Here is an 85,398-nt window from a genome sequence, read left to right as displayed (position 1 = left end):
AGAAAGTGATCTGGAACCGTGGTGTAGTTGGCCTAACATGCCTGCCTGTCACGCAGGAGATCGCGGGTTCGAATCCCGTCGGTTCCGCCATTTTTTAATTAAATATACACCGTGCCGGTGTAGCTCAACTGGTAGAGCAACTGACTTGTAATCAGTAGGTTGGGGGTTCAAGTCCTCTCGCCGGCACCATTTTTAGTATTTACATCTGAATTTGTGATAGAATGTATATTACAAGTAAAATTGTTAATACTAAGATTCTCTTAGTGGATGAATGGCTTACTCTATGGCGGTCGTGGCGAAGTGGTTAACGCACCGGTTTGTGGATCCGGCATTCGGGGGTTCAATTCCCCTCGATCGCCCCATGATTTTTTAATGGGGATTAGCCAAGCGGTAAGGCAACGGACTTTGACTCCGTCATGCATAGGTTCAAATCCTATATCCCCAGCCATTTCATTACGAGTCATTAGCTCAGTTGGTAGAGCACCTGACTTTTAATCAGGGTGTCGAAGGTTCGAGCCCTTCATGACTCACCATTATATTTTGCGGTCGTGGCGGAATTGGCAGACGCGCACGGTTCAGGTCCGTGTGGGCTAACCCCCGTGGAGGTTCGAGTCCTCTCGACCGCACCATATGTTTTGCGGAAGTGGCTCAGCGGTAGAGCATCGCCTTGCCAAGGCGAGGGTCGCGGGTTCGATTCCCGTCTTCCGCTCCAATATTTGCGCCCTTAGCTCAGCTGGATAGAGCGTTTGACTACGAATCAAAAGGCCGGGAGTTCGAATCTCTCAGGGCGCGCCATTATTCTCATAAGTATCGGGATGTAGCTCAGCTTGGTAGAGCACCTGGTTTGGGACCAGGGGGTCGCATGTTCAAATCGTGTCATCCCGATTTTTTTTATTTGCGGGTGTAGTTCAATGGTAGAACTTTAGCCTTCCAAGCTAATAGCGTGGGTTCGATTCCCATCACCCGCTTCCGAGTAACATATAGAAGAGCCTTTGCTTATAGCAAAGGCTTTTTTTGTGTTAAAAAGAATAAGTGTAATTTATTTAAAATAAGGTCAATTGTCATTTGATTAAGGATGAAATCTTTGTTTAAATAAATAGAACAATTCGTATCTGATTAACCGCACTTATTTATAAAGGAGGACAAACAGTAATGAAAAGAGCTCTGGTCATTGGTGGAAACGGAACATTAGGTAAAGCCGTTGTTGCGAAACTGAGAGATTATTCCGTTGAGGTTATTACAGCAGGTAGACAATCCGGGGATGTTCAGGTGGATATGACGTCGACAGAGAGTATTACAACCCTCTTCGAAACGGTGAGAAATATTGATTACGTCATTGTGGCGGCGGGCCAGACCCATTATGCGAAACTCGAAGAACTGACACCTGAGAACAATATGATTAGTATGCAGGGTAAACTGCTTGGACAGGTCAATATCGTATTGATTGGACAGCACTATATTAACGACAAGGGGAGTTTCACGCTGGTCAGTGGCATTATACAAGACCACCCTATTGAGCAAGGTGCATCAAGTGCTATGGTCAATGGGGCTATTGATTCGTTTGCCAAAGCGGCAGCGTTTGAGTTACCAAGAGGCATTCGTTTGAATTCGGTTAGTCCTAATCTGTTTGTAGAGTCTGCGGAAAAATATAAGGATTTCTTTATTGGATTTAATCCTGTACCTGTAGAGAAAGTGGCTAATACGTTTATCCAGAGTGCACTTGGGATTGAAACAGCCCAGAACTTTAAGATTTATTAAAAACCGGACAGTTATATATGATTTTGATGATTACCTATCCCTAATTAATTGCAGGATGAGAAAGGTGTACATGAAATACATTTAGCTGTTAAGCATGTAGAATGATTTTTCATGAAACAGAACTGAATGAGGCCATTTGAAATATTAAATAAAAAGGAGATCCACCGAAAATCCGGTGAATCTCCTTTTGTTTGTTGTGAATGAAACAGAGGTATATTGACTATTATGGAGCAGGTAGCCCAAGAACTTCGAGCATTTCATTACGTTTGAGCGATTCGGCAATGGGGCCGTCAATGAGCCATTTCTTAGCATTGAGGACATAGACATGACCATTTTGAACAGCAGGTAGGCTTTTCCATACTTGGAGTTGCTGGATTTCATTGAGTTCATCTTTTGTTTTTTGCAACGCTTCAGCTGACCCATCTGAGCTAATGGACACGATAAACAGATAGTCTGCTTTGATTTCAGGCAAAAGCTCAACCGAGATACTGGCATTCATCCGTTCCGGATTCTCTGCCTCAAGTTTGGTAACGAGAGCGTCGGGAGTGAATCCAACCTCATAACCCGCTCCTATATAACTGGAAGCTGGAAATGGCGTGGATGGAATGGAAGAGAAGAACAAACGCATATCCTTCTCTTCCAGGCGCAGGAATGCAGCTGTAGGTTTGGTCTTGGTGATATCGGCTGCGAGCTTCTGAGCTTCAGTTACTTGGTCTTTATTTTTTTGTAAAAGCTGTTCAGCCCGCTCTTCAATATCCAGTGCAGTAGCTACCTTCACGATAGATTCCTGCCAATTACGGCGATCATAAGTGATCGTAGGCGCGATCTTCTCGAGTTGTTCGAGAATCTTGGCATCCAAACTGGCATTGGCAATAATGAGGTCCGGATTGGCGCTGACTACAGCTTCAAAATTGACACTTTCATTGATGGGTTCGACATCCACGCCTTGAGCTTCAAGTTGCTCATTCAGGTAATCTTGCCGACCAATAGGTGTAGCAAGTACCAGTGGTACCTCCAAGGAGAGGAGAATGTCCTCCATATTAATGGACACAATCCGTTCGGGATGTGCCGGGATTTCTTTGCTGCCACTGGCGCTCTCCACGGTCTTAGTAGCTGATTCATTGGATGAGTCCCCATCTGTCCCCGCAGCTGATTTTACGCCATCAGCAGATGACTGCGAAGTGCTAGTAGGTGTCTGTCCACACGCAACAAGTAACATGGCGAGTATGAACAGGATCCCCGTTATTTTGACATAATGCTGTTTGTACATCATAATCCCCCTGTGTTTCTAATGATATTGATTCTCAGTACACTTTATATTGTAGCGGTCTCATGTTGGGGGAGACATAGCCTTCTGTGCTATCCGGTCATGGATTAATGTGCTGAGTTCCACCAAAAAGTTTCAGGGTTTCATCGATAATTTGATCATGGGCATATGGTGAATAATCCAACCAAGGCATTTCATCTAACAAATATACATGCTGGTTCTGCACGGGCATCAGATTTTTCCATAGCTGAGTATGTTGTAGTTTATGCCAACGTTGCTGGGATTCTGAGTCCTGATCCACAATCAGTAACATGCGATCTCCAACCATTAGAGGCAACTCCTGTTCATCCAATGCACGATAGACTTGTCCTGGAAGCAGATCGTATGAAGAGGACACGCCCAGGTCGTTATATAGAACAGCACCCCCATTGCGTCGCCCGTAGATTAACAGATGACCCATCATGATATGAATGATGGAGACCGTATCCTTACCTATTAGATGACTAAGCTGCTCTTTGGCATGGGTTACTTTGTCATCATACTGCTCTAACCATTGCTGAGCTTCTTGTTGCTGTCCCACAATGGAGGCAACTTGTACGAAGTGTTCCCGCCAGCTCAATCCTTTCCATGGGATAACGATGGTAGGAGCAATTCGCTGCAGCGTTCTTTTTAACGTATGGGCTTCGTACTCATTACAGAGTATGAGGTCCGGGCTCGCTTGCATCAACAACTCAACGTTGGTTTGCCAGATATGAGGATTCATGTGTTTGCTACGTCCCAGATGATAAGGGATATTCGAGAAAAACAGATTCCTGTGTTGATCACGTCGGTTATCGATCAATGCCGCATGGGGGATGATCTGTAATGCCAGCAGATGGCCAGTGGTTCCGAAGGAGAGAGCAGCAATTTTGCTGTGTTTCTGCCGTTGATAGGTGGAGGGAGACACGCCAACATATTTTTTGAATTTGCGACTAAAGTAAAACTCGTCCTGAAAACCAACCTGTGAGGCGATATGTTTGATGGTTTGGCCGGGGACAAGCAGCATCTCTTTGGCCCGGTCCATGCGGATGCTATTCACGTATTCCATGGGACTGATGCCAGTGCGGTTTTTGAATACCCGCGAATAGTGCCATACACTCATGCCTGCCACTCCGGCAAGAACTTCCCGAGAAAGATGCTCAGCATATCCAAGCTCAATAAGTTCAAGTGTTTGATCCAAAGCAGAGGTGTGTTCGGAATCTCCTATTGCACTTTCTTTGGGAGGAGCATACACATGGCTCAACAATTCATGCATCAAAGTCTGAATACGAAATGGACGATTTTCTTGAGGTACAGAGACGCATTCATGGAGCTGTGAGGCAATTCTGGTACATTCCTGAAAAAGTTCATGCGGTAACTCATCGGCATAAGACGAACGAAGTAACCCTTTTTGGTATACCTCCATTACAGTAGATCTGGAAGTGGTTTTGTTGATATCTGAAATGGGCTTCAACATATCAAAATATATCGCGATGCCCTGTAAGGGATGAACCTCATCTGGCGTATATTCTATCGCTGTTCCTGGCAGGATCAGATACATTTTGCCGAGTGTGGCATGATTCAGCCTGTGCCCAATACGAATATCGGCTTCACCGCCAGTACAGATGAGCAGGAGATGTGAGTCTGCTAATACGAATGGAGCAAGAAAAGACGCTTGATCGAGAACTTCGGATGTCTTGAATCTTGCATATAGGTCACGGGTATGGTCACCGTTAGATATCAGTGGAAAGACTTGCAAAGTCACCAGAATCCCTCCTTAACTTGCAATAGTAACATTACATATGATGCATTTGAGAATCATTATCAATTATCGCATATTGTCATTCAAATAAGAAGTCCATATGATATATGAAATGAAATAGCGAATTCTAATCATTGAACCGCGTAATTCTCCACTATAACTTGAATTGAAATAGGTTACCGAGTTGGAAAATAGCCAATGCATATTTCCCATCATCTAAACCGTTGAGCGAATAATTAGTGAAAATCTCAACTGATGTTAATCGTAGAATTACTTAAATAACAGATCATTTAATTCACTACGAAAAAAAAGACAAGCCCTCTCCTACGATGTCCACAGGAAGAGGAACTTGTCTTTTTAATTAGAGCTTGCGATTAGTATCTTTCCAGAATCGTCTGTGTTTTCAAGCCATCAGCCGGAATCAGCCAGTTGTTGTTCTCCAGCAACTGCAACAGTTGGGTACGCAGTCCGGATACGGCTACAGTATCATCGGTTTTGAAAGAAACCTCTACGATATTCTCAATACCTGTACCTGCTGCGTCACGGATCGGCCATACTTCGAGCGTAAGCTCTTGACCATTCCATGTACCTTCATAACGATGGAATGTGATTGGACCATATGCACGGGATTGAGTCAGTTGTTGTTTACCCCAGTTGGAGGCAGACCAGTTTTTCAATTTGCCCGGAAGCTTGTCCAGTAACATGTTCAAGGCTTCTTGCTGGGAAGGAAGTTGGACTCCTGTCGCTTTGGTATCGACTTTTTTGGTATTGGAGAAGCTCAGGGTTTGTTTGCCATATCCCCAATCAATTTCAGCCTCGTAGTTATCATCTGATTTGTCGAATCCCTCTTGGTTAGCCAGAGTCAGCGCTGCGTTGATGTCGCCATTGATTACAGGGTAGCGTTTTTTATAAGTCAATTCGTAGTTATTCTTGTCATCCTTTTTGCGAAAACGAACGTTCCATCCTTGTTGATCCAATCCGAGAGCATTGGTGTCGAAGTACTCCACGTTAATGTTTCTTGGCGTGGAACTCAGGCCGAGTGTCTGAATCACTTCACTGCGTGGTGTCCCATCTGTATTCAATACAAGTTCCGGCTTGGCCAGAAACTTTACTTCATATGCAGGAACGGCATTGGCAGCAGCTGAAGCCTGGGGTGCCCCCAGAAATGTCATTCCACTTCCCAATGTTACGATGCTCAGCATCAATGAGGCGGTTACCTTTTTCCACTTTTTCAAAACCAATCACTCTCCTAATCTGGATTAACGTACAGATCCCACTTTATCGCCCGAATATATGAAAGCGATTAAAGGGAAGCGCACATTGCGTTAACCCTGCATAGATTTGATGAATGGCAAACGATAGTTTATAGCGGATCAGGGCAATCAGCCATGGAAAATGGGGAAGCCGTGACTCACCTGTCGAAGCACTTCTTTGAAGCGGTTTACCTGAACGGAAGGGTGGCGGTCCTTGTTATGTACCGTATAGATATGCCGCGGTGCTTGCTCTCCGGGAATGGGAAGAACTTGAATGAGCCCGTGCTGTTCCTCCCACTGTACCGCCATCCGAGACATGAATGAGACATGCCCCCCGATTAACACGAGCTGTTTGATTGCTTCCAGGGAATCCATCTCCACGGTACTCCGCAAACGAATATCATGTTGCGCAAGCCATTGATTGGTTAGCCGCCGTGTACTGGATTCATTGCCATGTAAGGCAAAAGGAATCTGCGCGATATGATCAGGCGTTAATGCATCCTTCTGAGCCAACCCATGCTGCGGAGAACAGATCAATACCAGGTCGTCTTCACACAGTGTCTCGGCTTGCAGCGCGGGTCCAACAAACGGTTCGGAAGAGATCACCCCCAGATCAATCTGATGCCGAATCAGCATCTCGCGAATGACAGGTGATGGTTTGACGGATAAGACGATACGGATGCCCGGGAACTCCTGAGAAAAGGTGTTGAGTATGGCGGGCAGCAGATATGTAGCTGGTACATAGCTTGCCCCAATGTGCAGGGTCCCCCGATAGAGGCTGTCATATTCCTTCACAACCCGCCTTGCCTCTTGGGTCAGAGCATTGATTTTGACGGAATAATGGAGCAAAGCCTGTCCGGCCTCGGTCAGAAAGGTCTTTCCACTGCGCGATTCGAATAATCGCACACCCATCTCTTCCTCCAATGACTTCATATGAAATGTAACGGTAGGTTGCTTGATCCCCAGTAACTCGGCCACGCTTGTCATGTGATGATGCTTGTCGATCAGCTCAACAATTTGCAATTTGATCAGATTCAATGTCCCAACACTCCTCTCACTTCTACTAGCCCAATATATAAGATGATCTAATGTTTTTCATAAAGACGGAGAGTACAGAACCAATCTGAAGAAGCGAAGCCAAAAGCTTTCTGGAAGAAAGCTGCTTCGGAAGCATATGCTTCGCCTTTATCCCCGGATTTCTCCCTTCATAAAGGGAATATAAGAAATCTGGGGATAACAGCGATCGGAAGATGGTGCTGTAATCGGAGCGACAACATGAAAATTAATTTAGTTCACCTACTATAGATTTAATCTATGAACATCAACAGAATTCATCTAAAAAGTTAATTCCAATTTTACATACAAGACATACAACTCGCGAAAGCGGACGTTAGACTGAGAACAGTGCAAGAGACAAGTAACAGAAGACAGGCAGGGATGCTTATGAAATTAGAGATGACTGGAATTCAAAAATCATTTAATCAAACACCCGCACTGCTGCCGACAGATCTAACGCTGGAACATGGAAAGTTCACGACACTGCTTGGCCCATCGGGCTGTGGCAAAACAACACTGCTCCGCATGTTGGCCGGGTTGGAACAGCCGGACGCGGGGGAGATTCGTGCAGATGGTCAGTGTATCTACTCTGCGGCGAAGCGGATTGATATACCGACACACAAGCGTAATCTGGGCATGGTGTTTCAGGATTTTGCATTATGGCCGCATATGACCGTATACGAAAATGTAGCGTTTGGCCTGAAGGCCGGAAAACAGAAATCCGATCTGCGGCAAAAGGTGAACGAAGCACTTGGCATGGTTCGCCTGCAAGGCATGGAAGATCGATATCCTCATCAGCTGTCTGGTGGACAGCAGCAACGGGTTGCTTTTGCCAGAGCCGTAGCGGTCAGACCTGGTGTGATCCTGTTCGATGAGCCACTAAGTGCACTGGATGCTGTACTTCGGGAAGAGATGCGGATTGAGATGATGTCACTGGTTCGGGACATGGGACTGACTGCGCTGTACGTCACACATGATCAGATCGAAGCGATGTCGATGTCGGATGAGATTGTGGTGATGCAGAAGGGGCGGATATTGCAAAAAGGAAGCCCGGAAACGATCTACTCGGCACCAAGTGATCCGTATGTCGCTTCGTTTATCGGAAAGTCCAACTGGCTCACGCCTAATCAATCGATGGTGCGACCAGAGCATGTCACCTGGAACAAAACAGGTCATGATGATCTATGTTATCCGGGGACGGTACTTAGTGTCAGCTATGTAGGTGAGCGTTATGAAGTACGAGTGCAGATGGAAGGGCTGGGCGTGTGGACAGCCTATATGAACCAAAGAATGTGCGTTGGGGAGCGGGTTCAGCTCTATGTAGCCCCTGAGCGAATATGCCGAATGGACGGTTATGACCACCCGAGTATGAAGCAGAACGAAGCGATCGCAGTGGCATATTAAATTGGTGAACGAGCACGCAGTTGGAAGCGGGAGTACACATTTTATAAGAAACCAGGGGAGTGGACGAATATGTTGGGTATGAAAACACGGAAAAAGAGCGCAATGCTGTTATTAACAGCGGTAATGAGTATCAGTTTGTTCGGATGTAGCACAGGGAACTCGACTACAGGCAACGCGGCACAACCGGCGGGTGAAGGAAACACAGCAGCAGCGGCGGAAACAACGAAACCGGCTGGTGGCAAGCTTGTCTTGTACAGTGCTGGTCCACAGAAGCTGGCGGATAACATCGTGAGCGGATTTACGGACAAAACGGGAATTGAAGTCGAGATGTTCCAGGGAACGACAGGCAAAATTCTGGCTCGTATGGAAGCAGAGAAATCCAATCCGGTTGCAGACGTTGTGATCCTGGCCTCTTTACCTTCAGCACAGGCTCTGAAAGCCGATGGACTGACTATGCCATACCCCGAAGCAGCAAATGCAGACAAGCTGAACAAGGATTGGTCGGATGCAGAGGGCAACTATTTCAGCAGCAGTGCTTCCGCACTGGGTATTGTGTATAACACCAAACTGGTATCTACACCCCCAACAAGTTGGGCAGAGCTGGCTACGCCTGCGTGGAAAGATGCAGTGAACATTCCCGACCCAACATTATCAGGTTCAGCACTCGACTTCATCACAGGGTACCTGAGCGCGAACGGTGAAAAAGGTTGGGATCTGCTGAGTGCCTATAAAGCCAATGGTGTAGCGATGGCAGGTGCCAATCAGGAAGCACTTGATCCGGTCATTACGGGTGCCAAAAGTATCGTAGCGGCAGGTGTGGACTACATGGCGTATTCCTCCAAAGCAAAAGGTGAACCACTGGATATCGTATATCCTGAGGAAGGCACAGTCATCAGCCCAAGACCGGCTGCGATTCTGAAATCCAGCCCAAATGTAGAGAATGCCAAATCGTTCATTGACTACTTGTTGTCCGATGAAGCACAGAAGCTTGTTGCAGATGCCTATCTGATCCCGGGCCGCGAAGACATTGAAGCGACTAACCGTGCCAATGTGAAGGATATTCCACAGCTTAAAGTGGATTGGAACTGGATGAGCGAACATGGCGAAGAGACAGCGGCGCGTTTTTCAGAGACTTTTAAGTAAGTATTTTTGCATAAATCCAAAGAGCGTCTTTCAATAAGCAAGGTATAGATCGAAATGTTTCTATTCGTCTATACCTTGTACCCGCCAGCGATTTGATTCGAATTATGCAAAATACCGAAAGAAACAAGTATAGAGACAATTAGGCAAAAGGAATACCTGCTGTCTGTGGAAAGTCATGTGAGGTGAACGTAGTGAAACCTGTTGGAATGGACAACAACCGAATTTTTCGGAGAGTGGGCGTGATTCTGGCCCTCTTTCTGCTGACTATAAGCATTGGCGTGCCGCTCTTGCTGATCTTCTGGCAAAGTGTGTATCCGGATGGACAGTGGGACTGGATGGCTCCGATTCGCACGATTACAGGTCATCATCTATCAGGTGTATTGCTGAACTCCGTCTGGCTTGGTATCTCCGTTGTAGCGGTAACCACGCTGCTGGCGTTGCCGCTTGCCTGGATGATGGCGAAGACCCGGATGGGCGAGCATCGCTGGGTGGATGTGATCCTGATGATTCCGTTCATGACCCCGCCTTATATCGGCTCGATGGGCTGGATTCTGTTTATGCAAAAAGGGGGATACCTGCAGCAATGGGTGCCCTCATCTGCGGGCTGGAGTGAGCTGTTCTTCAGCTTCTGGGGCATGGTGCTCATCATGAGCTTGCATCTGTTCCCGTTCCTGTATCTGCTGCTTCGAGATGCGTTGATCCGCATCGGTGGCAATCTGGAAGAAGCGGGAGCTGTGCACGGTGCACGTGCAGGGTACCGTTTCAGACGTATTATTTTACCCCTGTTGTTGTCGTCTTACGGCATGGGCATCATGCTGGTCTTTGTCAAAACGATTGCGGAATTCGGAACACCGGCAACCTTTGGGCGCAAGATTGGCTATTATGTCATGACCTCCGAAATTCATAAATACATCTCCAGTTGGCCGATTGACTTCGGTAAGGCGACTTCGCTGGCATCGGTGCTACTGTCCGTCTGTCTGGTGATGTGGTATATGCAGTCTGCCATGAGTCGGAAGTTCACGTATCGTCTGGTTGGTGGCAAAGGGCAACGTTCAAAGCGATATTCTCTTCGTGGCGGAGCAGGATGGTTGTGCGGGGTGTATCTTGCAATCCTGTTGATCCTGTCGATAGGTATCCCGTATTTCTCCATCATCGCTGCTTCGACCATGAAGCTACGGGGATCGGGACTCGCTTTTGATAATCTGACCTTGGATCATTACAAGGAGCTGTTATCTTGGGGATCAGTGAGTATGAAGGCAATCGGGAACAGTCTCGGGCTATCCCTCGCGGCTTCCACGGTTGCTGTTATTATCGGAACTGGATTTGCGCTCGCGATCGGCAGATCATCTTCATTCATGCAGCGTGTGATTGACTTGTTCAGTCTGTTGCCTAATACGGTGCCGGGGATCGTGATGGTGGTGGGTCTGATTCTGTTCTGGAACTCACCCTGGATGCCAGTCACGTTGTATAACACCTACGGCATGGTTGTGCTCACGTACGTTGTTCTCTTCTTGCCTTACACCGTGCAGTATGTAAAATCAAGCTTTACCCAGATTGACGGAACATTGTTCCAGGCTGGGCAAGTATTTGGCGGGAAGCCGCTGTATATTCTGAGGCGTATCCTGATCCCGCTGATCCTGCCCGGCATGCTGGCGGGTTGGATGATGACCTTTACGATTGCAACAAGGGAACTGGTCGGATCGTTGTTGATTCTTCCGCCGTCGATGCAGACGTCGGCTACGTATATTTTTGCCCAGTTTGAACAAGGTCAGGTATCACTGGGAATGGCGATGGCCGTGGTGACTGTAGGTATGACGGTGCTGATGCTGCTGGGAATCGAACTGCTGAATTCAAAGAGAAAGTGGAATGCATCATGATCAAACTGAATGTATGGGGCGGGGCAGGGGAACATGGACGTTCCGCCTATCTCCTAAGGGGGAGCCGCTTTCGCCTTTTGCTGGATTGTGGTGTAAAAAAAGAAGGCACAGGCCAGTATCCGCTGATTGACCCGGAGATTGTTCCGCAACTGGATGCGGTCTTCTTGTCCCACGCCCATGAGGATCATTCGGTCGCCATCCCATTGCTGTATAAGATGGGTTACAAGGGTGAAGTGTGGACGACAAGGGAGACGAGGGCGCAGCTGCGTACGTATTTTGCCAACTGGCGTAGGTTCGTAGAGCGTGTAGGCGAAGAACTTCCTTATGATGAAACAGATGAGCAAGCTATTCGTTATCGGTATCTGGAGGATGAGGTTGTATCCCAAACCTGGTTCGAACCCATTCCTGAAGTAAAAGTGATGTGGGGCCGGAGTGGACATCTGGCTGGATCGGTGTGGTTTGGGGTTGAAATGGAAGGTAAGCGGATTTTTTATTCCGGGGACTACACGTCCGAATCGATGCTTTTACAGGAGGATTGTCCAGCGGAGGCGTTCTCACGGGCAAACATGATTCGTGAAGATACGTTGTTCGATGCTCCGAGCAGTGAACAGTGGGGCGCGGAGGAACTAATCGTTATGAACAGTGGGCAAAAGGCTGGAGAAATCATAACGTCCCAAGATCAGATATCTGTTGCATCAGAGGCATCGTCAAGAACACTTGTATCCATGGAGATACCCATGAAGCAGGTGAATTTCACATCCAACGGAGCAGATGGAGCAGGCAGAGCGGTCAGAGCAAACGTAGCAGACGCTGCGCCAATATCTTCCGTCGGGCTGGTGGATCTGGCGATCGTTGATGCGGCCTACGGTACGGACCAGGATACACAGGCTGACAAACTGGAACAGCTGGAACGAGCCATTCGCCAGACGATTGCTCAAGGTGGAAAGGTGCTCTTACCTATGCCTGTCGTAGGGCGTGGACAGGAGATCATACTGTGGGCACAACAACAATTCCCGGCTATCCCAATCGTAGTGGAACAAGGGTTGGTGGACGGTATGAAGCAGCTTGTGCATGTTCCGTATTGGTTGAGGGAGAAGGGAGAGCATGTCATCCCAATTTCGTTGAAAGACGGAATTGATGGCTTTCTGACCGGACGAGGATGGGATCTACCTACAACCACCCAAGAGCGGGAACAACTGTTGGAACATCATGCTGCTTCGCTATGGTTCATTCCGGACGGCATGATGCAGTCCTCGCTTGCCCGTTGGTACTATAGTCAATTATCGGACAGGGAGGAGAATCTGATTCTGCTCACCGGGCATGTTGCTCATGGTACATTTGCTGATAAGTTGCTACGGGTTCCTGACAAGTATGGCGTGTGTGATGTGCGGAAAATACGTTATAAAGTACATCAGGGCTGGAAGGATGTTGAACGGATGCTGCATCAGGTTCCAGCAAGGCATACGGTCCTTGTACATGCTTACCGGGAAGAGACGGACAGATTAAAAGAAGGTTTGCTCAAGAATAGCCCATCACCGGGAACAGTGATACATTCACTGTCTGCTGGTGACGAGCTATATGTGTGAATTGTGCATGAATCGAATTGATGCGTCAGATTGGAACGTCCCTGGGGACGTTCTTTTTCCATTGTTGACTGATCATTTAGGGTTCGCGATGAATGGGATGTTCAAGTTCGGCATGGCCCATCAAACTATCAACGGCTTCGCCATCCACCAGTATATCCAGGCTGTTCACTTCATCAAATTGAAACATCGTTGTTGTTAAAGCTTCCAATGCGAGCAATTCTCCACTGGTACCGAGGTTGGCTTCAGCGGGGATATGAACATCAAAAGTCACCGTACCCTCAGCATATTGAATAGAGAGCAATTCCACCTGCTCCCAGAGGGAAACAAGCTCCGAATCGGTGTTCGTTTGCAACGCTGCAAATATCTTTTCATATTTTTCGGAATCATCCTTGTATTCAATTTCCTGCTCTGTTTTCTCAAGTTCCAGTACCTGAGAATCTGCCAAATATACATCGACGACTTGTATATTCATTGTACCCAGATCCACCTCCGTTTCGGCTGGGTTTGGCGCCTGTACCTGTCCTCCCTGAACAGCAGGTTCATTCGAACCGGATTGGCTCACTGGCTTCTGGGCACATCCAACTCCGATAAGGATCAAGCATGATAATATAAGTGCACAACCTAGCTTCTTATTCAAAGAATCACTTCCTTTATCTGATTTATTTGATGGTTTACAGGCCCAAATACTCCTTGATTCCATCGGCTATCGCTTGAGCGGCTCTCATCTGAACGTCATCGGACGACATCAGTTCTTCATCGAGCACATTACTCAGGAATCCCACTTCCAAAAGCACCGCAGGCATGGTCGTGTCTCGGATCACTTCCAAGTTGCCATTTTTCACACCACGATCTCTAAGCCCCATGGCTTTCAACAAACGTTGATGAATGATAGTGGCTAATTCCTTGCTATTACTGCGTTGATAATAATATGTCTCCGTACCTGTGGCTTGGGGGGCGGACTTCACGCTATTGCCATGGATAGATACAAATACATCCGCATTTAATTGATTGGCGAGCTGAACACGCTCTGGGCGGGTTGGATAGGTATCACCTTCACGAGTCATCACCAATTCGATATTGGGTTCATTGAGCAACAGGGCTTGTACTTTGTGAGCTAATGCCAGATTGTATTCCTTCTCGGGTTTGTTCGTGATGCTGATCGTCCCTGGATCACTGCCACCGTGTCCTGGATCGATGACCACAACCTTGCGTCCTGAGTCGCCTACTGGAGTGACTGGAGCAGGTGTGACATTGTCACCCGCAACATTCAGATCAATAATCAGTTTGTCGGCAATCAGATTGTGGCTGTACTGGACATTCTTCACATTATTCAATTCTACGACAATGCGAACTTGTGCCGGTTCTCGTTTGAACAGTGAATATCTCACTTCTGTCACATTGGGATAACCGCTCACATCCAACTTGCCATTGAGTCCTTGATCCAGCGGCTGGGAGATATCGCCAAAGGTGGCTCCGGGCAAGTCCACAACCAGACGATCAGGGTACTTGAGGGTCGTTACTATCGGCTGAACGGCCCCATCGGTGGATAACACGAGCTGATTATTGGCAAATTGGATATCGGTTACCTGAGCGGTAGACGTTGAATCCCCTTTTCCAGAACTCTTGCCTGGATCGATAGCAGGTTCCTTACTGGTGTTTGTTAAGTATACGATCTTGTCTTGATTGTTCCATCTTACCTTAAGCCCCATTTGTTCACTGACAAATCGAATGGGCACCACCAGCGTTTTATTCAAAATCTGCGGTGCTGTGTTCAAAGTGACTTGTTTGTCAGCAACCATGGCTTGCTTTTGATCGACGGTTAGGGAAATCGTCTGTTGATCTTGCTGAATTTTTACAGTGCGTGCTTGTTGGTTCCAATCGACTTTGAATTTCAAATTTTCGGCAACGACACGAATCGGGATCATCACGTTTTTATTGATAATCGTCACCTGTACATCACTTGGGAGGACTAATTCCTCTCCATCCATAAAGATTTTCGACGTGCTTGCAGCGGCATTTCCCTGATTAGGGAGCAAAACGAGTAAGAACAGACTCAAAAACAGTAGTAAAATAGTTTTCTTCATTATGCACCTCGACTAGTATTAGATCTATATCTTACTATCCAAAATATCCCTACATAATATAAACGGTAAAAATGTAAAAATGTTTCTCTTCTGATATCTAATTATCAATTGATGGAAGAAAACATGAGGTGGGATCGCAAATGGGATGAATATCTCTCTTTTTATTTTCAATGATGTAATTAAATTTCATATAATGTTTGACTTGTGAAATTTAATATCATATACTGGGTGAAATTATGGCAGGATGACGTGTTCATCGGGTCTTGCAGGAGGTTGGAAGTGGATGGATACAGGCAGCTATCCGATGTGGGAGAAGTATCGTTTGAAGCAGGAGCATCTGGTCATTGGACTAATGTCAGGGACGTCTCTGGACGGAACGGATGCGGCGCTGGTGCATATTCAAACCGATATGAGCGGGGCATTACAGCAGATCGAGCTGGTTGATTTCGTCTGTGTGCCGTATTCGAATGAATTGAGAGACGTACTGATTCGGTTATGTTCGCCGGGGACAGCTCGTGTCGACGAGCTGACTGCCGCGCATTTTGGTGTATCGGAGTGGTATGCGCATAGTGTTACGGAACTGATGCGGTCTGCCGGCATCTCAACGCAGCAGGTGGATATGATTAGCATGCATGGGCAGACGGTATGGCATGCTCCTGTAGCATCTGCATTTCCAGGGCCAACGGGAGCAGGTATTGATGTGGTATCGACATTGCAGATCGGTGAATGTGCTGTCGTTCGAGAACGGACAGGACTGCCAGTGATTGGCAACCTGCGAGCAAGGGATATGGCGGCTGGTGGGGAAGGTGCCCCGCTTACGCCTTATGCGGATGCTCTGATGTTCCGAAGCCCGACGGAAGGGCGGCTGGTGCAGAATATCGGCGGCATTGGCAATGTGACGGTGCTTCCCTCCGAGTCATCTAGCGAAGGTATTTCGGCATTTGATACGGGACCAGGGAATATGGTGATGGACGCCATTGTGCGTCAGGCAACGGATGGGCGGCAGCATTATGATCCGAATGGAAGTATTGCCGCACAGGGGAAGGTCGATCAGGGTCTGGTAGACCTGTGTTTGGAGGATGAGTATTTCAAAAGACTTCCACCGAAAAGTACCGGGCGAGAAGTATATGGAGCCGCGTATGCAGTGAGACTGATGGAGATGGCCGCAAAGCGTTCCTTATCTCTTGAAGATACGCTGGCTACTGCCACCTGTCTGACCGCGGAAACCATCGTGCGTGCAGTGAAGGATTTTATCCTGCCCAAGGTGCAAATATCGGCCATGCTCGCGTGCGGTGGTGGCACTTCCAATGCCACGTTAATGGAGATGATCCGTCAGAGACTACCGAAGGATATCCGTTTGGAGCGAACGGCAGATTATGGTATACCCGATGATGCTCGGGAAGCCATTGGATTTGCTTTACTTGGCCATGAGGCACTTATGGGAAGAACCAATACACTCCCGGCAGTAACCGGCGCGAAACACGCCGTAATCTCAGGCAATCTCACACTTTAGTGAGGTATGACTTTAATTGGAGTTCAGTTATGGAAGGGCGAGGAATTCGATTAGACGCGAGTGGAATTATAAGATAAAATGCTTGTACATGAATGCAGTACGGAAAGGAGGAGCGAATGGAAGGCATGAAAGGTGGACTTGTGCGTTTACGCGCATTAATGGATGATTTAACTCCGTCCGAACGGAAGATCGGAGCTTATATTCTCGATCACCCGCAAGAAACTGTTCAATCCTCGGTGGCCCAGTTGTCTGAAAGGAGTGGAGGCAGCCCAGCTGCCATTATCCGTCTCTGTAAATCACTAGGTGTAACGGGTTTTCAGGAGCTGAAGCTGAAGATTGCCGGAGATTTGCAGACGAGTGAGCCATATCAATATACGGAGATTCGTCCCCAGGACTCCATGGAGAGCATTATTCAGCATGTGTCCGCAAACAATATTCAGTCGGTGAAGGATACGGTTCATATTCTGGACCCACGTCTGGTAGAAAAAGCCGTGGACGTGCTTCATCAGGCAAACCGGATCTTTTTCTATGGAGTAGGGGCCTCCAACCTGATTGCGCTGGATGCACATTACAAGTTCATGCGAATCAATCGCACAAGCTTTTCGTTCGCCGATCCGCATATGCAGATTTCGTCTGCAACGACGCTTCGTGAAGATGATGCGGTGGTATGTATCTCGTATTCAGGGGAGACGTCGAACGTAATCTCCTGTCTCAAGCATGCTCATGATGGCGGTGCAGCGACAATCAGCATTACCAAGTGGGGCAGCAATACACTCAGTAGTATGGCGGATGTACCCCTGATGATTACTTCCACCGAAAGTGATATTCGGAGCGGAGCAACCTCGTCACGGATTGCACAGCTGAACGTGATCGACATTTTGTATCTCGCGATTGCCAGTCGGGATTACAACCAGTCGGTGGAGTATTTGGAGAAGAGCCGACAGGCTATTCTGGAGCACAAGTGAAGTAGAACCATATGAATCCCTTTCTGTTCATGCAGGAGGGGATTTTTTGACGTATTATATCCGCCTCTATATAAAAATAAAAATAGAGCCCAGACTAATGTCGGGCTCTTCTCTTTCAACCTCTAATAATACCCCTGTACGGCTCAGGAAGGCCCCGCAATGGCGCTACGGACAAAACCGTCAGCCAGATCAAGCCTGTGCTGGGCTTCTGTTACGTCCACGCCTGCCATCAGCATGACGATTGCCGTTTTTACATGACCGTCTGCACCGGTAAAAGCCTCTTCAATATCTGCTTCATTTGCTCCGGTTGCCAGATGGATCATGCGTTTGGCCCGATGGACAAGCTTCTCATTCGAAGGGTTCAGATCAACCATGAAATTACGATAAACCTTGCCCAGACGAATCATGGCGGTAGTGGTGAGCATGTTCAGAATCATTTTCTGGGCGCTGCCTGCCTTCATACGTGTTGAACCCATGACAACCTCTGGGCCGACAACAGCCTCAATGCTCACATCAGCCAACAGGGTCATCGGCGTGCCTGCATTATTGCTCAGGCTGATCACCGTAGCCCCGACCTCCTTGGCGTGCCTCATCGCACCCAGCACATACGGCGTTCGTCCACTGGCTGCAATGCCAACCACGACATCGTTTTTGTCTAAGCCATGTTCATCAAGGTCCGCAGCTCCCAACTCCTCATTATCTTCAGCACCTTCAACCGGGTCCTTCACTGCCCGGAATCCCCCTGCAATAATACCCTGCACCATGGAGGGAGGGGTTCCGTAGGTAGGCGGGCATTCCGAAGCGTCAAGTATTCCTAATCGTCCACTGGTACCTGCGCCTACATAAAAAAGCCTGCCGCCAGACTGAAACGCCTCCAAGATCCGATCCGCAGCTTGAGCAATGACCGGAATCAGGGGCTGGATGAGCTCCGCAATCCGTTGATCTTCCTTATTAATGAGCTCCATAATTTCTGCCGAAGGCAATTCATCTATATGATCCGTTAATGGATTGGGTTGTTCTGTTAGTAGTGAATTCAGCATGTGATTCATCCGTATGGCCTCCTTCTCTCTTTTAAAATGATTCATTCAGGGAACAGCGTTTTCTTGCCAGTTGTGCTGCGCCAATCGCTGGAGCGGGGGCATCTTCACGATATACAAAGTCCAACTCTCCATAATATCCTGATAACTTCTGGATAAATGTATTTCGGAAAAGTGCAGCGTATCGAAACATTGATCCGGACAGGACAACCGGAGTGGATGCAAATTCGGGATGACGGGCAATCAGCGCCTTGGCGGTATCCGCCAATTGTGAGGCTTCGTCAATGATTAGTGCGCGGGCGGCCTCATCTCCGAGTTCAGCAGCTTCTATAGTTAGGCGGGCGATGGATGCGGTCTCGGTTTTGCCCCAATCCGTCTGATACACCCGCGTCTTTAGCTCCGATATATCCCGAAGGTTCAGATTCTTTAGAAGAAGCGGGGTTAAACAGGTTGGAGGAAGAACACCGTCATAACTTTGCATAACCACTTGGAGTGCACGCTGCCCGATACGATAGCCGCTCCCCTCATCTCCGAGCAGATGACCCCAGCCTCCTGCACGGTATCGCTCGCCTTCCCGCGTAAATCCGTACACGATGGAACCTGTTCCAGAGATACACAATACACCGTGCGTATGTCCGAGAGAGGCCATCAGAGCAATCTCTCCTTCGGATACAACCCAGACTGGACAACCTTCTGATGCCTGTCGATTACGACTCTTCATATAGTTATTTACTGCTTCGGCTATAAGTTGCCGTTCTTGGATCGTATCTACACCTGACATACCAAGGCATATACCCTCACAATTTGTCGATAAATCACTTATTAGATTAAATAGCTGTTCCAGCACTCGTTGCAGTTCGGAAAGGGCCTGTTCAGTGGATACGCTGTGAGGATTCGTGGGACCGCCGCTGAGTCGGGCAAGAATTTCACCAGATTCAGAAATGATTGCTGCATCAGTATTGGTACCGCCTCCATCTACGCCTACATATACTCGCAAAGTGGCTCACCTCGCTTGCTTGGGTTTTCTTTTTACATAGTATAGTTGCATGAAAAGAAAAAGTAAAATTAAATTTTATAATAAAAAATAATGTTGAATTTTTATTTTACAACTCATATAATGAATTCAATCTACAATTTTGGAAGGAATTAATACTGTTAATGTCAATTAAGTTGACGTTAATATTGCATTTAAGAGATTTAGCTTGCGACTGGCAGGCCCAATCTACAGGGGAGGTGCTTTTCCTTACTGCCGCGTGTATAGGTGGATGGCGTTTGAAGGCTGAACGATCACAAAGGGGTAGCATGGTTAGGCAATGAAAGAATCGGATGATGACATGCAAAGGAGATGAAGGGATGAAAAAGAAGGGTCTGGTATGGACGATGTTGTTGATGATGGTCTGGGTTACTGCCTGTGGGAATAGCGGAGGTGCTGCTCCGGATGACCCGAATGCCGATGATACGGTAACGGTATGGACCTATCCTGTACATGGCACATATGAAGATGAACTGAAGGGTCTAATCTCTGATTTCAATAAAGAACACCCGAACATTACCGTGAAGACGGAAATGCTTTCCTGGGCGGAAGGGCCCAAAAAATTCGATGTCGCTCTGAACGCAGGTAACCCGCCGGATCTTTACTTTCATAGCGTAGACGGCACATATGTGAATACGGGATTGGCACTTGAGCTGGACAGCTACCTGACACCTGAGATCAAGGACGACTACCTGCCAGGTACGCTTGATTTAGGCCAGATTCAGGGGAAACAGTATGGACTGCCTTTGTATCAATTCCAATGGGCTTGGGGTGGTAACAAACGCATTCTGGAGGAAGCGGGCATTGATTGGAAGTCCATTCAACAAAATGGCTGGACCTGGTCCGAATTCAACGATGCTGCTGCCAAGCTGACCAAAACGCTGGATGGCGGGGCCAAGCAATATGCACTGGTTACCGACGGAACCTCGCTTGACTTCATTGAAATGCTGTCTCGTAACAACGGGATGATCGATGTTCTTGATAAAGACGGCACGTTCCAATGGAATGATGGTCGCATTCTGGATACCCTCTCTTTTATCAAAAACCTGATGGATCAAGGGTATATGCCGAAGGAAACGGCGGCTCTCGCTCCAGCGAAACGGACGGATATGTTCTACGCGGGGGAAACGGCGATTATTTCCAAAGCGATTCCTTATTATGATGTGATGATTCAGAACCGCAACAAGGACATCGATGATGGCAAGGTGCAGGGAGAGAAGATTGATTTTGTCCTGCTGCCTGTACCACATAATGATGATCAACCTGCTGCCACAACGATGGGCGGCGAAGGGTATGTAGCCTTCAAACAGAAAAAGGACAAGGGCGAACAGCATGCCAAAAATACGTTCCTGGTGATGGAGGCGCTTAGTGGTGCCAAAGCAGGGAACTCGGCCAATGAACTGGCGCTTCCATTCGTAAGACAGTCCCAGGTGGATCTGTTTAAAGGAAAAGAGCTTGGTCAACCGGATAATCTGGCTGCTGCAAAAGTCATGGCAGAGAATATCGCGATGCCGGTTGTACTTGAACTGGATATCGACAAAGCATCCCAGCAAAAACAATTCAAGGAACAGGTTGTGAAGCCAAACATCCAGGCGCTGTTCTCGGGAGAAAAATCACCGGAGCAGATCGCAGAAGACTTCAAGAGCAAAGGCCAGCAGATGTTTGGACAATAACTCGGACAATCAAACATAACGTAAAACCACACTGATTAGGAGAGGAGGATTCGCCATGCAGACCGCCCTTGCGCCAAAATCGTCAGTGCCCCGGACTTCCCGGGTTGCCCGGTTTTGGCGAGACTACGGGTGGGCGTATTTGTTTATTTTGGCGCCTGTCCTGCTGTTTCTCATTTTCACACTGTATCCCGTTCTGACGGCTCTTGTGATGAGCTTCCAGAAATACAATATTATGAACTCGACGTGGGTTGGATTGGATAACTACGAGCGTTTGGTGAAGGATGAGACATTCTGGAAGTCGATTAAAAATACAGTCATCTTCACCGTAGGCACAGTCCCGGTCAATATTCTCATTACATTTGTACTGTCCTATTTCATCTATCAGATGAAAAGCAAATGGCAGACATTTTTCAAAGCTACCATGTATCTGCCTGCGGTAGCCTCCGGGGTGACCATCTCCATTGTATGGTTGGCGATCTTTGACCCGACAGATTCGGGACTGCTCAACCGTTTCCTCGGTCTGTTCGGCCTTGACCCGGTAATCTGGCTGGGCCAGTCGGGAACGGCACTCTTTTCCCTCATTCTGATGAACTGGCTTGGATCGCACGGAGCGGGCATTATTCTGTATCTGGCAGCCATGGGTGGTATTCCGAAATCGCTGTACGAGGCGGCGGATATTGATCATGCCAGCGGCTGGACCCAGTTCAGCAAGATTACATGGCCGCTGCTCAAACCAACGACGCTGTATCTGCTCGTTACAGGTGTGATCACGTCTTTCCAGGTGTTCATCTCGGTATATCTGATGACACAGGGTGGACCAAACTTTGCGACAACTACAATCGCTTATCTGATCTATGAGACGGCATTCAAGTTCTATGAGTTCGGATTGGCTTCGGCTCAGTCATTTGTACTGGCGATTATCATCATTGTCATCTCCGTCATACAGTTCAAATATTTCTCCAGCGATATTGAGTATTAAGCATCCGGGGGTGAATGAAATCCATGAAATCAACACAGAAAAAGATCCTGCTCGTTGTTGCATCCATTCTGTTGGTGGTCTGGGCGCTGGTGACGGTCATTCCGATGTACTGGATGCTGGTCGGTTCGGTGCAGGATAGCGCGATGTCGGCTTCCTTCAAACCGCAGATGATCCCGGAGCAGCTGTCCTTATCACCATATGAGCGCTTTTTTGCCAAAACTGATGCCTGGCGCTGGTTATACAATTCGCTGCTCATCTCGATCATTCTGACCGTAACAAATGTATTCTTCGCCTCCCTGGCGGGATATGCGTTCGCCAAACTGAAGTTTCCGGGTAGTCAGGCGGTATTCTGGACTTTGCTTGGGACCATGATGATCCCGGCGCAGGTGACACTGATTCCTTTGTACATTCTGATGGTCAACGTGTTTGACCTAGGGGATACGTATACGGCCATTATTCTGCCTGCTGCCGTTAGTGTGGGCAACATATTCTTGATGAAACAGTTCATGTCTACGCTGCCCACATCGCTGATACATGCGGCACGTATCGATGCATGTAGTGAATTCGGCATCTTCTGGAAAGTCATTCTGCCGATGGCAAAGCCGGGAATCGCGGTGCTGGCGATATTCACGTTTGTAGCTTCGTGGAACGAATTCTTCTGGCCGTTCCTCATTACCAATTCCAACGAGATGCGTACCATTCAGGTGGGGCTGGCCTCGTTTGTATTTGCCGAATCAACGGACTTCGGCGCGATGATGGCAGGGGCAACAATAGGTGCGCTGCCCATGATCATTCTGTTTTTCTCACTGCAACGTTATTTCCTGCAGGGCATTACGATCGGTGCAGTTAAAGGTTAACTGTTAGTTCAGGACAAGCGACAACGTAAAGGGGGATCTACCTATGGCACGCGTGGAGTTTCGCCAAGTGCGCAAAGAATTCAAAGACGATCATAAAGGAACGTTCACGGCTGTGGCCGGCTCGGACTTTGTTATAGAAGATAAGGAATTCGTAGTGTTTGTGGGTCCTTCGGGCTGTGGCAAGACAACGTCATTGCGGATGATTGCCGGACTTGAAAAGCAAACGAGCGGCGATATTGTGATCGGTGACCGGCTTGTTAACGATCTGCATCCGAAGGATCGGGATATCGCGATGGTGTTTCAGGATTATGCACTGTACCCGCATATGACCATCCGTGAAAATCTGTCCTTTGGCCTGAAAAATCTGAAAAAGCCAAAGTCCTATATTGATGAACAGGTGCAGAATGCGGCCTCCATTCTGGGACTGGAAGCGATGCTGGAGCGCAAACCACGCGAGCTGTCTGGTGGTCAGCGCCAGCGTGTTGCGGTGGGACGGGCGATCGTCCGTGATCCGCAGGTGTTTTTATTCGACGAACCATTGTCCAATCTGGATGCCAAGTTGCGGGTACAGATGCGGGTGGAGTTGGGTGAGCTGCATAAACGTCTCGGTGCCACGATTGTGTACGTGACGCATGATCAGGTAGAAGCCATGACACTTGGGGAACGCATCGTGGTCATGAATCATGGAGACATTCAGCAGGTGGCTTCACCGAAAGAATTGTATGCGAGTCCGCGGAATATGTTTGTTGCCGGATTTATCGGTTCCCCGGCGATGAACTTCATCGATGCCCGGATTGAAGGCACGCAGGTTGTCGTGGACGGTGCATCATTCACCTTGCCAGAAGATCTACTCGCTCGTCTTCAGAGTCATCAAGGCAAGCCGGTGATTATGGGTCTGCGTCCAGAGCATATTTTTGGTGATGATGTCGCTCCGAATATCCCGACAGACCACATGCTGCAGGCGCGGGTTCAGGTTGTAGAACATCTGGGCTCCGAGAATTTGGTATATTTCCATTCCGGTGCCCGTACTGTTACGGCCAAGGTCCACCCGGAAACACATGCTTATGTAGGTATGGACAAAAATTTTGTACTGGACCTGCGTAAGGCGCAATTTTTCGATCCAGAGACGGAGCTTGCGATCGGACGTGAGTAAGAGACGATGCCTGGTGAAGAAGGAACGGTGAGAAAGGGGAGAATGAAAATGCGTAAGCTGAGTGAAGTATTGATCAAGTCTGGCGCGGAAATCTATCGGGATATTATTCCGGTGGCCTTGTACAGTGTCTTTAGCTCCATCATATTGGTTCCCATTCTGATGTTTGCTCCGTTGCCGATCGCGGTGCTGCTACTGGCCTTGATGTATATGCCCATGCTGTTCGGGGTTTGTTATGCCGTGCATAACAGATTGGAACGTAAGGAACGGCGCAATGGACTTAAGGATATCTGGGTCGGAACATTGAAGGGAATAATCCCGGGAGGATCGGTGGGTGTGCTTTTCGCGGTGCTTGGCTTCATTCTATGGTCAACCTGGTGGTATTACGGTGGACAGGGTGGAATTACAGGTACAGCAGTGGGTGCATTCCAGACATTCTTTGTTCTCATGGCGCTGATGTCACAGTTCTATACCTGGCAGCTTGTTTTACAAAAAAACATGGGCATCGTTCAGGCGATGGGGGAAAGTGTAAAGCTGTTTTTCCGTCACCCGGGGTACACGATGGGCGCTTGTTTTCAGGCCATGTGCCTGACGGCTCTGCTGATGCTGACTGTCGTTGGTTTCGGAGCGTTGTTTGGAGGGATGTTTGCCATCTATCAGCATAAGGTTGCTCTTAATGTGCTGGAGCCTGAAGAAGAGCCTGTCGTAACAGGCGGTAATGATCACCAGCATACAGGCTGGGTCAGCCAGGGGAATGTGTGATGGGTCAGTTGAATGGGACCGAGCAGATCCCGGCTGTGAAAACAGGAGTTGATCTTCTGTCCAGAGGGTTATCGCATCCATGGATAACGGGTAACCGAATCGGTCTAATTACAAACCCGACTGGTATTACAGCGGATTTCGTATCGACAATAGATGTGTGCGCCGGACTGGCTAATACCGAGCTTACAGCGCTCTATGCCTGTGAGCACGGACTTTATGGAGAGCTTCAGGCGGGTGTCAGATTCGGAGACATGCTTCATCCACGTCTGGACATTCCGGTGTTCAGCCTGTATGGAGATTACAAGAAACCTACGCCTGCAATGCTGGCTGGAGTGGATACGGTGCTGTTCGACATTCAGGATGTGGGCATCCGTTATTACACGTATGCCTCAACCTTGTTCCATATGATGGATGCCTGTGCTGGAGCAGGCAAACGTATGCTGATTCTGGACCGTCCCAATCCGCTGGGTGGAAACGTTGTGGAAGGCGGTGTGCTGAACGCAGGGTATGAATCACTCGTTGGCGCTTGGCGTGTACCTGTACGTACCGGATTGACGGTAGGTGAACTCGCCCTGATGGTCAACAGCGAGATGGATGTACCTTGTGAATTGGACGTGGTTGCCATGGAAGGATGGCAGCGTTCCATGGAGTATGCGGATTGTAGGCTTCCCTGGATGTTACCCTCTCCCAATATGCCCACGCTGGACAGTGTGCGGGTATATGCGGGTACGTGCCTGTTCGAAGGCACTAATGTATCGGAGGGCAGGGGCACGACCCGCCCATTCGAGTGGATTGGAGCCCCCTGGGTTGAGGGTGAGCGTTTGGCGGAACGATTTCGGGAATACAAGCTGGAAGGTGTACATGTGCATCCAGTGTACATGTCCCCAACATTCTCCAAACACGCAGGTGAGCTGTGTGGTGGCGTAAGGATTTTTGTAACGGACAGCAGGAAATTTCGGGCGGTAGAGACAGGGTTAGTGCTTTTGCATGAACTGGTGTCACTCTATCCGGAGCAATTCCGCTGGCTGGAGCCACCAGAGCCGGGTTCAAGGTACTTTATCGACCTGCTGGCAGGGGGGAAGGAAGTCAGGGAAACGATTCATGACCGCGCGGAATTCATTCGTTTAATCGAAGCGTGGAATGTACAGGCAGCGGAATGGAAGGAGCGGCGAAAGCCGTTTTTGTTATATGAATGAACGGATGTTTGTTATCGGAGGGAGGTATGAAATGAGTAGGCAAAAAGAGTCATACAAGTCGAAGCTGAAACAGATGACCTTGCGTGAGAAAGTCGGGCAAATGCTGCTTTGTGGCTTTCATGGCACCGAAGCTGCTGGCGATGTGGAACCCTTTCTCCGAAAGTATCCAATCGGTGGCGTAATCTACTTTGCTCGCAACGTTGAGTCGCCAGAGCAGGTAGAGCGGTTATCGTTAGGGTTACAGCAGATTGCCAAAAGCAGTGGTAATGTGCCGCTCTGGATCTCCATTGATCAGGAGGGCGGCATGGTTGCTCGAATTACCGAAGGGATCGCCTTGATGCCTGGACAAATGGCTATTGCCGCTGCCGGTTCCTTTGACGATGCGTATCAGGCGGCATATATCAGTGGGTTGGAGCTGAAGTCCATGGGCATTAACATGAACTTTGCTCCGGTATTGGATGTGAACAATAACGCAGCCAATCCGGTCATCGGTGTACGATCATTTGGCGAATCTCCACAATCCGTTGCAGAATATGGAGCCAGAACCATTGCGGGAATACAGGACGCTGGGATTGCAGCGACAGCCAAGCACTTCCCTGGGCATGGGGATACGGATACCGATTCCCATCTGGACCTCCCGATCATCACTCATGATCGGGAACGGGTAGAGCGCCTGGAGTTGATTCCATTCCGAGCCGCTATCGCCGAAGGTGTCGATGCCATGATGTCGGCGCATATTTATTTTCCTGCACTGGAGCCAGAGCGGCTGCCCGTAACGCTATCGCAAACCGTATTAAGCGGTCTGCTTCGCCAGGAACTGGGTTATCAGGGCATGATCGTGACAGATTGCATGGAGATGGATGCCATTGCCGTGAACTATGGCACTGTCGATGCAGCCGTAATGGCGGTAGAGGCCGGGGCAGATCTGGTGTTAATTAGCCATACGGCTAAGCTTCAGGCAGAGGCATTTGAATTGTTGTTAGCAGCTGTGAGGAGCGGGCGGATTAGCGAGAGCCGTATTGATGAGTCGGTGAATCGCTTGCTGATGTACAAGGCGAAGCGTGGTTTACTGGAGAGTGGAATGGGCGGTGCAGGTGATGATGAAGTGTATAGTGTAGTATCGAATGCATCATTGCCAAAGGCATCAAACGCTCCTGCTCTATCCAGTTGGTCGGAGCGCAACAGTTCATTACACCAAGAGGTTGCCCGCCGTATTAGCGAGAACAGTATCACACTGGTGCGTGATCAGCTGAATATGCTGCCTTTGAAGCCGGAACGCACGCTGGTCATAACGGTTGCCACGTCCGTGACGACAATTGCCGACGAAAAGCTGACTCAGACGTTCACCTTGGGCTCAGCCTTATCCATATATGGTCTGGATGTTGTCGATCTGACGGTCACGCCCGAGGAAGTCGCCATTCGCTCCGCATGTCTGCTTCAGGCAGCGGAAGCAGATGACATTCGGCAGATTGTGGTGGGAACCTACAATGCAGGAAGCCCCTCCGGCGATCCACAGTGCAGACTGATTAGTTGGATACAGCAATTGGGCAAACCGCTGGCTGTTGTGGCATTGCGAAGCCCCTATGATCTGCTGGCGCTTCCGGATGCCGAGGTCTATGTAGCGGCCTACGAGAGCCGGCCACTTGCCATGGATAGCGTCGCTCAGGCGCTGATGGGGCGCATTCCTTTTGCGGGGAGACTTCCTGTAACATTAAAGCAGACAGATGATGAAAGAGCGGATGTTTCCTAGGCGGTGATAAGAATATGAGTTAATCTGCCTTTTGCAGGATGGAGAAGAGATGGATTGTGGGTTGAGCGAAACGGAAGTGTGAGTCGTTAAAATGAGAACATATACAACACAAAGAGACGATCCTTTAAAGGACCGTCTCTTTGCTTATTATAAGCTATTAATTATAGATTATTGCAATTGCAGTGCTTTGGCTGTCTGTGCCTCAACTTCATCCAAAAGTGAAGTCATGTCCATACCTGCGTGGTTGCCAAGCAGGATAATGGTGATATCATCGGACAGATTACGTGAAAAGGCTGTGGCAAACCCGCCACCACTACCGTTGTGGAAGACGGTACGATTTGTGCCATTCTCTTTGAGAATCCAGGCGTAGCCATAGTTTTTATCGGAGTAGGGCTCATACATCTGTTCAATCGTATCCTGGCTTAGAATCTTGTCTGTATAGAGCGCACGATCCCATTTCAGCATATCGTCCACCGTGGAATAGATGGTTCCTGACCCGGATTGAGACACATAGTAAGGCGCAGTTACCCATGTGTTATCTTCTTGAACAAAACCACTAATCGTGTGCACTTTACGGGAGGCCTCTCCCGAATTTTTCATGCCAAGTGGTTTCAATATCGTCTGCTGCACATAATCGGCATAACTCATACCGGATACCTGTTCAACGACGTATGCAAGTAAAACATACCCGCTGTTGCTGTACAGATAGGCACTTCCTGGTTCAAACTTCAGCGTTTTGTGGCGAATCTCCTCTACAGTCTCTTCCATAGAAGTTCCTTCACCCCGACCAAATGCAGATGGCAGACCTGAAGTCTGGGATAACAGCATATGCAGCGTGATCTGATCTCCCTTTGGTATACCGGAGATATACTTGGAGATTGGATCTTGCACATTAATCTTACCATCCTCAACCAGACTCAGAATGGACGCGGCCGTGAAGGATTTGCTCAGCGATGCGATTCGAGTCTTCTGATCCGGGCGGTTCAGCGTCTGTTCATCGGCAAGTCCGTAGCCTTGCTTTAGAAGTACTTCACCATCGCGGGCGATCAGAGCCATACCTGGATAGTTGATCTCGCGCAGATACGTATCAACGCTGGCAACCTCGCTGTTCAGCAGGCTGACTTGATCAGTGACCATACTTACACTCATCTGCCCCGTAGCTGTACGTTGGACCTTGATGTCTGCTTTGATTGCATTAGCCATGGCCCGAACAGGTACCATCAACGTACCGTTAACAGTACGTGAATTCACACCTGTAGCCAGATCGACCTTGTTTACTTTAATGGAATTGCTGCCAGCCTGATGAATCAGCTTGTCTCTGCCAACGGTAATGGTAGCCGTCTTGGTGCGATTATCCCATTTCAACGTGCCTTTAACCGATGTGACCACATCCCGCAGTGGAACAAACGTTGAGCCTTTGATGATAAGTGGTGCGTTCTTCCAGGATTGTTGCTCACCATTCACTTCAATGTGAACTGCTTGCGTCGCCTGCGCTGCGGATGCCGTAATACCAGCCTGTCCCAGAATCGGGCCTGCACACAGGATGAGCGCTAACAGAATGCGGAACATGGATGAATATACCGTGGAAATACGTTGTCTTTCATTTGACTTGCGTAAGATTTGAATCCTCTCCTTCCAATCGTTTCATGAATAGCCAGCTTATGAGCATTGTAAACGATCTCGCTAAGGGGGTCAAAACGAATAGAAGGATTAGGTGAATCCATCTAAACTGACCGAAAAGATTAAATTTATTCTAATTTAGTATCTATACATAATATTTTTACAGCAATTGTCCGATAAAAGGATGGGTGAAGATTATGATGGGGGATAGTTTAATGAAGAAAAGGATTCGAAATTGGTTTACTTTAACCGTAAAAAAACGCCTGATCGCTGCATTGCTCCTGTTCCTGATTGTACCGAGCATTACTGTTGGTTGGTTGTCTTATCAAAAAGCTGCTGACCAGGTTAAAATGGAAATTATTCGTTCCGCACAAGCCAAAACAGAAATGCTTAGTCTGCAGATAAATCAAATGCTGGATATGGAGAAGGATAACGCAGCGCAGATGGCTGCGGGTATTACTTCAAACGATATTATTAATAAATCCCCTGCACTGCAAAGGCAGATGGATCGGATGTCTCAGAATCATAAGGAACTGGGTGTACTCACCGCAGGTGCGGAAGATGGCAGCTGGATGAAATCTCCTGATCCCGGGGAACAGATCTATGATCCACGTGAACGTTCATGGTATACGATGGGCATGTCCCAGGACGAACCTGTAATCTCGGATACGTTCCAGTCGGTCACGACAGGTGAATGGGTTGTAACGGCAGCTGCCAAGCTGGCTGATGGCAAAGGGGTATTCGGGGCCAATGTCAGTCTCAATCATCTGAAAGAATCCGTTGATCAGATACGTATTGGTAAAGAAGGCAAACTGTACATGCTGGATAACGGGGGTAAATTCCTGTTCCACTACAATATTGAATCCGGTACACAGTCGGATGAAAGCTACATTAATGAGATGTATACGAAGGAAAGTGGAACGGTGAAGTATACATATGATGGTCACGAAGTGGAAGCTGTGTATTTCACCAATCCGGTGACAGGTTGGAAAATTGTTGGCGAGATGGTTCCTTCCGAAGCAAGTGAAGCCGTAAGGCCTATTTTGATCCGTGCAATTACAATTGTGGCATCTGCATTGGTTATCGGGTTGATTCTGCTTATATTCATTATCCGCAGTATTCACCGGCCATTGCTGCAATTAACGCAGGCAGCATCCAAAGTAAGCGCCGGGGATCTCACCGTTCGGGTTGGTTTGCAGCGCAAGGATGAGTTCGGACAGCTTGGAGATAGCTTTGATACGATGACGACTTCCCTGCGTAGTGTGCTTGGAGAGGTGCATGATACATCCAGCCAGTTGGCAGCATCTTCTGAAGAGCTAATGGCAAGTTCCGAGCAGACATCCAAAGCCACAGAACAAGTGGCTGAACTGATGCAGGATGCAGCTGCGGGAACGACTTTGCAGAACAATAGTCTTGCTGCTACAGGTCAACTCGTGGGCGAAATGTCCATTGGAGTCAAAGAGATCTCATCAAGTGCTGAAGACACCGCTCGTATCGCTCTGGATGCATCCACTAAGTCGGAAGCAGGTATGGTTACAGTAGAAGAAGCGGTTACCCATATTCAGCAGGTGAATGATGAGAGCAAAGCCATGTCTGTGGTCATTGAGGATCTGCACGCGAAAAATGAAGAGATCCTTGTGATTGTGGCCGAGATTACGGCCATTGCCAAGCAGACGAACATTCTTGCATTGAATGCATCCATTGAAGCTTCAAGAGCTGGCGAGCAAGGGCGCGGATTCGCGGTTGTAGCCAACGAAGTGAAGACACTGGCTCACAGTTCAGGCGCTTCAGCCGAGCGGATTAATGAGCTTATGCATGAGATGCAGGAGAAAACCAATGCGGTGCAATCCACTTTTGCCCGTACGGGAGAAGGTATGGTGAAGAGTTCGCAGATGGTTACAGAAGCAGGCGAAGCATTCAATAACATTCGTACTGCGGTACAGTTGGTGGCTGCACAAGCTGGAGAAGTATCCACGGCTTCCCGTCAAATTGATGGCGGCATGAGTCATATCAACAAGGCAGTAAGTGATACAATGGTTCTGTCGGACAGAATTGCCTCTGGAACGGAAGATGGATCAGCGGCGGCTCAAGAGCAGTTGGCTACAATGGAAGAGGTTGCAGCTTCTTCGGCAGCATTGTCACGTATGGCTGAAGATCTGCAAAGCATGATTGAACGCTTTAAGTTGTAACAGAGATTGAAATGATAATGATTGAGGATAAATGCTTATGGAAGGTGCTGAAATGCCCTTTCTGCGATGAGACTGCAGGGTTGCGACCCTGCGGTCTTTTTTCTGTTGAACAAGGGGAAGCCGTTATGTCTTTAAACACAGCATTCTTTTCCGTTATATTGACACATAACAAACAAAACTATATTATATCTATAAATAAACAAACATAATTATAAAATTTTTGATTAATATACAATTGGAAAGACCATAACAATGATGAAAAGGAGCTTTTACATGAAACCATCGGAATCCTGGTTGCAAACAGCTTCATTGGAAGAGATCAAGCGTGGTTATATGGAGGAGGGTCCCGCCTATATATGTGTCTGCTGCGGATACAGGACGGAAGCGGGGATTATCTATCCCGAAGAAGGAGTGCTCTATGAGGCAGCCCGTTATATGCGAGTGCATATTGAGAAGGTTCATGGATCGGTATTTGAGTATTTGCTGGAGCTGGATAAAAGCGTAACCGGATTGTCTGATGTCCAGCGTGGCCTATTGGCCCAATTCTATGAAGGCAAGAAGGATGCTGAAGTACAGAAGGCCCTTGGTATCGGGAGTGCCTCCACGATTCGGAATCATCGGTTTGTATTGAAGGAGAAGGAACGGCAGGCCAAAATATTCCTGGCATTAATGGAACTTCTCAAAAGTAAGGATACCCAGGCTCCAGCCGAATGGGTGTCACCTGTGACAAGACATGGACATACGATCCGTCGTGATTCATTTGATATTACAGAACAGGATCGGGAGAAGGTGTTAAACAAGTATTTTCCAGAGGGTACTGGCGGTCGGCTGACGACGTTTCATTTGCAGCAAAAGCATAAATATATCGTGCTCACCGAGATTGCCAAACGATTCGATTCAGAACGCAAATATTCCGAGAAACAGGTCAATGCGCTGCTGAAGGAAGTCTATGACGATTACGTGGAAATACGGAGGTATCTCATCGACTATGGCTTGCTGGAACGTGAGCCAGACGGGAGTCAGTATTGGCTGGGAAGCCACGCAGATCAACAGAGCGCCGAAGTTGGAAAACAGGAGCGCAAAGCAAAGGGGGAGCAGGAGAAGATGGATCGTCGCAAAGAATTGCAGGAACAGGCCAAAGAAGTCAAAACGGAAGCGGGCGTCTACCAGATTCGGAATGAACGTAACGGCAAAGTTTATATCGACAGCACACTTAACCTGAAAACCATTAACGGACAACGGTTTATGTTACAGATGGGTAGCCATCTGAATCGAAGATTGCAGGCTGAATGGAATGAATATGGAGAGAATGCGTTTGTGATCGAGGTGCTGGAGACATTGAAGCAAGATGATAACCCGTATTACGATCCCAAAGATGCACTCGCCAAATGTCTGAATCGCTGGTTTGAACAGTTAGAGCCCTACGGAGATCAAGGGTACCACGGAGATAAAAAGCAATCCGCAGAATAGGAGAGTCATTTCCTTTCTAAAGTTCCTGACCTTTCATTAACCAAAAGCCCCTTTGCCAATATGATGGCAAAGGGGCTTTTGGTATTACAGACTACTTAATTTTATAAGTCGAACTAATCGTTTGCACGATAACAGCGATTGGAAGGTTATTCTGACATCGTAGTGTCAGTGTAACTAATCTTTAGTTCAACGACTACAGCTTGAATTGTTCCACCAGCTTCTGCAGCTTGTGAGCCAGATGGGCAAGGGAATCAGCAGAGGATGATATCTCCTGCATGGAAGCCACTTGCTCCTCCGTAGCAGCAGAGATGTTCTCTGTTCCATCGGCATTGGTTTCCGATATGGCGTGGATCTGATCAATAGATTGCACCACTTCGGCTGTACTTGCAGACATCTGTTGTGAGGCGGCTGCAATGTTCTCAAGCTGATGATTGACGACCCCAACAGCCTCACTAATCTGGGCAAAAGCTTCATCTGCAAACTGAACGGCACGAATGCCGTTGCTTACATCCTGTTGCCCGATCTGTACATTGTGATTGGCCATTGAAATCTCCTGTTGAATCGCTCCGACCATCTCTACAATCTTCTGGCCGGACAGGCTCGATTGTTCCGCCAGCTTGCGGACTTCGCTGGCAACCACGGAGAAGCCACGTCCATGCTCACCTGCACGTGCTGCTTCAATAGAAGCATTGAGAGCAAGCAAATTGGTCTGTGCAGCGATATCTGTAATGACAGATACCATCTCACCAATGGATGTGGAATGCTGTTCAAGTCGTCCAGCAGTATCTGCCATACCTTGCACAAAGCGACTCACGGAACTCATCTCGGATACGGCCGTCTGCATGGTAGCATTCCCTTTATCCGCGAGCTCACTTGCTTGCATGGCAGCTTCGGATACTTGCTGTGTGCTGTTCGTTACCTGTCCCACACCTCCAGCAAGCTCATTCATCTGTAGTGCCGTATGTTTCAGGCTGCTTGTTTGTTTCTCAAGTCCAGCTGCGGATTCTTCCGTGATCAGGGCGACTTGCTCTGTTGCTTTGGTTGTCTCCGATGAGTTGACTGCCAATTGTGTGGATGAGGCGGTTAATTCGTCAGCCGTGTGTCGTACGTCCTGAATAACGGTTCGCAGGGATTCGCTCATCTTATTGAAGCTGGTGCTCAGCTTGCCGAATTCATCCTGTCCCAATACAGCAACCTCGATGGTCAGATTACCATTACTAATTTCGTCAGATGCCTTCACCAAGCGGTTCAGTGGTTTGGTGATTGATTGCACAATCCAGAAAATAATGACGGAGCTTACCGCAATTGCAATCGCTACAACAATAAGTGTGGTGTATAGAATCGGACGGACAGAAGCCGTCACTTCCCCACTGTCGATGACACCAACCACGGTCCAGCCCGTCGTTTCATTGGTGGAGAAAAAGGCGTGTTCCTGGTTTCCATTTAGTGTATAGGTCAGACTTCCGTTTTTCTGTGCAAAAATATCTTTATAGGGTGCCATGGTTCCTTCGGTCCCTGGTTTTTCGGTAGGATGTACAATGATTTTATTGGCATTATCAATAATATAGATATAACCCTTCTGGCCAATCTTCGTGGAGTTAACCGTCTTCGAGAGGGCTTCAAGCGACAGGCTGACAGAGACGACACCATGGCCATCCGCTGAGGTCTGAGCTACCGAAGCAACAACATTGCCGGTATTGCTTGATAAGTAGGGGGTAATTACGGTAGGGATATCTTTGTTCTGCGTAGCAGCCTGATACCACGGGCGTTCGCGCGGGTCATATCCTTCTTTGTTCACCGCAGTTACAGGGGAGTTAATATACACGCCCTGATCGGTACCGATGGAGGCAAGTTCCACGTCATCATGCGTTTCCTTATACGCGTCGAGCAAGGTACGGATGGTATCTGTTTCGTCACCCTGATTGGGTCCGACATTGCCTGCATCCAGCTGACTTGCCAGGAAATCAACATTTTTGCGTGTTGCACCAATGATTTGGTCAATGGTCTGGTTGAGCACAGTAACACTGCTGATCGCGTTCTCATACATTTTCTCTTCAACCTTGGCATCAGCTGTTTGGAACGAGATAATGCCCAGACTAATAGTTGGAATGAGCAATACAATGGCAAATGACAAAATCAGTTTCTCTCTCATCTGCATTGTTCTTTTGACCCCTTGTTTACGAATTTTTTTCATACACATTCCCCCTCTGTGTAACCCATCCCCATGTCTAGTGGACAAGCCCATCTGGTAAAAGATATTTCATTCCATCCTTTCCAGAAGTTTCTGGTGCTATCGTATGACAAATTTCGCGTTTATTCAACATAATTTATGAGTTTCGCGAAAATATTTTTCGATTTTGTAGGTATTTAGGATTACATCTGTTCTATAAAAAGTAATCTGTCTCTCCCTTAGTGCACATCTTGTGGTATATTTCTGAATTAATGTGAAGTGAATTTTGCAAAATGTGAAATCCATAAGGCATGTAACTGGTCATGTTGAATACACAAAGAAGTTGTTTTCATGAAGAATGGACCTAGATGGATCTACATCCATATATATCGGTTTATGGGGACAGAAATTGGAGAGGGGTTGTACGGCAGTTGGACCAAAGTACACTACAGATATCTGGACAGGAGAACATGGAAGAGGTCCAGGATCAAGCTACATTCATGCAGGGGGTCAAAGATTGTATCCCAACCCTGCTTGGTTATTTGAGTATTGGGTTTGCGGCGGGTGTCATTGAAATGACCGCAGGTCTGAGTCTGGCGGAAACAGCTCTGCTCAGCCTGATTTTATATGCAGGATCGGCTCAGTTCATTGCAGCAGGCATGCTCGCATCGAATGGGTCAGCAGTAGCCATTATGTTCACCATATTTTTTGTGAATCTTCGCCATTTGCTGCTCAGTGCGGCTGTATCACCGTATTTTCGGCATCTGACCCCGCTTAAAAATATGTGGATTGGTTCACTGCTTACCGATGAGTCTTTCGGCGTTGCGATGACACGTGCAATTGGCAGAGAAAGGCTCAGTGAACGCTGGATGCACGGTCTGAATATTACCGCATATCTGAACTGGTTCGTGGCTAATATGGCGGGAGCGTACTTTGGACGCTGGATCACTAACCCGGAACGACTGGGTCTGGATTATGCTCTGCCGGCGATGTTTATTGGACTGGTTGTACTCCAGTTGGTGCATCGCAAAAACAAAAAAATACACATTAATGTGGCTATTATCGCCGTTGTCTGTGTAATCTTCGCCAGCATGGCTTCACTTGGCAGCATGAGTGTCATTGTGGCTGCGGTCATTGCGGCAACGATGGGAGTGTTCATGGAACGATGGAAGTAAGATGGGATGTATTCTGGATTATTATGGGTTCAGCGCTATTTACATTTATCCCGCGTGTACTGCCACTGATGCTGTTCAGCAAGATACAGATTCCAATGTGGTTGTTACGTTGGCTGGAATATGTACCCGTAGCGGTTATGGCAGCGCTGATTGGTCAGGAACTGTTCATGTCGGACAACCAGTTAGTGCCGATTACGCACAATGCAGCTCTGTGGGCCTCCCTGCCTACGATTGCAGTGGCTATCTGGACACGCAGTCTGCTTGGAACCGTATTGGTCGGTATTGTGGCTATGATGATACTGCGATATTGGATCGGATAATTGCTAGGAGAGTCATAAGATGGCGACACGCAGTGATGAAAACGCTATTTTCTATTGTGACCGAAAGGGATAAAATGGAGACTGAGGTGTTCAGTGTTTCCATTTTGCACAAGAGGAAGGAACGATTTCAATCATGAGTACAAGTCCATCCGTTATATTGTTTCAGGGAGACTCGATTACAGATGGGGGAAGATCACGCAATGATGATCCAAATCATTTTCTCGGTCACGGGTATGCGTATCTGATCTCCAGCAAATTGGGTATGGAACTGGCGGGTAAGCAAAAAACCTTCTATAACAGAGGCATCAGCGGGGATCGGGCATCGGATCTGTACGCACGCTGGAATGAGGATACCATTAGTCTAAAACCGGACCTGATCAGCATCCTGATTGGGGTTAATGATGCCTGGCGCACGATGAATGGTGAACCTAGCGGGGTAACGGATCGTTTCGGACGGGCGTATCGCCATTTGCTCGAAGAAACTCGGGAAGTGATGCCGGATACGGGGCTGATTTTGATGGAGCCGTTTATTCTGAGAACCGGAGCGACCGCGGAGAAATGGGAAGCCTGGGAAGAGTATATCGGTCAATATCAGAAGCTGGCCCAAGGTCTTGCTGAAGAATTTGGAGCGGTGTGGGTGCCATTGCAGCAGACGTTTAATGACGCTCTGAAGCAGGCGGATGCAGCTTACTGGTTATGGGATGGCGTACACCCAACCGCAGCAGGTCATGAGCTGATTGCACGCCAATGGTTGTCTGTTGTACAGAATTCTCCGCTTGCGATTGTGTAATAACAACAGCGGACAGTTGCGATATGGGCAGCAGCATTAAAGGTGTTCAGGATTAGTTGAGGACATAAGATAGTTACGGATATGAGTTAGTCATATAAAGCCTGTGGTGACAGGCGGGATGCAACGGAGAACCTGACGAAGGTTCTTTGTTTTTTTTTGTTAGGAAGGAGAAGGGAGTAACGTCGTGGAAAGGGTTTTAATGGATAATTCTTCAAAAGTACTATCATATCCGGTAAAATGAAATCGATTACATTATAATATGGGCATGAAAATCCATTAACGAAGAGTGGTGAATCCAGTGGAAGATTCCATTCACGAAGTCGAAAATGAAAATATAAACCAACGAGGAACTGTGAGCAAAGCATTGAGTTCCTTAAGTGCCGACAGACTCTTGGAGAAGTTATCCCGGCCTGAATTGGCTACGTTATACACGGACTTGAAGGCTTACGGTGAACGCGCCTTGAGCGAACCCATGCCTTCCTTGTCGTTCCGTCTATACCGCCAGTTCAGCGATACGGGTGAGCGGAAAGCCTATGAAGAGGCTTATTTCGATCGAAGGGGCAGACTTGCTGCTGTGGCGATGCTCGCCTTGGACACAGCTAGGAAGGATGCACTGCAAGCGCTGGAAGAAATGTTGTGGGACGTGTGTGGTGAGTATACGTGGTGTTTGCCCGCGCATTTGGGTACGGGAGAGGTCAACCAGGTGAATGGGAACATCGATTTGTTCGCTGCAGAGACGGTACATATGCTGGCCGAGATTGTGACCATTCACGCCGAGCGGCTGGATCGCCTTGTCATAGAACGGATCAGGTCTGAAGCAGAACGGCGAATCTTCATCCCGCTTTACCGGGAGCAACGGAAGTTCCACTGGCGGACAGCGGATCACAACTGGTCGGCGGTCTGTGGTGGGTGCTGTGGAATGGCTGCATTGTTGCTGCTCGAGGATGAGTCCACACTACAGGAATCGATCTCCCATACGGTCAGCTGTATGAACGCATTCTTGAGCGGATATGGCGAGGATGGCGGCTGTGCCGAAGGCATTGGATATTGGGTATATGGATTCGGTTATTTCACCTATTATGCCGAGATGCTTCGTGAGTACAGTGAGGGCGAACTAGATCTACTGAAGGGTTCCAAAATAACAGCTATCGCAGCCTTCCCGTTGCGAGTTCATCTGTCGGGCGGCACATATGTGAATTATTCGGACAGTGCCGAGCAGGAAGAGATCCCTTCTGGATTGCTTTCCCTGCTCGCGTCCCGGATTGGATTGCAGATAGATCTTCCATTTCATATTCCACTGCTTACCGATGATCCCTGTCATCGCTGGGCTCATCTATTGCGGAACGTGATGTGGAGCGATCCGGCAGTATACAGTAATGAAGGTGCCTCTGCACAGGCTGAACGAGGATTTATTTTTCAAAATCTGGGCTGGATGATTGCAAAAGGATCGTTCGATTACTGGGATACAAAACGTATGAACGGTGCACCCCTTCATGTGGCTATTTCCGTTAAAGGTGGACATAACGATGAACCTCACAACCATAATGATCTGGGGCAGTTCATTATCCATTGCGGTGGTGAGAATATTCTGTGTGATCCAGGAGCAGGGTTGTATACCCAAGCGTATTTTGCACCAGGCAGAGAGCAACTGTTCCACATCTCGTCATCCGGGCATAACGTTCCGCTCATTGAAGGCCAGGAGCAAGATTCCGGTCGGCAAGCACAGGCCCATGTGTTAGAGGCAAAGCTGGCAGAGGGTGGCGGTGAGCTAAATACAACATTGGATCTGACATCCGCATACTCTGGGGCAGCTTCACTGGCTCGTTATACACGCCAATTTCATTGGAAGATGGCTCCTGGCGGTAGCAGGAATGGAGCGGAATTGCGTCTCATTGATCGGTTTCAATGGAAGAGCAGGATGGTGGCCTCGGCAGAACGATTCTCTTCTATGGGCGATTCAGATGCAGGATGTTCAAGCGTTGTGGAGCGATGGATGAGCAGAGTACAGCCTGAAGTGGTGAAGAGCGGTGACCTTCGCTGGCAAGGTGCACATGGAACGGTCCATATGACGTATGATGCGAACCAGTGGCAAATTCTTTACGAGAAACTGGACACAGTTGATCATGACAATGTTCCCGTCACATTCTATCGGACGTCACTATCATGGACAGGTGTGATTGATGAGACAGATGTTCGGACAGAACGCCCTAATTCGCTTGAAACGGTATGTGAGGTACGCTTCATCATTGAACCGAAAATGGGAGAAACCGAGGTGAGCATGCGTGAGTAAATATACATCTGCGTCCACATATCCATGGAAAGATGAACTCGAACATTACCGTACATTGGCAGAACAAGCGGGTCGCCCTCCGGCAGACGGCTGGAATAGGGAGCGCAAGTTGGCACTTGTTGAAAGTGTTGTTCGCGCTTACACACCATATCAGGACAGTCAGGGTGCAATTATCGACCCGTTCTCGGGTGTGGAGAGATATTATTCTACACCGGCCTATGCGATGGCGGCGGCGGTTCTGGTTGATGCAGGGCGTACAGATTTGCTCCAATCGGCAGCAATAGCCCTGTCACAGAGCATTGATGCCGTGGTCAATGGTAGCGCACCAGACAATCACCCTGATTTTTTTCCGGTGCTCATGATGAGAGCCTATATGTTGTTGAAATCACACCTGCCTGAACATGCACAGATCTGGGCTGAGGCACTCAAGACAATCAGTCCTGAACAAGATTATGTATTTACGATGAGCAAGATGAACAATCCCAATCGCATGATTAACTGGAACGCCATTATGATCTCTGGCGAATATCTGCGGTGGCATGAACAGCTGGCGAATGAGGGTACTGCGTGGATGGATCGATATCTGGAAGCCTATCATCTACCCCGGTTTACGGCCCTTGGCTTGTATCAGGATGGACCGCTGGATCGTCCAAATTGTCCATTTTCCTATGATATTGCCACCCGTTATCACCTTGGGGTGATGCTTGAAGCTGGTTACGAGGGAACCACTGCCGATACGTTACGTGAGCAGCTGCGCCATGGTGCCTTCAGCTCGTTACTGACGCTCTCGCCGCTAGGTGAGATTCCACCGCGTGGTCGCAGCTCCCAGCATCAGTGGAATGAAGCGGCGGCGGCTTATGTATGCTCCACACATGCAACGCAGGCTCTGAAGGCGGGAGATCGGGTGATGGCGGGTGCTTTTGCACGTGCGGCCAATCGGTGTTTTGCTGCTGTTGAGCGCTGGAAGATGGAAGATGGACGTTTGAAAATCGTACGCAATGAATACAAGCCAGAAGATCGGCACGGGTATGAAATCTATACCAACCATACCTGTTACAACCTGTGGACGGCAGCAGCGCTGGCCCACGCTTGTCTCAGTGATCCGGGAGACGATGTGGGCGAAGTGTACCTTCCTTCCGAGGTGGGCAGCAGGGTTTTGCAGACGGATGGGTGGTTCGAAACCGTGATTGCTTCCATACCTGGTCAGCAACTGGTATTACACACGGCGATGAATGATCCGTATACGATTCCTGGTTTGGTACGGATTCAACAGATGGGGTTACCTGGTCTGATTGGTCCGTCCGCTGCCAGCCATGTGCAGGCCGGGTTTACGGAATTTGCCGAAGGGGCGGTCCGTCCGCTCAGCTACTGTCCTGCCTGGAAGACACCAGATGGAGTATGGCATAGCCTTGCAGAGGGCATTCCATCCGGTGGTGCATATGATCGGGATGTTGGATTAGACCCTGCTCAGGGAGGTGGTTCCATTGTGTATGAGAAGGTGGACCGTTATACCCGGAATGAAGTGGAGCAGCATCTGGCGGAAAGAACGGCAGAAGATGGCATAACTGCCTTGGAGAATGCTTTTGCCGTGACATGGGTCGGTCCATTACCCGGAATTGAAACATTGCGTACCCATTATCTACAACAGGCGGATGTGCTGACTATAACGTATGAATTCGAAGGAGAGATCGCGGCGGCAGGTGCACTCATTCCATTGATGTTCCATGATGGCCGTGAACAGGCGGTAATTACCCATACGGATCATAACGTACGAACGGAGTATCGGGGGGCCTATGTAGAATCCACAGCGCTGGATCAGGGAGCCATTATTCATCTGGAAGAGCAGGCCGTGGCCTCCCGTAATGGGTTGCTGAAGGGAGCGCGGATTGAAGTGAACGGAGCACGTAGGTTGTCATTTGCGATCCGATGGGGCGAGGTTAACTGAAGGTGTTCAGGTTGAGGATCATTAGTTTTGGAAACATCTCGAATGATAGTTAAAAGTGTTGTTCGTGGATGATTAGTGATATTTAACGGATAGCTATTGCAGTTACGGCATACGACGCTATAGATAAGTTGAGGATGAGCTGGAGCATCAAGCTAGATGTCCGGTATTGAATCGAGGAGGGATATGTTCATGAACACATCAACGTCGGTAAAATGGCTCGAGGAAGCGTGGCAACAGGGCGCTGCCAAGACAATTCGGAATGCAAAGCGGATCAAGGATACATTTCCACACATTGCCCCGCAGGGGGCGTATGATCGGAATGATCCGGAATGGTGGACCGCAGGTTTCTGGCCTGGATTATTAAGGCTGGTCTATGGGGATGCTCCAGAAAGTGAAGCGGCGGCTCCGCTACATCGCATTGCCGAAAGTTGTGAGCGGCAACTGGAGGGTTGTCTGCGTGATCCCGAATCGGTGGATCACGATCTGGGGTTCATCTGGCTGCTTAGTGGCGTAGCCAACTACCGCCAGACGGGTAGCGCGGATGGACGGCGGCGCGGCATGCTTGCCGCCAACCTGCTCGCTGCCCGCTTCCACGTGCGCGGTGAGTTCATCCGCGCCTGGAACTTCAGCTCGTCAGCAATGGATACGCGCGGCGTAGCCATCATTGACAGCATGATGAACCTGCCGCTGCTCTACTGGGCATCCGAGCAGAGCGGCGACCCTCGCTTCCGTTGGCTGGCGGAAGCGCACGCGGACACCGTGGCGCGCGAATTCATCCGCGCGGACGGGTCCATCTGCCACGTGGTGGAGTTTGATCCACACACGGGGCAGAAGCTGCGAGAGCATGGCGGACAGGGCCATGCTCCAGGTTCCGCCTGGGCGCGGGGCACCGCCTGGGCGTTGCACGGGTTTGCGCTGTCTTTCCGGTATACGGGCGAAGCCCGATATCTGGAGACAGCGGAGCGTGCGGCCGATTTCTTCCTCGCCATGCTTGGCGAAGAGATCGTGCCGATGTGGGATTTCCGCGCACCTGCGGAGCATCAGGTGGCGTGGGACTCGTCCGCTGCGGCGATTGCCGCGAGCGGGTTGCTTGAGCTGGCGAAGCTGTCGCCACGCGGGGAGACCTATGCCGCCGCGGGAGAACGTATCGTCCGCGGCTTGCATGAGCACTATAGCTCCGGCGACTCGGCAGCGGAAGAAGGTCTGATCATGCAGGGAACGGTGCATTACCCGGAAGGGCGAGGGCTGAATGTGCCGATTATATACGGCGATTATTTCTATATGGAAGCGCTGGCGAAGCTGCGTGGACATGCGGGGTTATTTTAAAAGAAGAATTGAGAAATACGGGCTGGAAGAACTGAAGGGGAGAACGGATTAGTAAGGTATTAGTGTTGTGAGCCTTCGAATTATTTCATTAGATTCAACTAGTTAACCAGTTATATATTCATTATTTAGTTGTCAGTAGCATCATTAGCAAACCATCATCACCTGTCCGCATAAGGCTGTCTCCAGGATTAGGAACGATATTCCCTCTACTGGAAACGGAGTATACCTAAGCTTCTTTGAATAGACCAATCAAGGTGAGCGGACAGGCGGATGGTGTACGTAATCGAAGGAAGACAAAAGAATGTCTGGTCTATGAATACTCATTCTTACGGGTCCAGTTGGGGTGCAGACTTAGCTATGCTCTACTGAAAAAATCGCTTTTCACTTCGAAGGCGTACGTCTCAGGATGACAAAGTCGGCAGAAGATTGATCTGGATAGCGCTGCGGAATAATCTCATGAACTTTGAAATCAGGGTAGTCGAAGAGATATTCAAACAGATTACGGTCCTGGATTGTATCAATCCCCGGGTTGCCGTTTTCTTTCAAACGGGTGTAAAGCACCACCCATGCTGTTGAGGAGTGCAGAATATCATAGAGGGTATTGCGAAAATCTGTTTCATCCGTGATGTGATATAACACATCCAGACAGACCGTCAGATCGGCTTGCAGGAAACCACGGTTAATCCATAGGCCTGGTGTATACAGCATGAAGCTCTTGGACGAATCCTTGGCAAATTGGGAAGCACAACGCTTTACGGAAGAAGCCGCTACATCCACGCCCAGGTAGTCCTCATAATTCATGTATTGCAACTGGTTGCCATCCCCACATCCAAACTCAATGACACGATGAATCCCTTCACGTTGAATCAGTCCGTTCACGACCTCGGCCTTGAATTCAGCCAAAACCCCGTATGAACCCCTCCCAGAAGTTTCACCCGAACGATATGTTTCCTCCCAATACCCGATGTAATCAAAAGGCTGATGCATTATGTTTCCTCCAATCCTGTTAAAAGAAGTTCAAGACAGTCAATATACATAGGTATGCGCAATATTCGCAGGTATGATCGGTTGAAACAGGAATAGAAGATAAATTAATTTCCATAGAATTCCCTGAAAATTTCCTGAAAGTCTAAACATCTGGAAAGGACTTGCCGACATAAAACATAAGGAAAAAAATGATGATAATCGGGGGGAAATGATGTTAAAGCCAAGATTGACCAAGTACATGGTGATGATGCTGGTGTTGATGCTGAGTATTTCCAACGTAGGCTTGGCCGCTGCGGCAGACAAAGAACTGTCCAAAATTGTGGTTTCCAAGAATGAGATGTCGCTCGAAGTTGGTGATTCTGGGTCTGTTACGGTGACAGGGGTATATTCAGATAATACCTCGGCTAATGTAACGATTAGTACAACCTGGAGTAGCGAAGATACTTCGATAGCAACTGTATATAATGGTGCAATCACGGCCAAAAAGGAAGGTAAAGCGACGATTACCGCAGCTTACCAGGGTCAAAGCCAGACCGTTCAAGTGAAAGTAACGAAAAAGGTCAAAGCCCTTTCGAAAAACGTGCAAAGTCTGGATTTGCGCACGGGAGATACGAAAGAAATTATTTTGACAGCAACGTATAGTGACAATGAAACAAATAATGCAGCAGCAAATACTGCAGAATGGTCTACCAGTGATGAGAAGGTTGCTACCGTTGTGAATGGTAAAGTAACTGGACAAAGCGCGGGTACGGCAGTTATTACTGCGAAAGTTGGCAGCCAAAGCGTGACGGTGGATGTTAACGTTGAAGTGGTTAAACGTGTAGATGTAGATAAACAGCAGGTTAACTTGCTGTTGAACAAAAGTGAAAGTGTGAAAGTGACGGCTACTTACCCAGATGGCACAACCAAAGATGTAACGGATCTGGCGGAGTGGACATCCAGCAATGAGAAGGTTGCGGACGTCCTCAAAGGCGAAATTACAGGATACTCGGCAGGTTCTGCCAAGATCACAGCCAAATACGGTACGAAATCCGTTTCCGTTGACGTGGATGTGGATCTGACCAGCAAACTGAGTGTGGAGAAACAAAGTATTTTCTTCCGTTTGAGCGAGACAACCAAAACGGCTAATGTCGTTGTAACGGCTTCTTATCCAAACAGCAGCGATGTGAATGTAACGGATCAGGCAACATGGACATCCAGCAACGAGAAAGTTGCAACGGTGTTCAAGGGACAGATCACAGCGATTAGTGCAGGTTCAACAACGATCAAAGCAACCTATAGTGGTAAAACTGTAGAAATTGCTGTGGATGTAGATACGGCAAGATATTTGGATATCAAAGATGTAAATGACAAACTTGCCATGAGTGTTACGGGTGATAACAAGTCCAAGACATTGGTAGCCAATGCAGAGTATATTGATGGAAGCACAGAAGTTGTAACTTCCAAAGCAACATGGACTTCAAGCAATGCAGATGTTGTATATGTATCCAACGGTGATCTGATCGCATACAAATCCGGTACGGCTACGATCTCTGTAACTTATGGCGGTAAAACAGCTAAGTTTACAGTAAATGTTGACGTTCCAGACAAGTATGAAATGGATAAGAAAAAAGCATCGGTAGCTGTTGGTGGAACGACTTCGGCCAAAGTGCTGGCGTTGTATGGTGAAACATCCAAAGATGTATCTGAAGATGCAACTTGGAGCAGCAGCAGCGACAAAATCGCTGAGGTAGATAGCAAAGGGGTTATCACAGGTGTTGCCACAGGTAAGGCAACCATTACCGCGAAGATTGAAGGCAAAACACTGACTCTACCTATTGAAGTAGGTATGGCTAGTGGACTGGAAGCAGATGTGAACTTCGTTGTTCTGTCTGCCAAAGAAACTCAGACGATCCTTCTAACAGGTACGGATGAGGACGGCAACACGTTGGATGTTACATCCGAAGCAACCTGGAAATCCAGCAATGCACGTGTAGCGGATGTGAAAAAAGGCGTGATCACGGGTAACAGCAGTGGTAAAGCCAACATCACAGCAGAATACGGCTCCAAAAAAGTGACGATCCAAGTTGAAGTGGATGTCATCACACGTATTGAAGCTTCCGAGCCGGTTCTGTCCCTGAAATCAGGCGATACAGCTGATCTGACGGTAACTGCCTTCTTGAGCGACGGTAGCGAGCGTGATGTTACGGACAAAGCTGAATGGAAAACGAACAGCTACAAAGTAGCTCAAGTGACCAAAGGTAAAGTCAAAGCTACAGGTTCAGGTAAAGCTAAAATCACAGCAAAATACGGTAGCAAGTCTGTAACGATTGCTCTAGATGTGGATACACTGAAATATTTGCAGACGGATAAAGTAACGTTGACTATGAAACCTGGTGAAAAGGTAACCGTGGCTGCAACTGCAACGTATGCCGATGGCAGTGAAGCGAATGTATCCAAACCGGCTCTCTGGAAATCTTCCCGTATTGCAACAGCATCGGTGAAAGATGGAGTTATTCAGGCGAACGGCAAAGGTAAAGCAACAATTACGGTGACATTTGCAGGTGTGAAAACCAAAGTAACGGTAGTGGTTGAAGCGAAGTAATTGGTTTTCCATATGTGAGCGTGAAACGCGAAAATAAAACGGTGATGCCAGCTACTAGCTGGCATCACCGTTTTTTGGTCTATAAACTAGAGCATGTCTTCAAGCGATAACGAATCTGAAACGTCTTATTCAGGGGACTGGAGCATTTGCAGAAATCTAAGGAATCTGAGACACGTTATATCGGAAATTACAGTCTTTTATAGCCCTTTTGTCAGGTGATTTTGGTAAATAACGTGTCTGATGTTCCTTACAATATAAACTGAGGACCTAAAGACCAAATAGGACGTCCTCAGTTCCTTAGAAATTGAAAAGAGTCTAGCCATTCGCCATCGTCCAGAACCCTTGCATACACCATCCTATTACAGATGTATATCCAAGAGATTCTGTGACGCTCCCTGTAGGTTCTATAACTACATCGTATGAGACAGTACCAGCGCACCATAGGCAAAAGCGATCACGATCAGAATGGCCGGATGCAGCTTGGTTTTGGTCATGACCCAGAGCGAGATGCCTGCAATGATCAACGTCTGCCAGATGCCGATGGAATTAGTGGACAGCTGTCCGAATTCCCATGTGAGCAGAATCATGAGTACAGCGATAACAGGCTGCACGAGTAGGGTCATGCCTTTGACTTTCGGTGACTTGCGATGTTTGTTCAACAGACGAAGTAATATAATTAGTGCGGTTGCGGAAGGTACGATTGTGGCAAAACTTGCGATAAATGCCCCAAACCAGCCTGCCACGTGATACCCGACAAATGCAGCAATTTTGGTTGCAATCGGGCCGGGAAGGGCGTTACCAATCGCCAGTACATCACCGAACTGCTCGGTGGTCATCCATTGGTAATGGTTCACAATCTCTTCCTGCATTAGCGGAATGGAAGCCGGACCGCCCCCATATCCCAAGATGTTTGCTACGAAAAATCCCCAAAATAATTCCCACCAGGTCTGGAGCATCCTTAGGACACCCCCTTATCGGACTCGCCTTTGGACTTGAAGCGCTGAACCAGATCCAGATGGAAGACACCGTATCCAAGGAAAACCGCGATCACAATCCCCGGATGGATATCCAGCAGCTGCAATAGTACAAAGGCAATCACGCCGAATAGGGCGGCAAAAACTTTACCGAGTCCCTTCCAGGCTTTCATGGCAAATTCATAAGCCATCATGCCCAGCATGACAAAAATGACTGGCCTTACGGCGGCTACCATGCCTGCGACCACTTTCGACTCGCGTAGCGCGTACATGGAACCGAGCAGAGCAATAATGGCAATACTTGTCGGTAAAATATGAGCGAGTACGGACACGATCGCGCCCAGAACACCTTTGGTTTTATAACCGAGATATGCGGCCATTTTGGTCGCGATGGGACCCGGCAAGGCGTTGGCGATAGCCAAAATCTCGCCGAACTCCTCATCACTGACCCATTTGTAACGCGTAACGGCTTCGTAACGGATCAACGGAATAACCGAAGGGCCACCGCCATATCCGAGAATTCCGGTTCGTACCATTCCGATGACGAGACCGTTGTAATCTTTCCAACCCATGCTGATTTCCTCCTAGAGTCTCATGCCCATCCGGCTTTTATAACGTTTCAACAATAGCTGTGATTCCACTTTGACGATACCCGGCATCTTATAGAGCTTCTCCAGCAAGAACTGCTCCATCTCTTCCATATCCGCAAAAATACCGTGCATGTGCAGTGTACTCGGGCCTGTCATATGATAAAGGCTGGTGACGGCTGGCTCTTCATCCAGTTTCTCAGCGACTTCATCCAGGAAGGGCGGTTCAACATCGACATTGAAAAAGGCCGAGACCTGAAGCCCAACCTTGCCAGGGTTAATCACAACGGTGAAGCGTTCGATGATTCCTTTTTCGGATAACGCATTAATGCGGGCCTGAACAGCTACACGTGACAATCCGATCTGTGTCCCCAGATCCGTATAGGATATTCGGCTGTTGTGGTGAAGCGCGGCGATAATTTTGCGATCCATCTCGTCCAGATTGTACATTTGTGGAATTTCTCCTCCTTTGGAGGAGCGTTTCTCTGACATGTTGACCATCCTTTTCTCTCGCTATATGAAATAAACAATAAAATTTTACTTAACATACAATGTGTATGTGGCATTCATAGTTTAATGACGAATCGTAACTGGAGTCAATCTATTTATCATGATTATTGAATTTAACCGATTTTGAGCCTTCATTTTGTCATTTCGACCAATCGGAAAATAAAAAGACCACTCGCACAGTCTAATAGCGAGCAGCCGTTAAATAATAGATAAGCTGGAGTGAAGCGCAAAGTGTGATACGAAGCATGTACGGTTATCCCTGTGCTGTCTTGGGCAATAAAAGGGTAACGGTAGTCCCTTCGCTAGGCTCGGAAGAAACTCTCAACGTTCCTCCTGCACCACGGGCACGCTCTTCCATACTAAACAATCCAACACCATTGCCAGCGGTTGCTTCGCTGAATCCAGCACCTTGGTCTTCAATAATAACCATCGTCATGTTCTCAGCGTCTTCTATAGTAACACGTGCCTCGGCAACATCGGCATACTTTGCGACATTGGTTAAGGCTTCCTGAATAATTCGGTAGATGGCTATCTCCCGGTTCATCTCCAGTCGTTTGCGCAAATTACATTCCAGATCAACTTCGATCCCGTAGTGGCGGGTGTAATTCTCGATATACGTACGAATCGCCGGAACAACACCCAGGTCATCCAGAACGGATGGTCTCAGCTCCCATGCCATACCGCGTACATCTTCCATGATACCCGTGACCTGTTTACGAAGTGCTTCAACCCCGGGGTGAGGCTGGTCTGCCAGCAGGCGATCCATCTGAATCACCAGAGAGAAGAGACTCTGTCCAATCCCGTCATGCAGTTCACGCGAGATCCGGCGTCGTTCCTCTTCCTGAATATTCATCACTTGGGACATCATCTTTTGCAATTCGGCTTCGACGGATTTCAGCTTGGTGACCTCGCTGCGTACAGCCAGGTATTGATATGGCTCCCCGTCGTTATCAAGGAAAGGCACGATGGTGGTGTTGACCCAATAATGACTGCCATCTCTGGCACGATTGAGAATTTCCCCGTTCCATACCTTACCTGAGGATATCGTGTCCCACAGGTTTTTCATAAAGCTTTTGCCATGGTATCCGGAATTAATGATTCGATGATCCTTACCGATCAGTTCCTCGCGCTCATACTGCGAGATTTCACAGAATTTATCATTCACATACTGGATTTTACCCTTGCGGTCTGTCAGGGCTACAATAGAGGATTCATCCAAGGCAAATTTCAGATCACTCAGTTGATGCAGGGAACCCTTCAACCTGCTGCGAAATTCATTATCCGTAATGTGATTATCGATTTCGTTCAGCAGGAGACGTACGGGCTGGTCTGCGAGTCCACTTAGTCTGTTCTTACGTGCACTACTCAAAGTTCAGCAACCCCTTTTTCATAGCGAACTTCACCAGTTCCGGGCGTGTACGCAGGCCAAGTTTCTCCATCAGATTGCTTTTGTGGGATTCGACCGTTTTGACACTGATGATCAGATGTTCGGCGATTTCCTTGTTGGCGTAGCCTTTGGCAATCCAGGACAAAATCTCTTTCTCCCGCTCGGATAACGTGTCATACGGTCCGGCGTTTTCCTGTTTGGCTTTGTCCAGGTATTCACTCATCAGCCGCTTGGTCGCACTGGGGTAGAGATAGGCGCTACCCTCTGCTACGGAACGAATCGCGGCAAGCAATTCTTCATGCGGCGCACTTTTGAGGATATATCCGGATGCCCCTGCATGGATGGCGCGGAACAGATATTCTTCATCGTCATGCATAGTCAGTATCAAAATGGAGACATCCGGCATCAATTTCTTCAATTCAGCGGTAGCGGTCAGACCGTCTTTGCCTGGCGGCATGCTGAAATCCATCAAGACCACATCTGGTTTCAACTCTTGAGCCTTGGCAATGGCTTCATCGCCATCTGCGGCATCTCCAACGATATGTATATCATTCTTTCCTTCAAGTAAGGCGATCAGCCCGGAACGCACGACAACATGGTCGTCTACAACTAATAGTTGAATCACATGATTTCCCCCTGTCCGCTTCCTTAGTTCTATCTATATCATAACAAAAAAAGAAGCAATTCAGAGCTTTAATCTCCGAATAGCTTCTCTCACTCAACGTGTGGGATAGAAACATTGAACCTTAATGTTCTGTTTGGCCGAAACGTTCCTGAATCATATTGGCAATTTCCTGGACTTGTGCCTCCACGGCAAGAGGATCATAAGGCCAGAACGGTTCCCCATCCAGCTTAAACACTCGATTGTTCTTCACAGCGTCCAGGGATGACCAGACGGGTGATGTTTCATCCAGCGAACCTCCATTGGATAAATCGAGGAAAATATAATCACCTGCATAACCCGCCAGTTTCTCCTCGGATACAGTTACAGTATCTTTATCCTGATCAATCAGTTCCTTTTGTACAATGTCTGGTGCTTTCAGTCCGAGCTGTTGGTAGATGGCTTGTCCACCGCGGTTGACACCATCTCCGTTGATGTACCAATCCTTACCAAAGAGACTGAAGTTGGAGAAGGTCGTACCTTCCTTGACCAGCCCTTGAATGGAGTCCTTGGCAGGGCCGTCGATTCGTCCAATTTCATCTATGCCCTTAACCAGATTAAGCACACATAAGGGCCCTTTTAAATTGAATATATTACATTTATTTCAAGAGATAACTTTGTATTCAGGAAGTCATCATATTTTAGTGTGTTTAAAATTGAAGGTTTGATGACTACGATATAAATTTTAGCATCGCAGTTTACATGATTAGTTTTCTACTGCAGTTTTTCCCCTTTTGCTTTTCTTTCAGGCTGAGGTTTCTGATATTTTACTTAGCCACAAATCATAGAGAGTGTGAGTGTAGATTATGATAATTAAGATAATATGTAAAAATATACAATTAAATTACTTTTATTTAATATAAATAGAATATATTGTAATATGAATCTAGCTTATCTTAGGATTATTCTGAGAAAGCAGATAATATTTTTGAGTGTTGTCTACACATCCGGGGCTATGTCCTGTGCTCTTATACTTTGTTAGAGTAAAGCAGACAGTTAGAGATTACATAAGGTAACAAGCTTTATGCAAACATTTGATATAGGAGCAACTCACTTGAAAGGTGGGATAGCTACTTATTTGTGCTGTTGCGTTACTGATAAGGGCAGTAAACAATAATCAATAACTTAATTGGGAGGTTTTCAATTGAAAAAGTTTACTTTTAAAGTTCTTGCCTTGGGAACGGTAATGTTGTTCTCGCTCAGTTCATCTATCCATGCATGGAGTTATTCAAATTATAACAACGGTAGTTATGTTCCAAAGTCAGGTCAAGGTTTTCTTAGTTTAGTCTCGAGTGGTGGGAATACAAGATTAAATACTTCCATTTACTTCACTTTGGATTCAACAAATGTTACGAATATCCTCGATTATAACAATGGTGGTGATAATCCGGGGAATACATGTGATAATGCGAACGCTTATTTAACAATTGATCAGACAGCTATACCAGACTCATGGGATTTAGAAATCGATGGGGATGAAGTTCGAACGAATCTCCCCAATCCTAAAATAGATATTGAAGATAATAATTTTTTTGGTGAAGATGATGAAACGGAAGTAACTGTACTGGGTACCGTCGAGTCAGGAAAAACCTATTACATGGAGTCTTTATGGAATGACTACAGAGATGGTGATAGCGGTGACAGTGGTAAGGTGAACGCTCAGTTTGCCATAAGTAAAAAAGGAGTTAGCGACTATAACAATTGTGTGCAATCAAGTGTAGTTCAACATGTGCATACCTATGGTGACAATTTGGGAGGATTTTCATTACCTGGGGAACCAACCTTGCTTGAAGAGTTTCCATCAGAACAATCATTGGCTACTGAATTACAATCATATGAATCTGGATATCCAGATTTTATTAGTGAGTACAAGGCTGTTGAGTCAGGTCAAATAAGTATATCATCGTACAGGGAAGCAAAAAGAGTGTTGCTAGATTCTATTGTGAATCCACAATCTCTTTTGAAAGATGCTGGAGATTCCGAAAAAATTGCAGTGACTATAACATTTGAGAAACCTATCACATTTTCAGAACTTGAAGGTTTCACAAAAAAGCATAATGTAGAAGTTGAACAAGTTCAGGCTCGAGCTATTGATCAAAACAATGATCGTATTACAATCGCAACAGATTCAATTAAGGAAATCACATTGGATAACAGCAAAGTAACCTTTTCGGGATATACTGATTTGAAAGGCTATGTCTCTAAAGATCAAATCTCTAACCTGACTAAGGATACAACAGCTTACATCATAGATCCTAGTGGAGACAAAAGTATTACTGGGCAAGAGGAGGATATTTTTGCGCAGCCATTGACTTGGTTAATTGAAGATGCCTCGAAAAAATAAGAACTAATTAGAGGTAAGGAAAAGTTGGCATATTAATTGCCAACTTTTTTTTCACAATATACCTTGTGTTACAAGGTATATTGTGATACATTTTTTTGTGTAAGGAAGGTGTTCTAATGGAAATTAGAAAAGAGTGGTTAAAGGGTTATATTGATTTCATTCTACTTAGCTTGCTTTCTCAAAATGACTTATATGGGTACGAAATGAGTAAAGCAATTAAGAAAACTAGCCAGGATTTATTCGAGTTAAAGGAAGGGACGCTATATCCAGCTTTAAAAAGAATGGAGCAGAAAGGATGGATCGAAGGGTATTGGAGTGAATCGGAGGGAGCTGCACGGCGAAAGTACTATAAAATTACAATTACGGGCCAAGTCGAATTTAATCACAGCCAGAAAGAATGGATTGTTCTCAAAGCGATATTGGAAATGTTTTTGGAGGCGAACCAACATGAAAAAAATTGAGACGTTTCTGGATAACTTATACCGGGATAGTGGGTTGAGTAAACAAGAATTGCATGAAATGAGAGAAGAAATGCGAACCCATCTTGTGGATTATATCCAAGACGGAAGAGCGAAAGGTTTAAGTGAAGAACAAGCAACAATAGACGCATTCGAACAATTTGGTGGAAATCAGGATATATTTTATGATAATCCAGAAATAAAATCGAAACGACGCAAATGGAATGTATATTGGAAAATTTCACTTTTTTGTTTTGGTTTTGTTATATTGTTGCTACTTACTATTTGGGGAGGCCAACAGTTTTATGCAAATGAACGAGCTTCCTTTTACAATGCGTTATGGGCTGAACTATATCGTTCTGAAACTCCAGATGTGGCAAAAATAAAATCCATTGCCGAAAATGAAATTGAACGCGGATACATTAAGGATACTGTAATTACAGAGAAAGGAGGTTCAAAATCAAATCGAATTTTTAAAACAATAGACCATGAAGGATTTCCTCAATATGATAATTGGTTGATTCATACAAAAGTGGAGTTAAAGTATACTGCACATCCGAACTCGACTAATGTTTACGAAATCCAATTTTCGCATAATGTCGTTAGATATTCCATGGTAGTGATTATAAGTTTGCTTATGAGTTCCTTCTCGATCTTCTTTTTTATAATGGGATGGATGAGATATAGGAAAAAAAGATGATTATTAATCAAAATCTGGAATATGAATTGTTTCATTGGCAGGCCACGAAGGGATAATGAGAAACGATAGCACCAGAAAGAAATGATATCAACGGCAGCCGGATATTCTGGCTGCTGTTTTTAAATAAAGGATGGCTCCAGAGAGCATGGGGATACAAAAATAGGGTTTGGTCTTTATGAAAAACACCGTGTTTCTGAACATGATGATAGTTCACCGTTGCTGTGCAAGTAACCAATGAAGGCAATTCGATGGAAATGGCACTGTTGTGTGTGTTGCTTCAGATGGAAGAATAGCTCTTGCCCAACTAAGAATAAACCATAATAAAAAAGTCTTGTTACCCCCATAAGGAGACAACAAGACTCTTGGCATCGTTTCAGATGTCGTTATCCAAACACCTTTGGCTGAAGATGTAGAGCGACTTGCTCCGTCTGCCGGATCATGTCCGGTGAGAAGGTGCAAGGCAGTCTGCTGCCAACGAGCAGCACGGCGCCAGGCACGCTTCCTTCCTGGAACACAGGTACCGCTATGGCACATACCAGCCGCTCAGCGAGCATTAACGGGCAACGACCGGGTGTATGCTTCCCGGTGGATTGTGCATCAGATCGAGCTGTGCGTCCAGTCCGAAGGGCTGTGCCTACCAGATCTTGTCCGGGGCGCATTTCCATGCGTCTCACCCGTTCATTACTAGCCCCAGAGGTATACTTCCAGCGTAGCATCGTCCCGTTCAGACAGGCAAGTCCACAGAAGTCGCTGGATGTGTTCAGGCGCAGGCCGTCGATCATCTCCTGAATGCCAGATGGCAGTTCATCATGCATGAGAGGACACTTCCTTTTTCGAAATTATAACGTACGTAACCTGTAATTATTATCATTAACCTTTGAACAGGATCATCTTAAAGTAAGGGTATTACAATGTTAATTCTATTGTAGACCCTTTCTCGTACGTTGTAATTCAGGGAAAACCCCTATTTCCGTTCTATAATCTACTGAACTTGGGCAGTGGAGGACTCCTGAGTCAGGTGCACCAAGGGATTGAAGAAATGCGAAGGATGAGGCATATCGGTGAAATGTGACTTTTCTCACAGCAAACTCAGGGAGTTTCTCGTTAAGGATCAGGTAATCCCCCGATAACCCTCGCGCTACTTTCGCGGTATGATGGATACATAAGGAATCACCGAGGGGGACGAAGGTATGGGTACAGTATTTGTAGAAAGAACAACCCAGAGAGCAGAGCAGAAACAAACGGAGGCGGGCAAAATGACACGAGAAACAGGCGGAATCCTTTCGTTCGTTACATCTGAGCAATGGGGCCTGATTGAAGCAAAAATGCAGCCCAAACGGGTGAAGTCGGGGTATAGTCTCTTTCTCGAAGGCGATGAAGCCGGATATCTGTACTACATTCGTTCGGGACGAGTGAAAATGACCAAGTCGACGGAGGATGGCAAGGAAATTATTTTATCCATTCAGCAAAGCGGCGATCTCATCGGTGAATTCGGCGGCATCGGCGGATTGAATCATAGCTACAGTGCAGAGATGGCGGAAAAAGGGGAACTGGCCATTATCTCGCTTAGCGATCTGGAAAGTATACTCAGCAAACATGGCGACCTTGCCTTGAAATTCTTGCAATGGATGGCACTGTCGCAGCGGATCACCCAGTCGAGATTCCGTGATTTGCTGCTCTATGGCAAGGCGGGTGCGCTCGCTTCGACACTGATCCGTGCCAGCAATTCGTATGGTAGGGTTACACCGGATGGTATTGTGCTGGACATGAAGCTGAACCATACCGATCTTGCCGAGATGATTGGAGCGACCCGGGAGAGCGTAACGCGGATGCTGGGGGCATGGAAGGAACAAGGTACGCTGGATATGATGGACGGCAAACTGATGATTCGTGACCTGGCAGCCCTGCGTTGTATGTGTGGATGTCCTACATTCCCGAGCTGTCCGGTAGAGCTGTGCCGACTGTAAAATAACTTGTTCCGGTGTTCCGAGTTGAGGGAAGCACAACGGTTGCATTCCCGAGGAACAAATTTGATTTGGATTCCAAATGAGGCTTCAAGGCTTCACCTCCATTGGCGATTGGGGTCGTTACGGAGTAAAAGAAAAAAAGCTGGCGTCCCATATATGGGAGTCAGCTTTTTGTGTTTCTTTGAAATTGTTCATGTGCATATTCCGTTGCAAGAATCGAATAGAGCACCGAATCATGAAAGGAACCTTTGTAGAACCAGTGCTCCCGCAGCAGACCTTCACACTGCATGCCAATCTTCTTCATGACATTCTCCGAAGCTGTGTTGTGCGGACGACATTTGGCGTAAATCCGGTGAATGCCCAGTTTGTTGAAACCGAAGCCTAGTAGAGCACTGGCTGCTTCGGCGGCATACCCTTTTCCTTGATAGGTGGGATTAAGGACGTAACCGATCTCTGCATTGGTTTTCTCCATCACGTGAATACCTACTCCGCCAAGGAGAGTTCCATCACTTTTCAAACATATTGCAAGTTCAAAGCCCTCTCTTGGATGTGCCTGCTGTGTGTCCAACACAAACTTCACGTATGCTCGTGTATCTTCTTCGGTATTCGGCCCCCACGCTGTATGCTGTGTAACTTCCGGCATGGATGTGTAGCTATGTATACTTTTCCAGTCTGTCTCCAGAATATCCCTGATGATCAGTCTGTCGGTCTCCAGTTGCATCATTGTTCACTCCTTCACGTTTGAGTAACTTTACTGTACATTGTACAACAAAAATAGCCCATAACAGATTCAACGAATGAATCGGTCATGAGCCATAATGTAGATCTATGATGTATGTGGAATGCTATTGTGGTTGTTTACATTGAACTGCGGGATAAGTATAAGCCAGCTTGCGGATAATTTCCTTTTGCCATCTCGTATCACCCAGGTTGGTTGCCAGGTTCAGAAGATCCAAATAATCGTCAAGCTGCAGATCAGCCTTTTGCAGAGTTGTATTCATTCGATGTTTGTTCCCCTTTATCTATAAAATCGTAAAATCATATGCAGTAGAAAGTTACAAAGAGACAAGTTCAAGAATGATAATCATTATCATGTTTGTATATTCATTATGCAATGAACGCTGGCAAAATGCAATCCCAAGTCCGCCTCGAATTTAGCTTTTTTCTGAAAATAGGCTCATCCACAACACATAGGGGATATATACACCCAGATAAGCAGCCGGATACAGGAACCAGCCATTCAGCAAGAAATGGTGGATCTCGGTGGTGAATGTGGTCATATGAGCATTCGTTGCATACACATCACCAGCGATGACAGTTGCCGCACTGTAGAAACAGAGTAGCGCAAGAATATGAAATACTCGGGTAACCATTCGGGAACGAAGAGCAACATAAGCCATAATCAGCGGAACAATCAACAAGAGCAACAAAAATATTAACTTCATCATCGTTTTACTCCTTCGGTAAATGGAATTCTAATGATAATCAGTATGGGCCAATAGACTCAACTTCTAAACTTTTTCATAAACTTTACAAAAAGAAAGAGGAATTCAGCATATGAACAATTAAATTAAAGGAGGATAACCCATTATCAGGTAATTTGGAGGAGGAGAAAGGGAATATGAAGAAGGCGTTATGGCAGCACTGGATCGGGGCATTCCTGGTCTTTATCATGATGGCAACCGCACTGCTGGGGCCGGGTTCGCAAAGTCCGGTACAAGCTGCAGCACCACTTACGGTATCTCAGGCCATCGCTGCCCAGAGCGGTGGAGGCACAGCAACGGTTGAAGGAATCATTGTTGGACATGCTACCGGGTCGCTTACCGCGAAGTTTACATCTCCGTATGCCAATGATTTTAATGTTCTGATTGCGGATTCAGCGTCAGAGCGAACCAACGCCAGATTATTGGATGTACAGATTCCCGCATCTTTTCGTTCGCAATATGGACTGGCTTCCAATCCGAGTCTTGTAGGCAAAAAGATCATCGTAACCGGAACCCTCGGTGCCTACAACAGCTATGCAGGAGTCAAAAACCCAACGTCCATCACACTTTCCTCCGGAACAACCAATCCTGATCCAGAACCGAACCCGGGTACAACACTGCCGGACGGTACCGGCAAGAAAGTATTGTTCGATAATACCCACGCCCAGACAGCGGGTGCTGCCGACTGGATTATTGACGGGGCATTTTCGGATTTTGCCAATGGTTTGCGAAACGCAGGCTTTGCCGTGGATCAGCTGGAACGCAGCATCCCGTATACATTCGGTGAGCAAGCCATCACTTATAATAAATTGAAAGATTACCACGTCTTTGTCATCGGCGAAGCCAACGTGCCGTTCAAAGCGACTGAGCAGGCTGCGCTGGTGCAGTACGTGCAGAACGGAGGAAGTATCTTCTTCATCTCCGACCATTATAATGCAGACCGCAACAAAAACCGCTGGGATTCTTCCGAAGTATTCAACGGTTATCGCCGCGGTGCCTTCCTGAATCCGGCCAAAGGCATGTCTTCGGCTGAAGCCGAATCACCAGCGATGCAGAGTGTGACAAGTTCAGATTGGCTCGCGACGAACTTTGGTGTCCGTTTCCGCTACAATGCCCTTGGAGATGTTAATGCATCGGATATCGTTGCACCTGCTCAATCCTTTGGCATTACGGCCGGTGTTAATTCTGTAGCCATGCATGCGGGATCGACCATTGCGATTATAGACCCGAACAAGGCCAAAGGCTTGGTGTATGTACCAAGTGGTGTGTCCAAGTGGGGCAATGCCGTGGATCAGGGCGTATACAATGGTGGTGGACGAGCTGAAGGAGCCTATGCTGCCATTGCAAAGGTTGGTGCAGGCAAAGCCGCATTTATCGGCGACTCTTCACCTGTAGAAGACGCGACTCCGAAATATTTGCGTGAAGAGACCGGTGCTACCAAGAAGACCTACGATGGATTCAAAGAAGTGGATGATGCAACGTTCCTTGTGAATACTGTGAAATGGCTCGCGGTCAAAGAGAGCTACACGAGTCTGGCACAAGTGTCAGGACTGACATTGGATACGGCAACAAGCCTCCTTCCTATCGAAGCTCCGGCCGCATCAACCGAGCCGCAACTTGAGCCATGGGCTGCACCTGCGACGGGATACAAATGGTATGATCCGACTACATTTAAGACAGGTTCATACGGCAAAGCGCAATAAGTGAAATAGGCAAACATCAAATCATTATGCGAATAGGGTCTGACCGTGAAATTTCGATTCGCGGACAGGCTCTTTTTTTGCTTGTTATATCAGTTACAATGAAGCTCGTGATTAGCTCCTACAGCCCCGCCATTGCATAAATATGTGCTCCAGAGGGGAAGGTATGGGTACTAATGATGCGGCGTGAAGCCCAACCCAACCAAGGAGGCGGCGAATGATGAACCGGCAAGCAGACTGTGACAGTTCTTCAATGAGGCAGAAACTCAAGGCAGACCTCCATCGTGTAGCAGAACGTATGAATCTGACGTTATCCCGATTTGACAATGACAGTGCCTGTCTGCTGGGGCAATTTGCAGAGATTCGAGCGGAGATCAAGCAGATCGAGGTGCTCGCCTCTTCGTTTTATCTGGATTGTTATCTGTCACCCTTTACCGAGAAGTTTGCCGAATTAACATCGAGCGTACAGCATCTATCGGACCGGAGATATGGGGCGTTGATTGTGATTGAACGGGAGATTCCGTTGGAGTCGATCATTCACTCAGGGGTGACTGTGGATGCACGAGTGACGCATGCGTTGCTGGAATCACTGTTTATTCCCGGTGCACCTCTGCATGATGGGGCTGTTCTGATTCGTGGTAATCAGATTGTATCCGCTGGTAATGTGCTGCCGTTGTCGCAAGCGGAAGTGCATGAACGAAAAATAGGCACTCGTCGTCGGGCTGCATTGGGATTAAGTGAATTGACGGATGCGGTTGTGTTGGTTGTCTCCGAGGAGACAGGACAGGCTTCATTTGCTGTGGATGGCGATTTGCATCCAATTAATGTGGTTGAGACGCTCCCTTAAATGTGAACGATCAAGTGGCCTACTTGGGGCGATTAAGTTGATGCTGTTGAGGGAAGTGTACCTTTCTCCTGTAAGGGAGAGAGGTTTTTCTATTGATAGACGATAAAATTATAATCTGAAATTCTACAGCTTTGCTCTCGCCATATGAGAAACATCGATCGATGCTTCTCTGACATTGCGATGTGATTTTGCACAAACTGGGTATTCATGGGTACAATAGAGGATGGTCAATGAGTAGAGAACAATGCGATTGGATCGCAAAAATGGTTGGAGGAGACGGTTAGCACATGAGTTGGTTTGAAGCAATGGAGCATCACGATTATGAGGAACTGGTTCTGTGCCAGGATCGAAATTCAGGGTTAAAAGCAATTATCGCCATACACGACACAACACTCGGCCCTGCGCTGGGAGGCACGCGGATGTGGACTTACGCTTCAGAAGAAGCCGCCATTGAAGATGCCCTGCGCCTTGCCCGTGGTATGACATATAAGAATGCGGTATCTGGCCTGAATCTGGGCGGTGGCAAAACCGTTATCATCGGAGATCCGCGGCGTGACAAAAATGAAGCGATGTTTCGGGCGTTTGGACGATATATTCAAGGATTGAACGGACGTTATATCACAGCCGAAGATGTAGGAACAACGGAAGAGGACATGAACCTGATCTATCAGGAAACCGATTATGTGACAGGTATCTCCGCGAGTTATGGTTCATCCGGTAACCCATCGCCTGCAACGGCTTGGGGTGTATATCGGGGGATCAAGGCAGCAGCCAAAGAAGCATTTGGTACCGATCTGCTGGAGGGTAAAACGATAGCGGTCCAAGGAGTCGGCAATGTGGCGATGCATCTGTGCGAATATCTGTATGAGGAAGGTGCACATCTGATCGTTACGGATATCCATAAGGACTCGGTGAAACAGGCTGTGGACCGATTCGGCGCAACAGCAGTTGATCCCGCAGACATCACGAGTGTGGAATGTGATATCTATGCACCATGTGCACTGGGCGGTACGATTAATGACGATACGCTCAGAACGCTCAAGGCAAAGGTTGTAGCGGGCTGTGCCAATAATCAGCTGTTGGAGACCCGTCATGGGGATCAATTATATGATATGGGCATCGTATATGCGCCTGACTATGTTATCAATGCAGGTGGTGTAATTAACATTGCGGATGAGTTGAACGGTTATAACGCGGATCGGGCGTGGAGCAAGATCGGAGAGATCTATTCCAATCTGGAGAAAATATTCGAAAGCTCACGTACCGAGGGCATCGCAACCTATGTTGCTGCAGATCGTCTGGCTGAGCGACGGATTGAACAGATGAAGAATACGCGCAGTACATTCTTGCAGAATGGTCATCACGCATTGAGTTCCCGGAGATTGCGCAAGTAAACGTAATAGATTCATAAAAAAACTTAAAACGGTCTGTTAGATAACGGCAACATCCATTCCAAAGATGGATAGTCGATCTGACAGGCCATTTTTTTATGTTGCTATCAGAATTAAAAAAAGAAAAACAGTGGCAATATCTCCCTAATCGATCAATTTTACTATGGATTTTTCCGATAATGTATGTACATCGTGCAGATGCAGATGGTTCAGGGAAGTGGGGAGAAGGAAATGGGGAAAAGAAAAGGTATAGGGCATAAGCTCAAAAATATGTCGCTTAAAATCAAGCTGCCTTTCATGATCAGTGTATTGGTTGTTCTGGTTCTGCTTGGTGCAACGACCACAAGTTATATGATTTCATCTGATGTTGTGGTCAAGAAAAGCAAGGATGAAATGAATGTGATGGCTGACCGCCTTGGGGAAGGGCTTTGGACAGCGATGCAGCTTCAACAACAATTGAGTCATGCGATATCCGTACATAATACCTTCAAGGAACTCTTGGAGCTGCGTAATACAACTGATATGACGGATGAAGAATTTTTATCGGATGATAACCCGTTTTTCAATAAGGCCAATACGATCTTGACCAACAGTATATCGGAAACGGAAGGAAGCAAGCCAGACCTGTTCGTATTTGACAAGGAAGGGATCATGGTGGCAGGAACCATGCCGGAAGTGATTGGTCAGTCACGGGGAGATCGGGAATATTTTAAGGAGTCCATACAGGGGAAGTCCTTCATCAGTGATGCCGTCGTCTCTAAGACTAGCAAGAAGCTAATTATTGTATTCTCGGAGCCCATCATCGATGAAGAGGGGAATAACCTGGGTGTGCTTGCTATGTCGGTGGACAGCAGCTTCTTCCTGGGGCAACTCGGAGACATTAAAATCAATGGTCAAGGCAGAGTTGAAGTACTGAGTCGGAGCGGCATCATTATGTATGATTCACTGGACCCTTCCGTTGTGGGACAAACGCTGGAAGAGGATAAGGACGCGATGGGAATTATCGAGGCCAGAGCCACCGACAAAGTGAAAGTCACTTCCATGGACCGAGAAGATACCTACTATCGTATTAATCAGATTCCGGGTGCAGATCTCTCTGTGCTCATTATTGACGATTATGACGATATCAAGCGTCCGATAGAGGATATGCAGCGCCAGATGGTTATCGTGATATTGATCGGGATTGCTCTGGCTATTGGTGTGGGATTGCTGATTTCTCGTAGTATTACAAGACCTATCATACGTCTGAGCGGTCTGTTCCAACAGCTTGCTCAAGGCAACCTGACCGTTAAGGCCAATGGCAGATATAACAGTGAATTCAAAGATCTGGCGGAGAGCTTCAATGGTATGGTGGAGCAGAACAGGAACCTTATTACCGATATGAATAGTTCGATTCATGTCCTTCAGGCCAGCACTCAGGAGTTGGAGGAGACATCCAGACAGACGGCAAGATCCATTGATGAGACATCGGCGACGTCCATGGGGATTGCAAAAGCCATGGAGGCCCAATCGGAAGATACCGAGCAGATTGCAGGCAAATTCAACAGCTTTGGCGATAAAGTGGCTGCCATGAACAGCAGTGCACAGGATGTGAAGGCAAGAGCGGATGAGATCGAATCTGTATTCCACAACGGGAATGAAGTCGTGAATGAACTGATGCGTATCAACGAGGTGAACGAACGGGAAGTGGAGAAAATCTCGGAGATTACCGTCAAACTTCAAACGAGTTCGGGCAGTATTAGTCAGATCACGGAAGCCATCAGCCAGATTGCGAAGCAGACCAATCTGCTTGCATTGAATGCTTCCATTGAAGCATCACGGGCAGGTGAGCATGGCAGAGGATTTGCAGTTGTAGCTGAGGAGATCCGCAACCTGGCAGAGCAGAGTTCCCGCCAGTCCAAGGAAATCTCCAGCATTATCGAGCAGAATCTGGCCGATGTTGCCGAGAACAACCAAAGTGTTGCCGAAATTTACACCATCTCGTCCAGACAGGATGAGCTTGTCTTGCAGACTCGTCAGGCATTTGATGTGATTCTGGAGAAGGTAACGGTCATTAATCAACAGATCGCTACGATGGCAGGACAGATGCAGGAGATGTTACAGAATAAGGATGATGTACTGGAGTCAGCCCATAGTTTGTCAGCTTCAGGAGAGCAGGTATCCGCTTCGGTTGAAGAGGTAACAGCAACCATGATGGAGCAATCTTCAACAGTACAGCAGCTGGCCAACATGGTCGATACGATTGATCAATTGACGCAAAAGCTGGCCGAATCGGCTGCGCGATTCAAGGTGGAGTAAGGGTTAATTGAATATGGTATAGAGGGAAAAAAGGATGACCAAAAAACACTCTTCGGAGTGTTTTTTGGTTTTGCAACCAGCACCCCTGTCCCCATCCAATTAATGCGTAATAAGGGCAATGTTCCGTGTGATGTGGTATAGCTTGTATCTTCAAAACGTGATGCACTTCTGGTTCAGCAGCTTCATGAATTGATCCAGCGCACTACTGACATACCGATCCTCACCGCGGACAAAGGTTGTCGTGGTATGAGTATAGCGATCTGCCAGATCAAATACGGAGAAATCATCCGGTTTCTTGTGAATAACGCTGCACGGCATAATGGTAAAAGCAATTCCTGACTCCACACAGCTAAGCAGGTTTTCCATCGTACTCACTTCGATGATATTACGTGCGGACAACCCTTCTTCCTGCAAAAATTCTTCGGTCATTTCACGATACGGACAGCCCTCGGGGAAAACGACCCATGATACTTGGCATAGACTTTCGGGTGGTGTATCCATCTGCTTGGAGATGATATGAACGGTGTCCTGCATCTCGTATTCCACCTTCAAACCTTCTTTCACACAAGCCCCGCTGATAAAAGCACCATCAATCTCATCGTCCTGTATTTTCTTGCGCAGTACTTTGGGTGAAGTTGCGTTGACGAGTGAGATGGACACCTTCGGGTAGGTTATCTGATATTCATTCAGAATCTCCATAAAACGGCTGGATGCCGCCGTTTCCACAATGCCGATTTTCAGCGTGCCAGAAGGCTCCCCGGGATCGGTCATATCCTGCTTCAGATCGTGCAAAAGATTGTGAATCTGTGTGGCGTACTGGACGAACTGTTCTCCTTTGGAGGTCAGTACAACACCTTTGGGAAAACGGTTGAACAGCTGGATTTGATATTCCTGCTCCAGTTTTTTGATGCGTGTGGTGACATTGGATTGCGCGTAATTCAGTTCTTTGGCGGCCTGTGAGATTTTGCCTGAACGCGCCACCGCGAGAACAATATCGATATCGGAAAGTTCCATGTTGTATCCTCCTGAACGTGGATTAACTTCAATTGCTTCCGCAGATGTTGATGTTAGGTATCTCTTTGAGAGATACAACTATATATTTCAATCATTTTACGATATATCAGGGTCGCCTTACAATATCCTTAAAGACGAAGAGAGTAGGGATATGACATGGATAACTTGAATACACGCTCAGTACTATTAAGCCCGGTAAAGATTCACCAGTGGCAATTAAGGAACCGAATTGTGATGGCGCCGTTGACCCGGGGATTTGCTGATGATCAGGAGGGGACCGTAACGGATGAGATGGTGGCGTATTATGAGCAGCGTGCGCGAGATGGTGTGGGACTGATCATTACCGAGGGCATTAACCCGAATCTGGCAGGCAAAGGCACCTACGGCATCCCCGGTTTATATACAGATGAACAGACGACTTCTTGGAAAAGGGTAACGGATGCTGTTCACAGACATGGCGGCACCATTATTGCTCAACTATGGCATGTCGGCAGGTTGTCCCACTCGGATCTGATCGGAACGGCTCCACTTGCACCTTCCAGCCTTGCGGCAGAGGGAAGAGTGCATAAGCTGCATAAGCCGTATCAGGTTCCCCAGGCGATGAGTACACAGGATATAGCGGATACGATTCAGCATTTTCAGACTGCTGCCCGCAATGCAGTTCTCGCGGGGTTCGACGGGATCGAGCTGCATGCTGCGCATGGGTATCTGATCGACCAGTTTATCAATGAGAAGACCAACCACAGAACAGACAAATATGGAGGAGACACTGCGGGTAGATTGCGGTTCCTGCGGGATATTATTGTGGCTGTGAAAAAAGAGATCCCTGTGGATCGCATATCGGTACGATTTTCTGAGAAAAAGGATGATGATGCATCCTATGCATGGGTAGACAAAGCTGGAATGATCGATGCATATCTGAACTTGTTCCGCGAGACGGGAATTACGATCTTGCATCCCTCAACAGACCATTATGCAAAAGCATGGGAAGGGGAGCAGTCCTTTCACGAGCGGATTCGAAGTAGGTGGGTTGGAATCATCATTGGTGTGGGGGATTTGGATGTTCAGACCGCGGAGCACGCGATTGGTAAGGGAAGTATAAATCTGGCTGCGTTCGGCAGACCGTTTATCTCTAACCCTGATCTGGTGCGTAAATTGAATGCTGGTGAGCGATTGGTCGAGTATGATGCTGCTACGCATCTGCCAGTGTTGGTGTGAAAATAAAGTGAAAAAAAAGGGCAGAATAGGCTGCCCTGAGGTTCAGATACTTTTGGAGTGATCCAGCGGTTTCATTTCGTTTCTTCTTGTTGAGCTTTTTTCGATATACCAGAGAATGATCATACACAACGCATAGAACAGACTGAAAGCCAGAATAATGATCCATACACTTTCCATGTCCATGCTTTTGATGAAAATGCCTGTCAAATATGGACTAAGTGTATAACCCAGGCAACCTACGAATAACAGCAAGCCATTAAACCGCCCCTGATGTGTATCGGGTACACGCGAAGCAATATACAGATTGATATTGGTCTGCACGAGAATCTCTCCAATGGTCCACAGCACCGTGGATAAGGCGACGATGGAAAAATGGGGGAAGTAACCGAGCAGGTTCAAGGCTCCAAATCCGATTCCATAGAAGAGTGCGCCTGTAGCTATGGAGTTTAAGGCAGTTAATTTGCGTGTAGCGGACAGGATCACGGTGGTAAGAATAATGACGCTAATGGCATTGATGGTCATGACAGAGCCGTAATATGCAGCCCCGTTCTCGCCAAACGAGTGATTCATCTGGAGTGGGAGGCTGAATGAGTATTGCATATAGATAAAATAGTTAAGAAATGACACGACGATGAAGAAGGCAACGAGTGGGTTTTTCAGCAGTAGTCTGAATAACGGCAAAGGCGGTTGGCTCGATCGTTGTTGTTCTTGTTGTCCAGCATGTTCGCTGTTTGTTGATGCCAATTCCTTGCGTGTGCCGATTTTAACTTGGTTGATGATGATAAAAGTAGATATCAGAAACACGGTACCAATACTTATAAAGACAATGTTGACGTGATCCTTGATAAAAAAACCGGCGACCAGTGGTCCGATGGCTATACCCAGATTGGCCCCCAGATACATGAGGGAAAAGGCGGACTTTCGCTCTTTCTCCTCTGTGCACAGTTGAATAATCAGTGCATTATAAGCAGGCCGGGTAATACTGATGAAGAACATGACTGCAATCAGAAGATAACCAACCGTAATGGTGCCTGACCAAAAAGAGCAGCTTATAATCATGATGGCAGACAACAGTTGCCCGATGACAATAATTGTTTTTTTGCCCATAACATCGCTTAAATAGCCGCCGAGAAGTACACCGGGTCCGCTAATCAGGGCTGCCATGGATACAAAGATCCCTGCACTGACCACATTCATGCCCATCTGTAACGTAAGCACCAAGGTAATCAGGGAGAATACAAAATCTCCCGTGCTGTTAATCGTTCTGGCTAAACAGAGATAATAGATATCGCGGCTCAGACCCGCGTAGGTTTTGAATAACGACAATAATTCCAGCCCTCCCCAAGATAACCTTCACTCCAGACCAAAAACAGTGAGGATGATCCGTACATCTTATACGGTTTCAGCAACCGTCACTTCAATCTTGAAGCGATCGTACATATCCAGCAGGGTTTGACGCAATTCCTCGAACGAATCACCCTCCACGATAGCATAGCCTGATCGGGTCATGGTATCGTTGACGTCCCCGGCGCGCTGCCCCACTTGATAGGATACATTGAACTCAACGATGCCAGGGATATCCGCATAATCCTCTATCCCGGATATGTGTTGAATTACCCCTGCGCGTGAAGGGAAGCAGATCATGCCTGTGAATTTATGGCTTGTCTCCTGTTGCTTAAATTCATATATTCCAACTTCCAGATCAGTGACGGCTTCGAAGAAATCAACGCCATGGGTGTTCTTGATACAAGGAGGCATAACATGTGATCCCCCGATTCTTGCACCAATTTCTCCAAACACCACTTCTCCTTCCGGAGTCAGAAAAAGTTCGGCATGTGTTACGGATTGATTGATACCCAAGGCAGCAATGACCCGTTCATTGAGTACTTTGATGTGATGGATAAAATCAGCTTCCGTGCCTTCAGGGAACGTAATACTGGCTGGAGGTTTCTGCTTCGTCGCAATATCCAGGCAGTTATACAGGTATTGGGAAACAGATGCAAATACAACTTTACCCTTAGACACAATGGAATCACAATGAAACTCCGTACCGTGGATGAATTCCTCCAGCAAATCCCTTTGCTGTGCTTGTCTTGTATGGTGAAGATAATGTACCAGTTCATCCATGCTGGACAATTTGAACGTATTGATACTTCCATATCCGCTGAGTGGCTTCACAATAATCGGGAAGCCGTGTACAGCAGTGAAACGAATATAGTCCTGTTCATGTAAAGCAATGGCAATTTCGGATGTCCGAATTCCGCGTTGATGCAGCATTTGTTTCATGATCCATTTGTTGCGAACAGCCTCAGCCTGATTGCGCTGCATACCGGGGATCCCGAACTCGGAACGGAGCTGACCACCGATCTCAATCGCATTCTCACCCGGCGTTAACAAAGCAGAGATGGAATGAGATTCTCGGATCTGCATCATATGCTCCCGGATGGCATCTACCGACTCCAGATGATCGACATATCTAATTTCATCAAAGAAGTCCCTGAGGACCTCATCATGATGCAAATTATGCCGTTCAATAATCAGAATTTTCTTGTGATCCGCCAATTTCTGCAAAGGTTTAACGAAGTTTAATCCAGTTGGAAGCCTGAAATCAGATATGTATACAATGGTTTTCATACGTTCTCGTATATCCCCTTTCAACAAAATACTAAAAATAGTAAAAATTCATTTCATAACATTATAGCTCAATATTTTCCACTTTGAATACACCTTTTGGTTAAAAATATGAACCAAAATACATATTTATGTTGCGTTAAAGTGTTAATTGACAATAGGAATTTTTTGGTATACGATCTTTAGCGGATTAGAAATAAAAAGGAGGAAATAGAAATAAATGGAGATCGTTAAAGAGAAATATGCCATACTGGGAACGCTGGGAGACGATGAAGGATTCCTGACTTGCAGCATGCATATCGCGAAGAAGCTAGGCAACTCGGAACGTATCCAGCCATACCCTGAATTTGAAGCGGCTGCGGAAGACTTGAGATCAGGGATCATATCCTGCTTGCTGGTCCCCGGGGCGTATCCCAAGCTCAACAGCTTCATCATGGATTCTGAACTAGCGGTGTCTGAGAGTTTTGTGGAGAAAATTCCTGCGCTGGTTCTATCCGGCTTCCATGCGGTATGTCCCGATCAGATCGATATTATCTATCATCATCCAGCAACCACATACTTGTTATCTGAACTTGATACAACCTATAGAGAGAATAGCACCGTATCGTCCAACCCTGAAGCTTGCAGGAAGGTCATGCTCAACAAGGAGAAGTCCATTGCGCTCACGAATCAGCTATGCGCTGATCATTACGGACTTGTGACCTACAAGGTGTTGCGCGAGGGAATCAACATGCCATGGGTATGTTTTACACAAAATACACAGAGGGTGAATGCAGTCATATGAAAAGAATTGCTATTATACTGGATAAAAATCTGGAACCTGGAGCCGCCGCCAATGTGGCCGCCCTGTTAATGGGACAAGCAGCCCTGAATGAGCCGGGGTTATATGCTGATCAACCTGTGCTGGATCATAGCGGCGTTCAGCATGCGGGCATCCGATATAGCACGGTCATTCTGAAGGCCGGGGAGAATCAACTGATCAATCTGGCCAAACTCTGCGCAGATGACAGCGGGGAACTGAGCCATGTTGTTTTTTCACAGACAGGTCAGTCGCTCAACAATGCCTTTGAACAATATACAATTGAGATTGCTTCGATGGAATTGGAAGCTACCAAAGTGGTAGGTGTCATTGTTTGGGGAGAAGATGATCAAGTCAGGGCAGCGACCAAAAAATTCAGTGTCATGAAATAAGGGAAAAGGGCAGAAGCTGATCTTAGAGATCACTCTGCCCTTCTTTACATATGAAAGAATCGTTATAGAGGTTGTTCAAGGTACTGAAAACCGCCCTTTTTGAACACGCACTTATAGATGTTTGCTGACAACGGCTGCTTTCTTTTCCGTAAAGTAATACACCAAAGCTAGCAGCGGCATGATTAGACCAATCAGCGTTGTGAGACTCCAGCCCCCGTTAGCATAAGACCAGCTTCCAAGGGATGAACCGATCGCACCGCCAACAAAAAAGATCGACATGAATATGCCATTCACACGTCCTCTCGCTTCATTTCCTAGCGAATAGATGATGCGTTGACCCAGCACCAGATTTCCTGAGACAGCCATATCCAATGTGATCGCTACGATCACAAGCAGGATCAATGCCAACGTGGAGTGGCTCTGGAACACATAAGCAAGACCAAACGAAGCAGCAGCGATCACCATGGCAGCACCCGTCAGAATACGTGTTAGTCCGCGATCAGCCAATCTTCCGGCAATAGGAGCGGCAATAGCACCTCCGACACCAGCCAGTGCGAACCAGGCAATGCCTTGCTGTGACATATCAAAATCGTTAGCCAGTCTGAGCGGAACCGTGGTCCAGAACAAGCTGAAGGCACCAAACAGACTGGCCTGATAGAACGCCCGGCGGCGCAGCAGCGGCATCGTTCTGAACAGTGTGCCCAAGGACACGATTAATTGCCCGTAGTTCAAGGTGGGTTCAGGCTGGCGAGCAGGAAGAGCACGTGATAGGAGCAGCATGAGAAGTGTTATGACAATGGCGGAGAATACAAAGACCGTCTGCCATCCGAAGAGGCTGGTGATAAAGCTCGCGACAGGACGAGCCAGCATGATGCCCAGCAACAGACCACTCATTACATTGCCAACAACCCGTCCGCGTTGTTCCTCGGAAGTAAGATATGTTGCATAGGGCACCAGAATTTGAGCGACCACAGAACCTATACCAATAAATAGAGAGGCAGTCAGAAATACAACAGCAGTGGGCGAGAAAGCGGCAGCAATCAGGGCAACAACCAGTACGATGAGGAAAAGCACGACCAGGCGTCGATTCTCGGTAATGTCACTGAGCGGCACGATAAACAGCAAACCAATGACATAACCAATCTGAGTCAACGTTACGATCAATCCGGCAGCGGCAGAAGACAGACCCGTTGTGATGCTGATCGGACCGATAACGGTCTGAGCATAATACAGATTTGCCACGATCAATCCACAAGCGGATGCCAGCAAAAAAATAATCCAGGTGGGCACAGGTGCCTTCTTCACTTGTTGTCTCATATCCATCATAATCATCCTCCACAGTTCTAAATTGGTATTCCCAATAAACAGGTGATATTTAAAAACGTTAATTACTAAACGGTGTGTACACTAATTACAAATATATAATAAACTAAACGTATAGTATTGTAAATAGGCTCAATATATTTAATGAGAATATTTATGAGGATGAAAAGGTGAGCGGAGGAAGGAATTGTGTGTACTCATGGCAGTTTAGTATAATGAACGTATCGTTTTTATGAATATTACTGATGACTATATATATTTAATACATCCAGGAGGGCTCAAGATGACTGCCAAAAGAGGACGTCCACGTAACATGGAAACCCAGAATGCCATTCTTACAGCATCGTATGAGTTGTTGTTGGAGCACGGATTCGGGGCGGTTACAATCGAGAAGATTGCTGAACGTGCACAGGTGAGCAAAGCCACTATCTACAAATGGTGGCCGAATAAAGGCGCTGTGATCATGGACGGATATATGTCTGCTGCAACGGCAAGATTACCAGTGCCGGATACAGGCTCGGTATTGGAGGATATACGCATACATGCGAGTAATCTGGTTCGTTTTTTGACCAGTCGTGAAGGTAAGGTGATTACACAGATTATTGGAGAAGGGCAGTCGGATGAAGGGCTTGCCGAAGAATACCGTACAAGATACATCCAACCACGTCGACGTGAAGCTCGGGGAATTCTGGAGAAGGGTGTGGAGCGCGGCGAATTAAAGAGTGGGACGGACATTGGATTATACATTGATCTGATCTATGGGCCGGTGTTCTATCGTATGTTAGTGACGGGGGAATCGATGGAGGATGCGTTTGTAGATATGATGCTCCGTTCATTGTTTGAAGGCATTCAGTCCAAGTAGATATAGGGATAGTCGCGATACAAGTGGGAGGAAGAGGGAAGAGGGCGATTCGTAGGAATCACCCTGGAAGGAGCACATGTATATTATTGTACGTGGGAGATTGTTAGACCTGGAATATAGGTGAGATGGCTGAGGGCCATGAGTCTTTAGCGTTGGAGGAAAGGGAGGATGAGTGCTGGGTTAACACCGAGGGTTCATTCCATACCGAACTGGGCAGTTCGCGGCGTAATACAGGGGCAACTTCCTTGGCAAAACGCTCCACTTGCTCCAACTGCTCGCTATGGGTCAGTCCATCTACGCTGATACTCAGCACCTGATGTCCGTAAGCGGCATGGTAGTCCAGAATTTTCTCAATGATCTGCTCCGGACTGCCGATTAACGCAGGACCTCGTGCAATGTTATCCTCCAGATCGGTGAAGGGCGACTGGTTATGCTGTGCGGCGGCGGTGGCATGGAACGCTTCATAATATGGCTTATAACGGCGAATGGCTTCTTCACCCGTATCCGCAAGATAGAGACTGCCTGCACCAGAGCCAATCACTGCTTGCTGCGGATCATGACCATAATAATCGAGGCGCTCCCGATAATGATCAATTAACGCTTTGTATTTGGCTTGCGGGTGAAAAGAATTAGACGTGAAGAGCGGCTCGCCATATTTGGCAGCGAGTTCCGTCGAGACCGTGCTCGACGCGCTACCATGCCAGATAGGGATGGATTGCTGAAGCGGCCTGGGCCACGTGGTCACTCCCTCAAGAGGAGGGCGATACGTTCCCTGCCAGGTTACATTCTCTTCAGACCAAAGCCTTTTTAGCAGATGGTAGCGTTCATCGAGTGAGTCCCATTGCTCCTCTTCGCTTATGCCAAACAGCGGATAGTGGCGAGGGTCATTGCCTTTCCCGATGATCATCTCCAGCCGTCCGCCCGATAATTGATCCAGCGTGGCATAATCCTCGGCAACCCGGACTGGATCAAGTATACTAAGAACAGTGACGGTAGTTAGTAACCGAATGCGTGTGGTTGCTGCGGCTATTGCGGTTAATACGACAGGTGGCGAGGAAGATAGAAAAGGCGCACCGTGTCGTTCACCGATTCCATAAGCATCGAATCCCAGTCGTTCAGCCAGCTTTGCTTGCTCTAATATATTGTGGAATTTCTGCTGAGTCGTCAGAGCTTCCCCGGTTACGGCATTAGGCAGATTCATCATGAGACTAAACAAGGCAAATTTCATCTGACCTTCTCCTCGAACTGAATTGATAATTTCTGTGTCGTATAATCCTATTGAAATAGTAGGATATGTAAGTTGGATTAAATGTATCACGTTCTCACGGATTCTTCTAATGGATTTTTTCTATAAGCAGGAACAGCCGGGCTTCCTTGCATACATGTGAAGGAAATTGCCACGATTTTTATTGACCGCTGTAAAATTTAGGATTAAAATTGTGCTTATCATATAAATTCAAAATTATGGATTTTCATTGTGGAGGTGGGATACATGGAACCTACAACTACGATACGCTCATATATTGAGGACTACATCAGGAAACAGGGGTACACCCTGCAGTATTTTGCCGATATATCGGGAGTTAACGCGGGAACGCTTAGTGCAATTATTAAGGGGACTCGGCCCATCGCTATGGCGCAACTGGATCTGATTACCCAAGGCATGAAGCTGGAAGAGGGGTATTTCTACGAGATTTATGGGGCTGAATGTTTCGTGGAATCGGCACCTCATTGGAGGAGACTGGAACCATTCCTGCAACGCTGTGCTGAATTGGACAAGCTGGAATGTATTCATAAGGTTATCCAGGAAGTGACGGATGATCGCTCGTATATCTCGGAGTTGTTTGAGATGGCCGAAGGCATGCTTGAACGTGGACAGACGAAGGCTGCACGGATGTTGTACGAATGTGTGGCGGAGTGTGAGAAATACCAACATTCGGAACGTCTGGCTCTGTGCCAGTATCGCATCTTCACGCTGTCTCTAGGTCAGAATCAACATGATAACCTACGGGCCGCTGTGCACTTTGAGCCATATATTAATCGGCTGGATGAGGAACGGCAACTGGATGCGATTAAGGATTTGGGGAATACGTACTCCGCACTTCGCTATTGGGACAAGTTGTTCGCGCTTGCAGATGAATTGGGACATAAAGCGGAAATTATTCAATCGTATACTAAGAAAAAAGTTATTAAAGAAAATAGGATTACAGCGTACCCTTTATTTGTATACAGAGCTTATTCGAATTTGCTTAAAAGCAGTGCATGTGAGTGGAGAGAGATGTATAACGATGCACTGGAATATACAAATAATTATGCTTCTTTGGTTAAGATACCCAATCCTGATGATGAAGAAATGATATATATCAATATGTTCAACAGATGGGCAGAGGTTAATACTCAATTGTATAAACTGATGATGGGAAAGACAGAGGTTCTCCCGGAATATATAGCTTGGATTGAGCAGAATGAAGAGGAGACACTTACTGGTCTTGTTAAAATTATAGAAGCAGCAAATAAGTACGACTTGGATATAGATTATGTTATTTCTAAATTTGATATTTCCATTAATTCTATGTTGAATGATAGAACTTTATCAGAAGGATACAATGAACAAATGAAAAACAATCTGTACTCAAAACTCTTATTTGAGTTGGCAATGTATTATTTTAAAAGAGAACGATACATGGAAGGAATACACAAGCTTGTCACCTGTTTGAGTTCAGCCATCAAGATTAATAATTCTAATGACATAATACAATGTGTTGCTCTCTTTGAAAGGTATAGGTCTTTTGCATCTAAAGAAATAGAAGGTATCTATTATAATCTAATGGAGGAGGCTTATAGTTATTATGAAATCAAAAAAAATCATAGCTATACTTTTGTTTAGTGCTATTATTGTTAGTTTTCCCACTATACTAATTAATGTACAAGATCAAATCTATAGTCTGCTAGCACATGGTGATGGAATGTTGTAAGATACAAAAACTTAAACTACACTAATTAATAGCGGTTTATTTCCGAATGCGGAAGTAAGCCTTTTTGTGTTTTTATAGATTGACCGATGTAAAATACAGGATTAAAATAACATTTATTATATGTAATTGAATTATAAGTGATTTATGTGGCGGAGGTGTGATAGTGGAATTGGTACCTAAAATAAGAGTACTTATTGAGAAACATATGAGAGAGCAGAATCTCAAGTCGCAGCATTTTTCCGATATTACTGGAATTAATGTTGGAACTTTAAGTGCCATTCTTAAAGGCAACAGGCCAATGTCTATGAACCAACTGAATCAGATTACTTCTGTTATGGGATTAGAGAAAGGGTATTTTTATGAGAGTTATGGGGTAGAGTCCTTCATTGAATTTGCGCCTCACTGGAGACGTTTGGAACCCTACCTATACGAGTGTGCTGAACTTGGTAAGCTGGATTGCATACAACAAGTTATTACTTATGTAACGGACGATCGATCATATATTGAACAGTTATTTGAAGTAGCTGAAAGATTTTTTGCTCTAAAGGACTAAAAGAAGCAGCTCTTATTTTGTATGAATGTGTGGCAGACAGTGAGAAATATCAATACTCGGAGCGGTTGGCCTTATGCCAGTACCGCATTTTCTTGCTTAAGAAAACACTGAATAAATTGAATAATCTGAATGCCGCAGTAAAGTTTGAACCCTATATCGATAAATTAAATGAGGAAGTACAACTGGAATTAAAGATTTAGCAAACTTTTATGCAACAACCATGCTTATACCCCTTCCCTTCTACTCCAAAAATGAGCGACAATAATTACCAGTAAAGAGTTAACTTCTGCAACAAACTGTGCTAAACTGGAGATAATAAAAAAAGAGCAAGGATGCGCGAACATCCCTACTCTTTACAACAGCCGCTTCTAAGGGCGGTGGCTGTGCATAGGTAGCTGAAATAGACCATTACCTTAGCTGGGGCGGTCTATTTCTTTTTGTTTTGATTATTTAAGGCAATGACAATAGTTACAATCAGTCCAATCAAGGTTACAATGAACCCCGCAAAACTGATCATCAATGTCAATACCGTTTCAATCGCCACAGGCATCACCTCCTTTGCAGGAGACTAGCCGACCACCCATATTAGCCATTCTGTTGATAGGAATATTATACCATACTTACTATTATGGTGGATACCGTTGCAGCGATCAGAACACATCTGATTTATATGTCTAGTGATTGCAATCGACAACAGTGGGTTTACTCCATCAGTATAAGTATAATTTCAAAATAAGTGGGCCTGATAGACCATACGTTTCTTGGTTCAATATACCAACTGCAGGGGTTATTAGTTCCTTTAACCTTGAAGGCCAAGGATCTGTTTCGTTTTTTTCTCTACTCTGACCACTCAAACCAGATTGCCTTGAACAATGAACCCTATGTAGATGAAGAAATGAGTCCGGCTGAGATCAGTAACCTTTAAGTGGATCATATGAGGCGTTTATTCAAACGGGAGATGGCATCAATCCTGACTTAGCTTTTTTGAAGCAGGTAAAGTAGAGAGATATAAATTAATTTAAGTTTTATGAAACTACCTTTGTAAACGATCATTTTACCTTGCAAAGGAATATAATGTTAATTTTTTGGCAATGTATCCTAAAATATTTAAAAAAGAGGGGGTGCATGCTGTGAGTGAACCGGTACAGATCACAGATAAAATCGAACGGAACAGGCAAGAGTTGAGTCGTTTGGCGGAGAATCATGGCATGCAGGACAACCAAGTCCTCCGACAGTCCATGGTACTGGACGAGCTTATTAATGAATATAATCGATTCAAATATAAAAGCCATCTTAGGAACAGACAACCGATTGCATAATGCAGTCGGTTTTTTTGTCTAATTAGTGTTCTATAGAAATAGCGTAGTCGACTGTAGCGATACAGTCGGCTTTTTGGCGTTCACCCTGAAACCTATGCGGATAACTTGAAATTCCGTACCAATTCCAGGATTGGCAGGATAGCGGATGATCATTAAAACTGGATATGATGACCCCAGTTATATCCAGATTGATCTGTGAAGGGGGCTCATACAATGATCGGGAGAGGGAGGGATGAACGGAAATGATGGACAAGGTACGCATTTTTTTCGGAAAAAATGTAAACCTGCGCACCAAGTTGCTCCTGTTGTTCTTGGCGCTGACGTTGCTGCCGCTAAGTTTGCAGGGAGTGATGAACTACAAGCATTTCTCGCAGACGATGGATCGCAAGACCGAGCAGTTCACCATTGATATGGTTCGCCAGATTAACGCCAATCTGAATCGGCTGCTGAAGGACTTTGAGCGGTTGTCGCTCTTGCCGCTTTACGATCAGATGGTGCTTGGCATTCTGGGCAAATACAATGCTTCAATGGGGTCGGGTACATGGGCGAGGTCTGAGGATTATCTGAAAATGAAGCTCTATACATCTGGTCAAGCTTATGACCGACCCGAGATTCGGGGTATTCATCTGATCAGCAGCAGCGGCATTCTGTTCTCCAATCTCGATTCGCTGGCGGTCAAGCCGGTATGGGACAGCAGGCAGGATGACTGGTTTGCAGAGCTTGAAGACTCGGAAGGGACATGGCGCCTGCTTCCTCCGCATGACCCCGGCTATTACATGGGCGGTCAGCAAGAATCGTATATATCGGTGGGCAGAGTGCTGCGTGATCCGGGTACGCTCCAGCGATTGGGTTACATTCTGATTGACATCCGTCTGGAGGCCTTCGGCCAACTGTTATCCAATCTGAATTATGAGCAAGATGCAAGTCTGATGATTGTAGACAGCAAGCAGCGTCTTCTGTTCGAGCGGACCTCGACCGGAGGAATGTCTGCGTACGACCAGTTGCTAATGCATGGACAGATTCCAAGCTATGCAGGAAATCAAAGAGTTGTTCTGGATGAGCAGCCCTATCTCTATGTACAACATCATTCCAGTTATTCTGGACTTTCGGTGATCAGTCTTACACCTATTGCTGTGATTCAAAAGGAGTCAGGTGAGATGCTCACCTTCACAATATGGTTCGCAGTGTTATGTATGGCGGGTATAGCGATTCTGGCGGTCCTGTTATCCTATCGTATCACCCGGCCGCTGATTCGACTGAAGCACCACATGATTCGGGTGGAGCAGGGAGATTTCAGCCAGCGTGTAGCACACTTCAGCAGTGATGAATTTGGACAGATGAGCCGGGGCTTTAACCGAATGATGGAAGAGATTCATCGACTGTTCAATGAGGTGTTTCTGCTGGGCATTCAAGAGCGGGAGGCAGAGTTGTCAGCGTTGCAAAGCCAGATGAATCCCCATTTTATATACAACACGCTGGAGTCCATTAACATGATGGCCATTCGTCAGAAGCATGCTGAGGTATCGGACATGGTGACGGCGCTTGGCAAGCTGCTGCGCTATACGATTGATAAGGTGGACCGGATGGTTCCACTTGGGGAAGAACTGGCTTTTGTACAATCCTATGTACGCATTCAACAGGTACGTTACGACGGCAAGTTAGAGATTATCTATGACATCGAAGAAGCAATAACGGAGTATTTGATTCCTAAGCTGGTACTGCAACCGCTGGTGGAGAATGCAGTCTACCACGGCATTGAAGGGCAGGAAAATGGAGGAGTAATCTGGGTATCCGCTTTGAAATTCGACCAGGAGCTGCTGATTAGCGTGCGAGACAACGGTAAGGGTATGGCTCAGACAAAGATTGACGAGTTAAATGAGTCCATATCGAAACAGCCTTCCAATGAGGCATTACGTTGCCATGCCGGGGACAGTCTGGGGCTTAACAATATCGCTCAGAGGCTTCGCCTCATGTATGGAGAAGGCGGCAGCCTAAGCATTGATGGAAGTCCCGGGCAGGGACTGGTGGTCACGATATCCATTCAACTTCTACCGAAAGGGGATTGAAGCGCATGTATAAAGTATTGCTTGTAGAGGATGAGACGGTCATCCGTCAGGGACTGAGGGAGCTGATCGTACAAGTATCTTCTCAGTTTCAGGTAACGGGCGAAGCGTCGAGCGGTACCGAGGCGCTGGATTTTCTGAGATGTGAGGTACCGGATGTGTTAATCACGGATATCCGCATGCGTGAAATGGACGGATTAACTTTGGTAAGCAAAGCAAGAGACATGTACCCTGAATTGCTAATGCTCATCATTAGCGGCTATGGCGAGTTTGAATATGCACGGAGAGCGATGGAGTTCGGGGTGTTGAACTACCTGTTGAAGCCAATCGATCGCTATGAACTGGCATTATGTATACAAAAGATTCAATTGCTGCTGGATCGCAGATACGGTATTTCAACCCTTTCTACCCCTGAGCCATCTGGCAAAACAGAACACGCTGGTGGAGATACACGGAAGATTATCCGAGATGTGAAGGAGCACATCAAGCAACATCCCGATGGAGATCTGCGACTTCAGACGATGGCGGATCTTGTTAACTTGAACCCCACTTATTTAAGCCAGTTGTTCAAGAACGAAATAGGCATCAATTATTCCGAATACATCACTGAGGCACGTATGGAGCGGGCCAAGTGGTTGCTGATTAACACTGGTCTCAAAGTCTATGATGTGGCACGGTTATCCGGGCATCAGAGCCCCAAACACTTCATGCTGGTGTTCAAGCAGCAGGTGGGATGGACCGCAGGAGAATATCGAGACCGATTCAGTATCTCTTGAAAAACCATACCATTTCTGTAGTTGACGTGATTTATGAGAGAACGATGCTTTCGTTATACTTTGGTTGCACATGTATACCACGACGTCCATAAGGGGGATTTCCATGAAAAAAGCAGGACTGATACTGGTTTTTATATTCATGATGATGGCTTCAATCGCGTGCGCAAGCTCCAATTCTAACAGTGAATCTGGGAGTGCAAGCGGAGAGAATGGAGAGGTCGAGCTGAAGTTCATGATGTGGGGCAATCAGGCGCATATGGATGTATACAACAAGTTGATCGATGACTTCACAAAGGAAAATCCAGGCATCAAAGTAACGATGGAATCCGTACCTTTCGCAGAATACCAGCAAAAAATTTCGGTGCTTGCCGCCGGAGGCTCTCTTCCCGATCTCGCCTGGGTATCGGAGCGAATGGTGCCACAATTCAAGTCCAACCACATCCTGGCCGATGTATCCGAGTTCAAGGATGATGCACAGTTTAAGCTGGATGATTATATTCCAAGTACATTGGATTTGTTCCGTGATGGGGATGAACTGCTGGGACTACCTTTTTCTACACCTCCGGTGGTCATGTTTTACAATAAAACGCTGTTCGACCAAGCCGGCCTGACTGATCCAAACTCACTTGCCACCCAAGGACAATGGACATGGGAACAGTTCGAAGAGTCCGCCAAAGTCATGACCAGCAAGGATGCGACCAACCGAGTCTATGGTGCCAACTTTTTTCGCGACTGGAAGACCTGGGCGGTGCTTTCCTCCTATTCCTGGTCCAATGGGAGCGGTCCATTCGACGAAGGCATGACAACGTTCACCTGGAACGATGCCTACGGCGTACAGACCTTTGAATTACTGGAACGCATGATGTTCACCGATGAATCACACCCGAAGGCGGGCGAACAGGTCAGCTTTGATGCAGGTAATGTGGGCATGTTCTTTGATAATTACAGCTATGTTTCCAAAGCAAGAGAAATTACGGATTTTGAATGGAGCATCGCTCCTATGCCTTCCGGTTCTCAAGGCAGTGTGCCGATGCTGGGGCAGGCCGGATATGCCATGTTCAACGACAGCAAACATCCAGAGGAAACGAAGAAGCTGTTGAAGTATTTTGCCAGTGAACAGGGGATTCAAGCCACAGCCACCTACTTTGTACCTCCGCGTACCTCTGTTCTGAACTCAGATGCATTCATTCTTCAGCCGAATAACCCAAGCAAAGAGCATATCGTGCAGGCCGTCATTGATGAAATGCCAAAAGCGCGCTTAATTCCTGGTCATATCCGTTGGCAGGATATCGACAATGCGGTATTGCAGGGATTTGACCGACTGTTTGCAAAGACAGCGACAGCTGAGGATAACCTGAAACAAATGCAGGAAGAGATCCAAAGTGTGTTGCAACCCTAAATCATTTGATTGAAACCGGAGGTGAGAACGATGGGCAAATTCAAAGAATTACTTGAACGGAAACCGCTGTCGCTGGTGGTCAGCCTGCCTGAGAATGATATTGCTTTGGCTCGGGCAGCTATGGAAGAGGGCGCTGATGCACTGAAGGTGCATTATAATGTCGGTCATCGCGCCAGCGGGAATCATTTTGGTCCATTAGACATGTATGCCGAGGTGTTTCGGGCGATCCGCAGTGAGTTTGGTGGTCCGCTTGGGGTCGTACCTTCTGGCAGTATTGATGGAGCAAGGCGAGAGGATGTGGAGGGGCTTTCCGGGCTGGGTTTTGATTTCTATTCCATCTATGCACATCACTTGCCATCTTTCATGTTGAATGACTTGGGGCTGGACCCAACGTTTGCGATCAATGAAGATTATGATGCTTCCCTCGTAACATCGGCAGCGCACTTCGGCTTCACCGCTCTGGAGGCATCCATTGTACCTGGAAAAGAATATGGTACACCGCTAAGCTTCGCGGATGTACTCAAGTATCGCCGTCTGGTCTTGCAAGCCCAGGTACCGGTATTGGTTCCTTCCCAGCGAAAGCTGGTATCGGAGGATGTTCGGGTGCTGCGCGATACCGGGGTCAAAGCAATTATGCTTGGGGCGGTCGTGACTGGCAATACGGAGGAACAGCTGCGAAGGGCTGTGAACGGGTTCCGCAATGCGGTGGACAGTCTGAACCGTTCGGACTATATAAGTTGAACTAAAGAATATTTACACTTGCCACTCCGATGCCAGAACAACCTTCCGATCGCTGTTATCCCCAGATTTTTTTTGAATCCCATATATAAAGGGGAAATCCGGGGATAAAGGCGACCACTTCGCTTCTTCAGGTTTTTTCTGTCCTCTACGTTCTTGTGTAAATGTATAGTTCACCTTATATAGAATCGTCGCAGAGTTCAGCTTCGGAGGAAATTTGTTTAAAAGGGGGAGGCCTGATTTGTGAACCATTCACACAAGCGCAAAAGAGGGGGACCGCTCGCCAGAGAGGCCCAGATCGCAGGTTGGCTGTTTGTATCGCCGATGGTCCTTGGGTTTACCCTGCTGCTGTTATTTCCCATGGGTCTCGCGTTATACATGAGCCTGACCGATTGGCCGCTGCTGGGAGATCATCATTTTATTGGATTGGAGAATTACCGGAATATTATGACAGACGCGATGTTCTGGAAAGTGCTCGCCAATACAGTTTATTTCACAGCGGGGCTGGTGCCGCTTAATATTGTGCTCGCCCTGTTGCTCGCGTTGTTGCTGTCCAGAAATCTGCGGGGCATCGGAATTTTCCGAACAGCGATCTTTGTTCCGGTCATGACCTCGTTGATCGTATGGGCCATCGTGTGGAAGCTGATGTATGCGACAGAGTCTGGATTGATTAATCAGCTTCTGTTGATGCTGGGCATCAAGGGTCCGGCTTGGCTTTACAATCAGGATCTGGCAATGCCAGCGATTATCGTGACAAGTGTGCTGAAAAATGTCGGTCTGAACATGGTGCTGTTCATAGCAGCCATTCAGCAGGTACCGCGTTCGCTGTACGAAGCGGCAACATTAGACGGGGCGGGCAAAAGGGGAACCTTCTTTCACGTCACGCTGCCCATGATCACGCCAACCGTGTTTTTGACCGTAGTCATGACTGTGATTGGTTCACTCAAAGTATTCGGGCAGATCTATGTGATGACACAGGGCGGGCCGAGCAACAGCACAAAAGTATTGGTTTATTATATCTGGGAAAAAGCGTTCAAATTATTTCAGTTTGGCTACGCTTCTGCTCTCGCATATGTGCTGTTCTTTATCGTGCTAATTCTGACGCTGCTGCAATGGCAGCTCCGAAAGAGGTGGGTATTCAATGAAGGCGATGCCTAGTCCTTCGGGGCGGAAGATAGGAAGTACTCTGGGGACGTATTTGTTGCTGACTCTGATTTCCCTCATTATGATTGTGCCATTTATCTGGATGATATCGACATCATTCAAGGAACCCCAGAGCATATTCACCTATCCACCGCAGTGGATACCGGAAACATTCCGATTTCAGAACTATATCGATGTCTTTCAATTGATTCCGTTTCACCGTTTTTATTGGAACAGTATCTACATTTCTGCGTTGGTTGTGCTGGGAACAGTATTTTTTGCTTCCCTCGCTGGGTACGCATTCGCCAAAATTCCGTTTAAGGGACGTAATGTGGTATTTCTCATCCTGCTAAGTGCGATGATGATTCCCCATGAGGTGACGGCGATTCCGATGTTTCTGTTCATGCGACAACTGGGGTGGATTGATACCCATCTTCCGCTGATATTATTACCGATATTTGGCGCGGGCGGTGTATTTGGCATCTTTGTGATGCGGCAGTTCTTCATTACGGTGCCAACGGAACTAGAGGAAGCGGCGATGATTGACGGTTGCAACCGATTCCGGATATATGCGCGAATTATGCTGCCCATTGCCAAGCCGGGTATGGCTACGCTGACGATCTTTACGTTTGTGACCATCTGGAATGAGTTTTTTGATCCGTTGATCTTCATTAACTCGCGTGATCTAATGACGCTTCCGCTTGGATTATCTCTATTTACAGATGAAGTGGGTACAGCTTGGCAATATCTGATGAGCGCCACCGTCATGGCAACCTTGCCACTGTTAATTGTTTTTTTCCTGGCACAACGGCGCTTCATTGAGGGGGTTGCCATGACGGGACTGAAAGAGTAAGCCGTGTAATACGTGCAATAGAACGGAGGGAGGGACAACATTTGCGTGAACAGAAGAGTATGAAAAAGGAAGAAGCAGATGTCGTTATTGTGGGAGGGGGCCCTGCGGGTATAGCGGCAGCCATTGCGGCTGGACGGCAGGGTATACGAACAGTGCTGGTGGAGCGATATGGATTCGTAGGCGGGATGTCAACTGCCGCTATGGTCTATCCCTGGATGACTTTCCATACGGAGCGTGGGGAGCAGGTTATTAAAGGCATTGCGCAGGAGATCGTTGAACGTTTGCAGGCACGTGGCGGCTCCCCGGGACATCTGCGTGATACGGTTGGATTTGTGCATACAGTCACGCCGTACCATCCAGCCATCTTTCAAGTGGTTGCAGCAGAGATGTTGCAGGAGGCTGGCGTCCGGCTGTTATTGCACAGCTTTGTGGACGAGGTGTTCGTTGTAGATGATATGGTGAAAGCGGTGCGAGTGACCAACAAGTCTGGAAGAAAGGAGTTCCAGGCGAACGTATTCGTGGATGCAAGCGGCGATGCGGATCTGGCTTATCTAGCGGGTGCTTCTGTGGCAAAGGGACGAGACGGCGACCATCAGTCACAGCCGATGACCATGAAATTCCGCATGCGTGGTGTCGATCTTGGACGAGTGAAACAATACATGCTGGAGCACCCGGAGGATTTCTATGTGAAAACTCCCTTTGCTGAACTGGACAGCATTCCGTTAACCGGGGTGAGTGGCTTCTACTCCCAGTGGAAAAAAGCAGGTGTGCCGATTAATCGCGACCAGGTGTTATTTTTTACCGGACCGGCAGAGGATGAAGTGCTGATTAATTGTACGCGGGTGCAGGGACTTGATGCGACGGATGCCGAGGATCTGACCTCTGCGGAACAGGAAGGGCGGAAGCAGGTGCTGATGATCGCTGAGTTTTTGCAGCGTGATGTGCCTGGATTCGAACGGGCTTCGATCTCGGCAGTAGCACCGCAGATTGGTATCCGTGAATCCAGACGAATCATTGGGCATTATGCGTTGACCAAGGCTGAT

72 protein-coding genes and 10 tRNA genes (1 of these 82 cut by a window edge) are annotated in these 85,398 nt (G+C 47.2%); 55 read left to right on the top strand and 27 right to left on the bottom strand.

Annotated features, from left to right (window positions below):
- Positions 1-12 precede the first annotated feature (12 nt).
- The 11 genes from J2Z28_RS23815 (at position 13) to J2Z28_RS23765 (ending at position 1,758) form a co-directional block, all read left to right on the top strand.
- A tRNA-Asp gene (locus J2Z28_RS23815) sits at positions 13-90 on the top strand.
- 23 nt (positions 91-113) lie between these two features.
- Positions 114-189, top strand: a tRNA-Thr gene (locus J2Z28_RS23810).
- A gap of 97 nt (positions 190-286) precedes the next feature.
- Positions 287-362 (top strand) — tRNA-His (locus J2Z28_RS23805).
- 11 nt (positions 363-373) lie between these two features.
- A tRNA-Gln gene (locus tag J2Z28_RS23800) sits at positions 374-448 on the top strand.
- Between the two features lie 9 nt (positions 449-457).
- A tRNA-Lys gene (locus tag J2Z28_RS23795) sits at positions 458-533 on the top strand.
- 9 nt (positions 534-542) lie between these two features.
- A tRNA-Leu gene (locus J2Z28_RS23790) sits at positions 543-629 on the top strand.
- Positions 630-637: 8 nt separating this feature from the next.
- A tRNA-Gly gene (locus J2Z28_RS23785) sits at positions 638-712 on the top strand.
- A gap of 6 nt (positions 713-718) precedes the next feature.
- A tRNA-Arg gene (locus J2Z28_RS23780) sits at positions 719-795 on the top strand.
- 16 nt (positions 796-811) lie between these two features.
- Positions 812-885 (top strand) — tRNA-Pro (locus J2Z28_RS23775).
- A 12-nt stretch (positions 886-897) separates the two neighbouring features.
- Positions 898-968 (top strand) — tRNA-Gly (locus J2Z28_RS23770).
- Between the two features lie 184 nt (positions 969-1,152).
- Complete coding sequence (locus tag J2Z28_RS23765) at positions 1,153-1,758, top strand: short chain dehydrogenase (protein WP_211084541.1); 606 nt, start codon at positions 1,153-1,155, stop codon at positions 1,756-1,758.
- A gap of 223 nt (positions 1,759-1,981) precedes the next feature.
- Here J2Z28_RS23765 and J2Z28_RS23760 read toward each other — a convergent pair whose 3' ends face one another.
- From J2Z28_RS23760 to J2Z28_RS23745, 4 genes are all read right to left on the bottom strand, one after another.
- Positions 1,982-3,031 carry an ABC transporter substrate-binding protein gene (locus tag J2Z28_RS23760; protein ID WP_211084540.1) on the bottom strand — a complete coding sequence of 350 codons (1,050 nt, stop codon included), beginning with the start codon at positions 3,029-3,031 and terminating at the stop codon, positions 1,982-1,984.
- A gap of 94 nt (positions 3,032-3,125) precedes the next feature.
- Positions 3,126-4,808, bottom strand: a complete 1,683-nt coding sequence (locus tag J2Z28_RS23755) for a helix-turn-helix domain-containing protein (protein ID WP_211084539.1) — start codon at positions 4,806-4,808, stop codon at positions 3,126-3,128.
- A 371-nt stretch (positions 4,809-5,179) separates the two neighbouring features.
- Complete coding sequence (locus J2Z28_RS23750; RefSeq protein ID WP_211084538.1) at positions 5,180-6,040, bottom strand: hypothetical protein; 861 nt, start codon at positions 6,038-6,040, stop codon at positions 5,180-5,182.
- A 147-nt stretch (positions 6,041-6,187) separates the two neighbouring features.
- Positions 6,188-7,096: a LysR family transcriptional regulator gene (locus J2Z28_RS23745; RefSeq protein ID WP_211084537.1), complete on the bottom strand. Its 909-nt coding sequence runs from the start codon at positions 7,094-7,096 to the stop codon at positions 6,188-6,190.
- Positions 7,097-7,501: 405 nt separating this feature from the next.
- On the opposite strand from J2Z28_RS23745, the gene J2Z28_RS23740 reads away from it, so the two are divergent.
- The 4 genes from J2Z28_RS23740 to J2Z28_RS31350 all read left to right on the top strand — a co-directional run bounded on the left by J2Z28_RS23740 (position 7,502) and on the right by J2Z28_RS31350 (position 13,124).
- Positions 7,502-8,518 carry an ABC transporter ATP-binding protein gene (locus J2Z28_RS23740; protein WP_211084536.1) on the top strand — a complete coding sequence of 339 codons (1,017 nt, stop codon included), beginning with the start codon at positions 7,502-7,504 and terminating at the stop codon, positions 8,516-8,518.
- A 69-nt stretch (positions 8,519-8,587) separates the two neighbouring features.
- Complete coding sequence (locus J2Z28_RS23735; protein WP_211084535.1) at positions 8,588-9,661, top strand: ABC transporter substrate-binding protein; 1,074 nt, start codon at positions 8,588-8,590, stop codon at positions 9,659-9,661.
- A 206-nt stretch (positions 9,662-9,867) separates the two neighbouring features.
- Entirely contained in the window at positions 9,868-11,538 is a 1,671-nt protein-coding gene (locus J2Z28_RS23730; RefSeq protein ID WP_211084552.1) for an ABC transporter permease, read from the top strand.
- A complete protein-coding gene (locus J2Z28_RS31350; protein WP_244988486.1) occupies positions 11,535-13,124 on the top strand; it encodes an MBL fold metallo-hydrolase in 1,590 nt (529 codons plus the stop codon). Before J2Z28_RS23730 ends, J2Z28_RS31350 begins: the two co-directional genes overlap by 4 nt.
- Before the next feature lie 76 nt (positions 13,125-13,200).
- On the opposite strand, the gene J2Z28_RS23715 is transcribed toward J2Z28_RS31350, so the two are convergent.
- Together J2Z28_RS23715 and J2Z28_RS23710 are read right to left on the bottom strand one after the other, a co-directional pair.
- Positions 13,201-13,761, bottom strand: coding sequence for a GerMN domain-containing protein (locus J2Z28_RS23715; protein WP_211084534.1), 561 nt, complete (start codon positions 13,759-13,761; stop codon positions 13,201-13,203).
- A 34-nt stretch (positions 13,762-13,795) separates the two neighbouring features.
- A complete protein-coding gene (locus J2Z28_RS23710; RefSeq protein ID WP_211084533.1) occupies positions 13,796-15,208 on the bottom strand; it encodes an N-acetylmuramoyl-L-alanine amidase family protein in 1,413 nt (470 codons plus the stop codon).
- Positions 15,209-15,491: 283 nt separating this feature from the next.
- Here J2Z28_RS23710 and J2Z28_RS23705 point away from each other — a divergent pair, with 283 nt between their 5' ends.
- Positions 15,492-16,721, top strand: coding sequence for an anhydro-N-acetylmuramic acid kinase (locus J2Z28_RS23705; RefSeq protein WP_211084532.1), 1,230 nt, complete (start codon positions 15,492-15,494; stop codon positions 16,719-16,721).
- Between the two features lie 125 nt (positions 16,722-16,846).
- On the top strand, positions 16,847-17,686 hold the full coding sequence (locus J2Z28_RS23700; protein ID WP_036616797.1) for a MurR/RpiR family transcriptional regulator: 840 nt from the start codon (positions 16,847-16,849) through the stop codon (positions 17,684-17,686).
- A gap of 143 nt (positions 17,687-17,829) precedes the next feature.
- On the opposite strand, the gene murQ is transcribed toward J2Z28_RS23700, so the two are convergent.
- Together murQ and J2Z28_RS23690 are read right to left on the bottom strand one after the other, a co-directional pair.
- A complete protein-coding gene (murQ, locus tag J2Z28_RS23695; protein ID WP_211084531.1) occupies positions 17,830-18,735 on the bottom strand; it encodes an N-acetylmuramic acid 6-phosphate etherase in 906 nt (301 codons plus the stop codon).
- A 22-nt stretch (positions 18,736-18,757) separates the two neighbouring features.
- Positions 18,758-19,720, bottom strand: coding sequence for an N-acetylglucosamine kinase (locus J2Z28_RS23690; protein ID WP_211084530.1), 963 nt, complete (start codon positions 19,718-19,720; stop codon positions 18,758-18,760).
- 356 nt (positions 19,721-20,076) lie between these two features.
- On the opposite strand from J2Z28_RS23690, the gene J2Z28_RS23685 reads away from it, so the two are divergent.
- From J2Z28_RS23685 to nagZ, 7 genes are read left to right on the top strand one after another with little or no spacing between them, the layout of a single operon-like run.
- Positions 20,077-21,429 carry an ABC transporter substrate-binding protein gene (locus J2Z28_RS23685; RefSeq protein WP_211084529.1) on the top strand — a complete coding sequence of 451 codons (1,353 nt, stop codon included), beginning with the start codon at positions 20,077-20,079 and terminating at the stop codon, positions 21,427-21,429.
- A gap of 55 nt (positions 21,430-21,484) precedes the next feature.
- Positions 21,485-22,408 carry a carbohydrate ABC transporter permease gene (locus J2Z28_RS23680; RefSeq protein ID WP_036616502.1) on the top strand — a complete coding sequence of 308 codons (924 nt, stop codon included), beginning with the start codon at positions 21,485-21,487 and terminating at the stop codon, positions 22,406-22,408.
- A 23-nt stretch (positions 22,409-22,431) separates the two neighbouring features.
- Entirely contained in the window at positions 22,432-23,265 is an 834-nt protein-coding gene (locus J2Z28_RS23675; protein WP_017691096.1) for a carbohydrate ABC transporter permease, read from the top strand.
- A gap of 43 nt (positions 23,266-23,308) precedes the next feature.
- On the top strand, positions 23,309-24,418 hold the full coding sequence (locus tag J2Z28_RS23670; RefSeq protein WP_211084528.1) for an ABC transporter ATP-binding protein: 1,110 nt from the start codon (positions 23,309-23,311) through the stop codon (positions 24,416-24,418).
- 48 nt (positions 24,419-24,466) lie between these two features.
- Positions 24,467-25,177, top strand: coding sequence for a hypothetical protein (locus J2Z28_RS23665; RefSeq protein ID WP_211084527.1), 711 nt, complete (start codon positions 24,467-24,469; stop codon positions 25,175-25,177).
- Entirely contained in the window at positions 25,177-26,373 is a 1,197-nt protein-coding gene (locus tag J2Z28_RS23660) for an exo-beta-N-acetylmuramidase NamZ family protein (protein ID WP_211084526.1), read from the top strand. Before J2Z28_RS23665 ends, J2Z28_RS23660 begins: the two co-directional genes overlap by 1 nt.
- 31 nt (positions 26,374-26,404) lie before the next feature.
- Positions 26,405-28,123 (top strand): beta-N-acetylhexosaminidase, encoded by a 1,719-nt coding sequence (gene nagZ / locus J2Z28_RS23655; RefSeq protein ID WP_211084525.1) that lies wholly within the window; start codon positions 26,405-26,407, stop codon positions 28,121-28,123.
- Between the two features lie 168 nt (positions 28,124-28,291).
- Here nagZ and J2Z28_RS23650 read toward each other — a convergent pair whose 3' ends face one another.
- On the bottom strand, positions 28,292-29,692 hold the full coding sequence (locus J2Z28_RS23650; protein WP_211084524.1) for a serine hydrolase domain-containing protein: 1,401 nt from the start codon (positions 29,690-29,692) through the stop codon (positions 28,292-28,294).
- Between the two features lie 266 nt (positions 29,693-29,958).
- On the opposite strand from J2Z28_RS23650, the gene J2Z28_RS23645 reads away from it, so the two are divergent.
- Positions 29,959-31,932 carry a methyl-accepting chemotaxis protein gene (locus J2Z28_RS23645; RefSeq protein ID WP_211084523.1) on the top strand — a complete coding sequence of 658 codons (1,974 nt, stop codon included), beginning with the start codon at positions 29,959-29,961 and terminating at the stop codon, positions 31,930-31,932.
- Between the two features lie 273 nt (positions 31,933-32,205).
- Positions 32,206-33,402, top strand: a complete 1,197-nt coding sequence (locus J2Z28_RS23640; RefSeq protein WP_211084522.1) for a DUF2087 domain-containing protein — start codon at positions 32,206-32,208, stop codon at positions 33,400-33,402.
- A gap of 193 nt (positions 33,403-33,595) precedes the next feature.
- Here J2Z28_RS23640 and J2Z28_RS23635 read toward each other — a convergent pair whose 3' ends face one another.
- Complete coding sequence (locus tag J2Z28_RS23635) at positions 33,596-35,596, bottom strand: methyl-accepting chemotaxis protein (protein ID WP_211084521.1); 2,001 nt, start codon at positions 35,594-35,596, stop codon at positions 33,596-33,598.
- A gap of 446 nt (positions 35,597-36,042) precedes the next feature.
- On the opposite strand from J2Z28_RS23635, the gene J2Z28_RS23630 reads away from it, so the two are divergent.
- The 6 genes from J2Z28_RS23630 (at position 36,043) to J2Z28_RS23605 (ending at position 43,418) form a co-directional block, all read left to right on the top strand.
- Positions 36,043-36,747, top strand: coding sequence for an AzlC family ABC transporter permease (locus J2Z28_RS23630; protein ID WP_036616527.1), 705 nt, complete (start codon positions 36,043-36,045; stop codon positions 36,745-36,747).
- Positions 36,738-37,067 (top strand): AzlD domain-containing protein, encoded by a 330-nt coding sequence (locus tag J2Z28_RS23625; RefSeq protein ID WP_211084520.1) that lies wholly within the window; start codon positions 36,738-36,740, stop codon positions 37,065-37,067. Before J2Z28_RS23630 ends, J2Z28_RS23625 begins: the two co-directional genes overlap by 10 nt.
- A gap of 133 nt (positions 37,068-37,200) precedes the next feature.
- Complete coding sequence (locus J2Z28_RS23620; protein ID WP_017691078.1) at positions 37,201-37,857, top strand: SGNH/GDSL hydrolase family protein; 657 nt, start codon at positions 37,201-37,203, stop codon at positions 37,855-37,857.
- Between the two features lie 352 nt (positions 37,858-38,209).
- Entirely contained in the window at positions 38,210-40,147 is a 1,938-nt protein-coding gene (locus J2Z28_RS31710; protein ID WP_211084519.1) for a heparinase II/III domain-containing protein, read from the top strand.
- Positions 40,140-42,092, top strand: coding sequence for a glycosyl hydrolase (locus J2Z28_RS23610; protein WP_211084518.1), 1,953 nt, complete (start codon positions 40,140-40,142; stop codon positions 42,090-42,092). Before J2Z28_RS31710 ends, J2Z28_RS23610 begins: the two co-directional genes overlap by 8 nt.
- Before the next feature lie 189 nt (positions 42,093-42,281).
- Positions 42,282-43,418, top strand: a complete 1,137-nt coding sequence (locus J2Z28_RS23605) for a glycoside hydrolase family 88 protein (RefSeq protein WP_211084517.1) — start codon at positions 42,282-42,284, stop codon at positions 43,416-43,418.
- A 381-nt stretch (positions 43,419-43,799) separates the two neighbouring features.
- Here the strand turns inward: J2Z28_RS23605 and J2Z28_RS23600 are convergent, their stop codons facing one another.
- Positions 43,800-44,405 carry a methyltransferase domain-containing protein gene (locus J2Z28_RS23600; protein ID WP_036616541.1) on the bottom strand — a complete coding sequence of 202 codons (606 nt, stop codon included), beginning with the start codon at positions 44,403-44,405 and terminating at the stop codon, positions 43,800-43,802.
- Positions 44,406-44,616: 211 nt separating this feature from the next.
- On the opposite strand from J2Z28_RS23600, the gene J2Z28_RS23595 reads away from it, so the two are divergent.
- Positions 44,617-46,989 (top strand): Ig-like domain-containing protein, encoded by a 2,373-nt coding sequence (locus J2Z28_RS23595; RefSeq protein ID WP_211084516.1) that lies wholly within the window; start codon positions 44,617-44,619, stop codon positions 46,987-46,989.
- A gap of 410 nt (positions 46,990-47,399) precedes the next feature.
- Here J2Z28_RS23595 and chrA read toward each other — a convergent pair whose 3' ends face one another.
- From chrA to J2Z28_RS23565, 6 genes are all read right to left on the bottom strand, one after another.
- The gene (chrA, locus tag J2Z28_RS23590; RefSeq protein ID WP_211084515.1) at positions 47,400-47,945 is read right to left on the bottom strand and encodes a chromate efflux transporter ChrA; all 546 of its coding nucleotides are present in this window, start codon (positions 47,943-47,945) and stop codon (positions 47,400-47,402) included.
- A gap of 2 nt (positions 47,946-47,947) precedes the next feature.
- Positions 47,948-48,535, bottom strand: a complete 588-nt coding sequence (chrB, locus tag J2Z28_RS23585) for a chromate efflux transporter ChrB (protein ID WP_017691071.1) — start codon at positions 48,533-48,535, stop codon at positions 47,948-47,950.
- A gap of 12 nt (positions 48,536-48,547) precedes the next feature.
- Positions 48,548-49,042 (bottom strand): chromate efflux transcriptional regulator ChrS, encoded by a 495-nt coding sequence (chrS, locus tag J2Z28_RS23580; protein WP_036616550.1) that lies wholly within the window; start codon positions 49,040-49,042, stop codon positions 48,548-48,550.
- 271 nt (positions 49,043-49,313) lie between these two features.
- On the bottom strand, positions 49,314-50,429 hold the full coding sequence (locus J2Z28_RS23575; protein ID WP_211084514.1) for a PAS domain-containing sensor histidine kinase: 1,116 nt from the start codon (positions 50,427-50,429) through the stop codon (positions 49,314-49,316).
- Positions 50,422-51,072 (bottom strand): response regulator, encoded by a 651-nt coding sequence (locus tag J2Z28_RS23570; protein ID WP_017691068.1) that lies wholly within the window; start codon positions 51,070-51,072, stop codon positions 50,422-50,424. Before J2Z28_RS23570 ends, J2Z28_RS23575 begins: the two co-directional genes overlap by 8 nt.
- Before the next feature lie 121 nt (positions 51,073-51,193).
- Complete coding sequence (locus J2Z28_RS23565) at positions 51,194-51,673, bottom strand: TroA family protein (protein WP_244988485.1); 480 nt, start codon at positions 51,671-51,673, stop codon at positions 51,194-51,196.
- A gap of 579 nt (positions 51,674-52,252) precedes the next feature.
- On the opposite strand from J2Z28_RS23565, the gene J2Z28_RS23560 reads away from it, so the two are divergent.
- The 3 genes from J2Z28_RS23560 to J2Z28_RS23550 all read left to right on the top strand — a co-directional run bounded on the left by J2Z28_RS23560 (position 52,253) and on the right by J2Z28_RS23550 (position 54,610).
- Positions 52,253-53,452, top strand: a complete 1,200-nt coding sequence (locus J2Z28_RS23560) for a hypothetical protein (protein WP_211084513.1) — start codon at positions 52,253-52,255, stop codon at positions 53,450-53,452.
- 116 nt (positions 53,453-53,568) lie between these two features.
- Positions 53,569-53,913, top strand: coding sequence for a PadR family transcriptional regulator (locus J2Z28_RS23555; protein ID WP_211084512.1), 345 nt, complete (start codon positions 53,569-53,571; stop codon positions 53,911-53,913).
- The gene (locus J2Z28_RS23550) at positions 53,900-54,610 is read left to right on the top strand and encodes a permease prefix domain 1-containing protein (protein WP_211084511.1); all 711 of its coding nucleotides are present in this window, start codon (positions 53,900-53,902) and stop codon (positions 54,608-54,610) included. Before J2Z28_RS23555 ends, J2Z28_RS23550 begins: the two co-directional genes overlap by 14 nt.
- A 383-nt stretch (positions 54,611-54,993) precedes the next feature.
- Here J2Z28_RS23550 and J2Z28_RS23545 read toward each other — a convergent pair whose 3' ends face one another.
- Positions 54,994-55,425 (bottom strand): GAF domain-containing protein, encoded by a 432-nt coding sequence (locus J2Z28_RS23545; RefSeq protein WP_211084510.1) that lies wholly within the window; start codon positions 55,423-55,425, stop codon positions 54,994-54,996.
- Positions 55,426-55,800: 375 nt separating this feature from the next.
- Here J2Z28_RS23545 and J2Z28_RS23540 point away from each other — a divergent pair, with 375 nt between their 5' ends.
- On the top strand, positions 55,801-56,577 hold the full coding sequence (locus tag J2Z28_RS23540; RefSeq protein ID WP_235193905.1) for a Crp/Fnr family transcriptional regulator: 777 nt from the start codon (positions 55,801-55,803) through the stop codon (positions 56,575-56,577).
- A gap of 163 nt (positions 56,578-56,740) precedes the next feature.
- Here J2Z28_RS23540 and J2Z28_RS23535 read toward each other — a convergent pair whose 3' ends face one another.
- The 3 genes from J2Z28_RS23535 to J2Z28_RS23525 all read right to left on the bottom strand — a co-directional run bounded on the left by J2Z28_RS23535 (position 56,741) and on the right by J2Z28_RS23525 (position 58,025).
- Positions 56,741-57,298: a GNAT family N-acetyltransferase gene (locus J2Z28_RS23535; protein WP_211084550.1), complete on the bottom strand. Its 558-nt coding sequence runs from the start codon at positions 57,296-57,298 to the stop codon at positions 56,741-56,743.
- A gap of 124 nt (positions 57,299-57,422) precedes the next feature.
- Positions 57,423-57,578 (bottom strand): hypothetical protein, encoded by a 156-nt coding sequence (locus tag J2Z28_RS23530; protein ID WP_017691064.1) that lies wholly within the window; start codon positions 57,576-57,578, stop codon positions 57,423-57,425.
- Positions 57,579-57,731: 153 nt separating this feature from the next.
- Positions 57,732-58,025, bottom strand: coding sequence for a hypothetical protein (locus J2Z28_RS23525; protein ID WP_211084509.1), 294 nt, complete (start codon positions 58,023-58,025; stop codon positions 57,732-57,734).
- A 224-nt stretch (positions 58,026-58,249) separates the two neighbouring features.
- Between J2Z28_RS23525 and J2Z28_RS23520 the strand changes: the two genes are divergently transcribed.
- The 4 genes from J2Z28_RS23520 to J2Z28_RS23505 all read left to right on the top strand — a co-directional run bounded on the left by J2Z28_RS23520 (position 58,250) and on the right by J2Z28_RS23505 (position 64,297).
- Positions 58,250-59,764 (top strand): DUF6359 domain-containing protein, encoded by a 1,515-nt coding sequence (locus tag J2Z28_RS23520; protein ID WP_244988489.1) that lies wholly within the window; start codon positions 58,250-58,252, stop codon positions 59,762-59,764.
- Positions 59,765-59,978: 214 nt separating this feature from the next.
- On the top strand, positions 59,979-60,608 hold the full coding sequence (gene cdaS, locus J2Z28_RS23515) for a sporulation-specific diadenylate cyclase CdaS (RefSeq protein WP_211084507.1): 630 nt from the start codon (positions 59,979-59,981) through the stop codon (positions 60,606-60,608).
- 287 nt (positions 60,609-60,895) lie between these two features.
- Entirely contained in the window at positions 60,896-62,002 is a 1,107-nt protein-coding gene (locus J2Z28_RS23510) for a Leu/Phe/Val dehydrogenase (RefSeq protein WP_211084506.1), read from the top strand.
- Positions 62,003-62,230: 228 nt separating this feature from the next.
- Positions 62,231-64,297 (top strand): methyl-accepting chemotaxis protein, encoded by a 2,067-nt coding sequence (locus J2Z28_RS23505; RefSeq protein ID WP_211084505.1) that lies wholly within the window; start codon positions 62,231-62,233, stop codon positions 64,295-64,297.
- 150 nt (positions 64,298-64,447) lie between these two features.
- Here J2Z28_RS23505 and J2Z28_RS23500 read toward each other — a convergent pair whose 3' ends face one another.
- Positions 64,448-65,311, bottom strand: a complete 864-nt coding sequence (locus tag J2Z28_RS23500; RefSeq protein WP_211084504.1) for a LysR family transcriptional regulator — start codon at positions 65,309-65,311, stop codon at positions 64,448-64,450.
- A 156-nt stretch (positions 65,312-65,467) separates the two neighbouring features.
- Between J2Z28_RS23500 and J2Z28_RS23495 the strand changes: the two genes are divergently transcribed.
- Positions 65,468-66,529: an oxidoreductase gene (locus tag J2Z28_RS23495; RefSeq protein WP_211084503.1), complete on the top strand. Its 1,062-nt coding sequence runs from the start codon at positions 65,468-65,470 to the stop codon at positions 66,527-66,529.
- 42 nt (positions 66,530-66,571) lie between these two features.
- On the opposite strand, the gene J2Z28_RS23490 is transcribed toward J2Z28_RS23495, so the two are convergent.
- Both J2Z28_RS23490 and J2Z28_RS23485 read right to left on the bottom strand, forming a co-directional pair.
- On the bottom strand, positions 66,572-67,855 hold the full coding sequence (locus J2Z28_RS23490; RefSeq protein ID WP_211084502.1) for an MFS transporter: 1,284 nt from the start codon (positions 67,853-67,855) through the stop codon (positions 66,572-66,574).
- A gap of 66 nt (positions 67,856-67,921) precedes the next feature.
- On the bottom strand, positions 67,922-69,163 hold the full coding sequence (locus J2Z28_RS23485; protein WP_211084501.1) for an ATP-grasp domain-containing protein: 1,242 nt from the start codon (positions 69,161-69,163) through the stop codon (positions 67,922-67,924).
- A 217-nt stretch (positions 69,164-69,380) separates the two neighbouring features.
- On the opposite strand from J2Z28_RS23485, the gene J2Z28_RS23480 reads away from it, so the two are divergent.
- Positions 69,381-69,944, top strand: coding sequence for a type 2 periplasmic-binding domain-containing protein (locus J2Z28_RS23480; protein ID WP_211084500.1), 564 nt, complete (start codon positions 69,381-69,383; stop codon positions 69,942-69,944).
- The gene (locus tag J2Z28_RS23475) at positions 69,941-70,351 is read left to right on the top strand and encodes a DUF2000 family protein (protein ID WP_211084499.1); all 411 of its coding nucleotides are present in this window, start codon (positions 69,941-69,943) and stop codon (positions 70,349-70,351) included. The genes J2Z28_RS23480 and J2Z28_RS23475 overlap by 4 nt, the downstream gene beginning before the upstream one ends.
- Positions 70,352-70,462: 111 nt before the next feature.
- On the opposite strand, the gene J2Z28_RS23470 is transcribed toward J2Z28_RS23475, so the two are convergent.
- The gene (locus tag J2Z28_RS23470; protein ID WP_211084498.1) at positions 70,463-71,677 is read right to left on the bottom strand and encodes an MFS transporter; all 1,215 of its coding nucleotides are present in this window, start codon (positions 71,675-71,677) and stop codon (positions 70,463-70,465) included.
- 280 nt (positions 71,678-71,957) lie between these two features.
- Between J2Z28_RS23470 and J2Z28_RS23465 the strand changes: the two genes are divergently transcribed.
- A complete protein-coding gene (locus tag J2Z28_RS23465; RefSeq protein ID WP_211084497.1) occupies positions 71,958-72,536 on the top strand; it encodes a TetR/AcrR family transcriptional regulator in 579 nt (192 codons plus the stop codon).
- Between the two features lie 103 nt (positions 72,537-72,639).
- On the opposite strand, the gene J2Z28_RS23460 is transcribed toward J2Z28_RS23465, so the two are convergent.
- The gene (locus J2Z28_RS23460; protein WP_211084496.1) at positions 72,640-73,764 is read right to left on the bottom strand and encodes an LLM class flavin-dependent oxidoreductase; all 1,125 of its coding nucleotides are present in this window, start codon (positions 73,762-73,764) and stop codon (positions 72,640-72,642) included.
- Between the two features lie 405 nt (positions 73,765-74,169).
- Here J2Z28_RS23460 and J2Z28_RS23455 point away from each other — a divergent pair, with 405 nt between their 5' ends.
- Positions 74,170-75,423: a transcriptional regulator gene (locus J2Z28_RS23455; protein WP_211084495.1), complete on the top strand. Its 1,254-nt coding sequence runs from the start codon at positions 74,170-74,172 to the stop codon at positions 75,421-75,423.
- A 251-nt stretch (positions 75,424-75,674) separates the two neighbouring features.
- Positions 75,675-76,064, top strand: a complete 390-nt coding sequence (locus tag J2Z28_RS23450) for a helix-turn-helix domain-containing protein (protein ID WP_211084494.1) — start codon at positions 75,675-75,677, stop codon at positions 76,062-76,064.
- Between the two features lie 427 nt (positions 76,065-76,491).
- Here the strand turns inward: J2Z28_RS23450 and J2Z28_RS31340 are convergent, their stop codons facing one another.
- Positions 76,492-76,608: a putative holin-like toxin gene (locus J2Z28_RS31340; protein ID WP_222592206.1), complete on the bottom strand. Its 117-nt coding sequence runs from the start codon at positions 76,606-76,608 to the stop codon at positions 76,492-76,494.
- Between the two features lie 586 nt (positions 76,609-77,194).
- Between J2Z28_RS31340 and J2Z28_RS23445 the strand changes: the two genes are divergently transcribed.
- The 8 genes from J2Z28_RS23445 to J2Z28_RS23410 all read left to right on the top strand — a co-directional run.
- The gene (locus J2Z28_RS23445) at positions 77,195-77,383 is read left to right on the top strand and encodes an aspartyl-phosphate phosphatase Spo0E family protein (protein WP_223868875.1); all 189 of its coding nucleotides are present in this window, start codon (positions 77,195-77,197) and stop codon (positions 77,381-77,383) included.
- Between the two features lie 242 nt (positions 77,384-77,625).
- Positions 77,626-79,449, top strand: coding sequence for a sensor histidine kinase (locus J2Z28_RS23440; RefSeq protein ID WP_211084493.1), 1,824 nt, complete (start codon positions 77,626-77,628; stop codon positions 79,447-79,449).
- A 5-nt stretch (positions 79,450-79,454) separates the two neighbouring features.
- Positions 79,455-80,222: a response regulator transcription factor gene (locus J2Z28_RS23435; RefSeq protein ID WP_211084492.1), complete on the top strand. Its 768-nt coding sequence runs from the start codon at positions 79,455-79,457 to the stop codon at positions 80,220-80,222.
- A gap of 103 nt (positions 80,223-80,325) precedes the next feature.
- Positions 80,326-81,621 (top strand): ABC transporter substrate-binding protein, encoded by a 1,296-nt coding sequence (locus J2Z28_RS23430; RefSeq protein ID WP_211084491.1) that lies wholly within the window; start codon positions 80,326-80,328, stop codon positions 81,619-81,621.
- 30 nt (positions 81,622-81,651) lie between these two features.
- Entirely contained in the window at positions 81,652-82,362 is a 711-nt protein-coding gene (locus J2Z28_RS23425) for a beta/alpha barrel domain-containing protein (RefSeq protein ID WP_211084490.1), read from the top strand.
- A 240-nt stretch (positions 82,363-82,602) separates the two neighbouring features.
- Complete coding sequence (locus tag J2Z28_RS23420) at positions 82,603-83,517, top strand: carbohydrate ABC transporter permease (protein WP_211084489.1); 915 nt, start codon at positions 82,603-82,605, stop codon at positions 83,515-83,517.
- Positions 83,501-84,355 carry a carbohydrate ABC transporter permease gene (locus tag J2Z28_RS23415; RefSeq protein ID WP_211084488.1) on the top strand — a complete coding sequence of 285 codons (855 nt, stop codon included), beginning with the start codon at positions 83,501-83,503 and terminating at the stop codon, positions 84,353-84,355. Before J2Z28_RS23420 ends, J2Z28_RS23415 begins: the two co-directional genes overlap by 17 nt.
- Positions 84,356-84,414: 59 nt before the next feature.
- On the top strand, positions 84,415-85,398 hold the 5' portion of the coding sequence (locus J2Z28_RS23410) for an FAD-dependent oxidoreductase (protein ID WP_211084548.1). Its footprint extends 354 nt past the window's final position; the window shows 984 of its 1,338 coding nt (coding positions 1-984); its start codon is at positions 84,415-84,417; its stop codon lies off the right edge, out of view.

This window comes from Paenibacillus xylanexedens (assembly GCF_017874615.1).
In the GTDB taxonomy this organism is placed as follows: domain Bacteria; phylum Bacillota; class Bacilli; order Paenibacillales; family Paenibacillaceae; genus Paenibacillus; species Paenibacillus xylanexedens.
This window is presented reverse-complemented; position numbering and strand designations above follow the sequence as displayed.

Excerpts from the sequence above, each read along its gene's own strand:
- nagZ (WP_211084525.1), top strand. The coding sequence starts at position 26,405 with ATGAGTAGGCAAAAAGAGTCATACAAGTCGAAGCTGAAACAGATGACC.
- J2Z28_RS23475 (WP_211084499.1), top strand. The coding sequence starts at position 69,941 with ATGAAAAGAATTGCTATTATACTGGATAAAAATCTGGAACCTGGAGCC.
- J2Z28_RS23640 (WP_211084522.1), top strand. The coding sequence starts at position 32,206 with ATGAAACCATCGGAATCCTGGTTGCAAACAGCTTCATTGGAAGAGATC.
- J2Z28_RS23635 (WP_211084521.1), bottom strand. The coding sequence starts at position 35,596 with ATGAAAAAAATTCGTAAACAAGGGGTCAAAAGAACAATGCAGATGAGA.
- J2Z28_RS23605 (WP_211084517.1), top strand. The coding sequence starts at position 42,282 with ATGAACACATCAACGTCGGTAAAATGGCTCGAGGAAGCGTGGCAACAG.
- J2Z28_RS23470 (WP_211084498.1), bottom strand. The coding sequence starts at position 71,677 with ATGATGGATATGAGACAACAAGTGAAGAAGGCACCTGTGCCCACCTGG.
- J2Z28_RS23675 (WP_017691096.1), top strand. The coding sequence starts at position 22,432 with ATGAAATCAACACAGAAAAAGATCCTGCTCGTTGTTGCATCCATTCTG.
- cdaS (WP_211084507.1), top strand. The coding sequence starts at position 59,979 with ATGATGAACCGGCAAGCAGACTGTGACAGTTCTTCAATGAGGCAGAAA.
- J2Z28_RS23425 (WP_211084490.1), top strand. The coding sequence starts at position 81,652 with ATGGGCAAATTCAAAGAATTACTTGAACGGAAACCGCTGTCGCTGGTG.
- J2Z28_RS23555 (WP_211084512.1), top strand. The coding sequence starts at position 53,569 with ATGGAAATTAGAAAAGAGTGGTTAAAGGGTTATATTGATTTCATTCTA.
- J2Z28_RS23455 (WP_211084495.1), top strand. The coding sequence starts at position 74,170 with ATGGCGCAACTGGATCTGATTACCCAAGGCATGAAGCTGGAAGAGGGG.
- J2Z28_RS23485 (WP_211084501.1), bottom strand. The coding sequence starts at position 69,163 with ATGAAAACCATTGTATACATATCTGATTTCAGGCTTCCAACTGGATTA.
- J2Z28_RS23705 (WP_211084532.1), top strand. The coding sequence starts at position 15,492 with ATGGATACAGGCAGCTATCCGATGTGGGAGAAGTATCGTTTGAAGCAG.
- chrS (WP_036616550.1), bottom strand. The coding sequence starts at position 49,042 with ATGTCAGAGAAACGCTCCTCCAAAGGAGGAGAAATTCCACAAATGTAC.
- J2Z28_RS23480 (WP_211084500.1), top strand. The coding sequence starts at position 69,381 with ATGGAGATCGTTAAAGAGAAATATGCCATACTGGGAACGCTGGGAGAC.
- J2Z28_RS23600 (WP_036616541.1), bottom strand. The coding sequence starts at position 44,405 with ATGCATCAGCCTTTTGATTACATCGGGTATTGGGAGGAAACATATCGT.
- J2Z28_RS23735 (WP_211084535.1), top strand. The coding sequence starts at position 8,588 with ATGTTGGGTATGAAAACACGGAAAAAGAGCGCAATGCTGTTATTAACA.
- J2Z28_RS23415 (WP_211084488.1), top strand. The coding sequence starts at position 83,501 with ATGAAGGCGATGCCTAGTCCTTCGGGGCGGAAGATAGGAAGTACTCTG.
- murQ (WP_211084531.1), bottom strand. The coding sequence starts at position 18,735 with ATGAATCACATGCTGAATTCACTACTAACAGAACAACCCAATCCATTA.
- J2Z28_RS23465 (WP_211084497.1), top strand. The coding sequence starts at position 71,958 with ATGACTGCCAAAAGAGGACGTCCACGTAACATGGAAACCCAGAATGCC.
- J2Z28_RS23535 (WP_211084550.1), bottom strand. The coding sequence starts at position 57,298 with ATGCAACTGGAGACCGACAGACTGATCATCAGGGATATTCTGGAGACA.
- J2Z28_RS31350 (WP_244988486.1), top strand. The coding sequence starts at position 11,535 with ATGATCAAACTGAATGTATGGGGCGGGGCAGGGGAACATGGACGTTCC.
- J2Z28_RS23505 (WP_211084505.1), top strand. The coding sequence starts at position 62,231 with ATGGGGAAAAGAAAAGGTATAGGGCATAAGCTCAAAAATATGTCGCTT.
- J2Z28_RS23670 (WP_211084528.1), top strand. The coding sequence starts at position 23,309 with ATGGCACGCGTGGAGTTTCGCCAAGTGCGCAAAGAATTCAAAGACGAT.
- J2Z28_RS23625 (WP_211084520.1), top strand. The coding sequence starts at position 36,738 with ATGGAAGTAAGATGGGATGTATTCTGGATTATTATGGGTTCAGCGCTA.
- J2Z28_RS23645 (WP_211084523.1), top strand. The coding sequence starts at position 29,959 with ATGAAGAAAAGGATTCGAAATTGGTTTACTTTAACCGTAAAAAAACGC.
- J2Z28_RS23700 (WP_036616797.1), top strand. The coding sequence starts at position 16,847 with ATGAAAGGTGGACTTGTGCGTTTACGCGCATTAATGGATGATTTAACT.
- chrA (WP_211084515.1), bottom strand. The coding sequence starts at position 47,945 with ATGCTCCAGACCTGGTGGGAATTATTTTGGGGATTTTTCGTAGCAAAC.
- J2Z28_RS23730 (WP_211084552.1), top strand. The coding sequence starts at position 9,868 with ATGGACAACAACCGAATTTTTCGGAGAGTGGGCGTGATTCTGGCCCTC.
- J2Z28_RS23630 (WP_036616527.1), top strand. The coding sequence starts at position 36,043 with ATGGAAGAGGTCCAGGATCAAGCTACATTCATGCAGGGGGTCAAAGAT.
- J2Z28_RS23430 (WP_211084491.1), top strand. The coding sequence starts at position 80,326 with ATGAAAAAAGCAGGACTGATACTGGTTTTTATATTCATGATGATGGCT.
- J2Z28_RS23530 (WP_017691064.1), bottom strand. The coding sequence starts at position 57,578 with ATGAATACAACTCTGCAAAAGGCTGATCTGCAGCTTGACGATTATTTG.
- J2Z28_RS23545 (WP_211084510.1), bottom strand. The coding sequence starts at position 55,425 with ATGCATGATGAACTGCCATCTGGCATTCAGGAGATGATCGACGGCCTG.
- J2Z28_RS23660 (WP_211084526.1), top strand. The coding sequence starts at position 25,177 with ATGGGTCAGTTGAATGGGACCGAGCAGATCCCGGCTGTGAAAACAGGA.
- J2Z28_RS23765 (WP_211084541.1), top strand. The coding sequence starts at position 1,153 with ATGAAAAGAGCTCTGGTCATTGGTGGAAACGGAACATTAGGTAAAGCC.
- J2Z28_RS23595 (WP_211084516.1), top strand. The coding sequence starts at position 44,617 with ATGTTAAAGCCAAGATTGACCAAGTACATGGTGATGATGCTGGTGTTG.
- J2Z28_RS23500 (WP_211084504.1), bottom strand. The coding sequence starts at position 65,311 with ATGGAACTTTCCGATATCGATATTGTTCTCGCGGTGGCGCGTTCAGGC.
- J2Z28_RS23440 (WP_211084493.1), top strand. The coding sequence starts at position 77,626 with ATGATGGACAAGGTACGCATTTTTTTCGGAAAAAATGTAAACCTGCGC.
- J2Z28_RS23665 (WP_211084527.1), top strand. The coding sequence starts at position 24,467 with ATGCGTAAGCTGAGTGAAGTATTGATCAAGTCTGGCGCGGAAATCTAT.
- J2Z28_RS23495 (WP_211084503.1), top strand. The coding sequence starts at position 65,468 with ATGGATAACTTGAATACACGCTCAGTACTATTAAGCCCGGTAAAGATT.
- J2Z28_RS23650 (WP_211084524.1), bottom strand. The coding sequence starts at position 29,692 with ATGTTCCGCATTCTGTTAGCGCTCATCCTGTGTGCAGGCCCGATTCTG.
- chrB (WP_017691071.1), bottom strand. The coding sequence starts at position 48,535 with ATGGGTTGGAAAGATTACAACGGTCTCGTCATCGGAATGGTACGAACC.
- J2Z28_RS23520 (WP_244988489.1), top strand. The coding sequence starts at position 58,250 with ATGATGGCAACCGCACTGCTGGGGCCGGGTTCGCAAAGTCCGGTACAA.
- J2Z28_RS23680 (WP_036616502.1), top strand. The coding sequence starts at position 21,485 with ATGCAGACCGCCCTTGCGCCAAAATCGTCAGTGCCCCGGACTTCCCGG.
- J2Z28_RS23760 (WP_211084540.1), bottom strand. The coding sequence starts at position 3,031 with ATGATGTACAAACAGCATTATGTCAAAATAACGGGGATCCTGTTCATA.
- J2Z28_RS23740 (WP_211084536.1), top strand. The coding sequence starts at position 7,502 with ATGAAATTAGAGATGACTGGAATTCAAAAATCATTTAATCAAACACCC.
- J2Z28_RS23710 (WP_211084533.1), bottom strand. The coding sequence starts at position 15,208 with ATGAAGAAAACTATTTTACTACTGTTTTTGAGTCTGTTCTTACTCGTT.
- J2Z28_RS23525 (WP_211084509.1), bottom strand. The coding sequence starts at position 58,025 with ATGATGAAGTTAATATTTTTGTTGCTCTTGTTGATTGTTCCGCTGATT.
- J2Z28_RS23435 (WP_211084492.1), top strand. The coding sequence starts at position 79,455 with ATGTATAAAGTATTGCTTGTAGAGGATGAGACGGTCATCCGTCAGGGA.
- J2Z28_RS23685 (WP_211084529.1), top strand. The coding sequence starts at position 20,077 with ATGAAAAAGAAGGGTCTGGTATGGACGATGTTGTTGATGATGGTCTGG.
- J2Z28_RS23550 (WP_211084511.1), top strand. The coding sequence starts at position 53,900 with ATGAAAAAAATTGAGACGTTTCTGGATAACTTATACCGGGATAGTGGG.
- J2Z28_RS23510 (WP_211084506.1), top strand. The coding sequence starts at position 60,896 with ATGAGTTGGTTTGAAGCAATGGAGCATCACGATTATGAGGAACTGGTT.
- J2Z28_RS23620 (WP_017691078.1), top strand. The coding sequence starts at position 37,201 with ATGAGTACAAGTCCATCCGTTATATTGTTTCAGGGAGACTCGATTACA.
- J2Z28_RS23540 (WP_235193905.1), top strand. The coding sequence starts at position 55,801 with ATGGGTACAGTATTTGTAGAAAGAACAACCCAGAGAGCAGAGCAGAAA.
- J2Z28_RS23460 (WP_211084496.1), bottom strand. The coding sequence starts at position 73,764 with ATGAAATTTGCCTTGTTTAGTCTCATGATGAATCTGCCTAATGCCGTA.